Origin of the sequence: Rhodoferax sp. (assembly GCF_018063565.1) — a bacterium.
Taxonomy (GTDB): domain Bacteria; phylum Pseudomonadota; class Gammaproteobacteria; order Burkholderiales; family Burkholderiaceae_C; genus Rhodoferax.
The window spans coordinates 57,672-145,247 of record NZ_JAGPBB010000001.1; the positions used below are offsets into that span (position 1 = coordinate 57,672).

Below are 87,576 nucleotides of genomic sequence, written 5' to 3' on the forward strand. Positions count from 1 at the left end.
TGAGTACCGCCGCACGTTCGCTGCTCAGTTCGTCAAGCCTGACCTGGGAGGGTGCTTCGTCAAGTCGCGCATGGTGTTGCACCTGCCGCATCGCACGGTAGGCACTGGCCGCCGCATGCCCCACCCCCGGCGGTAGCAGTCCAAGCGCTTCAGCCCGTTCCAGCAGGGCGATGTTGCCTGCATTGGCCAGCAATTCCGGAAAACAGCGCGACTGCGACAGCACCAAAAACTGCATGACAAACTCGGCATCCATCATGCCGCCGTGGCTGTACTTGATGTCAAATACGCCGGGGCGGTCCGGGTGCGACTGTCCGACCCGATCCCGCATGGCACTGATTTCGTTGCGTAATGCGTCGCCTTGCCGCTCTGCAGTGATCACGGCAGTACGAACAGCGTCAAAGCGGCCGCGCAGGTCTGCGTCACCCAGAACGCAGCGCGCGCGTGTCATGGCCTGGTGTTCCCAGGTCCAGGCAGCGTTGGAGCCACGCTGCTGCTGGTAGTTGGCATAGGCGTCGAAGCTGGTGATGAGCAGCCCGGCATTGCCGTTTGGGCGTAACGCCGTGTCGATCTCGTACAAGTCACCTTCACCAGTCTTGACGGTCAGCCAGTTGATCAGTTTGCGCACCAGGTTGGCGTATATCTCGGGTGCACGATCATCGTCGTCGTCAAAGACAAACACCAGATCGAGGTCGCTACCGTATCCGAGTTCCTTGCCACCCAGTTTGCCGTAGGCGATGATGGAAAACCGCGGCTGCTCACGGTGCGCCTTCTTCAGTCGCTGCCAGCACCAGCGGGTGGTGATGCCCAGCACCGCGTCCGCCAGCGCACTGAGGTCGTCGGCCACCTGCTCAACCGTCAATGCGCCTTCGATGTCTCGCGCCAGCGTGCGAAACACTTCGGCATGGTGGGCTCGGCGCAACAGGTTCAGCAACGCCTCGTCATCGTCTTCGCTGGCGTTTTGCAGGGCGCTGCGCCGGTGTTCCAGTTCATTCACAAAGGCACTGGCATCAAATCGTTCGTGCAGCATGTTGGACGCCGCCAACTCATCAATGACGCCCGGATGCAGCAGCAGATAGCGCGCCGGCCAACGCGCGGCACCAAGCAGGCGCAGCAGCCGTTCATGCACATTGGGTCGCTCCAGTAACAGCGCCAGATAACTCTCGCGGCGCAGCAGTGGCTCCATCCAGTCGACCAGACCGACTGCGGCGGCCTCGGTCACCCGATCTTCGCGCACCCATTGCGCGGTGCGCGTCAGCAATCGCATCAGTCGGGCGCGTGCTTCATCACGCAGCGCCAAGACGCGCGGATGCTCGCGCCAGGACTGCAGCCGCTGGCGATACAGCTCACCAAGTTGTGGCAAAAGATCGTCGATGATGGTCACGACGGGTGCTGCTTTGCCGCCCTGGCAGCCTTTGCATTCGGGTTCGGCGCCGCCAAGCAATTTGTCAAATTCCTGCGCCACCAGTTCCCGATGCGCATCCAGCTGGTTAAGCAAATCGGCCACGGAATCCAGCTTCAGCGTGGCAGCGATCCAGCTCAGATCTTCGTCCTGGGTCGGCAATACATGGGTTTGCTGGTCATCGAGGTACTGGATCCGGTGCTCAACCCGGCGCAGAAACACGTAGGCCCGGGCCAATGCCGCAGCGGTGTCGGCCTGCATCAGCCCGGCTTTGACCAGGCGTGGCAGCGCGTTGAGTGTGGCGCGGGTACGCAACTCCGGAAACTGGCCCCCCCGGACCACCTGCAGCAACTGCACGATGAACTCGATCTCACGGATGCCACCGCGCGAGAGTTTCACGTCGTTGGCGCGCTCGGGCCGACCGGCACTGCGTTTGGCGGCGTGGTCACGTATCTGGCGGTGCAGCAGGCGCAGTGAGTCAAAAACGCTGTAGTCAAGGTAGCGCCGGAAGACAAAGGGCATCACAACTTTGCGCAAGGCGCGGGCGCTGCCGTCGGTGACACTGGCGTGCGGGGCGATCACCCGGCTTTTCAGCCAGGCAAAGCGCTCCCACTCCCGCCCCTGGACATGCAGGTACTCCTCAAGCGCGTCCAGCGACACCGCCACCGGACCGGAGTTGCCATTGGGGCGCAGGGCCAGGTCCACCCTGAACACAAAGCCATACTCGGTGGTGTCGCCCACCAGGGTGTAGATGGCGCGCACCGCCTTGGCAAAATACTCCTGGTTGCTGAGTCGCCCACGCCCCTGGGCATCGCCGGTGGTCTCGCCGTCTTCATCGTAGACATAAATCAGGTCAATATCACTCGATACATTGAGCTCCCTGGCACCGAGTTTGCCCATGCCAATCACCCACAACTGGGCACGCTGGCCCAGCCCCGACATGGGTATGCCGTGCGTCCTGTCCAGGTTCGCCAGAACTTCGTCAAGTGCCTGATTGAGGACAAACTCCGCCAGATCGGTCATCACGGCCGTGATCTCGATCATTGAAACCTGTTCGTCACAATCGAGGCACAGCAGGCGCTCCAGCACCAGGGCACGGGCGATGCGCAATGCGCTGGCGCAGTCCTGCCCCCTGTTTCTGAGCGTTTGGAACAGCGCCTGCAAATCTGCCGGTGTGGGTATACCCACAGGCAGCAAGGACAGCTCGGCGTCAAAACGGCGGCGAACTCGCTGTGCAAAGCGGGAGTGAGGTGCCAGACAGGGGCGGGTCATAATTCTGCTCTACCAATTCTTCTATAACGGTGTGTCGCCCATCTCGTCCAAATTGCTGAAAACCTGGTCCACTCTGACCCGCTGGTTATTGTGGGGGGTATTGCTGGGCTGGCTGTTTTTTGCGGTGATCTGGGGCGCGCTTCACTGGCTGATTGTGCCGCGAATCGGGGACTTTCGCCCGCAACTGGAGGCACGCGCCACGCTGGCCTTAGGGGTACCGGTGCGACTGGGTGCCGTTACCGCGCACTCCAACGGGCTGATGCCGTCGTTTGTGCTGAGCAACGTGGCGCTGATCGACCCCCAGGGGCGGGTGGCGCTGAGCCTGGCACGGGTGCTGGTGACGGTGTCGCCGCGCTCCTTGTGGCGAAGGGGATTTGAGCAGATCTACATCGACCAACCCGCACTGGACATCCGGCGCGACCGTGACGGGCGACTGTCGGTTGCCGGATTGAACGTTTCTGGTGCGGGCGGTCCGGACACCGGTGTACTGGACTGGTTTTTTTCACAAGCTGAATTCGTCATTCGCGGCGGTACCTTGCACTGGGTCGATGAGCAAAGGGCGTTGCCACCACTGTCCTTGACCCGGGTGGATCTGGTTTCACGCAACCTGGGCCGGCACCATGACTTTCGTTTCGACGCCACACCACCCGCCGATTGGGGAGCGCGTTTTGAGGTGCAGGCACGTTTGATGCAGCCGCTGCTCACGCGCCGCAATGGCCAGTGGCAGAACTGGGAGGGACGAGCCTTTGCCGATTTCGCGCAGATTGACTTGTCGCAGTTGCAGCGCTACCTTCCCCTGGACTTTGACTTGAGTCGGGGTCGAGGTGCCATGCGCACCTGGCTGGATGTCAAGCGGGGACAAATCAGCAGCGCAACCGTCGATCTCGCCATGGCAGAACTCGCTGTGACTTTGCGTCCGGACCTGCCGGCGCTTGCGCTGCAGCAACTCACTGGACGGATTCAAGGGCAAACCCTGGCTGATGGCTTCGAATTGGCCACAGAGTCGCTGGCGTTTACAACGCAGGATGGTTTGCAATGGACCGGTGACCGTTCACGCGTGCAGCATCGGCGTGGCGACGGGCGAGCGCCCGCGCGCACCCAGATCGAAGCCGATCGGCTGGATCTGGCGACCCTGACCCGCATTGCCGACAGCCTGCCGCTGACGGCACCGCTGCGTGCACAGCTGGCACAACGGGCACCGCAGGGGCAAGTTCGCGCATTCACCGCCAGCTGGGTCGCCAGGGATGCAGAGCCCAGTCAGTTTGCCGCCAAAGGCCAGGTGACCGGGCTGACACTGGCGGCGGTCGGTGATTCACCAGGCGTTCAAGGGTTGGACCTGGATTTCGAGCTGAATGAAAAAGGCGGGGCCGCACGCCTGGCGATGCAGTCAGGCAGCGTCGATGTTCCAACGTATTTTGAGCAAGGCCTGATCCGTGTCGATGAGCTCAGTGCCCATGCGCGCTGGCAGGTGACCGGGGACAGCATGGCGGTGCAGTTGAATGATGTCAAGTTTGCCAACGCCGATACGCAGGGGCAGGCCAGCATCAAGTGGCAGACCAGCGACCCCAAAAAGTCGCCGTCCGGCGCTCGTTTTCCGGGCATACTGGATCTGCAGGCAACACTGAGTCGGGCCGACGGGCGCCAGGTGCATCGTTATTTGCCATTGGTGATCGATCCCCGGGCACGCCGCTATGTACGCGACGCGGTGCAAGGCGGCAGTGCCAGCAAGGTACGGTTTGTCGTGAAAGGCGACATTTACGATATGCCCGCTGCCGACCCCAGGCAAGGGACGTTCCGGATCAGCGCTGATGTGAAAGATGCCCGACTGGCTTACGTGCCGCCTCAGCTTCAGCCGGCCAATGACTTGCCATGGCCGGTGGTGCATACCCTCAGTGGCGAATTGGTGATCGATCGCACCCAGCTCAGTGTCAACCGTGCCAAGGGCTGGCTCGGTGAGGGCCAGACGGTTCAGGTGACCCAGGCCAACGCGTTGATAGCTGACTTGCTCAACGCCGAGGTCAAGGTCGATGCACAGCTCAAGGCACCACTTCCCGTGGCGCTTGGTCTCGTCAATCAAAGCCCGTTGGCCGACCTGACTGGGCAGGTGCTCAAGCGCGCCAGTGCCAACGGGCAGGCGGACTACAGTTTCCGTTTGTCGCTGCCAATCGCCGACATGCAGCAGTCCACGGTTCAGGGCAGTGTGGTGCTGGCGGGAAACGACGTGCAGATCAACCCCGAGTCACCCAGAATCAGCCGGGCACGAGGCAGTGTGAACTTCAGTCATACCGGGTTCTCGCTGGCCGGCATTCAGGCGCGAATGTTCGGCGGCGATGTCCGTCTGGACGGCGGCCTGCAGTTTGTCAACCCCGACCGCGTCAATCCGGCGGTGATTCGGGCCAGCGGAACGGCATCTGCCGAGGGCTTGCAGCAGGCGGTGGAACTGGGTTTTGTGGCCAGATTGGCGAGTCGACTGAGCGGTAGCGCGTCCTATAGTGCGGTGTTGGGTTTGCGCCGCAACGTGCTTGAGCTGCTGGTGACCAGCAATTTGCAGGGGATGGCAGCGCGACTGCCACCGCCCTTGAACAAGGAGGCGCAAAGTCAGCTGCCCCTGCTCTATCAGACCGCCCTGGTGCCAGGTCCTTTGAGCGGCCCGGCCCGGGACAGGTTGCAGGATCGGTTGACGTTGACGCTGGGCAAGCTGGTGCAGGTGACGCTGGAGCGCGACATTTCCGCGGTGCAGCCGGTCATTCTGCGCGGTGCCGCCGAAATCGGCGCCAGTGCGGCGGGTTCGGTGGTGTTGCCGCTGCAAGGCATCAATGCCAACTTGCAGGTGCCGCAGCTGGATGTTGATGCCTGGGCCGATGTGCTCGATCAGCTGGATGCCATACCTGCCGCCGGTGCCAGTGTGCCCCTGGCCAGCAGCCTGGGCCTGTCCTTGCTGCCGAACCAACTGGCACTACAGGCGAACCAGCTGACCTATGGCGCACGCCAATACAACCAGGTGGTGCTTGGTGCCGGACGTGACGGTCCATTGTGGCAAGTCAATGTGGCCGCGGCTGAGCTCAATGGTTACCTGGAATACCGCCAGCCGAGCACTGCCCATGGCATGGACGGGCGGGTCTACGCGCGTCTGGCACACTTGACGCTGGCCCCCAGCATTGCCAGCGAGGTTGAGGCCCTGCTGGACGCCCAGGCCACCAGCGTGCCGGCGCTGGATGTGATCGTGGACGATTTCGAATTGCGCGGTAAGCGACTCGGACGGCTGGAGGTGGAGGCCCTTCACCACACGCTTCCAGGTGCGGTCACGCCCCAATGGCGGCTCAAAAAACTCCAGCTTACACTTCCCGAGGCCAATCTGCTGGCCAGTGGTGACTGGGTCAAGCTTGCAACCCAGGAGCCTGAGAAACCGCCGCGTGTCGGCATCACCCCGCAGCGCCGCATGGTCATGAACTTCAAGCTTGATATTGCAGATGGTGGCAGTCTGCTCGGGCGTCTTGGCATGAAGGACGTGGTGCGCCAGGCCAGTGGTGTGCTGGAGGGGCAAATCGCCTGGATGGGTTCTCCACTGAAGATCGACTACCCGAGCTTGCAGGGCGGTTTTTCGGTGAATGTCCAGGCCGGTCAGTTTTTGCAGGCCGAGCCTGGCATTGCCAAGCTGTTGGGCGTGTTGAGTCTGCAAGCCCTGCCACGACGTTTGACGCTGGACTTTCGGGATGTCTTCAGTCAGGGTTTCAGGTTTGATTTCTTGCGTGGGGACGTGACCGTCGCCAACGGACTCGCGTACACCAACAACCTGCAGATGAAAGGCGTGAATGCCGCCGTCCTGATGGAGGGTAGCGCTGACATTGCCAGGGAAACCCAGGATCTTAAGGTGGTGGTGGTGCCGGAGCTCAATGCCGGAACCGCCACGCTGATCGCCACTGTCATCAACCCGGCAGTCGGCCTGGGTTCTTTTTTGGCCCAGTTGTTTTTGCAGCGACCCCTGATTGAGTCAGCCACACAGGAGTTTCATGTGGATGGTTCCTGGTCGGACCCGCAGGTGCGCAAGGTCCTGCATATCCCCGTTCACAAGAAGGAGAGCTCCCCATGAAAGTCGCCGTGATCCAGATGGTATCGGGTGCGGATGTGTCTGCCAACTTGCAGCAAGCGGCTGAACTGCTTGAGCAAGCCGCCGCCGCAGGTGCCGAGCTGGCTGTACTGCCCGAGTATTTTTGCCTGATCGGCCAGGCTGACGGCGACAAGCTGGCGATCCAGGAGGTTCCCGGTCAAGGGCGTTTGCAACAGTTTTTGTCGGACACCGCCAGACGGCTCGGTCTTTGGCTGGCCGGAGGGACGATACCGCTGATGGCCGGGCATACCGCGCCCGGCGACCCGGCAGCGCGTGTCTACAACAGCGCACTGGTGTACACGCCTCAGGGCGAGCGTGTGGCGCGCTACGACAAGATTCACCTGTTTCGGTTTGACAATGGCCGCGAGCGATATGACGAATCGGAGGTTTTGACGGCGGGCACGACGCCCATTTGTTTTGAACTGCCCTCTCGTGATGGCAACACCTGGCGCATCGGATTGAGTGTCTGTTATGACTTGCGTTTTCCGGAGTTGTACCGCCGCTATGCCGCCATGGGTGCACAGCTGATGCTGGTGCCCAGCGCCTTTACCCATACCACCGGCCAGGACCATTGGGAGGTGTTGCTGCGTGCACGGGCGATTGAAAACCTGGCGTTTGTGGCGGCTGCGGCACAAGGCGGGCTGCACGGCAATCAACGCCGGACCTGGGGTCATGCGATGCTGGTGGATCCTTGGGGCAAGGTCCTGCGACAGCTCAGCCAGGAGCCTGGTGTGGTGATCGATGAACTGGACCTGACCCAGCTGACCGTCTGTCGCAGCCGCTTGCCGGCACTGCAGCACCGCATTTTATGAAGCTGAGAATCGGTCGCTGGCTGGCGGGCCAGGGCGTTGCGCTGCTTCTTTTCGCGTTGGCGTCGTGCACCGTTGTGCCTGAACACTCCCCGGAGCAGTCAATCCCGGCGGTGCCGGTCAGTCGCCCGGTACCCGAGTCCCCTGCGTTGACGATCACTCCCACGGTCGGGATGCAGACTTTGCTACGGACCAAAAGCCAATGGGTCGCAGCCGCCTGGACTGAACTGCCGGGATTCGAGGAAGACGCCTTGTATGAGGCCTGGAACGCCATGCTGAAAAGCTGTGAGCGGCCGGGGCCGATTTTTGCCCCTTTGTGCCCCGAAATCCGCCGTCTGAGCATCGCCGACGAAGCGCTTCAACGTGCCTGGCTGGTGGATCGCCTGCAACCCTACCGTGTTGAAGGTCTGCACGATGCCCGCACGGATGGCTTGCTAACCGCCTATTTTGAGCCAGAGTTTGAGGCACGCCGCACGCCGGATGCCAGTTTCCCGGTGCCGCTGTACCAGCCGCCCGGTGGCCTCAAACCCGGTGCTGCCTGGTACTCACGGCGCGACATGGACACCTTGCCAGAGGTGCAAGCCGCCCTGCGTGGGCGGGAAATTGTCTACCTGGCGGATCCGGTGCAGGCCCTGGTACTACAGATTCAGGGTTCTGGCCGGATTCGGGTCACCGAGGCAGATGGTCGTCAGCAACTGGTGCGACTGGCCTACGCCGGGCACAACGGGCACACCTATCAGAGTATCGGCCGCTGGTTGCTGGACCAGGGTGAGGTGCGTGACGCCTCTTGGCCGGGCATTCGTGCCTGGCTGTACCAGAACCCGCAACGGCAGAGTGAACTGCTGTGGCAAAACCCGAGGGTGGTGTTTTTCAGGGAGGAGCCGCTCAATGACTTTGATGCCGCCTTTGGTCCGCGCGGCGCGCAAGGTGTGCCGCTGACGCCAGGGCGATCGATTGCGGTGGATCCCCAGAGCATTCCCTATGGCACCCCGGTCTGGCTGTCTTCGCAAGGCACCCTCCGTCTACAGCGCCTGGTGGTGGCACAGGACACGGGCAGTGCCATCCTCGGGCCAATACGGGCGGACTACTTCGTCGGCTGGGGTGCGCAAGCTGGCGAGCTGGCCGGGCGCTTGAAACAATCGTTGCAACTGTGGGTTCTTTGGCCCAAGGGTGCCGGATGAAGTTACCATTCACCTTGGCGAAAAAGATGTTTGTCAAATAGCGAGAAAGTGCCATGAAAAATTCGACCATGCGCGACATAGACGAGCGGACCAATCTGGCTGGCAACAGCATGTTTGAGTTGTTGCTGTTTCGTTTGGGCGAGGCGCCCGGAACCGATCGCCGCGAGATGTTTGGCATCAACGTATTCAAGGTACGCGAGATCCTGGTCATGCCGGAGATTACCGCGATGGTGAATTCGCCCCCTGCGGTGATGGGGGTGGCCAACATTCGTGGGCAAATGATTTCGGTGATCAACCTGCCTCAGATTGTGGGTACCAACCCCACCAAGGGGCTGGGCATCCTGCTGGTGACCGAGTTTGCCCGCACCACGCAGGCGTTTGCGGTTGAGGAAGTCAACGAAATCGTTCGCCTGGAATGGAAACACGTGCTTTCCGCCGAGGGACGTGGGGGCGGATTGGTCACCAGCATCGCGCGGCTTGATGGGGCTGCCGAGAACACCCGCCTGGCCCAAGTGCTCGACGTCGAACAGATCCTGCGCGACGTTTTCCCTGAGCAGCACCAGATGGAGGTCGAGACCGAAAGCAAGCTGCGCCTGCCGCCGGGTACGGTCGTGCTGGCCGCTGATGATTCGGCGGTGGCGCGGATGATGATCGAGCAGGGCCTCAAGTCAATGGAAGTGCCGTACATCATGACCAAGAGTGGCCAGGAAGCGTGGGACCGCTTGCGGGCGATGGCGGCTGAGGCCGAGTCACAGGGCAAGACGATCCGCGACAAGGTGGCGCTGGTGCTGACCGATCTGGAAATGCCAGAGATGGACGGTTTCACGCTGACGCGCAACATCAAGCAGGACGCGCGTTTGAGTGGTATCCCGGTGGTGATTCACTCATCCCTGACCGGTACCACCAACGAGGAACATGTGCGTAAAGTCGGTGCCGATGCTTATGTTGCCAAGTTTGTCGCAGAAGAGCTGGCGCTGACCCTGAAGAGGGTGCTGTCGCGCTATTGAGCGGTTCGCGTGATTTTGGCGACCCTGCCCGGGTGCCGCGAGAGTGCCCTTGCGACCGGGTGATTTCAGGGTTAACTCTATTGGCAGTGACGAGCCAATTCACTACAAACAGGATTTTTTACGCATTGCGCAATCCTTTTTGTGTGAGGAGTCCTCATGGCTGGACCCGGACATATCTATGTATTCGAGCAGAATCCGTCGATGATTCGTGCGCGGCTTTCCAACTTTGACCTGTCACAGGCACGACTCAAACCAGAGCACGAGCACTGGCTGACCCAGCATGCGCTGGGGTTTCTTCATCGGGGCGGGAGCCTGAGGGTGATTGGCCTGGCCAGTCGAAGCGGAGATCCAGGCTTCAATTTGCGTCTGTCACGCCGCCGTGCTGACGCCGTGGTGCATTTTCTTCGGGCACGTGAGCACAAGTCCTTCAAGGTGGCCCTCAATGAGGCCCTGGGGGAAGACGCCGCGCGCATCGCCCACCTGCCGAACGGCAACGATGACGAGCGCTGGCGTTCGGTGATTGTTTCGGTTTGGGACCGACCGGATCCCCCGCCGATGCCGCCGCCGGTGCTGTCCACACAACCACAAATGGTGGAGCGGCCAGTTTATGTTCGCATCATTGCACGCGAAGAAGTCAGAAGCGGCATGATGGACGAGCATGACCGGGTTGGCGAAGTGATGACCCATCTGGGAAACACCGCTGCGCAACATATGGGTTTGGCCCAACGCGTGGTGGACCGTCGAACCGCCCGAATCCCTGATAACCAGCAGCTGCAGGAGATCCGGTTGGCAAGACAGCGCGAGAACGTCGGGGCTGGCGGCTTCTTTCGAGCTGAGATCCGTATGGAGTATTGCGACATCACTTATGTGTGGGGACATGGCAATGGGCAGATTCGTCTGGTCGACCAATTTGACTCGCAGTCCAGCGCCACGCGGATGATTGCGCGCGCGGCTGCGCAACTTTGGCTGGAGCGACCGGCAACGGCATTTCACAATCGCCGCGTGGGTTAGCACCGCCGCTTGCGCCGGCGGCGTGGCCGGGTGACAAGTGAGGCGCGGCATATGTCTACACTTGCGGGCCGGTGGGCGACGCCTTCTTTCACGTTCACCCCTGTACCCTCGCATCTATGGAACCAACTTCGCGCCCACCACATTCGGCTGCCTTGGCCCAAGCATCCCTCGACGACAAGTTCAGCTTGAGTCAGGGGCGGGCCTTCATGAGTGGTATCCACGCTCTGGTGCGACTGCCGCTGTTGCAGCGCCAGCGTGACGCGCAGTCCGGCCTCAATACGGCCGGCTTTATCAGCGGCTACCGTGGCTCGCCGCTGGGCGGCTATGACCAGGCGCTGGCGGCAGCAGGCCAACACCTTGCCGCCAGTCACATCGTGTTTCAGCCCGGTGTGAACGAAGAGCTGGCGGCCACCGCGGTGTGGGGAACACAACAGTTGGACCTCTATCCGGCCACAAAAAAGTACGACGGTGTATTTGGTATCTGGTACGGCAAAGGTCCGGGTGTGGACCGCAGCTCAGATGTGTTCAAACACGCCAACATGGCCGGTACGGCGCAGTTGGGCGGCGTGCTGGCGGTGGCCGGTGACGACCACCTGAGCAAAAGCTCCACTTCAGCGCACCAGAGCGACCATATCTTCAAGGCATGCGGCTTGCCGGTGCTGTTCCCGTCCGATGTGCAGGGCATTCTTGACTTGGGCTTGCACGCCATTGCGATGAGCCGTTTTTCGGGTGTCTGGGTCGGCATGAAGACCATCCAGGAGGTGGTGGAGTCCAGCAGCTCGGTGCAAGTTGACTCCGATCGGGTCAGGATCGTGATGCCGCAGGACTTTCGCCTGCCTCCCGGCGGCCTGCACATCCGCTGGCCCGACCCGGCGCTGGAGCAAGAGGCCCGGCTGATGAACCACAAGTGGTACGCCGCGCTGGCTTATGTGCGTGCCAACCGGCTGAACCACACCCTGATCGCCGGCGCGCAGGACCGGTTTGGCATCATGGCCAGCGGCAAGGCGTTTAACGACACACGCCAGGCGCTGCAGGACTTGGGGCTGGACGCTGCCGTTTGCCAGCGTGTGGGCATCCGCTTGCACCAGGTGCAGGTGGTGTGGCCGCTTGAGCCGAGCCTGACGCGTGAGTTTGCGCTGGGTTTGCAGGAAATTCTGGTGGTGGAAGAAAAGCGCCAGATGATCGAGTACCAGCTCAAAGAGCAGCTTTACCACTGGCCAGCAGAACAGCGGCCGCGAGTGGTGGGCAAGTTTGAGGACGACCCACAGGGCGGCGGTGGCGAGTGGAGTCAGGCCAACCCTGACGGCAGCAGTCTGCTGCGTGCCAACGGCGATCTGAACCCGGCATTGATTGCCCGCGCACTGGTCAAACGTCTGCGCCGGATCGGTGTCCCGGAGGATGTCGCCGCACGCATGGACGCACACCTGCACAAGCTCGACGCGCTGGCTCGCGCGCCCATCATGCTGGTGCCGGCGGTGGCTGAGCGCACACCATGGTTTTGCAGTGGCTGCCCGCACAACACCAGTACCCGGGTGCCCGAGGGTTCGCGCGCGCTGGCCGGCATCGGCTGCCATTTCATGACGGTCTGGATGGACCGCGCCACCAGCACCTTCAGCCAGATGGGTGGCGAAGGAGTGGCCTGGGTTGGGCAGCAACCCTTCACGACCGACACCCATGTTTTCACCAATCTGGGCGACGGCACCTACTTTCACAGTGGCCTGCTGGCGCTGCGCCAGTCAATCGCCGCAGGTGTCAACATCACCTACAAGATTTTGTACAACGACGCAGTGGCCATGACCGGCGGCCAGCGTGTGGGCGAGCGAGCCGAGGGACACACGGTGCTGCAGATCATGGCCAGCGTGATCTCGGAAGGCGTGTCGCGCCTGGTCATCGTTACCGACGAACCCGCCAAATACCAGGGTGTGCCGCTATTGCCCGGGGTGGTGGTTCAGCATCGCGACGAGCTCGACCGTATCCAGCGCGAGTTCCGGCAAATCAAGGGCACCAGTGTCATCATTTTCGACCAGACCTGCGCCACCGAGAAACGCCGCCGACGCAAGCGCGGCACGCTGGCTGAGCCTGATCAGCGGGTGGTGATCAATGCTGCCGTGTGCGAGGGCTGCGGCGACTGTGGCGAACAGTCCAATTGCCTGAGTGTGGAGCCGCTTGAGACCGAGCTGGGGCGCAAGCGCCGCATCAACCAGAGCAGTTGCAACAAGGATTTCAGTTGTCTCAAGGGCTTTTGCCCGAGTTTCGTCACGGTGCAGGGTGGACAAATCAAAAAACCCAGCAGGGACCTCGCGCAAGTCAAGCTCAATAGCCTGCCCCCACTGATCGCGCCCAGCCTGCCCCAGTCCCCCGGTGCCTGGGGCATTGTGGTGGCAGGCGTGGGCGGCACTGGCATCATCACCATCGGTCAGTTGCTGGGCATGGCCGCTCACCTGGACGGTCGGGCAGTGGTGACCCTCGACGCCGGTGGTCTGGCGCAGAAAGGCGGTGCCACCTGGAGCTATGTGCAAATTGCCGATACCGCCAGCGCCATCCACACCAGCAAGGTGGAGGCATCGCAAGCGGATCTGGTGATCGGCTGTGACGCGATCGTGGCGGCCAGCAAAACCACGCTGGCCGTCATGCAGGCCGGGCGCACGTTTGTGGCGCTCAACACCCACGCCACGCCCACGGCAGCCTTTGTGCACCAGGCGCAATGGCAGTTTCCGCAGGACGGCTGCCTGGCCGCGCTGGGTGCTGCAGTGGGTCAAGAGGCGCTGGGCCTGTTGGACGGCGAACAGGCGGCCAGTGCCGTACTGGGTGACGCCATCTACACCAACCCGCTGATGCTGGGTTACGCCTGGCAAAAGGGGCGCATCCCGCTGTCCTTGCCGGCTCTGTGGCGTGCCTTTGAGCTCAATGGGGTTCAGGTGGCCAACAACCAGGCCGCGTTCACCTGGGGGCGTCACTACGCGCAGCACCCTCAGGCGGTGCAGGCGCTGTTGGGCCCAATGGCTACCAGCGACCCGATGGCACCACCGGATGTGGCCGAGCTGATCACCCGCCGCGCCGAGTATTTGACTGCCTACCAGAATGCTGCCTATGCCCAGTGTTATCGGTACCTGGCTGAGCAGGTGCGCCAGCTCGACACCCTTTGGTGTCAGACCCGGCTCAGCGACGCCGTGGCACGTTGCCTGTTCCAGCTGATGGCATACAAAGACGAGTATGAGGTGGCACGCCTGTACAGCAATGGTGACTTCGAGCGCGAACTGGCCGCGCGTTTTGAAGGCCCTTACCGGCTGACCTACCACCTGGCACCACCGATTCTGGGCAAAACCGACGCGCAGGGCCATCCCGTCAAAACCCGCTTTGGCCCGTGGCTGCGCCTGGGCCTGGTGGCACTGGCGCGGCTCAAGGGTCTGCGTGGGACGCGTTTGGACCTGTTTGGCCGCAGTCCTGAGCGCCAACAGGAGCGCGCACTGGTGAGCCAGTACCAGGGCATGGTGCAACGGTTATTGCAGGAGTTGGCCAGCGGGCCACAGTCTGACCGCGCAGACCAACGCTATGCACTGGCGGTAGAGATCGCGTCAGTGCCGCAGCAGATCCGCGGCTTTGGCCATGTCAAGGCACGTCACCTGGCGGTGGCGCAGAAAAACTGGCAGGCGCTTATGCAGCAACTGCAACAACTGAAGGCATGAACCAGGCAGACGATGGGGAATTGGCCAGGCTGCCAAAGTTGGTACAAAAATACCATCAAGCGCTTTATTTATAAGCATTTATTGCTATCGATATCGATATAGGTCAAGCGAGGTCGACGCGTTTCATGGTCACCTGGCGTCACAGTCAGAGGCCCCCGCATACAATCACCGACTGCCATTTTCCTGGAGTTGGTGCGGCCGGTGCCGTCTGGAAAGTGTGTTGTCTTGTCTTTTTATCTGGAGTTCTCGTGTTCATTTCTTCCGCCTTTGCCCAAACCGCCCCCGCTGCTGCCGCTGGTGGCGACATGCAGTCCTCCCTGATGGGCATGTTGCCCCTGGTGTTGATGTTTGTTGTGTTGTGGTTTGTGATGATTCGTCCGCAAATGAAAAAAGCCAAGGAGCACAAGGCGATGGTCGAGTCGCTGACCAAGGGTGACGAAGTGGTCACGGGCGGCGGTATGCTGGGGCGCGTGAGCAAGCTCGGCGAGAGCTTCATCACTCTTGAGATCGCCAATGGGGTTGAAATCCAGGTGCAGCGCGTTGCGGTTGCCCAGGTTCTGCCCAAAGGCACTTTCAAATAACTTGCCACCCCGCTGGACACGGCCCGGCCTGTTTTTGACGTCTGAAGGGCGGTCATGAATCGTTACCCCATCTGGAAATACGTGATCATCGCGATCGCGCTGGCGGTTGGCGCGATCTACGCGCTACCCAATTTTTTTGGCGAGTCGCCGGCGGTGCAGGTACTCTCGGCCAAGCCCTTGGTCAAGGTCGACAGCGGTACGCTGGGCCAGGTTGAGGCCGCACTCAAGGCGGCAGGCGTTATCGCCAATCAGGTGGCGCTCGACGGCGCCTCAATCAAGGTGCGCGTGGACAGCCCCGAAGCGCAGCTCAAAGCCAAGGAGGCCATCCAGAAAGCGCTGGTGCCCGACCCGGCCAATCCGGGTTACGTGGTGGCCCTCAACTTGCTGACCCGTTCACCGGCCTGGCTCACCAGTTTGCATGCCGCGCCGATGTACCTGGGTCTGGACCTGCGCGGTGGTGTGCATTTCATGCTTCAGGTCGATATGCAGGCGGCGTTGGCCAAACGCGCAGAGTCCCTGGCCGGTGATCTGCGCACCAGCCTGCGCGAGAAAAACGTGCGCCACGGCGGCATTGCTCGCAATGACCAGACCATTGAAGTGCGCCTCAAGGATGCCGCAACCCTGGCGGCCGCCAAAGCTGTCTTTCAGGATCAGTTCACTGACCTGCAAACGGTGGATGTGCCAGACGGCACCGACATCAAGCTCACCGCCTCCATCAAGCCCGAGGCGGCCCGTCGCATCCAGGATCAGGCTCTCAAGCAAAACATCACCACGCTGCACAACCGGATCAATGAGCTGGGCGTGGCCGAGCCGGTGATCCAGCAGCAGGGTCTTGACCGCATTGTGGTGCAGTTACCCGGTGTGCAGGACACCGCCAAGGCCAAGGACATTTTGGGCCGCACCGCCACGCTGGAGGTGCGTCTGGTTGACGAAAGCACCGAGGCGCGTGCCGCCGAGTCGGGGACGGGTATGGTTCCATTTGGTTCCGAGCGCTATCTGGAGCGGGGTGGCCGTCCGGTGATCGTCAAGAAGCAGGTCATCCTGACCGGTGAGAACCTGACCGATGCGCAACCCGGCTTTGACAGCCAGACGCAGGAGCCCACCGTCAACCTGAACCTGGACGCCAAGGGTACCCGTATCTTCCGTGATGTCACCCGTGAAAACGTCGGCAAACGCATGGCGATCCTGTTGTTTGAAAAAGGCAAGGGCGAGGTCGTCACGGCACCCGTGATCCGCACCGAAATTGGGGGTGGCCGGGTGCAGATCTCGGGCGCCATGACCGTTGTCGAAGCCAACGATACCGCCTTGCTGCTGCGTGCCGGCTCGCTGGCGGCTCCGATGGAGATCATCGAAGAAACCACCATCGGCCCGAGCCTGGGTGCCGAGAACATCGCCAAAGGCTTCAACAGTGTCAGCTGGGGATTTTTGGCGGTGGCACTTTTCATGTGCCTGTACTACATGCTGTTTGGTGTTTTCTCCAGCGTGGCACTGGCGTTCAACCTGCTGCTGCTGGTGGCCGTGCTGTCGATGCTGCAGGCGACCCTGACCTTGCCGGGCATGGCAGCGATGGCGCTGGTGCTGGGCATGGCCATCGATTCCAACGTGCTGATCAATGAACGCATTCGCGAGGAATTGCGCAACGGGGCCTCGGCGCAGGCCGCCATTCACACCGGTTATGACCGTGCCTGGGCCACCATTTTTGACTCCAACATCACCACGCTGATTGCCGGACTGGCTTTGCTGGCCTTTGGTTCAGGCCCGGTGCGTGGTTTCGCCGTGGTGCATTGCCTGGGTATCATGACCAGCATGTTTTCCGGCGTGTTCTTCTCGCGTGGGCTGGTTAACCTGTGGTACGGTCGCAGGAACCGTCTCAAGACCGTGTCGATCGGTACCGTCTGGCGGCCTGACGGCAATACCGCACTCAATACCCAATAGGAGAGACGAGCATGGAGTTTTTCCGAATCAAGCGTGACATTCCGTTCATGCGCCATGCCCTGGTTTTCAACCTGGTGTCGCTGCTCACTTTTCTGGCCGCCGTGTTTTTTTTGTTCTCGCGTGGCTTGCACCTGTCGGTCGAGTTCACCGGGGGTACCCTGCTTGAAGTGACCTATGCGCAACCGGCCAATCTTGACTCGGTGCGCGCCACCGTGGCCAAGCAGGGTTTCAATGATGTGCAGGTACAGAACTTCGGCACCGCCCGCGACGTGCTGATCCGCCTGCCGGCCCAGAAGGGCATCAGCTCGGCGCAGCAAAGCAACCAGGTGATGGCCGCGTTGCAAGCTGTGGATGCCACAGCCACCATGCGCCGGACCGAATTTGTCGGCCCGCAGGTGGGTGACGAACTGGCGGCCGACGGCCTGAAGGCACTGGCCTTTGTGGTGGTTGGCATCATGGTGTATCTGGCGGTGCGCTTTGAATGGAAGTTCGCCGTGGCCGCCATCATTGCCAATTTGCATGACGTGATCATCATCCTGGGATTTTTTGCCTTTTTCCAGTGGGAGTTTTCTCTGCCGGTGCTGGCGGCGGTGCTGGCGGTGCTGGGCTATTCCGTCAACGAGTCGGTGGTGATTTTTGACCGGATCCGCGAGAACTTTCGCCGCTATCGCAAGATGAGCACCATCGAGATCATCAACAACGCCATCACCTCCACCATCAGCCGCACCATCATTACCCACGGCTCCACCCAGATGATGGTGCTGTCGATGTTGCTGTTTGGCGGTGCCACTCTGCATTATTTTGCGCTGGCATTGACCATCGGCATCCTGTTCGGTATCTACTCTTCGGTTTTTGTCGCCGCTGCTATTGCGATGTGGCTGGGCATCCAGCGCGAAGATCTGGTCAAGGGTAGCGTGGTCAAAAAAGACATTGACCCCACTGATCCCAACGCGGGAGCCACGGTTTAGACTATTTGCACCATGAGCGCCGCCGCCGCCGCACCCACCTCACCGCAAGCCAAGTTGATGGCTGCGCGGGTGCGCCAGCAAATTGTCAGCGCCGCTTCGGCGGCCATGAGCTCCCTGGTGCCGTTGGTACGCCAGTACCTGGATGATCAGTTACGCGCCATTGCGCCGGCACCCGAAGCGCGGGCTCGCCGTGAGGCCTGGCTGGCATTTGACCAATTCAAGAGCCGCTGGCGTGACGGCACCGTTGAGGCCTGGGAGAAGGCACTCAATCCTGACACGGTGCGCCACAGTATCTCGACACCATCGAGTCTGGAGTTGCTCGACACCGAAGTTCTTGAGCACAAGATCATTGCCTCGCGACTGGCCAACGAGTTGATGGAGGCGGCCGCCAAAGACGTCAATCACCTGCGCCGGCGGCTCAAGTCGCTGGCGGGTGATCAGGAGCTTTGCGCCAATGATCTGGTGCATCCCGAGGTGCTGTTGTTGCCCGTGGTGGCGCAGTGGGAGGGTGCTGGCCTGTCACGGGGCAACTGGGAGCGGGTTCACGGGCTCATCCATACCCATTTCAGGGAGCAACTGCAAACGGCCTATGCCAAATGCAATGCCGAACTGATCGAGCAGGGCGTCCTGCCCCATATCGAACAGCAGGCGCCGCGTTCCCCTCCATCGCCGAGCGCAAGTTCCAGTGACGGCTCAGGCGTCGTCGAAGCCGGGGATGCACGGTCAGGCGGTTCGGCGGCAGACCGCCGGGGCAACGCTGGCAGCGGGCCACCGCGACGCAGGCTGGAGGATCGGGCGCAAGGCATCCTGGAACAGGTGGGGCGGATTCTGGGTGGTTTCTTCAACCCGGACGGCGCCCGCAGCCCGTTCCAGCCGCCATCGGCACCCTTGCTGAAGGCGTTGGCGCAGCAGCCGGTCTTGAGCACCCCGAGCTACGACACCCTCAGTGCGGTTGACCCAACCGTCATCATCCAGCGTGTGGTTCATGAGCTGCGGCAACAGTCTGTTGAGCTCAAGGCGAGCGCGGAAACCCAGGGTGAAAAATCCATCATCGAGATGGTGGCCTTGATGTTCCAGTCGATCTTGCAGGAAGACCGCATTCCCACCGGGGTGAGGGTCTGGTTTGCCCGCCTGCAAATGCCGGTTTTGCGTGTCGCACTGGCGGAGCCGCTGTTTTTTAGCGAGGTCAATCATCCGGCGCGTCAGCTGATTGACCACATGGGTTCCTGTGTGCTGGGTTTTGACGCCAGTGGCATCAGCAGCAACGCGCTCGAGCAGGAAATCAAGCGGGTGGTGCAGGTGATCGAGCAGTACCCGGAAACCGGTGAGCGGGTATTCAAAAAGGTCTACGAAGAGTTCCTGGTTTTTCTGCATCAGCACCTGACGCAAAAGGAGAGTACCCAGAAGCTGGTCGGTGTGGCGCAGCAACTGGAGCAAAAGGAAACGCTGGCCATCCAGTACACCATTGAGCTGCGTGATCAGCTCAAGGACATGCCGGTTCGCGACGAGATCCGCGAGTTCCTGTACAAGGTGTGGTCCGAGGTGCTGGCGGTGGCGGCGGTGCGCCATGGGGCGCAGCACGACGAGACCCTGCGCCTGAAGACCACCGCCTCCCGTTTGATCTGGGCCGCCAGCTCCAAGCCCAACCGCGCTGACCGTGCGCGGGTCATCGCCACTTTGCCGGAACTGCTGCAAACCCTGCGCGAGGGCATGACCCTGATGGGTGTCGAAGCAGAGGCGCAGGAGCTGCACATCAAGGTGATCAGCGATACGCTGGCTGACGCCTTCATGTCCAAGACCGAGAGCATTCCGGACGAACAGATTCAAGCGCTGGCAGGCCATCTGGCGCATCTTGAAGACTACATCAGTGACGATGACATCGAAGACCTGACGATGGACGCTCAGGACATCGAAGACCTGCTGGGGGTGGACGCCTCTGAGCTCGACGTGATCGCCGGCGCCGGTGGTACCGACAGCTTCATCATGATGGAATGGGTGCGCGAACTGCCGCTGGGCAGCTGGTATGCGCTGGACCACAACAACCAGTTGGCCCAGGTGCAGTACGCATGGCGCAGTCCGATGCAGCATTTGCATCTGTTTTCAAGTGTGGTGGGTCACAGTTACCTGTTTCAATCCCGTCGCCTGGCCGGATATCTGCAAAAAGGGCTGATGGAGCCACAGGAAGAAGAGACCCTGACCACCCGTGCCACACGCGACGCGATCGGCAAGATCGAGGCCAACCCCGAACGTCTGTTCAGCTGAAGCAGGCCTCGCTGTCAGCAGGGCAGCCGGTCGACGCAGCTGTCACACAACTCATCGAGCACCAGCGCGTCGGGTTCCTCACCCAGACTCCAGAACACCATCAGCACCACCAGTTTGAGGTCATCCACGTGAATGGACTGACTGGGTGTGGCCAAAGCGCGCTCCATCACCAGTTCCAGCCGATCCGGGGTCAGCGCACCAATCTGCATCAAAAAGGTCAGCAAACCCCACCCCTGGCGTCCCAGTCGCGCCTGCTCGGCGGCGGTGAACACGCGTTTGGCCGCGGCACCGGGCGAACAGGCCTGAGCTGGTGGGCCGATGTGATGCGTGGCGGATTGAAGATCTTCCAGCCACAGCAAGGCGTTGATCACCTCGGGGCTGGCAAATCCCAGCGCGTTGAGCTTGCGTTGCAGGACGGGGAGTTCGGGGCAACTGTCGGCGCCCCAGTAGTTTTCGTAGACAAATGCCAAGACTTCAAACATGACCTCAATATACCGCCAGTGCCGTCGCTCAATCGCCGGAACTGGGGCCGAAATCGGGCCGCCATCGGCTTTTTACGAACGCTGACGCTGAAACAGGCCACCGGGCAAACTGGCGACATGACCCGCCAGCTCCAGCACCATCAGCTGCGCCTGCAGTCCGGGTGCGTCCAGACCGGTACGGGCTTGCAGTGCATCCAGCCCAACCGGATCAAAACCGAGCGCCTGCAACAAACCGTCATCCGGTTGCAGCGGGCCGCCGTCCGTGCTGGACGCAAGCGGTCCGGGTGGGGTGGATGCGGTCGGCGCAAGTGTGGCGGTCCGCCATTGCAGTTCGTCCAGGATATCGTCGACCGACTCGACCAGCTTGGCACCCTGTTTGATCAGCGCGTGGCAGCCGTGCGATTGGGCGGCATGGATCGAACCCGGTATGGCAAACACATCCTTGCCCTGCTCATTGCAGAGCCGGGCGGTGATGAGTGAGCCGGACTGAAGAGCCGCCTCCACCACCAGCGTGCCCTTCGCGAGTCCGGCGATCAGCCGGTTGCGTTTGGGAAAGTTGGCATTGAGTGGCGGAGTACCCAAGGGGTATTCACTGACCAGCACCCCCTGCTCGGCGATGCGGTGGGCCAGGGTGCGGTGGGCCTTGGGGTAGACGCGGTCCAGTCCGGTGCCCACAACGGCCACCGTGGCACCGGCCATCGGCGCGGGGCTGGCCGTGAGCGCACCCTCGTGTGCGGCCCCATCAATGCCCAATGCCAGGCCGCTGACCACCGTCACCCCGGCTTGCGCCAGGTCACGGGCGAACTGTCGCGCGTTGTCCAGACCTTGCGGAGTGGGGTTGCGGCTGCCCACCATGGCCAGGCCGCGCTGGCTGTCAATGCCGTTTGGTGGCGCTAAATTTGATATTGAATCAATAGCTGGAAAACCATCACCAGATTGCGCTGGAACCCAATTTGTCATAAAACTCGAACGCCCCAGCAAATACAGCACCAACGGCGGATCATCGAGGTGGAGCAAGGCCGCCGGGTAAAGGGCGTCACCCAAGGTGGCGACTTGGCGCCGAATACCGCCTGGCTCATCCTCCGCCAACCAGGTCAGCGTGCGCGCCAGCAGCGCATCCAGTCCATCGGGTACCAGACCCAGCGCCTGCACCTGTGCCGAGTTGACGGTTTGTGACAACGCCAGCGGGGACTGCTCAAAAACTTGCTGGGGCAACCCGAAGGCCAACAACAACTTGCGTGCGCTGGCATTGCCCACGCCGGGAGTGAGCGTCAGGCGCAACCACGCCCGGAGTTCGTCGGCGTCCACAGCCGGGCTCAGAGCGGGTTGATCAGCCGGTCTCCCACCTTGACGCCACTGGTGATATCGAGCACCAGCGCGTAGGACACTTTCTCAAAGGTGCGAAACACCATCAGCAAGCCGTTGCGCTCGTCGGGCAGTTTCATTTCGACCAGACGCGGATCGGTCTTGTCCAGCAGACGCGCACCGTCTTTCATGATCGCCAGCACCAGGCCAATTTCCATGCCATCCTGCTCACCCTTGTTGATCGCCACCACCTGGTTCTGCGCGGCATTGGCAACCGCACTGCCATAAATCGACACCACCCGGGCGTCGACCGGGGTGCGTGGCGCATGCGGCACGTAACTTTGCAGTTGCTGAGGCGGTTCGGGCAACAGGCGGTCACCCACGCGCATTTCTTCCTTGGCGTCGACGATGTCGATGGTGGCGGGCACGATGTCCTGGGTGGTCTTGCCCTGGCGATCTGTATTTTCCTGGGTGCCCTCGCTGCGTACCAGCAAGGCTTTGCCAACATACTGCGCCTCGTAACCCAGCACCTCGCCGCTGATCGGGTCTTTCAGCGCGGTCGCATTGCGAAACACCCGATAGGCCTTTTGCTTCAGCGTCGGGTCATCCAGCAGTTCCTCGCCGCCGGCGCTGGCGCGTGCGTAGGCACGGTCTCCCTTGGTCAGCAGAACACGGCTGTCTTGCGCCGCCACAATGCGCGGCGCCGCTTCCAGCATCTGCTCATCGACAATCACTGGCTCCGTCAAAAACGGCTCGATCAACTGGCTTTTCAAGGTGGGCAGCGCACTGGCTGACAGGTTTTGCACCCGCGTGCGTGGCGACAGCTTGACCGTCGGCGGTGTGCCATCACCGCCGCGCAGACTCAACCGGGCGCGGCCATCCTTGGTGTCGAGAAACAGCGTTTGTCCTGGGAAGATCAGGTGCGGGTTCTTGATGTCGTCCAGATTCATGCCCCACAGTTCGGGCCAGCGCCAGGGTGACTTGAGAAACAGACCTGAAATGGCCCACAGGGTGTCGCCGGGTTTGACGGTGTAGCTCGGTGGTGCGTCAGCGCGCAGCTCGCTCAGGGGCACACCCTGGCTGGCGACCTGATTCGCCACCGCGCGCTGCTGCGCCGTGATGGGATACTTTTGTGCGTGGGCCAGTGGCAGGCAGCAGATCAGCCCGGCCAGAGCCAGCCAATGGGGGAAGGCAGTCGGTGATGGTTTCGCCATGGTGATTGGTACCCTGTTAAAGCGCATGAGATTTTGCGCCCAAGCCCTTGATTGGACAACGATTGTCGTCGCTGCATCCTGCGTGCTGCGGGAAAAATAGCGAAAATAACGACATCTTTGAAGTTTCATCATGGCCTTACTCCCTATTCTCTGCTACCCGGACCCCAAGTTGCACACCATCGCCAAACCCGTTGTGGCGGTCGATGCGCGGATCAAAACACTGATTGCCGACATGCTGGCCACCATGTACGAGGCCAAAGGTATCGGGCTGGCGGCCACCCAGGTGAATGTGCATGAACGGCTGATCGTCATTGACACCTCCGAGCAGCGCGATGAGCCGCTGGTGCTGATCAACCCCACCCTTGTCTGGTCCAGCCCGGAGCGCCACCTCAATGAAGAAGGCTGTCTGTCAGTGCCCGGCATTTACGATGGGGTTGAACGGTTTGACGCGGTCAAGGTCGAGGCGCTGGACGGTGACGGCAAGTCGCGCCTGATCGAGGCGGACGGCCTGCTGGCCGTTTGCATTCAGCATGAGATGGACCATTTGATGGGCAAAGTGTTTGTGGAGTACCTGTCACCGCTGAAACGCAATCGCATCAAGACCAAGATGCTCAAAGCCCAGCGCGAGGCGCGCGATTGATGCGCCCGCTGCGACTGGCGTTTGCCGGTACGCCCGAGTTTGCCCGGGTGGCATTGGCCGCGCTGCACGACGCCGGGTACCAGGTGCCTTTGGTGCTGACGCAGCCCGACCGTCCGGCCGGGCGCGGGCTCAAGTTGCAGGCGTCACCAGTCAAACAGTTTGCCCTCGAACACGGCATGGTGGTGGCGCAGCCACGCAGTCTGCGGCTTGACGGTAAGTTCCCCGATGATGCGCGGTCGGCGCAGAACTTGTTGGCCGCCAGTGGCCTTGATGCCATGGTGGTTGCCGCTTATGGCCTGATCCTGCCGCAGTGGGTGCTCGATGCGCCCCGGCTGGGTTGCTTCAACATTCATGCCTCCAGCTTGCCACGCTGGCGCGGTGCCGCACCGATTCACCGCGCCATCGAAGCAGGTGACGCCAGCACCGGTGTCACCATCATGCAGATGGACGCTGGTCTGGACACCGGCGACATGCTGCTGGCGCAAGCGCTGCCGATTCTGCCCACCGACACCACCGGCAGCCTGCACGACAAACTGGCCGCACTGGGTGCCGGTCTGATGGTGCAAACGCTGCAGCGGCTGCAAGCGGACCAACTGCTGCCTGTGCCACAACCCGCCGAAGGCATCTGTTATGCCAACAAGATCGACAAGTCCGAAGCGATGATCCGTTGGGACCAGTCCGCCGAATGGATCGTGCGGCGGGTGCGTGCCTTCAACCCTCATCCGGTGGCGCACACCTGCCTGCACGGTGAAACCCTCAAGGTCTGGTCGGCCCAGGTTGCGCCCGTGCCCCTGGCCGGTTTGCCGGAATTTGGAACAATTGTGGCGGTAGCGCATGATGGCATCGTGGTTTCAGCGATTGATTCAGTCGTTTTGTTGACCGAACTGCAGCGGCCAGGAGGCAAACGGCTGCCGATTGCGGACTTCTTGCGTGGCTTTGACTTAACCGTGGGCACGCGCCTGGGTTGATCCACCTGGCTGCGGCACCATGGCCGCCCTGAAAACCCAATACCGCCCCATCCTGTGTTCATTCGATCCGACTATCTGAAGCACCCCGAGTTTCGTGTCGGGGCCATGGACTCCCTGGGCGCAGCGCCGGGCCTGGCGGCCTGGGGCCTGATGACCGGCGTTGCCATGGTGAACTCCGGTTTGAGCACCTTCGAGGCGCTGCTGATGGGGGTGATTGTGTTTGCCGGCAGCTCCCAGCTGGCGGCCATACCCTTGATTGCCGCGGGTGCACCGATGTGGGTGGTGCTGGCGACCGGGTTTTGTGTCAATCTGCGCTTTGTCGTTTTCAGCGCGCATTTGCGTCCCTACATGATGCACCTGCCTTTGTGGGAGCGGTTGGTGTCGGGTTACCTCACCACCGACTTGACCTATGTGTTGTTCACACGGCGTTATCCGCATCATGGTGGCAGCCCGCATGACTTGCTGGCGCAGCAGGCCTATCTGGCCGGCAACAGCGGCGTGAACTGGCTGGCCTGGGTGGGCATGAGCATTGTGGGTGTGTTGCTGGCCAGACTGATACCCAGCGCCTGGGGTCTGGGTTTTGCGGGCATCCTGGCGCTGTTGGGAATTTTGTTTTCGCTGGCTTCCAGCCCGTTGCGCTGGGTCAGCGCAGGGGTGGCCGGTGCCGCAGCGGTGGCCGCGTTTGCGCTGCCGTTCAAGCTCAATATATTGCTGGCCATTGCCGCAGCGGTGGCATTGAGCCTGCTGCTTGAAGCCACCCGCGACGCGCGCCGCAGGCCGCCGCTGGCGCCATGAACGCACAAACCGACCTGTGGACTGTGCTGGTCATTCTGGGGCTCGCGCTGATCACCGTGCTCACGCGCACGCTGTTCTTCTTGTCCAGCAAACCGTGGCATCTGCCACATTGGGCGCAGCGAGGTCTGCAGTACGCGCCGATTGCCGCACTGTCGGCGGTGATCGTGCCCGAACTGGTCATGTCGCAAGGCCGTTTCATTCACACCTGGCAGGACGCACGCCTGTTTGCCGCTCTGGCGGGTGCGGTGTTTTTTCTGTGGCGACGTGGCCAGGGGCAGGCCGTGCTGGGCACCATCGTCGTCGGGATGCTGGTTTACCTGCCGCTGCACCTGATGCTGGGTTGGTAGCTCCTACAATGATCATCAGCAGAACCTTCCCATTGCAACACCATGAATGCCATTCGTTTTTCCGATTTGTGTGCCCAGGGCCAAGTAGCCGGTCAACGTGTTTTCATCCGCGCTGACCTGAATGTGCCGCAGGATGCCAGTGGGCGCATCACCGAAGACACGCGGATTCGCGCCTCGATCGGCTGTATTCAGATGGCGCTCGATGCGGGCGCGGCCGTGATGGTCACCAGCCACCTGGGGCGTCCCACCGAAGGGGCGTTTACGGCGGCGGACTCTCTGGCGCCGGTGGCCAACCGCATGGCCGAATTGCTGGGTCGGCCGGTACCGCTGCTGGCCAACTGGCTCGACGGCGTGCAGGTCGCGCCTGGTCAGGTGGTGCTGCTGGAGAATTGCCGGGTCAACGTCGGCGAAAAGAAGAACAACGAGGCGCTGGCGCGTCGCATGGCGGGTTTGTGTGACATTTTTGTGCACGACGCATTTGGCACGGCCCACCGTGCGGAAGCCAGTACCTACGGGATTGCCGAGTTTGCCAAGGTGGCGTGTGCCGGTCCCTTGCTGGCCGCCGAGATGGATGCGATCTCCAAGGCACTGGCGCAGCCCAGGCGTCCCTTGGTGGCCATTGTGGCGGGTTCCAAGGTATCGACCAAACTCACCATTCTCAAGAGTCTGGCGGAAAAGGTGGATCAGCTGATTGTGGGCGGTGGCATTGCCAATACCTTCATGCTCGCGGCGGGGCTGAACATTGGCAAAAGTCTGGCCGAGGCCGATCTGGTGGCTGAGGCCAAAGCCGTCATCGACGCCATGCGGGCGCGTGGTGCGGCGGTGCCCATTCCGGTGGATGTGGTGACCGCCAGGACTTTTTCCGCCGATGCGCCCGCCACCATCAAAGCCGCCAACGCGGTGGCCGATGAAGAGCTGATTCTGGACATCGGGCCGCAGACAGCGGCGGCACTGGCCGAGCAGCTCGGACGTGCCGGTACCATTGTGTGGAACGGCCCGGTCGGGGTATTTGAGTTTGCCGCTTTCGAGCACGGTACCCAAACGCTGGCACGGGCCATCGCCGGCTCCAGCGCGTTTTCGATCGCTGGCGGCGGCGATACCCTGGCCGCGATTGCCAAGTATGGCATCGAAAAAGACATTGGCTACATCTCCACCGGTGGCGGTGCTTTTCTCGAAGTACTGGAAGGCAAAACCCTGCCCGCGTTCGAGATTTTGGCGCGGCGCGCCACCGCAACGGTGGCGCAGGCGAGCGCCGTGGTGCCCAGTCTGGATCTTGAGCGCGGTGTCGGCATGATGGGTTCGGCTGCATCACTGGCCAAAATCCTCAAGACCGTAGCCGCCAGCATGGCCGACAGCCTGCCCAAGATGAGCGCTGCCTTGCAAGCCGGTGACGTGCACAGCGCCAACGCCCTGCTCCACGCGATCAAAGGTTACGTTCCGATTTTTTCAACGGATGCCCTGGTGGAACAGGTGACCCAAGTTGAAAAACTCAGCAAAACCGAGCCCATCGAGGTGGTGGCGCCGCCGTTTGCGCAGCTCATGCCGCAGCTGCAAGGGCTGCTGGCAGAGATCGATGTTTTCTTAGCACAAAATCCTTGAGCTTGGTTGTGTTGCCTGTAAATGCTGCTAAGCTATTTGTCCTGACCCCATAGAATTATTTAAACCGGCTTTCCGTGGCCTGACACCCCTCAGAAACTCGCATTTCGTATCATGAATCTGACACTTTCCCGAGTCCTTGTGGTTGACGATGACGCCGTCATGCGTACCTTTGTGGTGAACAGCTTGCGCAGGCTCGGTATCCAGTCCATCGAAACCGCCACGGACGGTGCCAGTGCGATGCGCACCATGGTGTCGTTCAAGCCTGACCTGGTGTTGACCGATATTCACATGAAGCCCATGGACGGCCTGGAGTTTGTGCAGCATCTGCGTGCCCACAACAATCCGCTGGTCAATGAGATGAAAGTCATTTTTATGAGCGCCGATGCCAGCTCAGCCACCCTGCAAGAGGCCATGCCCCTGGGAACGTATGGTTACATCGTCAAGCCGCCGCGGCTTGACACACTCAAGGCCAAGATCGAATTGGCGTTGAAGTAATTGACACCGCGGCTGCAGCACCCTCCCTAAGACAGGTTTGCCATGATCTTATTTGCCCCCGGGATCGCCTTGCTCAAGCCGATGCGCGGGACCCTGCGGTTCTGGGTTTTGCCCGCCCCCTTGCTGCTGTGCCTGGGGTACCTGCTGCTATCACCCTGGCTGGAATGGCCCGCCGGTGCGGAGGTGATTTCCGCTCTGGTGCTGCTGTCGCTGTTGGCCTGGTGGTATCTGCAGCTGTGTTTTTTCAGGATCACCCGCTCCGAGCGTGACCGCACCGAAAGCGCGATGAGTGCCGCCTCTGATGGCGATCTGACGGCAAGCGGCTACGCCGGCATCAAGACGCTGGGCAACTTCGGGCGGCACTTTGAGGCCATGATCGACAACATGTCCGGCATCGTGGCCAACATCAGGACCGCAGCGGTCATGTTGGGCGACACGGGCAAGAAGCTGGTGGATGACACCCGCTCGCTGGCTGAGCGGGCGGCCGCGCAGGGGCAGCATCTGCAACAAACCTCGATGCACGTCAAAACGGTGAGCGAGACGGTCGCGCGCAATGCATCAGCCGCGCACGAAGTGAGCATGATGACCACCAGCCTGCACACCGAGGCCAATCTGGCGGGCACCATGATGCATGAGGCCGTCAAGAGTATGGACCCGCTGGAAGCAACGTCGCGACGCATGTCCGAAATCATCGGGGTGATCGACGGCATTGCGTTCCAGACCAATTTGCTGGCGCTCAATGCTGCGGTGGAAGCGGCCCGGGCCGGTGAGCAGGGTCGCGGTTTTGCGGTGGTCGCGGCCGAGGTGCGCAACCTGGCCAAACGCAGTCAAGGTGCAGCCGCCGAGATCCGCAACCTGATTGCCGAGTCTTCCACCCGGGTCGGCGAGACCGTTGAGGGGATCAAGAAGATCAATGAAACCATGGAAAGCCTGATCTCCGGCATCGGCGAAATTGCCATGAACGTCAATGTCATGGCCGAAGGCAGCGCCTCACAGAGTGCGGCGCTCGAAGAGGTGGTGCACGCGGTGGGTGATCTGGACGTGCTCACACACGAGAACTCCGAACTGGTGGAGCGTGCCAGCTACAACTCCGACCGCATGATCCTGCAGGCTTCGACACTGGAGATCTCGGTGGGCGATATCCGCCTGCGCCAGGGTACTGCCGACCAGGCGCGACAAATGGTCTTTGACGCCATGGTGCACATCCGGATGCAGGGTCTGGACCAGGCCAAGGCCGACTTCCATGACCGCCAGGGCCAGTTCATCGATCGCGACCTTTACATTTTTGTCTTTGATCGCTATGGCCGTTATGTGGTGCATGGTGCCATGCCTGAAAAAGATGGCAGTGCACTCAGTGAGATACAAGGTCTGGATGCCGAAAAGCTGGTCGCCGACGCGTGGGAAGTGTGTGACAGCGAACAGGGTGGCTGGGTGAATTACACCATCATCAACCCGACCACCATGCAGATACAAGGCAAGGCCTCCTACGTCATGCCGCTGGACGACAAGCATCTGGTGGGCTGTGGCTGCTATCTGAATCAACAATGGCTCAACCTATGAGTGCGAATACTGCCTCCAGTTCATGCGATCACGACCGCGCACTGGTCCGGTTGTGCGCTCAGGTGCTGCCGGTTTGGGCGCGCCAATTGGCCAGCTCGCGCAGCCAGTCCGAAACTGCAGTGGCTGAAATGTTGGGTGCCTTTGCCGAGATTGGGCCCCATCTGGACATGGCCACTCGACAGTCGGGCCAGATCACCGCTGCGCTGGCACAAGGCAGCGATGGCATCACCGGGCTGGCGCAGGCGTGCGAAGAAGAACTCCGCCCGCTGGTGGCCGGGCTGGATGCACCCACGGCGGCGGCGATTGAGCGGGTCATGCACCTGATCCGTGGTGCGGTGGATGCGCTGGAACGCATCTCCAAACCGTTTGAGCGCGAAACCCAGCTGGTCGGGCAACAGGTTGAGCGGATGTACCGGGGGTTTCAGTACCAGGACCGGATCAGTCAGATGATGACCCTGCTGCACGAAGATATCGAGCGACTCGAAAACGCCCTTGCCGACAGCAACGTGAACGTGGACGCCACGGCCTGGCTGGCACGTCTGGAGTCGCAGTATGTGATGACCGAGCAGCGGCATCAGCATGGGGAGCCAGGTGGCAATCCGGCGGCCGATGACGAAGAAACCACTTTTTTTTGATAAGGAACAATAACAATGGCACAGACAATACTGGTAATCGACGATTCGGCGAGCCTGCGCCAGGTGGTGGCAATGGCACTCAAGGGTGCGGGCTATGACGTGTTGGAGGCGGGTGATGGCCAGGCCGCGTTGGCCTTGCTGGACGGTCGCAAGGTGCATATGGCGATTTGTGATGTGAACATGCCGCGCATGAACGGCATCGAGTTTGTCAAGGCTGCCAAAGCCCTGCAAAGCTACCGCTTCCTGCCCATCCTGATGCTCACCACAGAGAGCCAGGAGTCCAAGAAAGAAGAGGGCAAGGCAGCAGGCGCCAAAGCCTGGATGGTCAAGCCATTCTCGCCGGCCTCGCTACTCAACGCAGTTTCCAAGCTTTGTCTGCCATGACAGCGGCCTGAGACTGCGCCCGCGCGCAATCCTGTCGGGCCGGCAACTGCTGGGCGATCTTTTGTACACCATCGGGACTTTTCATGAGTACGCCATTCGAGCTTCCCACAGAAATGACCATCTACAGCGCGGTTGAGGTTCGTGATGCGCTGCTGAGCTGGGTGACGGAGCAAACCGCCAAAGCGGCCAAGACGCTGGAGATTTCGGCCGAAAAGGTCAGCGAAATCGATGGCGCGGGTCTGCAGTTGATGGCGGCACTTTCCAACACCGATCAGCAATGGCGACTGGTCAAACCCAGTGCTGCCTTTGTCGATGCCTGTGCGGCGCTGGGCTTGAGCGCCTGGCTGGAAAAATCGCTTGCCAATACCTGAAAGAGGTCACTGCCATGTCAGACGCCGACCAAGACTTTATTGCCGCTGCCATGCCGGCTTTCATCAGCGAAGCCGGAGAGCAGACCGAAGCCATCGAGGCCCTGCTGCTTGAACTCGAAGAGCAGCCCGATAACCGGGAACTCCTTGACAACCTGTTCCGCTGTGCCCATACCGTCAAAGGATCGGCCGGCATTTTTGGCTTGAACAAGGTGGTGGAGTTCACCCACCACGTGGAAACCCTGCTCGACAAGTTGCGCGATGGCGAGATCCAGCTGACTCCCTCCATCAGTACCCTGCTGCTGCAATGCAATGACCAGATCAAGTTTCTGGTGGACACGGCGGCCCACGACGAGGCCGACACACCCGATCAAAAGGACTTGCGTGCGGATCTGGTGATCCAGCTGCGTGCCTACACCGACAGTGTTCAAACAGCGCCTGCCGTGCCGGCTGCAGCCGCAGACAGTAAATCTGGTGCGGGTGCCCCAGCAACCGGGGGGGCTGCCGCTGGCGTGACCGAATGGCAGATATCGGCCCGCTTTGGCCAGGAGACGTTTCGCAATGGGATGGATCCCTTGTCCATTGCGCGTTACCTCAAGGGCTTGGGCAGCGTCAGGTCGATGATATGTGGCACCGATGCGGTGCCATCGCTGCTCAACCTCAATCCTGAGACTTGTTATCTGAGCTTTGATATGGTGCTGGCGTCTTCGGCGACGCGCGAAGAGGTCGAAGGCGCTTTCAGCTTTGTGGCGGACGACTGCGAACTCGATGTCATTGCTCCCGAGACCGAGGGCCAGAAGCTGGTGCGTGCCATTGAAGAGATGCCCGCCACACCGCGTTTGGGTGACATGCTGGTGTCGGTTGGCGCGGTGTCGCAGGAAAAGCTCACTGAAGTGCTATCCAATCAGGTGTAGTCCAAGCACACCCCTGCGGCGCAAAAGCCCAAATTGGGCAATTTGTTGGAGACCCAGGCAGGTGTCCCCCCCGAGGTGGTCGAGGCGGCGCTGAACAAACAGCAAAAATCGCGCGAAACCAGCGGCGGTGAAGAAAACCGATACATCCGGGTACAGGCCGATCGGCTTGACGCCGTCATCAATCTGTTGGGCGAGCTGGTCATTGCCGGCGCGGGCGCCAATCTGCTGGCGCGTGAAACCCGCAATGTGGCGCTGATCGAGGCCAATCTGCACATGAATGGCCTGATTGAGGAAATCCGCAACGGCACGCTGGGCCTGCGGATGGTGCCGGTGGGCGAGACCTTCAGTCGCTTCCGTCGCGTGGTGCGCGACACCGCGTCGAGTCTGGGCAAAGAGGTCAACTTTGAGATCGTGGGTGGTGAGGCTGAACTCGACAAGTCCATGGTCGAAAAGATTGCTGACCCGCTCATGCATCTGGTGCGCAACTCGCTCGATCATGGCCTGGAGCCGCCGCAGGAGCGCATTGCGGCGGGCAAGAGTGCGGCGGGCAAGCTGATTTTGAGCGCCCGCCACGAAACCGGTGCTATTTTGATCCGTATCGAAGACGACGGCCGGGGCATCAACCGCGAGCGGGTGTTGCAGCGTGCCTGGAACCGCGGTCTGATCGAACCCAATACCGTGCCCAGCGACGATGTGATCAACATGATGATCTTCGAGCCGGGCTTTTCGACCGCCGAGCAGGTGACCAATCTGTCGGGGCGCGGGGTCGGCATGGATGTGGTCCGGCGCAACATCGAGTCCCTGCGTGGCTCGATCAAACTCGACAGCCGCCCGGGACGGGGCTTGCAGGTGGACATCCGACTGCCCTTGACCCTGGCGATCATCGATGGTTTTCTGGTCGGGGTGGGCAAGGCCAAGTTTGTGTTGCCGCTTGGCTCGGTGGTCGAGGTCATCGAAGCCGGTGGTCAGAACGTGCGGGTCGACAAGACCGGCCGCCATTGTGTCGAGCTGCGTGGCGCAGTGTTGCCGGTGGTGCGTTTGCGCTCACTCTATCATGTGGAATCCAGCTTGCCTGAGCGCACCAGCGTGGTGGTGGTCAACTCGCCGCGCGGCAAATACGGCATTGAGGTGGAAGTCTTGCTGGGCCAACAACAGACGGTGATCAAACCGCTGGGGCGCTTGTTCAAGACCTTGCGTGGCATTTCCGGCTCCAGCATCCTGGGCAGTGGCGAGGTGGCGCTGATTCTGGACGTGGCTTCGCTGGGTGAATTGGTGACGGCAGACATCCACAGCGCGGCGCACCGCGCGATCGGACAACCCTCGTGACGCGCGCCGTTCGGCCGTCCTCATTTTGAAAAGACCAACATGAGTAACCATCTTGCGATTTCCAGTGCCGCCGAACCGTTGGCCGTGCCGCGGCGTGTTGTGGCCAAAGAAGAAGTGCTGCAATACCTCACCTTCAGCCTGGGTGACGAGGTGTTTGCCATGGACATCCGCAGCGTGCGGGAGATCATCCAGTTCAATGCGATGACCATCGTGCCACTGATGCCGGAGTTTGTGCGGGGCGTCATCAACCTGCGTGGTGCGGTGGTGCCGGTGATCGACCTCAAGTCCCGCTTTGGCCGGGCTGTGGCGCAAATGGGCAAGAAAACCTGCGTCATCATTTTTGACGTGGGTGCCGAAGGCGACAAGGTGGAGCTGGGCCTGCTGGTGGACGCCGTGAGCGAGGTGATCGAGATCACGGCCTCGCAGATTGAACCGCCGCCACAGTTTGGCACCACCATCGAGCGCGAGTTCATTCTGGGCTTGGGCAAGGTGGGCTCGGAGTTCATCGTGATCCTGGAACCGGAGCGCGCGCTGTGTATTGACGACATGGCCGCCTTGGCGGCAAAAGGTCACGCCACCTGATGTGCGGGACTGCGGTCTGCACCCTTTGAATCCTACGAGGAGCCTCATTCATGAACCAACTGACGATCAGGACACGTATCCTGGCGGGGTTTGCTTTGCCAATCTTGCTGTTTATCGGGTTTACCTTCTGGTTTTCCGGACAGCTGTCACAGGTCAAGCAGAGCATGGTTCAGGTGTCCGAACAGAGCGTGCAATACGCCTTGCTGGCCACGGCCATGGACAAGAACGTGGTGCAGATTCAGCAGTTTTTGTCTGACATTTCTGCCACCCAAGGTAAAGACGGTCTCGACGACGGCTTCAGAAAAGCCAAAGAAAACTATGAAGAGTTCAGCGCCGGGTTGACGCGGTTCGAAAAACATTTCGCCGAAACCGGCGATGCTGCATCTGCCAAACAGGTGCAAACCATCAAGGCCGATGCGGCTGCCTATTACGCCACCGGTCAGACCATGGCCCAGGCCTTTGTGGCAGCAGGTCCGGTGGCCGGCAACAAGCTGATGGGCGGGTTTGACAGTGCCAGCGAACAGTTGCAAAAACAGCTGGCACCGTTTGTCAAGGCCCAGGTGGAGCATATGAAGGCCGATCTTGCGGCGTCGTCTGCCAAGACCGACCAGATTGCGCGCATCGGCATCATCATTGTGGCGGTGGCGGTGCTGGTGGCGGTGCTGGTGGCATTTTTTGTCACCGCCAGCATCATGCGGCCGCTGGGACGCGCGCTGGGAGCTGCGCGTGAGGTGGCGGCTGGCCGGCTCGACACGGAAATAGAGTCTGATGAGAGCGAGATTGGCCAGCTGATGGCACCGCTGGCCAAGATGAAAGACACCTTGTTGCAGTTCGAAGCGGCGCAAAGTGAAATGGCACGTCAACATGAGCTGGGTATGCTGGACTACCGGATGCCGGTAAACCAGCTTGAAGGCGACTACAAAGCCATGGGAGAGTCGATCAATTCCCTGGTGAACTCACACATTGCGGTCACCATGAAGGTGGTGGAGGTGGTGAGCGCCTATTCGGACGGCCGGTTTGATCTGGCAATGGACCGATTGCCGGGCCAGAAAGCCCGCATCAGCGAGGCGCTGGACAAGGTGCAAGCGGGTCTCAAGGACGCGGCCATGGCCGCGCAGCGCAACCTGCGCATCAAGACGGCACTCGACCGGTGTACCACCAACGTGATGATTGCCGATACAGACTTCAACATCATTTACCTGAACGACACCGTCAGCGCCATGATGCACCGCAATGAAAGCGAGTTGCGCAAAGTCTTGCCGCAGTTCGATGCCAACCGCCTGGTGGGTGCCAGCATCGACGTGTTCCACAAAAACCCCAGCCATCAGCGGCAGATGCTCGGGCAGCTTAATCAAAGTTATAGAACGCAAATTCAGGTCGGCAACCTGCATTTCAGTTTGGCCGCCAATCCGATCACCGACGAGCGGGGCCAGCGCTTGGGTACCGTGGTGGAATGGGCGGATCGCACTGCCGAAGTGCACATCGAGAACGAGATTGCGGGCGTGGTTGACCATGCCAGTGCCGGAGATTTCGGGCATCGGCTGAGTGTGGCTGACAAGACCGGTTTTTTTGCCACCCTCTCGGTGGGCATGAACCGCCTGCTCGACGTCAGTGCGCAGGGTTTGAACGATGTGGCCAAGGTTCTGGCGGCATTGGCCGATGGCGATTTGTCGCAGCGCATGACGGGTGATTACGCCGGCCTGTTTGCCAAGGTCCAGGAAAGTGTCAACCGGTCCAACGACAACCTGGCGCGTGTCATTGGTGAGGTGCGCGCCGCCGCGGACGCGCTGACGGGGGCGGCCAACCAGGTGTCTGCCACGGCTCAATCGCTGAGCCAGGCGGCCAGCCAGCAAGCATCGAACGTGGAGGAAACCACCTCCAGCATCCATGTCATGTCGGCGTCAATCAGCCAAACCAGTGACAACGCGCGCATCACCGATCGCATGGCCACCCAGACCAACAAAGAGGCCGTTGAGGGTGGCGCGGCCGTCACGCATACGGTGGATGCGATGAAACAGATCGCATCGAAGATCAGCATTGTGGATGACATCGCCTACCAGACCAATCTGTTGGCGCTCAACGCAGCCATCGAAGCGGCGCGCGCCGGTGAGCACGGCAAGGGTTTTGCGGTGGTGGCCGCAGAGGTTCGCAAGTTGGCTGAGCGCAGCCAGGAGGCGGCCAAGGAAATAGGCGCCCTGGCGGCCAGCAGTGTCACCCAGGCAGAGAGCGCCGGCAAGTTGCTGGGCCAGATTGTCCCCAGCATTCAGAAAACTTCAGAACTGGTCCAGGAAATTGCGGCAGCGAGCAGCGAGCAAAGTGGCACCGTGACCCAGATCAGCGGGGCCATGGGACAACTCAGCAAAGCCACGCAGCAGAATGCGTCCGCATCCGAAGAGTTGGCGGCGACCAGCGAAGAGCTTTCAGGTCAGGCCGAGCAATTGCAGCAGTCAATTGCTTTCTTTCACGAGGGACAGGGGCAAACGCCGGTGCGCAGCCGTCAGCAGGCGGCGACCGCGCCGGCACGACTGGAGCGACGCCAGCTGGGTGCGCCGCTGATCGCGGCACCGGTGCGTCGCGGTGACAGCGCCAATTTCAAGCCCTACTGAGATAGGGCCATAGTCAGTGCAAATACTCTTTGAGGAGACGGTTGAATGAAAAACAGGCAGACACCCAGTAGCCAGGAAAGGGTCATGCGGGAAGGCGACTTTATCGTCTCCAAGACCGATCTGAAAGGCCGCATCACTTACTGCAATCGCGTGTTCATTGAATTTTCGGGTTATCAGGCGTCCGAGCTGATGGGCGAGCAGCACAACATCGTGCGTCACCCCGACATGCCGCGCGGCGTTTTCAAGTTCCTGTGGGACACGCTGGCACAGAAAAAGGAGTGTTTTGCATTTGTCAAAAACATGTGCAAGGACGGCAGCTTCTACTGGGTATTTGCCAATGTGACGCCGGATTTTGATGCCAACGGTCAGGTCGTGGGGTATTTTTCGGTACGTCGCAAGGCCAGCACCAAAGCCATTGCGCTGATGGGCGGTCTGTACCAGGCCATGCTCGAAGAAGAGCGCAAGGCCGGCTCCAAAGACGCTTGTGATGCCTCATTGGCTTTGTTGACCAATACCCTGAAACAACAAGGAGTCAGCTATGAGCAATTCGTCCTCTCGCTCTGAGTTTGCCGCCTACCCGGCGCTGCTTGGCTCGCTGCTGGTGGTCGCGGCGTTGCTGCAAAGCTGGCACCAGGGCTGGAGCGCATTCGTGCTGGTCTGGTTGCTGCCTTTGCTGCTGCTGCTGGTGCTCTGGCACGTCAAACTGCAGTCACAGCAACATTGCGTGCAGCAGATTCGCGCGATTGCCCAAGAGGTGGCCCAAGGCAATTTTGGCCAACGGGTCGACCGTATGCCGTCCAGTGGTCAATTGCACGACCTGAGCTGGGACTTCAACGACATGCTCGATCAGCTGGAAGCCTGTTTTCGTGAGCAGGCCACGGCCCTGCGCTACGCCAGCGGTGGCCAGTATTTCAGGCTGGCGCAGTCCGAAGGCTTGCGTGGATCATTTCAGGCCGCGCTGGTGCAGACCAATGCGTCCCTGCAAACCATGTCGCGTACCGCAGAACTGGAACAGCGCGCCGCCGCAGAGAAACTGGCGGCCTATGAGCAGGAGCAGCGCGTCGCCAGCGAAAACATGCGCATCAAGATGGCGCTCGACAGCCTGCCCGAATGTGTGACGGTATCGAACGCGCAAGCCGCTTTTGTGCACGCCACGCCGGCAGCCAAGCTGCTGTTGCAGAAATTTGGTGGCGCCGGTTTCGATGTCGACCGATTTGTCGGCCGCAAACTCAGCGAATTGTTCACCGACCCCCGGGTGGCCGAGCGTTTTGACCATGCCATGCAGTCGGGTGAAGTGGTCGACGTGGAAATCGCCGGGCGGCAGATCAGGCTGTTGGCCAAACCCATCCTGGATGGCCAGGGGCATGCGCTGGGCCGGGTCACGCACTGGATTGACCGCACCGTCGAGATTCAGTCCGAGCAGGAGATCGCAGCGGTCGTGGCATCAGCCGCCAAAGGGGATTTGAGCAAGCGTCTGAGCCTGCAAGGCAAAGCCGGTTTCTTTGCGGCGATTGCGCAGGGCATGAATGAGCTGGTTGAAACCAGTGAAAGCGCCATGACGGACGTGGCCCGGGTGTTGGAGGCCTTTGCCAAGGGGGACCTGACCGAGCGCATTGATCGCAGCTATGAAGGCTTGTTCGACATGGTCAAGCGCAGCGCCAACTCGACAGCAGAGAACCTGACGCAGGTGCTCGAAGAGGTGCGCGCTGCCGCAGACGCGCTGACCGGGGCGGCCAACCAGGTGTCGGCGACCGCGCAGTCACTGAGCCAGGCGGCCAGTGAGCAGGCAGCCAGCGTTGAAGAGACTACCTCACAGATTGACGTAATGAGTGCCAGCATTACGCAAAACAGTGACAACGCCAAAGTCACCGACGGCATGGCCACCAAGGCCACCAAAGAGGCGGTGGACGGTGGCCAGGCGGTGAGTCAAACCGTAGGTGCCATGAAACAGATTGCGGCCAAGATTGGCATTGTGGACGACATTGCCTACCAGACCAATTTGCTGGCCTTGAATGCGGCCATTGAGGCGGCACGCGCTGGAGAACACGGCAAAGGCTTTGCGGTGGTGGCCGCAGAAGTACGCAAACTCGCTGAACGCAGCCAGGAGGCAGCCAAGGAAATTGGTGAACTCGCGGGCAACAGCGTGACTACGGCAGAGCGGGCCGGCAAGTTGCTTGACGACATTGTTCCCAGCATCCAGAAAACCAGCGAGCTGGTGCAGGAGATTGCGGCGGCCAGCAGCGAGCAAAGTGAATCGGTGACCCAGATTGGTGGCGCCATGGGTCAGCTGAGCAAGGCGACGCAGCAAAACGCCAGCGCATCTGAAGAGCTGGCCGCCACCAGCGAAGAGCTTTCCGGGCAGGCCGAGCAGTTGCAACAAAGCATTGCCTTTTTTAATTTTGGCGACGATGCCGTGGCGGTGTCCAACCGTTTCTCGGGTGCCCCCGCGCTGTCTGACCGCAAGAAACCGCCGCCGGCACCCCCGCAGCGGCGCATTGCCACGGGTGGCAATTTCAAACCCTATTGACCCATTTTCCAGAATCGATCCGCCATGAGTCACGACAAGGACATCGAAGAGCGCACCCGCCTGGCGGGTACCAACAAGTTTGAGCTGCTGTTGTTCAGACTTGGCGAGTCCCCCAGCACCGGTGAGCGCGAGTTGTTTGGCATCAATGTGTTCAAGGTGCGCGAGGTGCTGGTGATGCCCAAAATCACGGCTTTGGCCAATTCCCATGAACACCTGATGGGTATTGCCAACATCCGGGGGCAGATCATTCCGGTGATCAACCTGCCGGCGGTGGTCGGCTGCAAACCCACCAAAGGGCACACCATTCTGATGGTGACGGAGTTTGCGCGGACCGTGCAGGCGTTTGCGGTCGAAGATGTGCGCGAAATTGTCCGGCTGGAATGGGACCAGGTCTTGCCTGCCGAGAGTTCCCATGCGGGTGCGCTGGTCACCGGGATTGCACGGCTGGATGGGGCCAAGCCGGATACCCGTCTGGCGCAGGTGCTCGATGTGGAAGAAGTGCTGCGCGATGTCATGCCAGTCACCAAAGAGGAAATTACACGGGAGGTGGTCGGCCCCGAGTTGATCTTGCCCGCAGGTACATCCATCCTGGTCGCTGACGACTCCCATGTCGCGCGCGCGGTGATTGAACTGGGGCTCAAGGCCATGGGTGCGCCATTTGTCATGACCAAAACAGGCAAAGAGGCGTGGGACTACCTGCAGGACCTGGCCGATCACGCCAAGGCCGAGGGTTTTCGGGTCAGGGATCGCATCTCCGTTGTTCTGACCGATCTGGAGATGCCGGAAATGGATGGCTTTACCTTGACCAAACTGATCAAGCAGGACCAGCGCTTCAAGGGTATCCCGGTGGTGATTCACTCGTCGTTGACCGGCACCACCAATGAAAATCACGTCAAGGCGGTGGGGGCGGACGGTTACGTTGGAAAGTTTTCACCGCGTGAATTGGCCCACACTCTGAGGCTGGTGCTGAGCCAGATCCTGGGCAAGTAGTTTCTAAAAGGACTCATCATGAGCACAAAGCAATTTTCTCTTATGGATCGCCTGTTCAATGGTGCTGAAATCAATCGGCGACTGGCCGAACTGGAGCAGGAACTTCAAGTTCGCATCGACATCATGAACCTGACCTCGATCGTGTCCGAGTCCGACAAGAAGGGCGACATCGTCAGCATCAACGACAAGTTCATGGAAGTTTCCAAATACGGTCGCAATGAACTGGTCGGGCACCCCCACAGCACCACGCGCCACCCGGACATGCCCAAGGAGACCTTCAAGCAGTTGTGGGCCACCATCGGGCGCGGCGACATATTTCGTGGTGTCATCAAGAACCGCGCCAAAGACGGCACGCCCTATTACGTCGATGCGGTGGTGGCGCCGTTCATGGGGCCCAACGGCAAGCCGGAGAAATATCTGGGTGTGCGCTATGACATCACCGATGTGGAGATTGAGCGGCGCAATGCGCGTGCCATTTTGAGTGCCATCGACGCCAGCTATGGGTACATCGAGTTTGATCTGGATGGAAAGATACTGACTGCCAATGGCATTCTGCTCAAACTGATGGGGTACAGCCTTGACGAAATCAAAGGTCAGCACCACCGGATTTTTGTTGACCCCGCCTTTGCCCAGACCCCTGAATACGCGCAGTTCTGGAACGATTTGCGTACCGGTATGGCGAAAAGTGATATTTTCAAACGACTGAATCACAGCCATCAGGAAGTTTGGCTGCAGGGGGTCTATGCACCCGTCAAGGACGAAACCGGGCGTGTGAGCAAGGTGGTCAAGATTGCCACGGACGTCACGGCCGACGTTCGTATCAAAATGGCGATCAACAATTTGCCGGTGGCCGTCACCGTTTCAGACGCCAGCGGTTGTCTGGTCAGTGCCACGCCACCGGCCGTGACTTTGTTGCAGATGTTCACAGGTGAGAGCACCAGCGCTTCTGCCTTGATCGGGCGCAAGTTGACGACGCTGTTCCGCAACCCCCAGGACGCCGACAAACTGGAGCACGCCACCCGCAGCGGTGAAGTGATCGACACGTTCATTCAAGGCCATCATCTCAGACTGCAGGCGCAGCCAATTCTGGATAGCCAGGGTGGCCATGCAGGCCGGGTGACTTATTGGCTTGATCGAACCCAGGAAGTTTCGGCAGAGAGTGAGGTGGATGACCTGGTTAAAGAAGCGACGCAAGGTCGTTTTGATGGTCGGATTGACGCGACCAACAAAACCGGATTCCTGGCCAAATTGTCAGGCGGCATCAATACCCTGGTTGAAACCTGTGAGCGTGGTTTGAACGACGTCGCGCGGGTGGTGCAAGCCTTGTCAGAGGGTGACCTGACCCAGCGCATGACGGCGAATTACGAAGGTCTGTTTGGTCAGGTCAAAGACAGCGTCAACGCCAGCACCGACAAACTGTCACAAGTGATGACCGAGGTTCGTGCCGCGGCGGACGCGCTGACCGGGGCGGCCAACCAGGTGAGCGCCACCGCGCAAAGCCTGAGCCAGGCGGCCAGCGAGCAGGCGGCCAGTGTTGAAGAAACCACTTCACAGATCGACGTGATGAGTGCGAGCATCACGCAAAACAGTGACAACGCCAAAGTCACCGACGGCATGGCCACCAAGACCACCAAAGAGGCCGTCGATGGCGGCCAGGCCGTCAGCCAGACCGTGTCGGCAATGAAGCAGATCGCTGCCAAGATTGGCATCGTGGACGACATTGCCTACCAGACCAATCTGCTGGCGCTCAATGCCGCCATAGAAGCGGCGCGCGCGGGCGAGCATGGCAAGGGCTTTGCGGTGGTGGCCGCCGAGGTGCGCAAACTCGCTGAGCGCAGCCAGGAGGCAGCCAAGGAAATTGGCGAACTCGCGGGCAACAGCGTCACCACCGCAGAACGCGCTGGCCGGCTGCTCGACGACATTGTGCCCAGCATCCAGAAAACCAGCGAGCTGGTGCAGGAGATTGCGGCGGCCAGCAGCGAGCAAAGTGAATCGGTCACCCAGATTGGTGGTGCCATGGGTCAGCTGAGCAAGGCGACGCAGCAAAACGCCAGCGCATCTGAAGAGCTGGCCGCCACCAGCGAAGAGCTTTCCGGGCAGGCCGAGCAGCTGCAGCAGTCGGTCGCGTTCTTTAATCTCGGTGATGGGCACAAGGCAGTTTCTGGTCGCCATGAGTTGTCAGCGCCGCGGCGTGGCGGACGCGAGTTCGGTGCCAGTGCGCCACGTTTGTCGGCACCGGTGCGCACGGGTGGCAACTTCAAACCCTATTGAACCCAATATCTTCCCGCTTGCTTTCAATCTTTAAGACCTTGCACCTATGCGTCAACAAACATCGACTGACAACAGCACTGGCCCCTTGCTAGGCCTGTTCGGCCCGGGTATGCGGCTGATGGGCAATTTGCAGTTTGGCGGCAAGGCGCTGCTGATCTGCCTGGTATTTCTGTTGCCCATTGGCTGGTTGGGCTGGTCTCTTTACACGACCAAGGCCACCAGCATCGCTTTTTCAGCCAAGGAAAAGCTGGGTGTGCGTTACAACCGCGAGATCTTTCCGCTGATCAACGCAGCGCAGCAATGGCGGCGTGACGCAACCTCCATGGCGGCCAACGGTGCGGCACCTGCCACGCTGACGGAGGTGCAGAGCAAACTCAAGCTGGCGCAAGACAGGCTGGCCGCGGTGAACCAGGAACTGGGCTCACAGCTCGATACCGGCAAAACCTATGCTGCCGTGCAGAAGGCTTTTGCCGATGCCCAGGCTGCCGGTGCACCGGGCCAGCACATGGATGCCGTGTTTGAGGCACACACCGCACATATCAAGGCGCTGGTGGCCTTGATGCTGCAGGTCACCGATGCCTCCAACCTCACTCTCGACCCTGACATCGACAGTTATTACCTGATGGATTCGAGTTATTTCCGGATGCCTGACATTCTGGAGAGCACCGGCAAACTGCGCGGCATGGGGCTGGGCATCATGAAGGCCGGTGCCATCACGCCCCAGCAGCTGGATTTCCTGCATGCGCTGATGCCCATCGCCGATTTTCAGTTCAACAACATGCGTGATGGCCTGGCCAAGGCTTACGCCTACAACCCGGCGCTGGCGTCCAAAGATGAGGCAGGAAATGCCCTTGGGATCACCGAGTCGTTTTTTGCGCTGGCACGCAATGGCGTGATCGATGGCAAAGACTACGCGGCAGAAACCCAGGCGTCGTACCTGTCGCTGGCAAACATGTCGCTGGAGGCCCAGTATGCATTGCTGGAAAAAATGCAAACCGAGCTGCAGATGCTGCTCGATCAGCGGGTGGGCGGGATGCAGACCGAACTCCAGGTCACGACCGGCGTTCTGTTGGTGAGCCTGTTGTTGGTGGCTTACCTTTTTTACAGCTTTTATCTGGTGACCAATGGGGGCTTGCGGCGGGTCAGCCTGCACCTGCAGGAGATTGCCCAGGGCAATCTGCACCACAGGCCAGCGCCGCCCACCGGCCGTGACGAGCCGGCCCAGGTGCTGCAGTCGGTGATCACCATGCAGGAGGTATTGGCCCAGTTTCGCGCGGCGCAGGTGGAGCTGGCGCAGCAGCATGAGGCCGGGATGCTCGATTTCCGCATGGCCTCACAAGGCCTGCCGGGTGATTATGCGGTCATGGCCGAGTCGATCAACCAGCTGGTGCAGGCCCACATTACCGTCAAGATGAGAGTGGTGGAAGTGGTATCGGCCTACACCGAAGGGCGTCTTGACGTGGCCATGGAGCGTTTGCCCGGTCAGAAGGCGCGGGTGACCGCCGCCATCGATCGGGTACAGGCCGCCATGAAGCAGGCGTCCGAGGCAGCGGCCTTCAACCTGCGCCTGCGCTTGTCGCTTGACAGTCTGCCGGTGGCGGTAACGGTTTCCAATGCCCAGGCACAACTGGTCCACGCCACACCGCCGGCCAAAGAGATGCTCAAGCTGTTTGGCGGCAGTGGCTTTGACACCGACAAGTTTTATGGCAACAAGCTCTCCACCCTGTTCAAGGACTCGACCCATGCGAGCCGGTTTGATCAGGCGGTGAAAACTGGCGAAACGGTGGAAATGGAAGTGGGCGGGCACCAACTGCGCTTGTTGGCCCGTCCGGTGCTTGATAGCCACGGCACACCCATCGGCCGCATCACCCAATGGCTGGACCGTACCAATGAAATTGCGTCGGAACTTGAACTCGACCAGATGGTGAGCGCCGCCTCGCAGGGCGATTTCAGCCGCCGCTTGAGTCTGGACGGCAAAACCGGCTTTTTCGGCAAACTCTTCGAGGGCATGAACCAACTGGTCGAAACCAGCGAACAGGGTCTGTCGGACGTGGCGCGGGTGCTGGCCGCGCTGGCGCAGGGTGACCTGACGCAGCGCATCACGCACGATTACGCGGGTTTGTTTGCCAACGTCAAAAACAGCGTCAATGCCACCAACGAGGCCTTGTCCAGGGTCATAGGTGAAGTGCGCAGTGCCTCGGATGCGTTGACCAACGCCGCCGGGCAGGTCAACGCCACTGCCCAGGCGCTCAGTCAGGCGGCCAGTGAGCAGGCGGCCAGCGTGGAGCAAACCACGTCGTCCGTCAACCTGATGTCGGCCTCGATCAACCAGAACAGTGACAACGCCCGTGTCACCGATAGCATGGCCACCAAAGCCAGCAAGGAAGCCGTTGACGGTGGTCGTGCGGTGAGCCAGACCGTGTCGGCAATGAAACAGATCGCTGCCAAGATTGGCATCGTGGACGACATTGCCTACCAGACCAATCTGCTGGCGCTCAATGCCGCCATAGAAGCGGCGCGCGCGGGCGAGCATGGCAAGGGCTTTGCGGTGGTGGCCGCCGAGGTGCGCAAACTCGCTGAGCGCAGCCAGGAAGCTGCCAAAGAAATTGGCGAGTTGGCCGTCAGGAGTGTGACGACGGCCGAACGTGCCGGTAAATTACTCGATGAAATTGTCCCCAGCATCCAGAAAACCAGTGAGTTGGTGCAGGAGATTGCAGCAGCATCCAGCGAACAAAGTGAATCGGTCACCCAGATTGGTGGCGCCATGGGTCAGCTGAGCAAGGCGACGCAGCAAAACGCCAGCGCATCGGAAGAGCTGGCCGCCACGAGTGAGGAGCTGGCAACCCAGGCCGATCAGTTGCAACAGAGCATCGGGTTCTTCAATACGGGCGAAACTCGGTTGCTGGCTCGCGGGCGTAATGAGGCGTCCGCACCCGAGCGACGCGGCATTGGTGGGCGTGCGCCGCGGGCATCGGTGCCGGTTCTGACCGCCGCTCCGGTCAGGGGTGGCGGGAACTTTCGCCCCTATTAAGAAAGCTTGGCGTGTCAAACATCAGTTTCAGCGACCGTGAGTTCAAACGCATCAGCGAGATCATGTACCAGGCGGCTGGCCTGTCCTTCAATGACTCGAAGAAGTCGCTGATCCAGTCACGCCTGTTGCCGCGCATCCAGCGCATCGGCGCGGGCAGTTTTGCCGACTACATTGCCATGTTGGAGGATGAGTCGCAGGCGGCAGAGTTCCAGATGGCGGTCGATCTGCTGACCACAAACGAGACCTATTTTTTCCGCGAACCCAAACATTACGAGTTGCTGGAGCAGGAGCTCGCAAGTCGCAAAAGTCGCGCGCCACTGGCGATCTGGAGCGCTGCATCCTCGTTTGGGGATGAGGCCTACAGCACGGCCATGCTGCTGGCCGACATGCAGATGCAGGGACGCATTGGTCCGGACTGGTCGATCCTGGCCACCGACATCAGCCACCGCGTGTTGCTGAGTGCCAAAGAGGCCGTCTACCCCGAAGACCGGCTGCGTGCCGTCAGCCCGGAGCGACTGCGCCGCTACTGCCTGCGTGGCGATGGTGATTCTGAGGGTCAGGTGCTGCTGCAGGACAAGATTCGCGAACGGGTGCAGTTTGGGCGCCTCAACTTGTGCCAGCCCATTGATGGCATTGGCCCTTTTGACGTGATTTTTCTGCGCAACGTGCTGATTTACTTTGATGTACCAACCAAGATCGAGGTGGTGGACCGGGTGCTCGCGACGCTCAAGCCAGGGGGTCTGTTTTTTCTGGGTACCGCCGAGGGCCGCGTCGCCTGCAAAACGCCATTGCAGACGGTGCAGCCAGGCGCCTTTCGCAAAACGCCTTGATGAGCGCCGCAGAATATGGCCACTTTTGAATTGATGCCCGGCGATGTCGCCCTGGGTCAGGCGGGTGATACGCTGAAAACGTTGCTGGGCTCGTGTGTCAGCGTGATCCTGACCGATCCGCGGCGCACCGTCGGGGTGATGTGCCACATTGTGCATGTGGGCCACCCCAACGCAGCCAACAAACACAATACGGCGTTTGGTTCGGTGGCCATGGCCGACATGGTGCGCCGACTGTACCAGGTGGGTTTTGCGCCGCGCAGTTGCGAGGCCTATGTGGTGGGTGGAGGCAACATGTTCCCCAACCTGTTCACCCACCATCATGTCGGTGCCAACAATGTGGACTGGGTGCTGGGTTACCTGGAACACCATAAGATCCGCATCCTCAAGCAGGACCTGGGGGGTGCAGGCTACCGTCGTTTGTTGTGGACCGTCGGCCCGGCCGAACCCACAGTGGAAACCGTATCAACCAATTCATAAAAAGCAGGGCAAAACAATGGCTGTGAAAGTTTTCGTGGTGGACGACTCTGCCGTGGTGCGGCAGGCGCTGGCGCACATGCTGTCGGGCAACCCCGAGGTGGAGCTGATTGGCAGTGCGCCCAACCCGCTGCTGGCCATGGATGCCATCCGCAAGAATCCGCCGGATGTGCTGCTGCTGGACATTGAAATGCCGGGCATGGACGGCCTGACCTTTCTGCGCCAGATCATGGCGGGCACGCCCATCCCCACCGTGATCTGTTCGACGCTGTCCACCGAAGGCAGCAAAGTGGCGTTGGAGGCCCTGTCGGCGGGGGCTGTAGCGGTGCTGGCCAAACCCAAATTGGGGTTGAAACAGCATCTCGATGACTCCCGCCATGAGATGATCCAGACCCTCAAAACCGCAGCCAGATCGCGTCCACGGGTCAGAAGCGGACCTTCTGCTGCTTCACCTTCAATAGCTTCAAGACCAACTGCAATAAGCGCTACAGGGCAAATTGCCCGTACACCAGGGTTGTCAGGGGTGCATGCCTTTGCCATGAACAAGCCGGTGGTGATCGGCAGTTCAACCGGCGGCACCCAGGCGCTGGAGCTGGTGTTGACCAGCCTGCCTGCCGATGCGCCAGGTATTGCCATCACCCAGCACATGCCCGAAAAGTTCACCGCCATGTATGCGCAACGCCTGGACGGTATCTGCGCCATGAATGTGCGCGAAGCCAAGGACGGCGACCGGCTGGAGCGGGGTGTGGCGCTGATCGCTCCCGGCGGGCGGCACATGCAGCTGCAGAAAATCAATGGCCAGTATTACGTCAAGGTGCTGGATGGTCCGCCGGTGAACCGCCACAAACCGTCGGTCGATGTGTTGTTCAAGTCGGCGGCCGAATGTGCCGGCCGCGACGCTTTGGGCATCATCATGACCGGTATGGGCGACGACGGTGCCCGTGGCATGAAGATCATGCACGACGGTGGTGCCCGCTGTATCGCCCAAAACGAAGAGACCTGTGTGGTGTTTGGCATGCCCAAAGAGGCGATCAAGTTGCAGGCGGTTGACGACATCCTGCCCCTTGAGAGCATGGCGCGCGCCATTTTGCAGTTTGACTCGCGCGCTTAAAGCCCGGATGGAAGGCTTTGCCGAATGCGCTGATCGGCCTGCGCCAGGGCGGCACTCAGGCCCTGGCACAGGGCCAGGCAACGCTGTTTGTCGGCTTGACGGCCGCTGGTTTCAATCTGCTGGCACAGATCGCCCAGCGCCATGGCGCCGACGGCGCGTGCGGCAGACTTGAGGGTATGCGCCACATTGGCGATCTGATCGATGGCCTCGGTCTCGGTTGCGGTCTGGATTTGCGCACGTTGCCGGTGCGCATTGACCAAAAATTTCGACAACAGTCGGTTTTGCAAGCCCGGATTGTTGCCTACGCTGGCCGACAGGGCACCGCTGACCCACACCGGTAGCCCGGAATCGGCGGTGTCAGGGTCAATCAGTTCGGCGGGCGGCTCTGCAGGCGACGCTGCGACCGGATCTGCCGGTGGTGTGAGGTCTTCCAGTGCGGCTGCTTGTGAGTCTGGCGGTGCCGGCAACGGCAACCAGCGCGCCAGCATGGATTGCAGCTCTGCCATGCGCAGTGGTTTGGGCAGGAAGTCGTCCATGCCGTGCGCCAGACACCGCTGCGCCTCACCCGCCATGGCGTTGGCGGTGACGGCAATGATGATGGCGTGCTGACCGGGCGCCTCTGCCTGGCGGATGGCCGTGGTCAGGGTAAAGCCGTCCATGCGGGGCATGTGGCAATCCGTGAGCAGCAAGGCGTAATGGCCACTTTGCCACATCTGCAGCGCCTCGACACCGTCGTTGGCCGTGTCGGAGCGGTAACCCAGCCGACGCAGCTGTTCGCGCAGCACGTCGCGGTTGGTCTCGTTGTCCTCGGCCAGCAACACCAGGGGCGCCACGCCCGTGTCGGGCAGGTCGGCGCTTGCCGCCTTGACCCTGGGGCGCCAGCGCCGCTCTGTCTGGCCGTTGTAAAGCCCTGGCGCCGGTGCCGGGCGCAGCGGCAGTTCGACCGAGAACTCAGCCCCCTCGCCCGGTGCACTGCGAACCCGGATGCTGCCGCCCATCAAGCCCACCAGGCGTTGGCTGATCGACAGGCCCAGCCCGGTGCCGCCAAACTGGCGTGCGGTACTGGCGTCTGCCTGGGTAAAGGGCTGGAACAGGCGCGCGACGACTTCCTCGCTCATGCCGATGCCGCTATCGCTGACGCGCAGCCCCAGCGTCGGTGAGTCGCTGTTGCCCCCCTGCACAAACACCTGCAGTCGGACCCACGCTGCCACACCCGCCTCGCTGGCGGTGAACTTGATGGCATTGCCCAGCAGATTGAGCAGCACCTGGCGCACCCGTGTCGGGTCCAGATAGAGCCAAGGGGGAACGGCATCGTCAACTTGCGCGCTCAGGTCGACTGATTTGTTCTGGGCGGAGTGGGACAGCAGCTGGATGATGTCCTGTGCCAGTTCACCGATCGGGGTCGGGATCGACTCGACCGACAGTTTGCCGGCCTCGATTTTTGAATAGTCCAGAATATCGTTCAGAATGCCCAGCAGCGCCAGCGACGACTGGGCGATGGTGCGCACCATGCGTTGCTGCTCGGGTTGCAAATCGGTTTGCTGCAGGATGTCGACCATGCCCACCACCCCGTTCATCGGGGTGCGGATCTCATGGCTCATGTTGGCCAGAAACTCGGACTTGGCCTGGTTGGCAGCCAGGGCTGACTGTTCAATCCGTTTGAGTTCGGTGATGTCGTCATACGACCAGACCCGGCCCATCACCCGGTTGCCGTCCTGCTGCGGCAGGGAGATGCGCTTGAATACCCGGCCGTCGGCCAGCGCAAAGGTGTCGCTGCTGGCCAGTTGAGGCGCGCTGGTCAGGCGTATCGCATGGTTGCTGAACGCTTGCGGATCCGTGGTTTTGTTCGCCAGGAAATCCAGCATCTCGCGTTTGTGACCCGCGACCAGCAACGTCGGTGGCACCCGCCACAGTTCCACAAAACGCTGGTTCCAGCTGACAAGGCGGCCCTCACAGTCGACCACCAGGATGCCGTACGCGGTGGACTCCAGGGTGGCGTTGAGCAGGGACACGGTATTGGCCAGCGCAGCTTTCTGCTGGTCGAGCTCGGCGGTGCGTTGTTGCACCTGCTGCTCCAGATGCTCCTGTTGGTCTTCCAGCTTGGCTGCCAGGGCGTTGGAGCGGTCGAGTGCCATGCGCGCCGCAAATTCGCTGTCGCGCAGCACGCGTTCGGCCTCATGGCGTGCCGCCTCGCGCCCACGTGCCTGCGCCAGGGCCTCGCGTTGCTGCGCCCACTGGGTGCGTCGCATCAGAAAGAGGCTCAGTAGTAAAGTGGAAATGGCCGCCAGCGCGCTCAGCAGCACGCCCACCGAAGCCACCAGTCCGGGTCGCTGTCGCACGGTGGCCGGTCCGTAGCCTGGCAGCGCCTGCGTCAACAGCGTCCAGGTTTGGCCACCCACCGTCAGGGTCAGGCTGCTGCTGGGCAGTTCTTGCAGTGGCGGCGTGTCAGCGGGTCCCTGGGCCGAGGCCAACATCAGGCTCGCTGGGCCGGGCTGGATGCCGTCGTGGAGCTCAAAGCCCACGCGCTCAAGCCCGTTTGGGATCCGGCCCTTGAGCAAGTCCTGGGCACGAATGGGTCCGCCGATCCAGCCCAGCAGCGCCGCCTGACGCTGTGCCACATCCGCCTGTGGCAAGCCCGACTGGTACAAGGGCAGGTACATCGAAAATCCGGGTATCGGTTGCGCTGCGTCCTGCTTGAGGATGAGCTTGCGGGTCATGGCCAGGCTGCCGCTGTCGCGTGCACGCAACAAAGCCTGTTGGGCCGGTGCAAGCGTCAAAGGGTCGTAACCGAGCGCCGTGAGGTTGCTGCCTGCCTGGGGCTCGATGTAGACAATGGGTGCGTAAGTCGCCCGGGTGCCGCTGGGTTGAATGGTGTACAACGGCATTCCGTCACGCCGTACCCGCGCGATGTGGTTGGACAAACTGTCGACGGGTACCTGCTCGATAAAGTTGATGCCGACAAAGTGGTAGCTGCTGTCCTGTCCGACCAATGACCGATAAAAGTCGCCAAAGTCCTTGCGGGTGACCTGTTCAGAGGCATCAAACAGGGCCACGAAACCCTTCAGCAACAGGGTGTGGCGCGCCAGATCGTCCTCAATGCGGGTTTTGATCTCTTGCGTGTCGTGGCTGAGCAGCGTGGCCAATTCGGCGGCACTGTCCTGGCTGGCCTGGCGCCACAAAAGCACAGTGAACCCGAGCGATGTCACCGCGACCGCGGTGGCCAGGGCGCCGGATCGAAGCCAACGCGCAAACGGCATGGCTCAACCTCTGGACGTCGGGTTAAACCGGCAGGGCAGCTGGCGCAGTCGGTTTGGCGTTGGTTTTGGCATGAGGGTAGCTATAGAAAACAAAGCATAAAATGATTGCTGATCATGGGCTGGATGTCAATTCAACCAGATAAATGCAAAATGTGCTGGTGCCATCTGGCTGAAAGAGTCAGCACCCCAGCGAATTGTGCACGCAAATGCCAGGGTGGGGCGGCCTGGCGCAAGCGGCACCGTGCGGCACAGCGGCTACATCCGCACCGTGTTGACCTTCAAATGATTTTGTCGCATGTGGTTCTGGCATCGGTTAGCCAGCGTTGCATGAAGACATCTGGTGCCACCGGGCGGTCAAACAGGTAGCCTTGTCCCAATTCACATCCCAATTGGTGCAGATACTCCGACTGTGCGGCGTGTTCCACCCCTTCTGCCACCAGCGTGAGACCCAGATTGTGGGCCAGGTCAATGATGGTGCGCACCAGCATGGCATCGTTGTTGTTCTGCAGCATGGTGGCGATAAAACTCTGGTCAATCTTGAGCACCGACACGGGCAACTGGCGCAAATAAGACAGGCTGGAGTAACCGGTACCAAAATCGTCGATCGCCAGTGTCACTCCCATCGCGCGCAAGGCCGCCAGGCAAGCCAGTTGCGCCGGTGTGTGCTGCAAAAAGGCATCTTCAGTGATCTCCAGCTCCAACGCCTGGGCCGGGACATGGTGGTTCGCCAGCAGCTGGCGCAATTGTTCGGCCATATACGGGCGTTGCAGGTCAGCGGCGTTCTGGTTGACCGAGACTCGCCAGCCGCTATGCCACAGACCCTGGCGCATCCAACGGCTCAGTTGTTGCACAACCTCAGACATGACCCACTGATCGATCGCGACCAGCAGGCCATTTTTTTCGGCAAGACGGATAAAAACACCCGGGCCAACCAGACCATGACCGGGACGCTCCCAGCGCACCAGCGCCTCGGCACCCACCAGTTTGCCGCTGCCCAGCTCACATTTGGGCTGAAAGTGCACCCGCAGCTGTTGCCCGGATATGGCTTCGGCCAGCTCGGTCTGAATGCTGAAGTCCATCCGGTCGGCCAAGCCCTGGTCGGCTGAATAGCTTGCAATGCGGTTGCGGCCACTGGCTTTGGCGCAGTACATGGCGGCATCGGCATGGCGCAGCAGCAGCTCGGGGGTGTCGCCATCTTGCGGGAAAACCGCAATTCCGACACTCGCCATGGGCCGGTACTGCTGGGTCTCCGTCAGGTGCAGGGGCTCGCGCAAGTGCTCAAGCAGCGCGCTGGCCACCGCTTGAGCACCTGGCCGATCGGTGTCCGGCAACAGCAGCGCGAACTCGTCGCCGCCAATGCGCGCCACGGTATCCACCTGGCGCAAATGCTCACCCAAGCGATTGGCCACATTGCACAACAGCCGGTCGCCGACCGGATGCCCCAAGCTGTCGTTGACCTCCTTGAACCGGTCCAGGTCAATGAACAGCAAGGCAAATGGCTGGTCATTGCGTTGCGCGCTGGCCACCAGCTGGCTGGCCCGGTCGTTGAACAAGGCACGGTTGGGCAGGTCGGTCAAATCATCGTAAGAGGCCTGGTGCGCCAGGCGTTCCTGGGTTCGGCGTAGCTGAGTCACGTCGGTCTGCACGGCAAAGTAGTACAGCACGGATCCATCGGCCTCGTAGACGGCATTGATGCTGGTGAGCACGTTGTACTCCTGGCCGCTGGTGCTGCGATTGCAGATCTCGCCAGTCCAATGCCCATGTTTGCCAATCGCCTGCCACATGGTCTGATAAAAGCTGGCCGGGTGCATGCCCGATTTCAGAATGCGCGGATGGTGGCCAATGACGGCCTCGGACGAAAAGCCCGACAGCCGTGTAAACGCCGGGTTGACCCGCAGGATGCGGCACTGGGCATCGGTCACGATGATCGCCTCCAGCGACGCCATGAACACGGTTTCACTCAGCAGACCCTGATGCTGCTGGCGCTTGAGCATGGTGATGTCGGTTGAAATACTGCCCACACCATACAGCTTGCCTTGCAGGTCACGCAGTGGAAACTTGCGCGTGAGAAAATCGACCGTGCCGTCATCACGGCTGTAGACCTTTTCTTCAACCGTCAGCATGCTGCCACTGGCCAGCACCTGCCGGTCAGAATCGGATTGCCGGATGGCGTCTTGCAGCGGCATGTAATCGACCCGGCTGTGACCCAGAACCTCATGCCGGTCGCGTCCCAGAAACCGCAGCAGGGTATGGTTGGCCAACAGCATCTTTCCCTGCAGATCGGTGGCATAGAACAGGCTGTCACTGGCGTCGAGCAGCAACGAGAAGAACCGCTGATCGGCGGCATGCGCCGTTTCAGCGGTTCGGTCCACCAGCAGCAGCAACAGACGCCGATCGAGCTTGTAGTCCATCGACAACCCGATCAGGTGAACGTCAAACACGGCGTTTCGGGTGTCTGATTTGGCGATCTGCACCTGCGCCAGCAACACCGACTCGCCGGAGCGCACATCGCGCAATGCCGCATGCAGGCGTGACCGGTCGTCTCGGTCGACGGCATTCCAAAAGCGGTTGTCCGGTTGGACGGTGTGGCCAAGGCCGCCTAGCAGTGCGTGCGCGCGCTCGTTGCAATCGTCCACGATGCCGTGGTCGTCCACGACAAGCGCGGGCAAGGGCATGTGTTCAAACAAAGTCAGGTAACGCCGCTGCATCAGATCCGAGGTCTGCTGGGCCGCGCGCAACTCGTCGTTCTGCATTTCCAGCTCGACCTGGTAGACCCGAAGCTCCTCCAGTAGCTTGGCCGTTGCCAGGTCCTGCTCGGTTTTTGGCACGGTTGCCAGGGAATGTTGTTGCAGCACCGATTCGGCGCGCTGTTTCAGCAGTGCCAGACGCTCGGTACGTTGCCTGACGGCACGCTGGTCTTCAAGACTCATGATTTCAGGGTTGGGTAGGACTGGCGCCATGAGGTGATATCGACGTGGCTCACCACCGCCCCTGGCTGCTCGCCTCCCATGGCCGTGACGTGCATCACGAACCAGCGCTCCTGGCTGGGTGAATGGCAGGCGTACTCAAGCGAAAAGTGGACGCGGTTGCCTTCCAGAACCTCGCGTACACCGCGCCGGGCAATGCTGGCGGTGGGCTCACTGGTGTCATGCAGGTCGCCGCCAAGGTTCAGATAGTTGACGCCTGGCCCCGACTTGGCCAGACTCGGGTCGCCATTTTCATGGGCAAAACGTCGCCACGCCTGATTCACCAGCGTGATCACCCCGCTGCTGTTGAGCACGGCCACGTGCTCGGCCAGTGCGTCAATGACAAACTGCAGGCGCGACGCCTCATGCAGGGCGGTGACATCCATGAAGGTGATGACGGCCCCTTTTTTGTCTGAAGAGGGCACCCGATAGGGCAGCATCCGTACGAAATAGTGCAGGCCATTGATGCCGCGAATTTCTTTTTCAACCTTGTCACCACTGTCAAGGGTGCGACTCAGATCGGCAATCAGCTCCGGGTAAAGCAGCGTATGGGCCAGATCGTCCAGCGGGCGTCCGATGTCGGAGTCACGCAACCGGAAGATGTGGGTGGCGTCGGGTGAAAACCGCGTCAGGTGCAGGTTTTCGTCGACAAACACCGTACCCGCCGCCACCGCCTGCGCCATGTTGTCCAGATCCGCATTGAGCCGATTGAGGATGTCAATTTTTTCCTGGTATTCGGCGTTGACGGTATTGAGCTCTTCGTTGACCGACTGCAATTCCTCATTGGAGCTTTGCAACTCTTCGTTGGAGCTCATCAACTCTTCGTTGGTGGACTGCAGTTCTTCGTTGGAGGTTTCAAGTTCTTCCACCGTGGCCTGCAAGCTCTCGCGGGTGGCCGTGAGTTCGCGCTCCAGCACCTCCATGCGCTCGGCAGTTTCCGAGTCCAGGTCGATGGTTGCGACTGCGGCGGTCGGGCCTGGCACACCGATCAACGGCTCGAAGGCCAGCAAGGTCAAGCGGTCACCCTCGGAGCCGTCAACCGGCCAGGCCGACAGGCGCAAGTGTTCGGTCTCACCGTCATGGTTGGTAAATTTGAGGCGGTCAGAGCTCACGCTGGCCCCTTCGCGGCCCGCCTTGAAAACCAGCGCCACCGCCACCGGCACCAGCACATCGGGCAGGATGCGGTTCATGTCCAGGCTGGCATGCCCTTCACGCAGCTGCAAAAAGCGGTTCACCTCACCGTAGGAGTGCACCAGCTCGTGCCGGCTATTGACCAGAATTGCAGCAGGCGGCGTAAAGGCCTTGAGCAGGGTCGAAAAGCCCTGCTCCACCTGTGTCGGCTTGATGCGACCGGTGCGCAGATGTTGGCCACCACCGGGCGGTGCCGCAGGGTAACCATAGCCACCACCCTTGTTGACGTCCAGCGGAAAACTCAAGGGACGCACCATCTCCCAGATCTTGTGGCGGGCACTGACGGTGGTGAAGTCTTTTTGCAGATCTCCGAGTGACTCGCTGGATCCCAGAAACAGGTGGGCACCGGGCAGCAGGGCGTATTGCAGGCGTTTCAGCGCGCGCTCCTGCGCCGCCGGTCGGAAATAGATCAGCGCATTGCGGCAGGTCACCAGGTCCATCCGGGTGAAAGGTGGGTCGGTCAGCAGGTTATGGCGGGCAAACACAATGCACTGGCGCAGCTCGTTCTTGACCACAAACGAGTTGCCTCTTTTGACGAAAAATCGCTCCAGTTGCTGCGGCGAGACTTCTGCGGCGATGGACTCCGGGTAGGTGCCGGCACCGGCCGTTTCCACATTCTGCTGCTCCACATCGGTGGCAAAAATTTTCAGGCTTGGCCAGTGCTTGAGCTGGTCAAAGGCCTCCAGAAAAAGCATGGCCACTGAGTACGCCTCTTCGCCGGTAGACACCGCTGCCAGCCAGACCCGGATCGACTCACCGGCCTGTTTTTTCGCCACCAGGGGTTCGATCACCTGGCGCGACAGGAGCTCAAACGCATCGGTGTCGCGAAAGAAGCTGGTCACCGGAATCAGCAGTTCGCGGCGCAACGTCAGCACTTCGTTGCGATCGTTGTTGAGCAAATCCAGGTACGCCTCAAGTGCTGTCACCTGGCGCACATTCATGCGTCGTTCAATGCGCCGCATCACGGTGCCGGTTTTGTATTCCTGAAAATCAATGCCGCCGACCTGCAACAGCAGGTGCATGATGGCATTGAGCGCCGCCTCCGGGCTGATGGCCAGCGCCGGGATGATGCTGGCGTCGATGGAAACAGCCGCTTTGACAATGGGCTGGTTGGTCACCAGCGCCAGCAGGCGCGCACCAATCTGGTCAACCGGCAAGATCGCATCGACCAGACCGGTGGCGATGACGCTGCGCGGCATACCGTCAAACTTGGCGTCTTCAGGCTCTTGCGCAATCAGGAAGCCGCCCGAGTCGTTGATGGCGGCTGCGCCTCGCGTTCCGTCGGACCCGGTACCCGAGAGGATGACCCCGACCGAGCGCGCGCCGTAATGCTCCGCCATCGACTTGAAGAACACATCGATGGGCAGTGTCAGGGTGCGGGGGTTCTTGGGTGTGAGGGTGAGTTTGCCCGGACCCATGTGCATGATCGACCCCGGCGGGATCAGGTACACCCTGTTGGGCTCGATCGGCATGTCTTGCTCCACCATCACCACCGGCATGTCGGTGTGGCGCGCCAACAGGTTGGCCATCATGCTTTTGTGGTCAGGCGACAGGTGCTGAATCACCACAAAGGTGGCACCAGATGCACTGGACAAACCGGCAAACAGTTTTTCCAGGGCCTCCAGGCCGCCCGCAGAGGCGCCGATCGCCACAATCTGCGGGGTGGTTTCAGCCAGCTCATCAGCTCGCGCCATAGCAACAGGTTGATCGGTCGACATCTGGTATTCAAACTCCAACGAACATCAATGGCAGCCAACGCGGATGCAACTGGCCAGAAAGCTTCAGCATTATCGCCAATTGTCATTTTGTCCCGGACAATTTTTTGACCTGGATGATGGTCAAACCCAAGCTTGCCAATCAGCCTGACACCGCAGTAATTGCAGGCTTGTCAGGAGGGGCTTTGCCCCAGCGGACGCTGCACTTGCATTTTTCGCAGCCTTCGCCGGGTCATCGGGGTGAGCGGCTATCTGCTTGTTTGTTCATTGTTCCTGATTTTCCTGACCAGCGCCGTGGTGGAGTACCCGGTGACAAAGGGCAGTGCCAGCGCCGTCCCGCCCCAGCTGTGCATCAGCGCGGTCTCAGCCAGTTTGCTCATGTCGTAGTCGCCGCCTTTGACCAGAATGTCGGGGCGCACCCGGTCGATCAATTGAAGGGGTGTGTCGTCGTCGAACCAGGTGACCAGGCTGGCACTGGCCAATGCAGCAATGACGCAGGCGCGGTCCATCTCGTTGTTGAGGGGGCGCTCAGGGCCTTTGCCCAGGCGGCGCGCCGAAGCATCGGTGTTGAGGGCCACGATCAGGCTGGCCCCCAGCGCGCGGGCCTGTTCCAGATACATCACGTGTCCACGATGCAACACGTCAAACACCCCGTTGGTGAACACCAGTGGTCGCGGCAAGGCTGCCACCTGCATGGCGAGCTGGTCAGGATGACACAGTTTCTGGGTCAAGATGGAGCCGCCCGTTGCGCTGGTTAAGGTGTGAATTGCCGTGTCTTTTGCCATGTGTTGCATCCTATCAGGCTGGCTGGCCGGTGTATGCTGGGGCTGCTTTGTCTTTTTGGAAAGTGCCTTGGCATAATTCGGCGCATCTATGAATCTGGTCCCTGTCAGCATCGACTCTATCGTTATCGGGCAGCCGCTACCCTGCGCGTTGCGTGATGTCAGTGGCGTTTTGCTGGCCAGCCAGGGTTTTCAGGTGCATAGCCGGCAGGATCTGGAGGCGATGGTCGGGCGGCGCAGCGAGATTTATATCGACGCGGACGAGTCCGAGAATTACCGGCGCGGCTATTTCAACCGGCTGAACAGGGCGGTGATGCAGGACCACGAGTTGCGCAAGATTGCCGAGGTGCAGATATCGCCCTACGACAACAAAAAGGCGGCCAGGGCCGAGACCAGCGGTGAGCCGGACTGGATCGACCTGCAGACGCAAATGGACGGGATGCTGCGCGATTTCCGCGGTGACAGTTTTCTGCCGCGGCTGGAGCGCCTGCAAAAAGAGCTGGAGCGCCAGTTGCAGCGCAACCCGGACGGTACCCTGTTTGCCCTGATTCACCTGGCGGGCAGCGAAATTCGTCGTTACAGCGCCACCCATGCCATGCTGGTCAGCGCGGTCTGCAGCCTGGCCGCGCGTGAAGTGCTCAAGTGGAGTGAAGACCACATTGCCGCCATGTGCAACGCGGCGCTGACCATGAACATCGGCATGACCGACCTGCAGGACCGCATGGCCATGCAAAAAGGCTCGCCAACGGCTGAGCAGCTCAAACTGATCGAAAGCCATGCCCCCCGCTCGGTGGACATGCTGCAACTGATGGGGGTGACCAACCCGCTGTGGCTGGAAGCCGTGTTGTACCACCGTCACAACACGGCCGGCCCACTGGCATCGCGCACGGTCAGCCAGCGGTTGGCGCGCCTGATCGAGCGGGCCGACATGTTTGCCGCCCGGTTGTCGCCGCGCACCTCGCGACCGCCGGAAACGCCCAGTGCGGCCATGCAGGCCTGTTATTTTGATGAAAACCGGGCGGTGGACGAAGCCGGTGCCGCCATCATCAAGGCGGTGGGCATTTATTCACCGGGCACTTTTGTCAGACTGCAGTCCAACGAGATTGCTGCCGTAATCAAACGGGGCCTCAATACCACCATGCCCAAGGTGGCGGTGCTGGTCAACCGGCAAGGCATGGCCACCGGCGAGCCGATTGTGCGCGACACCAGCCTGCCCGAGTTTCGCATCGTGGCCAGCGTGCCTTACCGGGAGGTCAAGGTCAACCACAATCTGGAGCGCCTGCTGGCGCTGACGCGGCAGGTCACGGCCGAGCGGCCCTGGCAAGGCTTGCCCAGAAACTTCTGACCTGCCGGTTCAGTGCGGGGCCGGCACGTTGTGGTGCAGCACTTTGCCCATGCTGACCCGCGGTTCGATCACGTAGCCCAGCGACTGGTAGAACGCTGCGGTGGCCTCGTTGCTGGCCACCAGTTGCAGATTGATCTTCAGGCAGCCGCGCTGAGCCAGTGCCGCTTCGGCAAACCGCACCAGCCGGCTACCCAGGCCGGTGCCGCGCTGTTCGGCCAGAACCGCTACCGAATACAACCAGCCACGATGCCCGTCGTAGCCGGCCATTGCCGTTCCCACGATGCTCTGACCCAGTGTGGCCACAAAAAACAGGCCATCCTGCACGGCCATTTTTTTGGCAATGGCCAGCGCCGGGTCGTTGTGTGCGGCGTCGTAGCCGAAGGCAGCACGCCAGAGTTGGATCACCTGCTCGCGGTCGCTTGGGTCCTGGTATGGGCGAATTTCGGGCATCTCTACTCCCTGTTCGGTTCAGTCGATGGTTCCAACGATAGCCGCAACGGGGTCGGCATCCATGCAGCCGTCAAGCCGCTGCCACAGCACTGGCCCGGCCGTGGCGGATTCGTCACCGATCTGAACCATGGCCAGCAAGGCGACGCGGGCATGTTCAGCCGCCGCCGCGTCGGCCGCATGCACCAGCGCCAGCGGCTCACCGGCCTGTACCGGCTGACCGATCTGGGCGAATTGTGTAAAACCGACCCGCGGGTCGATGCTGTCGCTGGCGCGGCGGCGTCCGCCACCGAGTTCGACGATCAGCAGCCCGATGTCGCGCGTGGCCATGCCGGTGACCCAACCGCTGCGCGGTGCGGGTATCACCCGTTGCACCGGTGCGCCAGGAAGGTAATGTTGTGGTCGGTCGACCAGATCCGCTGGACCACCCAAGGCGAAAATCATGCGAGAAAAGTGCTCCAGCGCTTTTCCACTCTGCAAAGCATGGTCTACTTTTTGTAGCGCATCGACGGCATCCGTGGCCAGGTTACCCATCTGCAGCAACTCGGCGCAGAGGGTTCGGGTGAGCAGCCACTGGCGCGGCTCAGGCGCTTGCCCCTTCAGAAAGGCGATGGCCTCCAGCACCTCCAGCGCATTGCCGCAGGTGGTGCCCAGCACCTGATTCATGTCGGTGATCCAGGCCGTGGTGGGCAGGCCCGCGCCGCCGGCCACCCGCACCAGCGACTGCGCCAGGCGGCTGGCCATGTCCATCGACGCGGCAAAGGCACCATTGCCCACTTTCACATCCATCACCAGACCCTGCAGGCCGGCGGCGAGCTTTTTCGACAGGATGCTGGCGGTGATCAGTGGCACCGACTCCACCGTGGCAGTCACATCACGGATGGCGTAGAGCCTGCGGTCAGCCGGAGCCAGGTCGTCGGTCTGGCCAATGATGGCGCAGCCGGCCGTTTTGAGCGTTTGGTGCAGCCGGGTGATATCGGGTGTGGCCTGGTAGCCCGGGATGCAGCCGAGTTTGTCGAGCGTGCCGCCAGTGTGTCCCAGGCCGCGCCCCGAGATCATCGGTACCACGCCGCCACAGGCCGCCACAATGGGTGCCAGCATCAGACTGATCTTGTCGCCCACACCGCCGCTGGAGTGTTTGTCCAGAATCGGGCCGTTCAGATGAGCGTTTGACCAGTCCATCACCCGACCGGAGTGGGTCATGGCGCGCGTCAGGGCCACCGTCTCATCCGGGCTCATGCCCTGCAGAAACATGGCCATGGCCAGCGCAGCGGCCTGGCCCTCGCTCCAAGATTCGTCCACCAGACCGCGCACAAAGTGGTCGATATGCGCGGGCACCAGGGTGCCGGCGTCGCGTTTGATGCGGATGATTTCCTGTGCCAGCATGGTGTGACTTCAGTAAGCGCCAGGCGGCGCGGGGACGGCCGATGCGCCACCCAAGACGGCTTCAATGTCGCCCAGCAGGCTGCTGGCACCGATGCGAAAGCGCCGTGGATTCAAGGCGGCATCACCCAGGATGTGCGCCGTCAGAGATTCGTAGACGATGGCGTCTTTCACCGTCCGGATGCCGCCGGACGCCTTGAAGCCGGCTGAGCTGGCGCGGCTGGAAATCACGCCGAGCATGGTGGCCGCCGCCTCCACGGTGGCGTGGATGCTGGTTTTGCCGGTGCTGGTTTTCAAAAAGTCGGCACCCGCTTCCAGCGCCAGCACGCTGGCACGCTCGATCAGGCGGATGGTTTGCAGTGCACCGGTTTCCAGAATCACCTTGAGGATCAACCTCGGGCATGCCTGGCGCACGGCACACAGCAGCTGGCTTACGCTGGCCTCGTCGCCCGCCATCAGGGCGCGGTAGGGCAGCACCACATCCACCTCTTGCGCACCGGCCTGCACAATCTGCAAGGTGTCTTGCACCGCCGCGGCCACGTCGGTGTTGCCATGCGGAAAATTGGCCACCGCCGCCACAGCGATGTGGCTGGGCAGTTGAGAGCGGGCAAACGCCGCCAGGCGCGGCCAGACGCACACGGCCGCCACTGCACCAAACGGACTTTGGGCGCGCAGGCAAAGCGTGGCGATATCGGCTTCGGTGTCGGCGTTGTTCAGGCTGGTCAGGTCCAGGCACGCCAAGGCGGTGCGGGCGCGTTGCGACAGGTCGAGTGCGTAGAGGGTGTTGTCGTGGGGGGTCATGGGGATCTCATGCGGTGGCGCCGGTCGGGTCCGTGATGGCGGCAATGATGTCGGCCAGCAAGCGGCTCGCTTTGGCACTGCCTTCTTGCGCTTGTTGCAGCGTGTGGGCGTGGCTCAAGCTTTCTGCCGACATGCCCGCGCCAAAGTTGGTGATGAACGAGAGCGCCAGCACGCGCAGGCCCAGGTGGCGCGCCAGAATCGTCTCGGGCACGGTGCTCATGCCCACCGCGTCGGCGCCCAGCCGCTGTGCCATGCGGATTTCGGCCGGGGTTTCAAACTGCGGCCCCAGAAACCAGGCGTAAACACCTTCAAAAAGCGTAGCGCCATGCGCTTGTGCTGTCTGCGCCGCAAGGCGATTCAGTTCTGGATCGTAGGCATTGACCATGTTGACGAAGCGTTCACTGCCACTTTGCCCCACCAGCGGCGAGCGCTGCGGCAGGTTCAGGTGGTCGGTGATCAGCATCAGGCTTTGCGGCGGCATGTCGGGGTGCACGCTGCCGGCGGCATTGGTTTGCACCAGCGTGTGGCAGCCCAGCTGTTGCAGAACCTGCAGCGGCGCGGCCATGCCGTCCACGGCACCGGTTTCGTAGCCGTGTTTGCGCCCGCTCATCACCGCCACCGGTTGTGTACCGATGTGCCCCAACCACAGGGTGGCACTGTGCCCCGCCACCGTGGGTTGCGGAAACCCTTCTAGCTCGGTGTAGGGAACTTGCACCGCTTCTCGAATGTGATCGGTCAAACCGCCCCAGCCCGAACCCAGCACCACGGCGATGCGGGGTCGGATATGGGGAGCACGTTCTTGAATGGTGCGAATAGCGTTCATGGTCAGTGGGTGGCGTGCAGTGGTTGGGAGCTTTCAGGCGGCGCTGAGGTGATCCGGCCCAAAACTCTCGGGCAGCAGTTGCGCCAGCGTGTATTGTGGTCCAACGTGGTCTGCGTTGGCTGTCAGGATGGGCAAGTCAGGGCTGCCAAATTCACGCATTTTTTGCCTGCAGCCACCGCAGGGCGTGGTCCAGGCGCTACTGTTCTTGCCACCGTTGCCAACCACCAGAACGGCCAGCGCCCGGCGGCCACCAGCCAGCACCATGGCAGCCAGCGCGGCGGCTTCGGCACACAGGCCTTCGGGGTAAGCAGCGTTCTCGACATTGCAGCCGGCATGGATGCGACCCTGCTCGTCCAATACAGCAGCCCCTACCGGGTAATGGGAATACGGCGCGTAGGCCGCGCGATGGGCGTTGCGCGCCGCTTGCAGCAGGGCTTGGTGCTGGGGGTCGGACAGACCGGCCAATCGGGTTGGGTTGGACATGGGTCGCACTTTAACGCGAACTGCGGGTGCGGTGAACGGTCGTAGCACCGATTGCCTGGGAGGTACCTGGTACTGCTATGTTGTCCCGACCAGGCGCACTGAAGACAACCAGCACATCGTCCTGCGCGCCCGCACTTTTGCCAGCCAGGCGCACTGGCACATTGATCACCGCCGCAAATACAGCAACCAGCCGTCTGAAGCGCATTTGAAGGGCGTGGCTGAACTGGTGCGCAGTCTTACCGATGACCCGGAGTTTCCGCGCATGTTTGCGACAGGTAGAGGGTAGGGCACTGGGGTGAGCCAATGTCGGGTCGGGTGATGCCTCATCCTGATGGTGAGGCGCTGGTCTCGACCCGGGCAAATCACGCTTGACAAGCGGATCACACGGGCCAGAATCCGGCATCTCGCTGATGTGGCACAAAAGCTGCATCACGTGGCTAGACTTCAGCAACCAACATCTGGACTTTGTGTGAATTCAACTTCTGCTTTGCTGCCCCCACCCGCGCCCCAGTGGCGGGCCACGCAGTCGGCGGGTGTTGATCAGCTGGCACAAAGCATTTCGGGTTGGCACCAGGTGTATGACCAGACCTCGCCGGGGCAGTTTCAGGGAGCACTGACCGAACTGATGCTCGGGCCGGTGCAGTTGTTCGTTGAGATGTCCAGCCACGCCCTGGTGCAAAGCTGCAAGACCTGGCCTGGTGCCAGCTGGTTTGGCATCCCGGTGCGCCACCAGCCTGGGGTTCGGGTGGATGGCGCGCCAGTGGCGCCCGACATGCTGGCATTGCATACGGGTCAGGGCGACTTTCAGTTGACCACGCCCGATGACTTTGGTTTTTTGGGGCTGGTGATCCAGACCGACGGGTTGCGCCAGTACGCCGCGCGGGAGCACAGCGATTTGCCCGATGATCGTCTGGCTCAACGTGTTTTGCAGGTGCCAGATGCCCAGCTGCACGGGTTTCGCCGCTGGTTATGCCGTTTGCTGGCAGATCAGCCCCAGCGATTTTCGTCGCTCACATCGCAAGCGCAGCAGCTTTTGTTGGACGAGGCGGTGTCTGGCCTGGTACAGCTGCTCACGCAGGGGCACAACGGTCCGCGTGAAAACGTGTCGGCGCAACACGCCCGGCGCACGCTGCGGCGGGTGCGCGACTATCTGCAGGCACATGACGACCGCTGTGTCACGGTGCATGAGTTGTGCGAACAACTCGGTGCCAGTCCGCGCGCCTTGCAGGACTGCTTTCGCAAATATGTTGGGCTGTCGCCCAAAACTTATCTCAAGGCGCTCAAGCTCAACGAGGCACGGCGCGAACTGCGCCGCAGCGACTCCGCCCTGGCCAGTGTCAGCGATGTGGCGATGCGTTATGGCTTCTGGCACTTGAGCCAGTTCGCGGCGGACTACCGCTGGCTGTTTGGCGAACTGCCGTCCGAGACGCTGCGCAAACGCGTGGTTTGACACTGGCGTCGATAAATCACGCCGATTTTTGCTAACCCCTGAGTCACTGCTGTTCACAAAATGCGGGTAATGGTGGGCGCAATCTTTGCCCGCTGACCAGCTTCCAACCCGAATCGAGCCCGATGGACGCCAACCCAGTTGTGACCAAGGAACGCATCATCCAGGAGTTTGTGCCTGGCAAACAGGTCACGCTCGCGCACTGCATCGCCAACCCGACCACCGAGCTGTGCAAAAAAATTGGCGTGCCCGGCGCCGAGGCGATCGGCATCATGACCCTGACGCCCGGTGAAACCGCCATGATTGCCGGCGACATTGCCACCAAAGCGGCCAATGTGGAGATTGGTTTTCTGGACCGATTCAGTGGCGCGCTGGTGATTTGTGGCTCGGTGGCTTCCGTTGATGAGGCGCTGCAACAGGTGATCAACACCTTGCGCCGGCAGATGAGCTATTCCACCTGCGAGATCTCGCGCACATGAGCCAAGTCGTCAACAAAGTCGGGCGTTTCATGCTGATCGGCGAGATTGGTGCGGGCAAAACCACGCTGTTCAACCTGTTGTTTGGCAAGGATGAAGAGGCTCGCAAAACCCAGGTGATGGAGTTTGAGGGCAGCAGCGGCATCGATACGCCAGGCGAATATTTCAGCCACCCGCGCCTGTACCACGCACTGATCACCATGGCCGCCGACGTGGAGCGTCTGGTGTATGTGCACCCGGCTGACAAGTTTGACTGCCGCCTGCCCTATGGTTTGCTGGAGGTGTATGCCGACAAGACCATTGATGCCATTGTGACCAAAATGGACTTGCCCGGCGCGGACCTAGCGCGCGTAACAACCTTGTTGCGCGAGGTGGGGATTGCCGGGCAGATTTTTCCGGTGGCCAGCAACGACCCGGTGGCCATAAAACGCATTCGTCGGCACCTGCTCGACCCTGAGCTAGGTGTTTTGGAGGAAGCATGAGCAAAAAACAACTGATCGTGGCTGCTGATGTGCAGGCTGTCGCCAAAACGGGTGGCAAACTGATTCATTTGCAAGACCCGCACGCCATCGTGACTGCCGAGGCGCGCAGTTTGGCCAAGGAGCTTGGGGTTGAAATCAAGCTGGTGGCGGCTGGGGACGTGGCGGCAGCAGCATGTGACGCCTCACCCGACACCTCTGTGGATCAGGAAGCGGTGCGCAGGGTGATCGAAGCCCAGACCCATGGTCCGGCCAGCGAGGCGGTGCTGGCCGAAGTGCTGCGCCGCATTGCGCAGGAGAGCGCACTGCCGGCCCATTCGTCAGAGACTGCGGCAGATTGCATCGCTGACCCTGCGACCACACAAATCCGCAAGATCACCTCGCTGTGCCCCAGCCCCAAAACCAGCGCCAGCGCGGTCAACATGAGTCAACTCGACTTAACGACACTGGGCTTGACGACCGCCGCGCCTTGCGCATCCGGTTTTATGGGTTGGTCCAGCAATGTGTTCCCGTTCACCCGCACCAGCGATGAAATCAACCTGGTGCTCGAAGGCGAGTTGCAGTTTCATGTGGGTCAGAACGTGATCAGCGCCCAGGCCGGTGATGTGATGTGGGTGCCCAAAGGGACGCAGGGCAAGATCGGCACGCCGGGCTCGGTCCGTTATTTCTACCTGAGCTACTCCGGATAAACACTGTGCAGCTGATTCAAGCCTGTGAAGACTGGGCACGTGCCCATCCGGCCCGGGTGGTGTTCCCCGACGCGTTGGATCAGCGTGTGATCGAGGCCGCAGGCATCTTGAACCGATGCAGCTGGGCGCGGCCCACGCTGCTGGCCAACCCGATGGCACTGCGCGACCATTGCTTCAAGCATCGTATTGGCTACCCGGCGCTGCGGGTCATTGACCCAGCCAGCTCCCCCAAAATCGATGCCTACGCCGCCAGCCTGAGGGAGCGCCGCCCCGAACTGGATGACCAGAGCGCCCGCAGCAAGCTGGCGGACCCCATGTGGTTTGCCGCCATGATGCTGGTGTGTGGTGATGCCGACTACTGCATTGCCGGCAATCTGTCGTCCACTGCGTCGGTGTTGCGCGCTGCGCTCAAGGTGATTGGCCTGAGCGCGGGCAACCACACGCTGTCGTCGATGTTTTTCATGCTGCCGCCGGACCATTCGCATGTGTTTGGTTTTGCCGACTGCGGCGTGGTGCCCAAACCGACGGTGGAGCAGCTCGCCGACATTGCCATCAGCACGGCGGCCACGTTTGCCAATGTCACGGGCGAGCAGCCGCGTGTGGCGATGTTGTCATTCTCGACCCTGGGCAGTGCCAAGCACGCCTCGGCTGAACTGGTGGCGCAGGCCACGGCCCTGGCCAAAACCCGGCGGCCTGACTTGCTGATTGACGGTGAGCTGCAGTTTGATGCGGCTTTTGTGCCCGCGGTGGCGGCGCGTAAAGCCCCCGACAGCCCGGTCGCCGGCAAGGCCAATGTGTTTATCTTTCCGTCGCTGTCTGAAGGCAATATTGCCTACAAGATTGCCGAGCGCCTGGGCGGTTACACCGCGCTGGGGCCGATGATCCAGGGGCTGCAGCGACCCATGCACGATTTGTCACGTGGCTGCAGTGCCAGTGACATTGTTCAGGTGACGCTGCTGGCCATGAAGATGGCACCCATCGGGGCCGATCGGGCGCACCACCGGTCATCCCAAACCTCCACGCTGGCCCGAGAAACCGGTCGACCCCGACGGCCCGAACTGGTCTGATTTTGTTGTTCGTTGTACCCACCTCACTAACTAGGAGAAAACAAATGGAAGCACTTGGCATGATCGAAACAAAGGGACTGGTTGCACTGATCGAGGCGAGCGACGCCATGGTCAAGGCAGCGCGTGTCAAGCTGGTTGGTTTCCAGCAAATTGGTGGCGGCCTGGTCACCGCCATGGTGCGGGGCGATGTGGCGGCCTGCAAAGCCGCCACCGATGCGGGTGCCGCTGCGGCGCAACGTATTGGTGAACTGGTGTCGGTGCATGTGATTCCGCGCCCGCATGGTGACCTCGAATCCATCTTCCCGATCAAGGGCGATGGCAAGCCGCTGGATTGAACCTCTGACAGGAATCCGCTATGCAACTAGCCCTTGTGGTAGGGCAGGTGGTGTCAACCGTCCGCTGCGACGGGCTGGGCAAAGACCGCCTGCTTCTGGTTGACTTTATCGACGCCCAGGGCCAGCCCTCGGGGGTGCGGCATGTGGCCGCCGACAGCGTGGGTGCGGGCAATGGCGAATGGGTGCTGGTGGTCAGTGGCAGCTCGGCGCGCAAGGCTAATGGGGGCGACTTGCCCATTGACCTGAGCGTGATCGGCATCGTTGATCAGGTGGTCACGCAAGACCAGGTGACTTATCGGAAGTAAAGGCGCGACATGCAACAGTTTTGGCTTGTCAGGCGCTAGCAGCAGGAGATGCCCGTGAGTATTGGGAACGCAGACATTGAACGCATTGTCAAGGCGGTGGTGCAGTCAATGGATCGCAACACCACTGACAAGTCGCTAGTTGTGCCCGCCAGGCCAGCCAGCGCAACACCCAGGATGGGCTTGGCGCCCAAGTTCAACGCAGCGCCATCGTCACCCTTGTCCATGGGTGTGTTTGCCTCGTTGGACGATGCAGTGGCTGAGGCAGACATTGCCTACCGCCAGATGCGCAGCGTAGCCATGCGCAGCCGGGTCGTGGCTGCCATTCGCCAGGCCGGTGAAAAACACGCGCAGGAGTTGGCCGAGCTGGCGGTGGCCGAGACCGGCATGGGCCGCGTGGCCGACAAGTTTGTCAAAAATGTCTCGCAAGCGCTGCACACGCCGGGTGTGGAATGCCTGGTGCCCACTGTGCTGTCGGGCGACCATGGCCTGACCTTGATGGAAAACGCCGCCTGGGGTGTGGTGGCCTCGGTCACACCAAGCACCAATCCGGCGGCGACCATCATCAACAACGCCATCAGCATGATTGCCGCTGGTAACACGGTGGTGTTTGCACCGCACCCTGCGGCCAAAGGGGTTTCGCAGCGCGCCGTGGCCCTGCTGAACGAAGCGGTGGTGGCCGCAGGCGGTCCACGCAACGTGATCACCACGGTGGTGCAACCCAACATCGCCACGGCGCAAGCCCTGTTCAGCTACCCAGGCATCCATCTGCTGACGGTGACCGGTGGTGAAGCGGTGGTGGAAGAAGCGCGCAAACACACCGACAAACGCCTGATCGCTGCCGGGGCCGGCAACCCGCCAGTGGTGGTGGATGAGACCGCCAACCTTGAAAAGGCTGGTCGTGACATCGTCTGGGGCGCGTCGTTTGACAACAACATCATCTGCGTGGATGAAAAAGAAGTCATCGTGGTGGCCTCGGTGGCGGACCGGCTCAAGGAAGAGATGAAGAAACACAAGGCGGTGGAGTTGACCGCCGACCAAGCCAAACGACTGCTCGAACTGGTGCTGGGCAAAGTGGGGCTGGACAACAAGGGTACGGTCAAGCGCGAGTGGGTGGGTCGCGATGCATCCAAGATTGCTGCGGCCATTGGCCTGTCGGTGCCATCAGATACGCGGCTGCTGTTTGTCGAAACCACGGCTGATCACCCGTTTGCGGTGACCGAGTTGATGATGCCGATCCTGCCGGTGATCCGAGTGGCCGATGTGGGCGAGGCGATTGATCTGGCGGTGAAGCTGGAAGGCAATTGCAAACACACGGCGGCCATGCACTCGCGCAACCTCGACAACCTGGACCGCATGGCCAACGAGATCAATACCAGCATCTTTGTAAAAAATGGGCCGTGTCTGGCTGGCTTGGGTTTTGGTGGCGAAGGCTGGACCAGCATGACCATCACCACCCCGACCGGTGAAGGCGTGACGTCAGCGCGTACCTTTGTGCGGCATCGCCGCTGTGTGCTGGTGGATAACTTCCGCATCGTCTGAAAACCATGGGATGCAATAGCTGCCGCAGCGCTTGTGAAGATTGTTCTGAAGGGGGGATTACCTTCAGGCGATCGGCAAGACAGGCGGTGCCACTCGTCAGCCCTGCATCAGCTTGTGGAACTGAACCACGTAGCAGCGTTGATGGGGCGCGCGCTGTAGCAGATTTGGGGTCGGATCCCAATTCGGCCGCGCATGCTACGGACGGTCAACGGTCGTTCCCCGAATTGGGCTCTGACCCCAATTCTGCGGGCCACCCGGACAACAATTCAAGCGTCTTATTGGCCTCTAGCCCTTATGAAAAAAGCGTTCACAGCTATTTAATTGATATCAATCTATCGCTTGACCCGATCAACGGGTCGCGCGCTGAAATCCGCAGAATTGGGGTCAGAGCCCAATTCGAGGATGCATCTGCCACGAACTCAACGACAGTAGGCCGAATTGGGATCCGACCCCAAATCTGCTACGCCGCTTGCGAATTTGAGGCTGACCCGAAAAGTCGCTTGATCAATGATGCCGTTGTGCCGCTTACGCCAGGGGCCGCAGCATGACCACGCGTCTCCTGCGCAGCATCGGCATTGACTTGGGCACGACCACGTCGCAGGTGATATTTTCCGAGCTGGAAATCGTCAACACCGCCGGTCCCACCAGCGTGCCACACTATGAATTTTCCCGGCGCGACATTTTGTATGTCAGCCCGGTGATCTTCACGCCATTTGCGCCTGACGGTCAGGTAGACATACAGGCGCTGGATGCTTTTATTCGCCAGCAGTACGAATCGGCTGGCCTAACGGTCAGCGAAGTGGAGTCGGGCGCGGTCATCATCACCGGTGAAACCTCCAAGGTGCGCAACGCGCGTGACACGGTGATGTCGCTGGCCGCCGGCCTCGGTGATTTTGTGGTCGCTACAGCCGGGCCGCATCTGGAGTCGGTTATTGCCGGACGCGGCTCTGGCGCAGGGGCGTATTCTGAAGCCAACGCCGCCCGCGTGCTAAATATCGACGTGGGTGGGGGCACCTCCAACTACGCTGTGTTTGAAGGCGGCAGGGTGATCGATACGGCCTGCCTGAACGTCGGCGGCCATTTGATCCAAACCGATGGCAGTGGACGCGTCAGCACCATCCATGCGCCAGCCGCGCTGATCCTGCGCGAGCTGTTTGGCGCAGATCGCACCGCCGCCCAGCTTTCCACACAGGATTTGCAACAGGTGGCCGAGCGCATGGCGGCGTTGATTACTGAGCTGATACGGGCCCAGCCCTCCCCGCTCGCGCAGCAACTCCTGATGACCGATGCCCTTCGTGAAGCCTACCGTTTTGACGCGGTGTTTATTTCGGGTGGCGTCGGTGAATGTATGGTGCATCCGTCCAACGAATCGCCCTACCGCTTTGGCGACATCGGCCCGCTGTTGGCGCAGGCGCTGGCACGGCAACTGGCTGCGGGTGGTTTTCCGGTGCGGGAACCCGCCCAAACCCTGCGCGCCACGGTGATTGGTGCGGGTGCCCACACCCTCACGCTGTCTGGCAGTACGGTCTGGAACAGATACCAGGGTGTGCCGCTGCGCAATCTGCCGGTGCTGCACCCGCGCCTGCGCTGGCGCGAGTTCCGACCCGGTGCGCTCAACAAAGCGTGGCAGGAGGCCGTCAAGGTCCACGATCTCGATGCTGCGGCTGACGTCTACGCACTGGCGCTGCCGGACGACATCCCCGTCACCTGCCAGACCGTCTGGCAGGCAGCCCTTGAACTGCAAAGCTTTGCGCGCACGCAACCCGGCAGCACGCACCCGCTGGTGGCGGTGACCTCGCAGGATGTGGGCAAGGCGCTGGGCATGGAACTGTTTCGCCTGGTCCCCGGGCGCGAGCTGCTGATCATCGACGAGGTCCACACCCGCGCTGGCGACTATCTGGACATTGGCAAGAGTTACTTCAACGGCGGCACCATTCCCGTGACCGTCAAGTCGCTTGCCTTTCCGCATTGAAGGACTACCAACATGATGCTTTCCACCCGACTGTTTGGCCACGGCTACACCTTCAAAAGTGTGAAAGACGTGCTGGCCAAAGCCAACGAGGCGCGCTCTGGCGACCGGCTGGCCGGCATTGCCGCGCAGGACGCGCGTGAACGCGTGGCGGCCAAACAGGTGCTCTCAGAATTGCTATTGTCCGACCTGCGCAACAACCCGGCGGTGCCGTATGAAGAAGACTGCGTCACGCGGCTGATTCAGGACAACGTGAACGAGGCGGTTTACAAACGCATTCAAGGTTGGAGCGTGGGTGAGCTGCGCGAATACCTGCTGGGCGACACCGCCACACCCGAAGAGCTGGAGGTGCTGCGCAAAGGACTCACGTCAGAAATGGTGGCGGCCGTGGCCAAGATCTGCTCGAACGGCGATCTGATTTACGGTGCCAAGCTGCTGCCGGTGGTGACCAAGGCCAACACCACTCTGGGCTTGCCCGGGCGCTTCAGCAGCCGCTTGCAGCCCAACGATACGCGCGACGACATTCGCAGCATCACGGCGCAGATTTACGAGGGCCTGTCGTACGGTTCGGGTGACGCGGTGATTGGCGTAAACCCGGTCACCGACAACGTCGAGTCGGTCACGCGCATCCTGCATCAGGTGTATGACGTCATTGAGAAATACCAGATTCCGACGCAGGGCTGCGTGCTGGCGCACATCAGCACGCAGATGGAAGCGGTGCGTAAGGGTGCGCCGATCGGTCTGTTGTTCCAGAGCATTTGCGGCAGCGAAAAAGGCTTGAAAGAGTTTGGCATTTCGTTGGAAATGCTTGACGAGGCCGCCGATGTGGGGCGGCATTATTCGCGTGTGGCCGGTGGCCACTGCCTGTATTTTGAAACCGGTCAGGGCTCGGCCTTGTCGGCCAACGCGCACCACGGCGCTGACCAGGTCACGATGGAAGCGCGCAACTACGGTCTGGCGCGGCATTATTCGCCCTTTATCGTCAACACCGTGGTCGGCTTTATCGGCCCCGAATACCTCTACAACAGCCGGGAAATTCTGCGTGCCGGGCTCGAAGACCACTTCATGGGCAAGCTCTCGGGCATTTCGATGGGTTGTGACTGTTGTTACACCAACCATGCCGACGCCGACCAGAATTCCAACGAGAGTCTGTTGATGCTGATGGCCACGGCCGGTTGCAATTTTGTGATTGCCATGCCGCTGGGTGACGACATCATGCTCAATTACCAGACCTGCTCGTTCCACGATATCGCCACCGTACGGCAAACGCTGGGGCTGCGGCCAGCGCCCGAGTTTGAACACTGGCTGGAAGCACGCGGCTTGATGGCGAACGGCAAGCTGACCCGCGCCGCGGGTGACCCCTCGCTGTTTTTCTGATTGGAGCGCACCATGAACGAAGCCCAGATCGCCGACATTGTTCGCGCCGTGATGCGCGAGCTGCAACAAACCCCCGGCGCACTCGCGTCCACCGAGGTCTCGCCTGCAGATGCGCCAGTACCGGGTGAACTGCCCGACCTGGGCAGCGAGGAAGCCCGCACCTGGATCGGCGTGGCTGATGCCAAAAGCTTGGAGGTGCTGACCGAACTGCGCCGCAGCACCCGCGCCCGCGTCTGTGCTGGGCGCATCGGCCCGCGCCCGCGCACCCAGTCACTGCTGCGTTTTCTGGCGGATCATTCGCGCTCCAAAGAAACCGTGCTGAGCGAAATCCCAAATGAATGGGTGCAGCGCGCCGGGCTGCTGGAGGTGCAGACCGAGATTGTGGAAAAAGGCCAGTACCTGACACGCCCGGATCTGGGCCGGGTGCTGAGCGCCAAAGGGCTGGAGATGGTCAAAACCCAATGCATTCAGGCGCCTGATGTGCAGTTGCTGATCTCGGACGGCTTGTCCACCGAGGCCACCACGGCCAACTTTGACGACATCGTGCCGCCATTGATTCGCGGCATGGAATCCTTGCAGCTCAAGGCCGGCACACCGCTGTTTGTGCGTTTTGGCCGCGTCAAGGTCGAAGACCAGATTGGTGAGTTGCTAAAAGCCCGGGTGGTGATCCTGCTGATTGGTGAGCGCCCCGGTCTGGGCCAGTCCGAGAGCCTGTCGTGTTACATGGTCTACCAACCCACCCGCCAGACGGTGGAGGCTGAGCGCACCTGTATTTCCAACATCCACCGGGGTGGTACCCCACCCGTTGAAGCGGCGGCCGTGATCGCCGAACTGGCGGCGCGCATGCTCAAAGAACAGTGCAGCGGGATTGCGTTGGGCAAAAAAATGGCGGGGGGTGGGTCATGAAGGCTACCGCGATAAACCGAAGGCTGGCCCAAATGCCACCGCCAATCAGGCAGTCGGGTATGCATTGCAGCGTTGATCGCGTGCGCGATGTAGCAGATTTGGGGTCGGATCCCAATTCGGCCCGGCACTTTAGGATTCGTGACGAAAGCATCCCCGAATTGGGCTCTGACCCCAATTCTGCGGGTTATCGGGCAGACAGTTCAAGCCTGTTTTATGCCTCTAGCCCAGACACAGCAAGCGCCAAAAGCTATTTAGTTGATAACAATCCAACGTCGCGCTCGACCAGTGGACCATGCGCTGAAACCCGCAAAATGGGGGTCAGAGCCCAATTCGGGAATGTTTTGCCCGCCTATCCAGCGCCAGTGAGCCGAATTGGGATCCGACCCCCATTCCGCTACACCGCGCATCTGCCCTGCGCCACCTTTAAAGTCCGCCATGTCCACCTTTGAAAAAATTCCGGTGTCAGTCTGCGCCGTGCGGCTGATCTCGTCGCTGCAGGAAGATTTCAAAAAAGAACTCAAACTCGACGACAGTGTGTTTAGCCTGGGTGTGTTTACCGCCGATTCGGACGACGTGGCCTACATCGCGGCCGACGAGGCCACCAAGCAGGCCAATGTGCGCGTGGTCTATGGCAGCTCGTTCTACGCCGGTGCCAAGCACGGCCCATCGAGCACGGCGGGCGAAGTGATCCTGATGCTGGCCGGCCCGTCGCCTGCCGAGGTGCGCTCGGGGCTGGACGCGGCACTCGGCGCGGTGCGCGATGGCGCGGCGTTTCAGTGGGCCAACGATGCCCACACCGTGGCCTTTTTGTCGCATGTGGTGACGCGCTGCGGGTCGTATCTGGCCGAGGTGGCCGGCGTCAAGGAAGGTGACTCGATGGCCTATCTGGTCGCACCTCCGCTGGAGGCCGCCGTGGGTCTGGATGCCGCACTCAAAGCGGCTGAGGTGCGACTGGCCGGTTATGTGCGTCCGCCATCCCCCACCAACTATTCCGGTGCCTACCTGCAAGGCTCCCAAGCCGCGTGCCGCGCCGCCTGTGACGCGTTTTCCCGCACCGTTGCTGATATCGCAGCGCAACCTTTGGTGTACTGAGATGAAGCACGCCCTGGGCTTTCTGGAAGTGCGTGGGCTGGTGGCCGGCATTGAGTGCGCCGACGCCATGCTCAAAGCCGCCAACGTGCGCCTGATCACGCAGATTATCACCAACCCTGCGCTGATCACACTGATCGTCGAGGGCGACATCGGCTCCTGCCGCGCCGCCATCGATGCCGGCCGCATGGCTGCTGAGCGACTGGGTGCCATGGTCAGCGAAAAAGTCATTGGCCGCCCCGAACCGGATCTGGCGCTGTTTGTAAATGCCAAGCAGCGCTGGAAAGCACCAACCGGTCAGCCCAGCGGCAACATCAGCAGAAACGGAATTGGAAATGTCAGCGTGCAGCCAGAGGTAGCGATCTCCCCGGAAGTCCATGAATCGTTGCCCGTCGATAAGGCGCACGGCTTAGCAGATTTGGGGTCGGATCCCAATTCGGCCAACAACAGCCAATTTGATGCACAAGCCGCCCCCGAATTGGGCTCTGACCCCAATTCTGCGGACCCTACCGACGACGACCTATCGGCCAGCCCGCATGACATCAACAACGCGGACCGCCAGCCAGCCAATTCAGCGGACCATCCATCCGCCCCGCGACAGAACGATCACGATGTCAACCCGCCAGACCCACTGCAAGCCCTCCTCGCCTACCTGACCCCCATCCCCAACGGCAAACGCCTCGATCAACTGGCGGCAACCATGAACTTGCCGGAAAAAGCGCTTCATGCGCTTTTGAACACCGCCCTCAACCAAGGTCGCCTGAAAAAGCTTGGCAGCCGCTACATGATCCCTTAAGGAAAAGTACGTGAACGACATCGCCCTCAAAGCCCGCGAAGCCGGCGTGGTCGGCTCCGGCGGCGCGGGTTTTCCAACCCATGTCAAGCTGCTGAGTCCGGCCGAGATCTACCTGGTCAACGCCGCCGAATGTGAGCCGTTGCTCAAGGTGGATCAACAACTCGCCGTCAAGTACGCCAGCCAGCTGGTGCGCGGCCTGCAGCTGGCCATGCAGGCGGTGGGTGCGCGCGAAGGCATCATCGCCTTCAAGGCCAAGTATGTGGATGCCATTGCCGCCGTGCAGCCGCTGCTGGCCAGCAACATGCGCATTCACATCCTCAAAGACATTTACCCAGCCGGCGACGAAGTCATCACCATCTGGATGGCCACCGGCCGGCGCGTGCCCCCTGCGGCGCTGCCCAAGGATGTGGGCGTGGCGGTCAACAATGTGCTGACCTTGATCAACCTGGCGCGGGCGGTGGACCACAACCTGCCGGTCACAGAGCGCACGCTGACCATTTCAGGTGCCGTGTCCGACCCCATCACGCTCACTGTGCCAATTGGCACACCGCTGAGCGAGGTGATTGCCCGCGCCGGCAGCATCACCACCGCCAAGCCGTATTTTGTGAACGGTGGCCCAATGATGGGCAAGCTGCTGGATGGCATCGATCAGCCGGTCACCAAAACCACCGGCGGCATCATTGTGCTGCCCGAAGATCACGTCGTGATCCGCCGCCATCGCCAGCCCATGCGGGATGTGATGGCGATCGCCCGCGCCGTGTGTGAGCAGTGCAACCTGTGCACCGAATTGTGCCCGCGCCACCTGATTGGCCACGAATTGCACCCGGCGCTGATTGTGCGCAGCGCCAACTACCACGACATTGGCAAACCTTCGGTGCTGCTGTCGGCGCTGACCTGCTCGGAATGCGCTATATGTGAGCAATGGGCCTGCCCGGTGAACATCTCGCCGATGCGCATCAATGTGGCGCTGAAAGAAAAATTTCGTGCCGAAGGTGCGCGCTATGTGGGCGATCTGCGCCCGCTCGATCCAATGGCCGAACACCGGCTGGTGCCCACCTCGCGTCTCATCACGCGTCTGGGCATTGCGCCCTACAACAAAAAAGCCCCGCTGGACGAGACCGAAACCCATCCCGCCACTGTGGTGCTCAATATGCGCCAGCACATTGGCGCGCCCGCGCTACCCGTGGTGCAGGTGGGTGATGCGGTCCAGCGCGGCCAGTTGTTGGCCGAGATTCCACCCGACGCGCTGGGCGCCCGCATTCACGCCAGCATCAGCGGGCGCGTCACGGCCGTTTCTACCCAAGCCATCACCCTGACTGCCTGAAAGAAGACCATGAACCACCACGCTATCGGACTGGTTGAATTCACCAGCATCGCCCAGGGCATTGCCGCAACGGACGCCATGGCCAAAACAGCCAATGTCGAAATCCTGTTTGCCAAAAGCATTTGCCCCGGCAAATACATCGTGATGATTGGCGGCGGTGTGGCCGCGGTGAACCAGTCGGTGGGTGCTGGTACCGAGCTGTGCCCGGATGTGGTGGTGGACAGCTTTGTCATCCCCAACGTTCACCCTGCCGTTCTGCCCGCCATCAGCGGTGGTACCCACATCGAGAATGTGCGCGCCATCAGCGTGATCGAAACCTATTCGGTGGCTGCCACCATTGAGGCCACCGATGCGGCGGTCAAAGCGGCGTCCGTAGAGCCGATTCGCATGCATCTGGCCTTTGGCATTGGTGGCAAAAGTTATGTCGTGCTGACCGGAGAGGTGGCGGATGTGAACGCCGCCACCCAGGCTGGCGCGGCAATTGCTTGTGATAAGGGGTTTCTGGTGTCCCAGGTGGTGATACCGCGTCCGAGCAAACAACTGATCGATCAGCTGCTGTGAGGCCTAACCCGCTCAATAGGCGGTTTGCATTCTTTCCTCTCGTGCCGCCACGTTTCGTCCGCTAGCGTCCACTTTCTGAAGCGGAACTGTTAAGTTTTCATTCAACTGAGTCAAGGAGTCGTTCATGTCAGAGCATTCAGGTGTTCAGTACACCAAAGTTGATCAGGCCTATTTTGAGAAGCGTGGGCTGCGCCGCTACGCAGGTGTTTGGTCGCTCTGGGCCCTGGGGGTGGGCGCCGTGATCTCTGGCCACTTCTCGGGGTGGAACCTGGGGCTGGCCAATGGCTGGGGCAGCATGCTGTTTGCCACCATCATCATCGCCATCATGTATCTGGGGCTGACCTTCTCGCTGGCCGAAATGTCACCGGCATTGCCGCACACGGGTGGTGCCTATTCCTTTGCGCGCACTGCCATGGGGCCATGGGGTGGGTTCCTGACTGGCCTGTCGGAAAACGTTGAGTACGTCATCACCCCTGCGGTCATCGTCTATTTCATCAGCAGTTACATGGGCGGCATTTTTGGCACGCCCACCCAGTACCTGCCGCTGTGGTGGATTGGCTTTTACATCTTCTTTGTCGGGCTCAACATCGTGGGCGTGGAGCTGTCCTTCAAGGTCACCCTTGTGATCACGCTTTTGGCCTTGGCCTGCCTGGTGGTGTTTTGGGTCAGTGCCTTCCCCACGATCGACTTCAGTCGTTGGGCGATGAATGTGGGCGAAGGCGGTGCGCTGCTGGAGAATGGCAATGGCCCTCTGTTGCCTATGGGCATCACGGGTGTACTGGCGGCCATGCCCTTTGCGGTGTGGCTTTTTTTGGCCATTGAGCAGCTGCCGCTGGCCGCCGAAGAGTCCGTGGACCCGAAACGTGACATGCCACGCGGTATTCTGGCGGGCATCTTTACGCTGATCTTCTCTGCCTTCATGGTGCTGTGGCTCAACCCCTCGATTGCTGGCATTGGTGCACACACGCTGGCCAAGTCTGGCGAACCGCTGCTGGATGGTTTCAAAGCCATCTATGGTGACGGCATTGCCAAAATGCTGGCCCTGGTCGCCGTGCTGGGCTTGATTGCCAGCTTTCACACCATCATTTTTGCCAAGGGACGTCAAATCTATTCGCTAAGCCGCGCGGGTTACTTTCCCTCGGTCTTGTCCATTACCCATGGCAGTCGCAAGACGCCGCACCTGGCGATGATTTTGGGCTCTGTGGTGGCGCTGGCCGTGATGTTTGTGCTGTGGTTCAGCCTGGGCTCGGACAAGGGCGCTGCAGTCATTGGTGGCACGCTGCTCAACATGGCTGTGTTTGGTGCCATGTTTTCCTACATCATGCAGGCTTTGTCGTTTATCTTGTTGCGCAAGAACATGCCCAACATCCCGCGCCCCTACCGCAGCCCCTTGGGTGTGTTTGGTGCCGGGTTAACCGTGCTGATTGCCATTGTCACCCTCTACTTCCAGCTGAGTGATCCGCTTTACCGTGATGGCGTGATGTGGGTGGCGGTATGGTTTGCCATCGGTATTGCCTACTTTGCACTGGTGGGACGCAAGCACCTCATCCTCTCGCCCGAAGAAGAGTTTGCGATGGAAATGGCTGAAAAACCGCACGCCTGAAACGTCGGCGCTGCACGATTGAGCGGGGTTGCCATCGTGCCACCACCGCGCACGAAAGCTTGGGTTATTGATAAAAATGGCCTCTAGCCCAAGCTCAATAAGCGCTGTAAGCTATAAAATAAGTAGTGAAATTGTAGCCGTTACTTGGCTGCGCCGTTGTGCTCAGCGGCTTTCGGCCCGCGGAGCAAGGTCAGCGCCAACACGGCCGAGGCGGTCATCAGCAGAAGGCTCACCGCATTGAGTACCGGCGTGGCTCCTTCACGCATGCGGCCATACATCATCACGGTGAGTGGCGAGTCCGATCCCACCAGCATCAGCGTGGTGTTGAAGTTCTCAAAACTCATCAGGAACGAGATCGCGGCTGAGCCAATCAGCGCGGGCTTCAGGTAGGGTAATGTGATCGTCCACAGCACAGCCTGTCGTGTGGCCCCTAGGTTGTAAGCAGCTTCTTCCAAGGTGATGTCAAACCGTTTCAGGCGCGCGGTGATCGTCAGCGTGGCGATCGACACAATGTACGAGAACTGCCCCAGCACCACCAGCGGCAGTCCGGGTCGCAAGAATTCGAGTTCGAGCCCCCAGAGGTCATCGGCCAGGTTGGCGATGCGACTGGCAAACGCCAGAATCGAGATGCCCAGAATCACCCCTGGAATCACGAGCGGTGCCAGCATCAGCATCGACAGGGCCTGTTTGCCCCGAAACTGCGTGCGCTCGATCAGAAACGCATTGGCAGTGCCTACCAGCACCGACAGCAACGTGACCCAGGCCGCAACCACCACGCTGGTCCAGATGCTGCCCAGCATGGCTGTGTCGGCAAACAATCCGCGCCGCTTGGCTTCGGCCCCGCCCAGGAACCAGTCCAACGTGAAGCCGCGCCAAGGCGGTGCCGGGTAAGCGGCATCGTTGAAGGCAAACACGGCAACAATCACCAGCGGTAGAAACAAAAACGCAAAAAACGCCACGCCGTAAAGCACGGTGCTGCTACGCAACCAAAGTGGACGGGGCAATGAGGCAATCATGAGCGCTGCATCACTTCGCCAAATTTCTGACCGCTAAGTTTGAGGCCGGCCCAGACGATGGCGGTGGACAGGCCCAGCAGCAAAAAGCCAAACGCCGCGCCCTGTTCCCAGTTGAAGCGGGTGATGAACTGGGTGTAAATCTGCTCGGTGAACCACTGCGAGTTCTTCCCGCCCAGCAGCGTCGGTGTCAGGTAATTGCCCAGCGTAAGCATGAACACCACGATGCAGCCCGCCACGATGCCGGGCGCGGCGTGCGGAATGACGATCTGGCGCAGGATCGACCAGCCGTTACCACCCAGGTCGTATGCGGCTTCGATCAGCGAGTCGTCCAGGCTCTCCAACGCGCTGATCAACGGAATCACCATGAACAGCATCGAGGTATAGACCAGCCCGACCAGAATGGTGGCATCGTGGTAGAGCATCTCAACTGGAGCGGGGGTCACGCCCAGGCTCACCAGCAGCGCCGGCAGCACGCCAGACTCGCGCAGCAAAATCATCCAGCCCAGCGTGCGCACCGTCTCGCTGACCCAGAACGGGATCAGGCACATCACAAACATCATCGACTTGACGCGCCCACGGGCAATCTTGGCAATCGTCCAGGCAATGGGAAAGGCCATCAGCAACGTGATGGCGGTGGCCACAATCGACATCAGCGCGGTGCGCACAAAGGTGTGCCAGTACAGCGGTTCATCAACAAAGGTGGCGAACTGCGCCAGGCTGGGCTCGTAGACCCGGGGTGCCACACGCTGGCGCAAGGACAAAATGCCCAGTTCAACATGTGGCAGCACGACCAGCCCGAGCAGCCACAAAAGCGCCGGCGCCAGCAGCAGCATGAGCATCAGCCGCGCCGAGTGGCGCGACACATCGGACGGGTCAGCTAAAGACATGGGCGTTGGAGGTGGTGCCAGCGGCAAAACACACCACGCGTTGTGGGTCAAAACCAAAGGTCACGACCTGTCCCACACTCAGGTGGGCAAACTCACCTGTTTGCGGTAGCGCGATGCGGAACTCGGTCTGTGTGCCTACCTCCTGCAACAGCACAGCCGAATTGGCACCGTCAAACAGCAGGCTTTCTACCCTGGCGCTGTAGCTGGGCAGCCCGGCGTCCGTCAACACGGCGGCATCGTGCGCCAGGCGAGCAACTTCAGGGCGCACAAAGGCCTCGACTGCATCGCCTTGGGCCAGTTTGCCAATGGCGCGTGCCGGAATCAGTAGACCCTTGGCTGTGGTGACGCTGACCTGGTCGCCGATCACAGAGGTGGCGCGCCCGGCCATGCGGTTGTTGGCACCCACAAAACCCGCCACAAACGGGGTTTGCGGTTCGTAATACAACTGCTGCGGTGTACCGACCTGCTCAAACTTGCCCTGGTTCATCACCGCCACATGGTCAGAGAGTACCAGCGCCTCGGACTGGTCGTGGGTGATGTACACAAAGGTCGTGCCAAACGCCGCCTGCAACTGCTTGAGCTCGATCTTCATGTGCTCGCGCAGCTTCAAGTCAAGTGCGCCCAGTGGCTCATCGAGCAGCAGCAGCGTGGGTTCGAGCACCAGGCTGCGGGCAATCGCCACGCGCTGCTTTTGCCCGCCCGAGAGCTGATCCACGCGCTTGTTTTGCGCACCGGCCAGGCTGACGCGCTCAAGCATATCGCCAACACGGCGTTTGATCTCGTCCTTGGCTACACCCCGGCGTGCCAGACCGTAGCCGACGTTGTCGCCTACACTCATCATGGGAAACAGCGCCAGATGCTGAAACACCATGTTGACCGGGCGCTTGTTGGGCGGCACCCCGTTCATGGGCTTGCCGCCAATCTGGATCTCGCCCACATCGGCTTCCAGAAAGCCCGCAATCATGCGCAGCAGTGTGGTCTTGCCGCAGCCCGAGGGCCCCAGGATCGAAAAAAAACTGCCGCGCGCCACCTCGAGCGACAAATCGTCCACGGCGCGGAAAGCACCGTAGTGCTTGGCCACGCGGGTTGCTCGCAGGTCTGGCTGCGCCGCAGCGTTCGCCATGGCGGCCTTAGTTAGCGGCCTTGATACGGTCCAGCACCTTGCCTTCGATGTCTTCAATGCCAGCGGGTACGGCTGGGTACCACTTGACATTCTTCAGAGCCGCCTCCGGGAAGCTGGCGGCAAACTGGGCTTTGAGTTTGGCATCCATCAACTGGTCTGCACCCTTGGAGGCGGTGAAGTTGCCAGCCGAGCCAGCCACCTTGGCGGCGATCTCGGGGCGCATGTTGAAGTTGATCCAGGCGTAGGCGGCAGCGTCGTTCTTGCCCTTGGCGGGGATGGCGAAGGTGTCGATCCAGCCGAGTGCGCCGGCTTTGGGTGCGATGAACTGGATTTCAGCTTTCTCGTTGTTGAGTTTCCAGCCACCCGTGTCCCACATCATGGCACCGACGATCTCGCCTGAACGCATGCCGTTGAGCAACTGGTCCTTGTTGTCCCAGAAGAACTTCAGGTTGCCTTTGCAGGCGGTCACGGTTTTGCCGACCTCGTCCATCAGCGCGGTGTAGGCCTTGGCGTCTCCATACAAAGCAAACGGGTCTTTGCCAGAAGCAAATGCGAAGGCCAGCAGTGTCGGGCGTTTCAGGCGCACGGCGGTCTTGCCTTTGAAATCGGCCTTGCACAGGTCCGTGTAGTTGTCCATCTTGGCCAGTTTGGTATTGACCACCAGGCCATCGGTGCCCCAGATGTGTGGCAGCCCATATACCTTGCCAGCCAAAGTTGTGTTTTTCTTGGTGGCGTCGAGCATGGAGGGGATGAACAGCTCGGCTTTGAGCTTGCTCAGGTCCATTGGCTTGTAGATGCCAAACTCGGCTTGCGGGCCGGTGATGCGGTCTTGCGAGGGTTGGGCCAAGTCAAAGCCAGCACCGCCGGTGGCGCGCAGCTTGGAGATCATTTCTTCATTGTTGGACAAGGTCAACTCAACCTTGTAGCCGCTTTCTTTCTCGAACTGCGCCACGATGTCAGCGGGGGCGTAGTCAGCCCAGGTCAACAGGCGCAAGGTTTTTTCCTGGGCCAAAGAGCTGCCCGAGGCACCGAGTGCGACAACGGCTGCAGCAATGAGTGAGTAGCGGATTTTCATGGAAGTGTCCTCAAGTGAGTTGATAAGAGGTGATGACGGTCTGAAAGATATGATTCTGACAGCAACTGCTGATTGTGCGACAGATTTTTGTCAATTTTGTGACGCCCGCGGCGCCTGGCAGGCTGAGATGGCAAGCCGCCATGGGTGATTGAGGATGGGGTGAGTTTTCGCAGCAGGCGCATACGGTATATTCGATTAATGCTACTGATTCAGGAGTTTTATGCCCATCATCGTGGTCACCAATCCCAAAGGCGGCGTCGGGAAAACTACTCTATCTACCCATGTGGCGGCCTATTTCGCCAACCAGGGCCACGCGGTGATGCTGGGCGACGTTGACCGCCAGCAGTCCAGCAAGATGTGGCTGACGTTGCGCCCCGAGTCTGCCGCGCCCATCGCCAGCTGGGCGGTCGAGCGCGACCGCATTGCCAAGCCGCCCAAGGGCACCACCCACGTGGTGCTGGATACCCCGGCAGGCTTGCGTGGCAAACGCTTGCTGGACGTTCTCAAGCGCGGCCAGAAATTGCTCGTCCCGTTGCAGGCCAGCGTGTTTGACATGACGGCCACCTTGCACTTCCTGGCCGAGCTGGCTGATTGCCGTGCCGAGGCGGGTCGACTGCAGGTGGCATTGGTGGGGCTGCGGGTGGATGAACGCACCCGTTCAGCCGAGCAATTGCGGCAGTTTGTGGCACGCACGGAACTGCCGTTGCTCACCATGTTGCGCAACACCCAGAACTACCCCTTGCTGGCGGCGCGGGGCTTGACGGTGTTTGATTTACCGACGGCGCAGGCACAACGCGACTTGCAGCAATGGGAGCCAATCTGTCGCTGGCTGGATGCCGCGTAGGCTTTTCAAGGTTCGTGCTGGTTGTCTGATGCCGTATGGGTTTACAGTTTGGGGGTGGTGGCTGCGCTGTTGCGGCCAACATGATGGCCAAGCAGTCTTTTGAAGATGATCACATGATGAACTACTCCTTTTACGCCTTGAGTGACGCAGGCCTGGTGCGCACCAACAATGAAGACTCCTTTGCGCTGGATGAAAAATCGGGCGTGGCGGTGCTGGCCGACGGCATGGGTGGCTACAACGCGGGCGAGGTGGCCAGCGGCATGGCCACCACCTTCATCAAGGGTGAACTGGTAAGGCGCCTGAATTCGAGCGCTCAGCCGCGCAGCCTGGAGCAGATTGCACGTGACATCGAAAGCCTGACCAGTCGTTCCAATCAGCTGATCCTCAATGCAGCCACTTCCGATGTTCAGTGCATCGGCATGGGCACCACGGTGGTGACGGCGGTTTTTCAGGGTGACAGCCTGATCCTCGGCCACGTCGGTGATTCGCGCTGCTATCGACAGCGACAGGGTTTGCTGACGCAGATCACCAAGGACCACTCGATGTTGCAGGAGCAGGTCGATGCCGGGGTGCTCACGCCGGAGCAGGCCGCCGTGGCACCTGGCAAAAACCTGCTGACCCGGGCGCTGGGTGTTGAGGACACGGTGAAGGTGGACGTGTTTCGACACGTCGTTGAAGCGGGCGACATTTACCTGTTGTGCTCGGACGGTTTGACCGATATGCTCGATCTGCCGGACATGGCCCGGGCACTTGCGCTGAACGCACCGCTGCAAGGCGTGGCCTCAGCTCTGGTCGAGCAGGCCAAGGCCAATGGCGGGCGTGACAATATTACCGTCGTGCTGGTTCAGGCCTCTGGCCCGGCGCCTTTGTCGGATTGATCGCATTACCCCAAAACCCTATACTTCCCCAACAGGAGGTGTTCATGCCCAAGGTGTCAGTGCTACTGGATGGTGTTGTCCTCAAAGAAGTCGAGCTGACCAAGGCGCGCACCACCCTGGGTCGTCGGCCGTATAACGACATCGTGATCGAGCATCTGACGGTGAGTGGTGAACACGCTGCCTTGCACCTGTCGGACGGTGCGGTCACAGTGGAAGACCTCAACAGTACCAATGGCACCTACCTGGATGCCAAAGCCGTCAAGACGCAGTTGCTGCAACATGGTGATGTGCTGGAGCTTGGCAAATTCAAGATCAGATTTGAATCCGAACCGCCAGCCGATGATTTTGAGAAAACCATGGTGTACAAACGCGGTTCGCTGCCCTTGCCCCCGCTGGTGCGGCCAGCACCAGCGGCCAGCCCGGCCGCAGTGGTACCGGCTGTGCCCGCGCGGGAGCTGCAGGGCTGGATCAAAGTCCTCTCGGGTACCGCAGCGGGCCGGGAGATGGCCTTGACCAAGGTGGTGACCACCGTCGGCAAGCCTGCAGTGTCGGTGGCGGCGATCACCCAACGGCGCCACGGCTATTGGGTCCACCATGTAGAAGGCATGGACCGGATTCTGGTCAACGGCATTCCGGCCAGCGAAGAGCCCACATTGCTGAAACACGGAGACCAGATTGTGCTGGCCGGAACGCAGATGCAGTTCTTGCTGCGCTGAACGCCGGGTTTTGCGCGAATGAACTCGGTGTTGCGCCCTTTGCCGCCAGAGCGGGTCGGCATGACCTTTGAGGCGTTGTTCTACAAGCAGCTGCAACATGTCACGGCACGTATCCACGAGACCGACAACATCGAGCAGATCATGCTCGAAGCCAGTCAGGACATCTGCAAGCTGTTCAATGCGGATCGGTTGACGCTCTACGTCCTCAACGAGGAGCAGAACGCGATCATTTCCAAAGTCAAGACCGGCCTTAACAGCAGCCGTGACCTCAAGTTGCCCATCACGCCACAAAGCATTGCCGGATATGTGGCCTTCAGTCATATGTTGGTCAATTTGCCGGATGTCTATGACGAGGAGGCGCTCAGGAAGATTCACCCTGCGCTGACCTTTCTGAAAGAGGTCGACAAACGCTCGGGTTACCGGACCCGACAAATGCTGGTGGCCCCCATTCTTGAAGGCAGCACCCTGTATGGGGTGTTGCAGGTGATCAACAACAAAGGCAATCAGCCTTTTGGTGATCTGGAGGTTGAAGGGGTGTCGCAGCTGTGCAAGACACTTGCCACGGCCATCCGTCACCGGACCCTGGGTGCTGCCAACACCCTGCGGCGGATGGTGACCAAGTACGACGGTCTGGTCTCGGATGGTGTCATGAGCGAGACCGAGCTGGCGCAGTGCCTGCACCGTGCCCGCGAAGAGGGGCTGACCGTAGAGCGCATGCTGCATGATGTCTACCAGGTCAAACCGCAGCAAATCGGCCCGTCGCTGGCCCGGTTTTTTGGTGTTGCCTATGAGCCGCTGTCTCCTGATCGAATTCGTTCTGAAACCCTGCATGGCGCGCTCAAGCGGGAGTTCATTGAAGAGCAGGGCTGGATTCCGCTGAAAGAGTCGACTGCGGGGCTGGTCGTCATGTGCCTGGACCCGGAGGCCGTCCGAACATCACGCATCCTGCATCAGGTGTTCCCTCGCATCAGCAAGTTTGACTATCGGGTCACCACCCAGATCGAGTTCAAGGAAACTCTGGGGCAGATCTTTGGTGTTGAAGCCAGTGGCGGCAGCATTGACGAAATGCTCGCCGACATGGACAGCGGTGCCATTGACGAAGGCGGCAACGACGACGCGCTGGAGTCTGCCGCCGCTGACAACGAACTGGTCAAGTTTGTCAACAAGGTCATCATGGACGCCTATAAACAAGGTGTTTCGGACATTCATATCGAGCCCATGCCTGGCAAGCTCAAGACCGGCATCCGCTTTCGCATCGACGGATCATTGCAGCCCTACATCGAAGTGCCAGCGCATTTCCGCCAAGCGATGGTCACGCGGCTGAAGATCATGTGTGACCTGGATATTTCCGAGCGTCGCAAACCCCAGGACGGCAAGATCAAGTTCAAGAAATACGGCCCGATCGACATCGAGCTGCGGGTCGCCACCATTCCCTCGGCCGGTGGCGTCGAAGACGTGGTGATGCGTATTCTGGCCGCCGGTGAACCCATTCCGCTCGACAAACTGGGACTGACACCGCACAACAAGGCACGGGTCGTTCAGACGGTGGAAAAGCCCTACGGCCTGTTTTACGTGTGTGGCCCCACCGGGTCGGGTAAAACCACCACCCTTCACTCGATCCTGAAACACCTCAACAAGCCCGACACGAAGATCTGGACGGCCGAAGACCCGGTAGAAATCACCCAGAAGGGGCTGCGCCAGGTGCAGGTCAACAAAAAAGCCGGTATCGACTTTGCGCTGGTGATGCGTGCTTTTCTGCGTGCCGACCCCGACATCATCATGGTCGGGGAGTCGCGCGACAAGGAAACGGTGTCGATGGGTGTCGAGGCATCCTTGACCGGACACCTGGTGTTCTCCACGCTGCACACCAATTCAGCACCCGAATCGATCACACGTCTGCTCGACATGGGTATGGACCCGTTCAACTTTGCCGATGCACTGCTGGGCATCCTGGCACAGCGGTTGGCCAAGCGTTTGTGTGCCTGCAAAGAGGCGTATCTGCCAGACGATGACGAGCTGAAACTGTTTGCCGCGGAGTACGTGGAGGAACTGCGGCATTCGGCCAGCTGGAAGGCTGACTACGACGCCGAGATGCGCAAACTGATGGCGAGCTGGCTGGAGCTTTATGGTGAAGACGGCCGGATCAGACTTTACCGCCATGTCGGCTGTGACAAGTGCAACCAGACCGGCTACAAAGGCCGGGTCGGCC

At 60.9% G+C, this 87,576-nt stretch carries 70 protein-coding genes and 1 pseudogene (1 of these 71 cut by a window edge); 54 read left to right on the plus strand and 17 right to left on the minus strand.

All coding sequences use genetic code 11. From position 1 onward, the window contains the following. A protein-coding gene (glnE, locus tag KBF66_RS00265; RefSeq protein WP_296650083.1) for a bifunctional [glutamate--ammonia ligase]-adenylyl-L-tyrosine phosphorylase/[glutamate--ammonia-ligase] adenylyltransferase crosses the window boundary here: on the minus strand, positions 1 to 2,671 show its 5' portion. Its footprint begins 41 nt before the window's first position; the window shows 2,671 of its 2,712 coding nt (coding positions 1-2,671); the start codon lies at positions 2,669 to 2,671; its stop codon lies off the left edge, out of view. 52 nt (positions 2,672 to 2,723) lie between these two features. Between glnE and KBF66_RS00270 the strand changes: the two genes are divergently transcribed. From KBF66_RS00270 to KBF66_RS00315, 10 genes are all read left to right on the plus strand, one after another. After that, on the plus strand, positions 2,724 to 6,761 hold the full coding sequence (locus KBF66_RS00270; protein WP_296650089.1) for a YhdP family protein: 4,038 nt from the start codon (positions 2,724 to 2,726) through the stop codon (positions 6,759 to 6,761). Further along, complete coding sequence (locus KBF66_RS00275; RefSeq protein ID WP_296650092.1) at positions 6,758 to 7,591, plus strand: carbon-nitrogen hydrolase family protein; 834 nt, start codon at positions 6,758 to 6,760, stop codon at positions 7,589 to 7,591. The genes KBF66_RS00270 and KBF66_RS00275 overlap by 4 nt, the downstream gene beginning before the upstream one ends. Further along, positions 7,588 to 8,769: an MltA domain-containing protein gene (locus KBF66_RS00280; RefSeq protein ID WP_296650096.1), complete on the plus strand. Its 1,182-nt coding sequence runs from the start codon at positions 7,588 to 7,590 to the stop codon at positions 8,767 to 8,769. The genes KBF66_RS00275 and KBF66_RS00280 overlap by 4 nt, the downstream gene beginning before the upstream one ends. Before the next feature lie 53 nt (positions 8,770 to 8,822). Then, a complete protein-coding gene (locus KBF66_RS00285) occupies positions 8,823 to 9,776 on the plus strand; it encodes a chemotaxis protein (RefSeq protein ID WP_296650101.1) in 954 nt (317 codons plus the stop codon). 156 nt (positions 9,777 to 9,932) lie between these two features. After that, the gene (locus tag KBF66_RS00290) at positions 9,933 to 10,787 is read left to right on the plus strand and encodes a hypothetical protein (RefSeq protein WP_296650105.1); all 855 of its coding nucleotides are present in this window, start codon (positions 9,933 to 9,935) and stop codon (positions 10,785 to 10,787) included. 116 nt (positions 10,788 to 10,903) lie between these two features. Continuing rightward, on the plus strand, positions 10,904 to 14,473 hold the full coding sequence (locus tag KBF66_RS00295) for an indolepyruvate ferredoxin oxidoreductase family protein (RefSeq protein WP_296650112.1): 3,570 nt from the start codon (positions 10,904 to 10,906) through the stop codon (positions 14,471 to 14,473). 248 nt (positions 14,474 to 14,721) lie between these two features. Then, on the plus strand, positions 14,722 to 15,054 hold the full coding sequence (yajC, locus tag KBF66_RS00300) for a preprotein translocase subunit YajC (RefSeq protein ID WP_296650116.1): 333 nt from the start codon (positions 14,722 to 14,724) through the stop codon (positions 15,052 to 15,054). Positions 15,055 to 15,108: 54 nt separating this feature from the next. Continuing rightward, the gene (secD, locus tag KBF66_RS00305; protein ID WP_296650120.1) at positions 15,109 to 16,989 is read left to right on the plus strand and encodes a protein translocase subunit SecD; all 1,881 of its coding nucleotides are present in this window, start codon (positions 15,109 to 15,111) and stop codon (positions 16,987 to 16,989) included. Between the two features lie 11 nt (positions 16,990 to 17,000). Then, positions 17,001 to 17,957: a protein translocase subunit SecF gene (secF, locus tag KBF66_RS00310; protein ID WP_296650127.1), complete on the plus strand. Its 957-nt coding sequence runs from the start codon at positions 17,001 to 17,003 to the stop codon at positions 17,955 to 17,957. A 12-nt stretch (positions 17,958 to 17,969) separates the two neighbouring features. Continuing rightward, positions 17,970 to 20,219 carry a DUF1631 family protein gene (locus tag KBF66_RS00315; protein ID WP_296650131.1) on the plus strand — a complete coding sequence of 750 codons (2,250 nt, stop codon included), beginning with the start codon at positions 17,970 to 17,972 and terminating at the stop codon, positions 20,217 to 20,219. 14 nt (positions 20,220 to 20,233) lie between these two features. Here the strand turns inward: KBF66_RS00315 and KBF66_RS00320 are convergent, their stop codons facing one another. The 3 genes from KBF66_RS00320 to KBF66_RS00330 form a co-directional block, all read right to left on the minus strand. Further along, entirely contained in the window at positions 20,234 to 20,701 is a 468-nt protein-coding gene (locus tag KBF66_RS00320; RefSeq protein WP_296650135.1) for a DUF494 domain-containing protein, read from the minus strand. A 72-nt stretch (positions 20,702 to 20,773) separates the two neighbouring features. Beyond that, entirely contained in the window at positions 20,774 to 22,009 is a 1,236-nt protein-coding gene (dprA, locus tag KBF66_RS00325; protein ID WP_296650139.1) for a DNA-processing protein DprA, read from the minus strand. Positions 22,010 to 22,017: 8 nt separating this feature from the next. Next, positions 22,018 to 23,220 carry a LysM domain-containing protein gene (locus tag KBF66_RS00330; RefSeq protein WP_296650143.1) on the minus strand — a complete coding sequence of 401 codons (1,203 nt, stop codon included), beginning with the start codon at positions 23,218 to 23,220 and terminating at the stop codon, positions 22,018 to 22,020. A gap of 130 nt (positions 23,221 to 23,350) precedes the next feature. Between KBF66_RS00330 and def the strand changes: the two genes are divergently transcribed. The 22 genes and pseudogenes from def (at position 23,351) to KBF66_RS00440 (ending at position 47,673) form a co-directional block, all read left to right on the plus strand. After that, the gene (gene def, locus KBF66_RS00335; RefSeq protein WP_296650147.1) at positions 23,351 to 23,860 is read left to right on the plus strand and encodes a peptide deformylase; all 510 of its coding nucleotides are present in this window, start codon (positions 23,351 to 23,353) and stop codon (positions 23,858 to 23,860) included. A gap of 8 nt (positions 23,861 to 23,868) precedes the next feature. Then, positions 23,869 to 24,828 (plus strand): methionyl-tRNA formyltransferase, encoded by a 960-nt coding sequence (fmt, locus tag KBF66_RS00340; protein ID WP_296650354.1) that lies wholly within the window; start codon positions 23,869 to 23,871, stop codon positions 24,826 to 24,828. A gap of 105 nt (positions 24,829 to 24,933) precedes the next feature. Continuing rightward, positions 24,934 to 25,623, plus strand: coding sequence for an AzlC family ABC transporter permease (locus KBF66_RS00345; RefSeq protein ID WP_296650358.1), 690 nt, complete (start codon positions 24,934 to 24,936; stop codon positions 25,621 to 25,623). Beyond that, entirely contained in the window at positions 25,620 to 25,970 is a 351-nt protein-coding gene (locus KBF66_RS00350) for an AzlD domain-containing protein (protein ID WP_296650150.1), read from the plus strand. Before KBF66_RS00345 ends, KBF66_RS00350 begins: the two co-directional genes overlap by 4 nt. A 42-nt stretch (positions 25,971 to 26,012) precedes the next feature. Then, positions 26,013 to 27,197 (plus strand): annotated as a pseudogene (locus tag KBF66_RS00355) (phosphoglycerate kinase); the annotation flags it as partial. Between the two features lie 483 nt (positions 27,198 to 27,680). Next, entirely contained in the window at positions 27,681 to 28,064 is a 384-nt protein-coding gene (locus KBF66_RS00360; RefSeq protein ID WP_296650153.1) for a response regulator, read from the plus strand. A 42-nt stretch (positions 28,065 to 28,106) separates the two neighbouring features. Then, entirely contained in the window at positions 28,107 to 29,624 is a 1,518-nt protein-coding gene (locus tag KBF66_RS00365) for a methyl-accepting chemotaxis protein (protein ID WP_296650156.1), read from the plus strand. After that, positions 29,621 to 30,259, plus strand: coding sequence for a hypothetical protein (locus KBF66_RS00370; RefSeq protein ID WP_296650160.1), 639 nt, complete (start codon positions 29,621 to 29,623; stop codon positions 30,257 to 30,259). The genes KBF66_RS00365 and KBF66_RS00370 overlap by 4 nt, the downstream gene beginning before the upstream one ends. Before the next feature lie 15 nt (positions 30,260 to 30,274). Beyond that, positions 30,275 to 30,643 (plus strand): response regulator, encoded by a 369-nt coding sequence (locus tag KBF66_RS00375; protein ID WP_296650163.1) that lies wholly within the window; start codon positions 30,275 to 30,277, stop codon positions 30,641 to 30,643. An 83-nt stretch (positions 30,644 to 30,726) separates the two neighbouring features. After that, positions 30,727 to 31,014 (plus strand): STAS domain-containing protein, encoded by a 288-nt coding sequence (locus KBF66_RS00380; protein WP_296650165.1) that lies wholly within the window; start codon positions 30,727 to 30,729, stop codon positions 31,012 to 31,014. Positions 31,015 to 31,028: 14 nt separating this feature from the next. Beyond that, positions 31,029 to 31,925, plus strand: coding sequence for an Hpt domain-containing protein (locus KBF66_RS00385; RefSeq protein ID WP_296650169.1), 897 nt, complete (start codon positions 31,029 to 31,031; stop codon positions 31,923 to 31,925). A gap of 33 nt (positions 31,926 to 31,958) precedes the next feature. Continuing rightward, positions 31,959 to 33,251: a chemotaxis protein CheA gene (locus tag KBF66_RS00390; protein ID WP_296650172.1), complete on the plus strand. Its 1,293-nt coding sequence runs from the start codon at positions 31,959 to 31,961 to the stop codon at positions 33,249 to 33,251. Positions 33,252 to 33,290: 39 nt separating this feature from the next. Then, positions 33,291 to 33,833, plus strand: coding sequence for a chemotaxis protein CheW (locus KBF66_RS00395; protein WP_296650175.1), 543 nt, complete (start codon positions 33,291 to 33,293; stop codon positions 33,831 to 33,833). Between the two features lie 50 nt (positions 33,834 to 33,883). Continuing rightward, positions 33,884 to 36,439 carry a methyl-accepting chemotaxis protein gene (locus KBF66_RS00400; RefSeq protein ID WP_296650178.1) on the plus strand — a complete coding sequence of 852 codons (2,556 nt, stop codon included), beginning with the start codon at positions 33,884 to 33,886 and terminating at the stop codon, positions 36,437 to 36,439. Between the two features lie 45 nt (positions 36,440 to 36,484). Further along, positions 36,485 to 37,003, plus strand: coding sequence for a PAS domain-containing protein (locus tag KBF66_RS00405; RefSeq protein WP_296650183.1), 519 nt, complete (start codon positions 36,485 to 36,487; stop codon positions 37,001 to 37,003). Continuing rightward, positions 36,978 to 38,966 (plus strand): methyl-accepting chemotaxis protein, encoded by a 1,989-nt coding sequence (locus KBF66_RS00410; protein WP_296650187.1) that lies wholly within the window; start codon positions 36,978 to 36,980, stop codon positions 38,964 to 38,966. Before KBF66_RS00405 ends, KBF66_RS00410 begins: the two co-directional genes overlap by 26 nt. A 24-nt stretch (positions 38,967 to 38,990) precedes the next feature. After that, the gene (locus KBF66_RS00415) at positions 38,991 to 39,956 is read left to right on the plus strand and encodes a chemotaxis protein (RefSeq protein WP_296650192.1); all 966 of its coding nucleotides are present in this window, start codon (positions 38,991 to 38,993) and stop codon (positions 39,954 to 39,956) included. An 18-nt stretch (positions 39,957 to 39,974) separates the two neighbouring features. Beyond that, a complete protein-coding gene (locus tag KBF66_RS00420) occupies positions 39,975 to 42,227 on the plus strand; it encodes a methyl-accepting chemotaxis protein (protein WP_296650197.1) in 2,253 nt (750 codons plus the stop codon). Between the two features lie 46 nt (positions 42,228 to 42,273). Next, the gene (locus KBF66_RS00425) at positions 42,274 to 45,258 is read left to right on the plus strand and encodes a methyl-accepting chemotaxis protein (RefSeq protein WP_296650202.1); all 2,985 of its coding nucleotides are present in this window, start codon (positions 42,274 to 42,276) and stop codon (positions 45,256 to 45,258) included. Positions 45,259 to 45,269: 11 nt separating this feature from the next. Further along, the gene (locus tag KBF66_RS00430; protein WP_296650208.1) at positions 45,270 to 46,088 is read left to right on the plus strand and encodes a CheR family methyltransferase; all 819 of its coding nucleotides are present in this window, start codon (positions 45,270 to 45,272) and stop codon (positions 46,086 to 46,088) included. A 15-nt stretch (positions 46,089 to 46,103) separates the two neighbouring features. Next, entirely contained in the window at positions 46,104 to 46,565 is a 462-nt protein-coding gene (locus KBF66_RS00435; RefSeq protein ID WP_296650211.1) for a chemotaxis protein CheD, read from the plus strand. A gap of 16 nt (positions 46,566 to 46,581) precedes the next feature. Beyond that, positions 46,582 to 47,673, plus strand: a complete 1,092-nt coding sequence (locus KBF66_RS00440; protein ID WP_296650215.1) for a chemotaxis response regulator protein-glutamate methylesterase — start codon at positions 46,582 to 46,584, stop codon at positions 47,671 to 47,673. Here the strand turns inward: KBF66_RS00440 and KBF66_RS00445 are convergent. The 4 genes from KBF66_RS00445 to KBF66_RS00460 all read right to left on the minus strand — a co-directional run bounded on the left by KBF66_RS00445 (position 47,670) and on the right by KBF66_RS00460 (position 57,497). Further along, the gene (locus tag KBF66_RS00445; RefSeq protein WP_296650220.1) at positions 47,670 to 50,930 is read right to left on the minus strand and encodes a CHASE domain-containing protein; all 3,261 of its coding nucleotides are present in this window, start codon (positions 50,928 to 50,930) and stop codon (positions 47,670 to 47,672) included. The two genes, KBF66_RS00440 and KBF66_RS00445, sit on opposite strands and share 4 nt — an antisense overlap. A 278-nt stretch (positions 50,931 to 51,208) precedes the next feature. Continuing rightward, on the minus strand, positions 51,209 to 53,860 hold the full coding sequence (locus tag KBF66_RS00450; protein WP_296650225.1) for a bifunctional diguanylate cyclase/phosphodiesterase: 2,652 nt from the start codon (positions 53,858 to 53,860) through the stop codon (positions 51,209 to 51,211). Beyond that, positions 53,857 to 56,781 carry a chemotaxis protein CheB gene (locus KBF66_RS00455; RefSeq protein ID WP_296650230.1) on the minus strand — a complete coding sequence of 975 codons (2,925 nt, stop codon included), beginning with the start codon at positions 56,779 to 56,781 and terminating at the stop codon, positions 53,857 to 53,859. Before KBF66_RS00455 ends, KBF66_RS00450 begins: the two co-directional genes overlap by 4 nt. A 269-nt stretch (positions 56,782 to 57,050) precedes the next feature. Next, positions 57,051 to 57,497 carry an adenylyltransferase/cytidyltransferase family protein gene (locus tag KBF66_RS00460; protein ID WP_296650362.1) on the minus strand — a complete coding sequence of 149 codons (447 nt, stop codon included), beginning with the start codon at positions 57,495 to 57,497 and terminating at the stop codon, positions 57,051 to 57,053. 178 nt (positions 57,498 to 57,675) lie between these two features. Here KBF66_RS00460 and KBF66_RS00465 point away from each other — a divergent pair, with 178 nt between their 5' ends. After that, positions 57,676 to 58,929, plus strand: a complete 1,254-nt coding sequence (locus KBF66_RS00465) for a phosphohydrolase (protein ID WP_296650234.1) — start codon at positions 57,676 to 57,678, stop codon at positions 58,927 to 58,929. 9 nt (positions 58,930 to 58,938) lie between these two features. Here the strand turns inward: KBF66_RS00465 and KBF66_RS00470 are convergent, their stop codons facing one another. The 5 genes from KBF66_RS00470 to cdd are packed head-to-tail and all read right to left on the minus strand — an operon-like array spanning position 58,939 to position 62,866. Beyond that, positions 58,939 to 59,379 (minus strand): GNAT family acetyltransferase, encoded by a 441-nt coding sequence (locus tag KBF66_RS00470; RefSeq protein ID WP_296650238.1) that lies wholly within the window; start codon positions 59,377 to 59,379, stop codon positions 58,939 to 58,941. A gap of 18 nt (positions 59,380 to 59,397) precedes the next feature. Next, positions 59,398 to 60,762 carry a thymidine phosphorylase gene (gene deoA, locus KBF66_RS00475; protein WP_296650242.1) on the minus strand — a complete coding sequence of 455 codons (1,365 nt, stop codon included), beginning with the start codon at positions 60,760 to 60,762 and terminating at the stop codon, positions 59,398 to 59,400. Between the two features lie 9 nt (positions 60,763 to 60,771). Further along, positions 60,772 to 61,560 (minus strand): deoxyribose-phosphate aldolase, encoded by a 789-nt coding sequence (gene deoC / locus KBF66_RS00480; RefSeq protein ID WP_296650246.1) that lies wholly within the window; start codon positions 61,558 to 61,560, stop codon positions 60,772 to 60,774. 7 nt (positions 61,561 to 61,567) lie between these two features. Continuing rightward, positions 61,568 to 62,383, minus strand: a complete 816-nt coding sequence (locus KBF66_RS00485; RefSeq protein ID WP_296650248.1) for a purine-nucleoside phosphorylase — start codon at positions 62,381 to 62,383, stop codon at positions 61,568 to 61,570. Positions 62,384 to 62,416: 33 nt separating this feature from the next. Next, positions 62,417 to 62,866 (minus strand): cytidine deaminase, encoded by a 450-nt coding sequence (cdd, locus tag KBF66_RS00490; RefSeq protein WP_296650252.1) that lies wholly within the window; start codon positions 62,864 to 62,866, stop codon positions 62,417 to 62,419. Here cdd and KBF66_RS00495 point away from each other — a divergent pair. The 17 genes from KBF66_RS00495 to KBF66_RS00575 all read left to right on the plus strand — a co-directional run bounded on the left by KBF66_RS00495 (position 62,865) and on the right by KBF66_RS00575 (position 78,828). Further along, positions 62,865 to 63,152 carry a hypothetical protein gene (locus KBF66_RS00495; RefSeq protein ID WP_296650257.1) on the plus strand — a complete coding sequence of 96 codons (288 nt, stop codon included), beginning with the start codon at positions 62,865 to 62,867 and terminating at the stop codon, positions 63,150 to 63,152. The genes cdd and KBF66_RS00495 overlap by 2 nt on opposite strands. Before the next feature lie 183 nt (positions 63,153 to 63,335). Then, complete coding sequence (locus KBF66_RS00500) at positions 63,336 to 64,316, plus strand: helix-turn-helix domain-containing protein (protein ID WP_296650260.1); 981 nt, start codon at positions 63,336 to 63,338, stop codon at positions 64,314 to 64,316. A gap of 122 nt (positions 64,317 to 64,438) precedes the next feature. Continuing rightward, positions 64,439 to 64,792: an ethanolamine utilization microcompartment protein EutS gene (eutS, locus tag KBF66_RS00505; protein ID WP_365732522.1), complete on the plus strand. Its 354-nt coding sequence runs from the start codon at positions 64,439 to 64,441 to the stop codon at positions 64,790 to 64,792. Beyond that, entirely contained in the window at positions 64,789 to 65,271 is a 483-nt protein-coding gene (locus KBF66_RS00510; RefSeq protein ID WP_296650264.1) for a EutP/PduV family microcompartment system protein, read from the plus strand. Before eutS ends, KBF66_RS00510 begins: the two co-directional genes overlap by 4 nt. Then, the gene (locus KBF66_RS00515; RefSeq protein ID WP_296650272.1) at positions 65,268 to 65,957 is read left to right on the plus strand and encodes a hypothetical protein; all 690 of its coding nucleotides are present in this window, start codon (positions 65,268 to 65,270) and stop codon (positions 65,955 to 65,957) included. The genes KBF66_RS00510 and KBF66_RS00515 overlap by 4 nt, the downstream gene beginning before the upstream one ends. Positions 65,958 to 65,962: 5 nt before the next feature. Beyond that, on the plus strand, positions 65,963 to 67,024 hold the full coding sequence (pta, locus tag KBF66_RS00520) for a phosphate acetyltransferase (protein ID WP_296650277.1): 1,062 nt from the start codon (positions 65,963 to 65,965) through the stop codon (positions 67,022 to 67,024). Positions 67,025 to 67,068: 44 nt separating this feature from the next. Beyond that, a complete protein-coding gene (eutM, locus tag KBF66_RS00525) occupies positions 67,069 to 67,359 on the plus strand; it encodes an ethanolamine utilization microcompartment protein EutM (RefSeq protein ID WP_296650280.1) in 291 nt (96 codons plus the stop codon). A 20-nt stretch (positions 67,360 to 67,379) separates the two neighbouring features. Beyond that, the gene (locus KBF66_RS00530; RefSeq protein WP_296650284.1) at positions 67,380 to 67,664 is read left to right on the plus strand and encodes a EutN/CcmL family microcompartment protein; all 285 of its coding nucleotides are present in this window, start codon (positions 67,380 to 67,382) and stop codon (positions 67,662 to 67,664) included. Positions 67,665 to 67,718: 54 nt separating this feature from the next. Then, positions 67,719 to 69,203 carry an aldehyde dehydrogenase family protein gene (locus KBF66_RS00535; RefSeq protein ID WP_296650289.1) on the plus strand — a complete coding sequence of 495 codons (1,485 nt, stop codon included), beginning with the start codon at positions 67,719 to 67,721 and terminating at the stop codon, positions 69,201 to 69,203. Positions 69,204 to 69,747: 544 nt separating this feature from the next. Next, entirely contained in the window at positions 69,748 to 71,175 is a 1,428-nt protein-coding gene (locus tag KBF66_RS00540; protein ID WP_296650293.1) for an ethanolamine ammonia-lyase reactivating factor EutA, read from the plus strand. Between the two features lie 12 nt (positions 71,176 to 71,187). Continuing rightward, entirely contained in the window at positions 71,188 to 72,549 is a 1,362-nt protein-coding gene (locus tag KBF66_RS00545; RefSeq protein WP_296650297.1) for an ethanolamine ammonia-lyase subunit EutB, read from the plus strand. 12 nt (positions 72,550 to 72,561) lie between these two features. After that, positions 72,562 to 73,455 (plus strand): ethanolamine ammonia-lyase subunit EutC, encoded by an 894-nt coding sequence (gene eutC / locus KBF66_RS00550; protein WP_296650301.1) that lies wholly within the window; start codon positions 72,562 to 72,564, stop codon positions 73,453 to 73,455. 435 nt (positions 73,456 to 73,890) lie between these two features. After that, the gene (gene eutL / locus KBF66_RS00555; RefSeq protein ID WP_296650304.1) at positions 73,891 to 74,547 is read left to right on the plus strand and encodes an ethanolamine utilization microcompartment protein EutL; all 657 of its coding nucleotides are present in this window, start codon (positions 73,891 to 73,893) and stop codon (positions 74,545 to 74,547) included. 1 nt (position 74,548) lies between these two features. Continuing rightward, a complete protein-coding gene (locus KBF66_RS00560) occupies positions 74,549 to 75,340 on the plus strand; it encodes a BMC domain-containing protein (protein ID WP_296650307.1) in 792 nt (263 codons plus the stop codon). A 10-nt stretch (positions 75,341 to 75,350) separates the two neighbouring features. After that, positions 75,351 to 76,664 carry a 4Fe-4S dicluster domain-containing protein gene (locus tag KBF66_RS00565; RefSeq protein WP_296650311.1) on the plus strand — a complete coding sequence of 438 codons (1,314 nt, stop codon included), beginning with the start codon at positions 75,351 to 75,353 and terminating at the stop codon, positions 76,662 to 76,664. 9 nt (positions 76,665 to 76,673) lie between these two features. After that, the gene (locus tag KBF66_RS00570) at positions 76,674 to 77,225 is read left to right on the plus strand and encodes a BMC domain-containing protein (RefSeq protein WP_296650315.1); all 552 of its coding nucleotides are present in this window, start codon (positions 76,674 to 76,676) and stop codon (positions 77,223 to 77,225) included. 124 nt (positions 77,226 to 77,349) lie between these two features. Further along, entirely contained in the window at positions 77,350 to 78,828 is a 1,479-nt protein-coding gene (locus tag KBF66_RS00575) for an amino acid permease (protein ID WP_296650320.1), read from the plus strand. A gap of 140 nt (positions 78,829 to 78,968) precedes the next feature. Here KBF66_RS00575 and KBF66_RS00580 read toward each other — a convergent pair whose 3' ends face one another. From KBF66_RS00580 to KBF66_RS00595, 4 genes are read right to left on the minus strand one after another with little or no spacing between them, the layout of a single operon-like run. Next, positions 78,969 to 79,844: an ABC transporter permease gene (locus KBF66_RS00580; protein WP_296650325.1), complete on the minus strand. Its 876-nt coding sequence runs from the start codon at positions 79,842 to 79,844 to the stop codon at positions 78,969 to 78,971. Further along, positions 79,841 to 80,731 (minus strand): ABC transporter permease, encoded by an 891-nt coding sequence (locus KBF66_RS00585; RefSeq protein ID WP_296650328.1) that lies wholly within the window; start codon positions 80,729 to 80,731, stop codon positions 79,841 to 79,843. Before KBF66_RS00585 ends, KBF66_RS00580 begins: the two co-directional genes overlap by 4 nt. Beyond that, positions 80,718 to 81,854 carry an ABC transporter ATP-binding protein gene (locus KBF66_RS00590; protein ID WP_296650332.1) on the minus strand — a complete coding sequence of 379 codons (1,137 nt, stop codon included), beginning with the start codon at positions 81,852 to 81,854 and terminating at the stop codon, positions 80,718 to 80,720. Before KBF66_RS00590 ends, KBF66_RS00585 begins: the two co-directional genes overlap by 14 nt. Before the next feature lie 7 nt (positions 81,855 to 81,861). Continuing rightward, on the minus strand, positions 81,862 to 82,929 hold the full coding sequence (locus tag KBF66_RS00595; RefSeq protein WP_296650336.1) for an extracellular solute-binding protein: 1,068 nt from the start codon (positions 82,927 to 82,929) through the stop codon (positions 81,862 to 81,864). A 220-nt stretch (positions 82,930 to 83,149) separates the two neighbouring features. Between KBF66_RS00595 and KBF66_RS00600 the strand changes: the two genes are divergently transcribed. The 4 genes from KBF66_RS00600 to KBF66_RS00615 all read left to right on the plus strand — a co-directional run. After that, complete coding sequence (locus tag KBF66_RS00600) at positions 83,150 to 83,773, plus strand: ParA family protein (RefSeq protein WP_296650341.1); 624 nt, start codon at positions 83,150 to 83,152, stop codon at positions 83,771 to 83,773. 116 nt (positions 83,774 to 83,889) lie between these two features. Beyond that, complete coding sequence (locus tag KBF66_RS00605) at positions 83,890 to 84,651, plus strand: Stp1/IreP family PP2C-type Ser/Thr phosphatase (RefSeq protein WP_296650344.1); 762 nt, start codon at positions 83,890 to 83,892, stop codon at positions 84,649 to 84,651. Positions 84,652 to 84,695: 44 nt separating this feature from the next. Continuing rightward, positions 84,696 to 85,367 (plus strand): FHA domain-containing protein, encoded by a 672-nt coding sequence (locus KBF66_RS00610; protein ID WP_296650347.1) that lies wholly within the window; start codon positions 84,696 to 84,698, stop codon positions 85,365 to 85,367. Positions 85,368 to 85,385: 18 nt separating this feature from the next. Then, the coding region (locus tag KBF66_RS00615; RefSeq protein ID WP_296650351.1) for an ATPase, T2SS/T4P/T4SS family at positions 85,386 to 87,576 on the plus strand (2,191 nt) is incomplete at its 3' end.

What these genes read in the sequence shown, in the direction of transcription:
- KBF66_RS00275 (WP_296650092.1), top strand. Translation starts at nt 6,758, where the DNA reads ATGAAAGTCGCCGTGATCCAGATGGTATCGGGTGCGGATGTGTCTGCC.
- KBF66_RS00280 (WP_296650096.1), top strand. Translation starts at nt 7,588, where the DNA reads ATGAAGCTGAGAATCGGTCGCTGGCTGGCGGGCCAGGGCGTTGCGCTG.
- KBF66_RS00285 (WP_296650101.1), top strand. Translation starts at nt 8,823, where the DNA reads ATGAAAAATTCGACCATGCGCGACATAGACGAGCGGACCAATCTGGCT.
- KBF66_RS00290 (WP_296650105.1), top strand. Translation starts at nt 9,933, where the DNA reads ATGGCTGGACCCGGACATATCTATGTATTCGAGCAGAATCCGTCGATG.
- KBF66_RS00295 (WP_296650112.1), top strand. Translation starts at nt 10,904, where the DNA reads ATGGAACCAACTTCGCGCCCACCACATTCGGCTGCCTTGGCCCAAGCA.
- secD (WP_296650120.1), top strand. Translation starts at nt 15,109, where the DNA reads ATGAATCGTTACCCCATCTGGAAATACGTGATCATCGCGATCGCGCTG.
- secF (WP_296650127.1), top strand. Translation starts at nt 17,001, where the DNA reads ATGGAGTTTTTCCGAATCAAGCGTGACATTCCGTTCATGCGCCATGCC.
- KBF66_RS00315 (WP_296650131.1), top strand. Translation starts at nt 17,970, where the DNA reads ATGAGCGCCGCCGCCGCCGCACCCACCTCACCGCAAGCCAAGTTGATG.
- KBF66_RS00320 (WP_296650135.1), bottom strand. Translation starts at nt 20,701, where the DNA reads ATGTTTGAAGTCTTGGCATTTGTCTACGAAAACTACTGGGGCGCCGAC.
- KBF66_RS00330 (WP_296650143.1), bottom strand. Translation starts at nt 23,220, where the DNA reads ATGGCGAAACCATCACCGACTGCCTTCCCCCATTGGCTGGCTCTGGCC.
- def (WP_296650147.1), top strand. Translation starts at nt 23,351, where the DNA reads ATGGCCTTACTCCCTATTCTCTGCTACCCGGACCCCAAGTTGCACACC.
- KBF66_RS00345 (WP_296650358.1), top strand. Translation starts at nt 24,934, where the DNA reads ATGGACTCCCTGGGCGCAGCGCCGGGCCTGGCGGCCTGGGGCCTGATG.
- KBF66_RS00350 (WP_296650150.1), top strand. Translation starts at nt 25,620, where the DNA reads ATGAACGCACAAACCGACCTGTGGACTGTGCTGGTCATTCTGGGGCTC.
- KBF66_RS00360 (WP_296650153.1), top strand. Translation starts at nt 27,681, where the DNA reads ATGAATCTGACACTTTCCCGAGTCCTTGTGGTTGACGATGACGCCGTC.
- KBF66_RS00365 (WP_296650156.1), top strand. Translation starts at nt 28,107, where the DNA reads ATGATCTTATTTGCCCCCGGGATCGCCTTGCTCAAGCCGATGCGCGGG.
- KBF66_RS00370 (WP_296650160.1), top strand. Translation starts at nt 29,621, where the DNA reads ATGAGTGCGAATACTGCCTCCAGTTCATGCGATCACGACCGCGCACTG.
- KBF66_RS00375 (WP_296650163.1), top strand. Translation starts at nt 30,275, where the DNA reads ATGGCACAGACAATACTGGTAATCGACGATTCGGCGAGCCTGCGCCAG.
- KBF66_RS00380 (WP_296650165.1), top strand. Translation starts at nt 30,727, where the DNA reads ATGAGTACGCCATTCGAGCTTCCCACAGAAATGACCATCTACAGCGCG.
- KBF66_RS00385 (WP_296650169.1), top strand. Translation starts at nt 31,029, where the DNA reads ATGTCAGACGCCGACCAAGACTTTATTGCCGCTGCCATGCCGGCTTTC.
- KBF66_RS00395 (WP_296650175.1), top strand. Translation starts at nt 33,291, where the DNA reads ATGAGTAACCATCTTGCGATTTCCAGTGCCGCCGAACCGTTGGCCGTG.
- KBF66_RS00400 (WP_296650178.1), top strand. Translation starts at nt 33,884, where the DNA reads ATGAACCAACTGACGATCAGGACACGTATCCTGGCGGGGTTTGCTTTG.
- KBF66_RS00405 (WP_296650183.1), top strand. Translation starts at nt 36,485, where the DNA reads ATGAAAAACAGGCAGACACCCAGTAGCCAGGAAAGGGTCATGCGGGAA.
- KBF66_RS00410 (WP_296650187.1), top strand. Translation starts at nt 36,978, where the DNA reads ATGAGCAATTCGTCCTCTCGCTCTGAGTTTGCCGCCTACCCGGCGCTG.
- KBF66_RS00415 (WP_296650192.1), top strand. Translation starts at nt 38,991, where the DNA reads ATGAGTCACGACAAGGACATCGAAGAGCGCACCCGCCTGGCGGGTACC.
- KBF66_RS00420 (WP_296650197.1), top strand. Translation starts at nt 39,975, where the DNA reads ATGAGCACAAAGCAATTTTCTCTTATGGATCGCCTGTTCAATGGTGCT.
- KBF66_RS00425 (WP_296650202.1), top strand. Translation starts at nt 42,274, where the DNA reads ATGCGTCAACAAACATCGACTGACAACAGCACTGGCCCCTTGCTAGGC.
- KBF66_RS00435 (WP_296650211.1), top strand. Translation starts at nt 46,104, where the DNA reads ATGGCCACTTTTGAATTGATGCCCGGCGATGTCGCCCTGGGTCAGGCG.
- KBF66_RS00440 (WP_296650215.1), top strand. Translation starts at nt 46,582, where the DNA reads ATGGCTGTGAAAGTTTTCGTGGTGGACGACTCTGCCGTGGTGCGGCAG.
- KBF66_RS00445 (WP_296650220.1), bottom strand. Translation starts at nt 50,930, where the DNA reads ATGCCGTTTGCGCGTTGGCTTCGATCCGGCGCCCTGGCCACCGCGGTC.
- KBF66_RS00450 (WP_296650225.1), bottom strand. Translation starts at nt 53,860, where the DNA reads ATGAGTCTTGAAGACCAGCGTGCCGTCAGGCAACGTACCGAGCGTCTG.
- KBF66_RS00455 (WP_296650230.1), bottom strand. Translation starts at nt 56,781, where the DNA reads ATGGCGCGAGCTGATGAGCTGGCTGAAACCACCCCGCAGATTGTGGCG.
- KBF66_RS00460 (WP_296650362.1), bottom strand. Translation starts at nt 57,497, where the DNA reads ATGCAGGTGGCAGCCTTGCCGCGACCACTGGTGTTCACCAACGGGGTG.
- KBF66_RS00465 (WP_296650234.1), top strand. Translation starts at nt 57,676, where the DNA reads ATGAATCTGGTCCCTGTCAGCATCGACTCTATCGTTATCGGGCAGCCG.
- KBF66_RS00470 (WP_296650238.1), bottom strand. Translation starts at nt 59,379, where the DNA reads ATGCCCGAAATTCGCCCATACCAGGACCCAAGCGACCGCGAGCAGGTG.
- deoA (WP_296650242.1), bottom strand. Translation starts at nt 60,762, where the DNA reads ATGCTGGCACAGGAAATCATCCGCATCAAACGCGACGCCGGCACCCTG.
- deoC (WP_296650246.1), bottom strand. Translation starts at nt 61,560, where the DNA reads ATGACCCCCCACGACAACACCCTCTACGCACTCGACCTGTCGCAACGC.
- KBF66_RS00485 (WP_296650248.1), bottom strand. Translation starts at nt 62,383, where the DNA reads ATGAACGCTATTCGCACCATTCAAGAACGTGCTCCCCATATCCGACCC.
- KBF66_RS00495 (WP_296650257.1), top strand. Translation starts at nt 62,865, where the DNA reads ATGGGTCGCACTTTAACGCGAACTGCGGGTGCGGTGAACGGTCGTAGC.
- cdd (WP_296650252.1), bottom strand. Translation starts at nt 62,866, where the DNA reads ATGTCCAACCCAACCCGATTGGCCGGTCTGTCCGACCCCCAGCACCAA.
- eutS (WP_365732522.1), top strand. Translation starts at nt 64,439, where the DNA reads ATGGACGCCAACCCAGTTGTGACCAAGGAACGCATCATCCAGGAGTTT.
- KBF66_RS00510 (WP_296650264.1), top strand. Translation starts at nt 64,789, where the DNA reads ATGAGCCAAGTCGTCAACAAAGTCGGGCGTTTCATGCTGATCGGCGAG.
- KBF66_RS00515 (WP_296650272.1), top strand. Translation starts at nt 65,268, where the DNA reads ATGAGCAAAAAACAACTGATCGTGGCTGCTGATGTGCAGGCTGTCGCC.
- eutM (WP_296650280.1), top strand. Translation starts at nt 67,069, where the DNA reads ATGGAAGCACTTGGCATGATCGAAACAAAGGGACTGGTTGCACTGATC.
- KBF66_RS00530 (WP_296650284.1), top strand. Translation starts at nt 67,380, where the DNA reads ATGCAACTAGCCCTTGTGGTAGGGCAGGTGGTGTCAACCGTCCGCTGC.
- KBF66_RS00540 (WP_296650293.1), top strand. Translation starts at nt 69,748, where the DNA reads ATGACCACGCGTCTCCTGCGCAGCATCGGCATTGACTTGGGCACGACC.
- KBF66_RS00545 (WP_296650297.1), top strand. Translation starts at nt 71,188, where the DNA reads ATGATGCTTTCCACCCGACTGTTTGGCCACGGCTACACCTTCAAAAGT.
- eutC (WP_296650301.1), top strand. Translation starts at nt 72,562, where the DNA reads ATGAACGAAGCCCAGATCGCCGACATTGTTCGCGCCGTGATGCGCGAG.
- eutL (WP_296650304.1), top strand. Translation starts at nt 73,891, where the DNA reads ATGTCCACCTTTGAAAAAATTCCGGTGTCAGTCTGCGCCGTGCGGCTG.
- KBF66_RS00560 (WP_296650307.1), top strand. Translation starts at nt 74,549, where the DNA reads ATGAAGCACGCCCTGGGCTTTCTGGAAGTGCGTGGGCTGGTGGCCGGC.
- KBF66_RS00570 (WP_296650315.1), top strand. Translation starts at nt 76,674, where the DNA reads ATGAACCACCACGCTATCGGACTGGTTGAATTCACCAGCATCGCCCAG.
- KBF66_RS00575 (WP_296650320.1), top strand. Translation starts at nt 77,350, where the DNA reads ATGTCAGAGCATTCAGGTGTTCAGTACACCAAAGTTGATCAGGCCTAT.
- KBF66_RS00580 (WP_296650325.1), bottom strand. Translation starts at nt 79,844, where the DNA reads ATGATTGCCTCATTGCCCCGTCCACTTTGGTTGCGTAGCAGCACCGTG.
- KBF66_RS00585 (WP_296650328.1), bottom strand. Translation starts at nt 80,731, where the DNA reads ATGTCTTTAGCTGACCCGTCCGATGTGTCGCGCCACTCGGCGCGGCTG.
- KBF66_RS00590 (WP_296650332.1), bottom strand. Translation starts at nt 81,854, where the DNA reads ATGGCGAACGCTGCGGCGCAGCCAGACCTGCGAGCAACCCGCGTGGCC.
- KBF66_RS00595 (WP_296650336.1), bottom strand. Translation starts at nt 82,929, where the DNA reads ATGAAAATCCGCTACTCACTCATTGCTGCAGCCGTTGTCGCACTCGGT.
- KBF66_RS00600 (WP_296650341.1), top strand. Translation starts at nt 83,150, where the DNA reads ATGCCCATCATCGTGGTCACCAATCCCAAAGGCGGCGTCGGGAAAACT.
- KBF66_RS00605 (WP_296650344.1), top strand. Translation starts at nt 83,890, where the DNA reads ATGAACTACTCCTTTTACGCCTTGAGTGACGCAGGCCTGGTGCGCACC.
- KBF66_RS00610 (WP_296650347.1), top strand. Translation starts at nt 84,696, where the DNA reads ATGCCCAAGGTGTCAGTGCTACTGGATGGTGTTGTCCTCAAAGAAGTC.